The sequence below is a fragment of the Microlunatus ginsengisoli genome (genome assembly GCF_039537205.1).
Taxonomy (GTDB): domain Bacteria; phylum Actinomycetota; class Actinomycetes; order Propionibacteriales; family Propionibacteriaceae; genus Microlunatus; species Microlunatus ginsengisoli.
The window spans coordinates 1-115,343 of record NZ_BAABAB010000028.1; the positions used below are offsets into that span (position 1 = coordinate 1).

Annotated in this window: 102 protein-coding genes (1 of these 102 running past the window's edge); 39 read left to right on the forward strand and 63 right to left on the reverse strand. The window is 70.5% G+C overall.

Going from position 1 to position 115,343, the window contains the following annotated elements; genetic code table 11:
- The first annotated feature begins 29 nt into the window (after positions 1–29).
- Positions 30–434, forward strand: a complete 405-nt coding sequence (locus tag ABD747_RS18485) for a hypothetical protein (RefSeq protein ID WP_344807314.1) — start codon at positions 30–32, stop codon at positions 432–434.
- Between the two features lie 68 nt (positions 435–502).
- Here ABD747_RS18485 and ABD747_RS18490 read toward each other — a convergent pair whose 3' ends face one another.
- From ABD747_RS18490 to ABD747_RS18500, 3 genes are all read right to left on the reverse strand, one after another.
- A complete protein-coding gene (locus ABD747_RS18490; RefSeq protein ID WP_344807316.1) occupies positions 503–3,964 on the reverse strand; it encodes an error-prone DNA polymerase in 3,462 nt (1,153 codons plus the stop codon).
- 228 nt (positions 3,965–4,192) lie between these two features.
- Positions 4,193–5,752, reverse strand: coding sequence for a DNA polymerase Y family protein (locus tag ABD747_RS18495; RefSeq protein WP_344807318.1), 1,560 nt, complete (start codon positions 5,750–5,752; stop codon positions 4,193–4,195).
- A 3-nt stretch (positions 5,753–5,755) separates the two neighbouring features.
- A complete protein-coding gene (locus tag ABD747_RS18500; protein WP_344807319.1) occupies positions 5,756–6,436 on the reverse strand; it encodes a hypothetical protein in 681 nt (226 codons plus the stop codon).
- Between the two features lie 73 nt (positions 6,437–6,509).
- Here ABD747_RS18500 and ABD747_RS18505 point away from each other — a divergent pair, with 73 nt between their 5' ends.
- Positions 6,510–7,019, forward strand: a complete 510-nt coding sequence (locus ABD747_RS18505; RefSeq protein WP_344807322.1) for an ASCH domain-containing protein — start codon at positions 6,510–6,512, stop codon at positions 7,017–7,019.
- 30 nt (positions 7,020–7,049) lie between these two features.
- Here ABD747_RS18505 and ABD747_RS18510 read toward each other — a convergent pair whose 3' ends face one another.
- The gene (locus ABD747_RS18510) at positions 7,050–7,415 is read right to left on the reverse strand and encodes a hypothetical protein (RefSeq protein ID WP_344807324.1); all 366 of its coding nucleotides are present in this window, start codon (positions 7,413–7,415) and stop codon (positions 7,050–7,052) included.
- A 319-nt stretch (positions 7,416–7,734) separates the two neighbouring features.
- On the opposite strand from ABD747_RS18510, the gene ABD747_RS18515 reads away from it, so the two are divergent.
- Positions 7,735–8,208 carry an HNH endonuclease gene (locus tag ABD747_RS18515; protein WP_344807326.1) on the forward strand — a complete coding sequence of 158 codons (474 nt, stop codon included), beginning with the start codon at positions 7,735–7,737 and terminating at the stop codon, positions 8,206–8,208.
- Positions 8,209–8,248: 40 nt separating this feature from the next.
- On the opposite strand, the gene ABD747_RS18520 is transcribed toward ABD747_RS18515, so the two are convergent.
- From ABD747_RS18520 to ABD747_RS18530, 3 genes are all read right to left on the reverse strand, one after another.
- Positions 8,249–9,469, reverse strand: coding sequence for a multidrug effflux MFS transporter (locus ABD747_RS18520; protein ID WP_344807328.1), 1,221 nt, complete (start codon positions 9,467–9,469; stop codon positions 8,249–8,251).
- Positions 9,470–9,614: 145 nt separating this feature from the next.
- Positions 9,615–10,568 carry a MurR/RpiR family transcriptional regulator gene (locus ABD747_RS18525; RefSeq protein ID WP_344807330.1) on the reverse strand — a complete coding sequence of 318 codons (954 nt, stop codon included), beginning with the start codon at positions 10,566–10,568 and terminating at the stop codon, positions 9,615–9,617.
- Between the two features lie 106 nt (positions 10,569–10,674).
- Positions 10,675–11,400 carry a dienelactone hydrolase family protein gene (locus ABD747_RS18530; RefSeq protein WP_344807332.1) on the reverse strand — a complete coding sequence of 242 codons (726 nt, stop codon included), beginning with the start codon at positions 11,398–11,400 and terminating at the stop codon, positions 10,675–10,677.
- A gap of 70 nt (positions 11,401–11,470) precedes the next feature.
- Here ABD747_RS18530 and ABD747_RS18535 point away from each other — a divergent pair, with 70 nt between their 5' ends.
- From ABD747_RS18535 to ABD747_RS18545, 3 genes are all read left to right on the forward strand, one after another.
- On the forward strand, positions 11,471–12,238 hold the full coding sequence (locus ABD747_RS18535) for a trans-aconitate 2-methyltransferase (protein ID WP_344807334.1): 768 nt from the start codon (positions 11,471–11,473) through the stop codon (positions 12,236–12,238).
- A gap of 4 nt (positions 12,239–12,242) precedes the next feature.
- The gene (locus tag ABD747_RS18540; RefSeq protein WP_344807336.1) at positions 12,243–13,103 is read left to right on the forward strand and encodes a GNAT family N-acetyltransferase; all 861 of its coding nucleotides are present in this window, start codon (positions 12,243–12,245) and stop codon (positions 13,101–13,103) included.
- Between the two features lie 75 nt (positions 13,104–13,178).
- Positions 13,179–15,173: a penicillin-binding transpeptidase domain-containing protein gene (locus tag ABD747_RS18545; protein ID WP_344807338.1), complete on the forward strand. Its 1,995-nt coding sequence runs from the start codon at positions 13,179–13,181 to the stop codon at positions 15,171–15,173.
- Positions 15,174–15,208: 35 nt separating this feature from the next.
- Here the strand turns inward: ABD747_RS18545 and ABD747_RS18550 are convergent, their stop codons facing one another.
- The 10 genes from ABD747_RS18550 to ABD747_RS18595 form a co-directional block, all read right to left on the reverse strand.
- Positions 15,209–15,499 (reverse strand): hypothetical protein, encoded by a 291-nt coding sequence (locus ABD747_RS18550; protein WP_344807340.1) that lies wholly within the window; start codon positions 15,497–15,499, stop codon positions 15,209–15,211.
- A 60-nt stretch (positions 15,500–15,559) separates the two neighbouring features.
- The gene (gene dprA, locus ABD747_RS18555) at positions 15,560–16,696 is read right to left on the reverse strand and encodes a DNA-processing protein DprA (protein ID WP_344807342.1); all 1,137 of its coding nucleotides are present in this window, start codon (positions 16,694–16,696) and stop codon (positions 15,560–15,562) included.
- A complete protein-coding gene (locus ABD747_RS18560; protein ID WP_425562559.1) occupies positions 16,693–18,249 on the reverse strand; it encodes a YifB family Mg chelatase-like AAA ATPase in 1,557 nt (518 codons plus the stop codon). Before ABD747_RS18560 ends, dprA begins: the two co-directional genes overlap by 4 nt.
- Positions 18,249–18,623: a YraN family protein gene (locus ABD747_RS18565; protein ID WP_344807346.1), complete on the reverse strand. Its 375-nt coding sequence runs from the start codon at positions 18,621–18,623 to the stop codon at positions 18,249–18,251. Before ABD747_RS18565 ends, ABD747_RS18560 begins: the two co-directional genes overlap by 1 nt.
- 1,042 nt (positions 18,624–19,665) lie before the next feature.
- A complete protein-coding gene (locus ABD747_RS18570; RefSeq protein ID WP_344807348.1) occupies positions 19,666–19,983 on the reverse strand; it encodes a DUF2469 domain-containing protein in 318 nt (105 codons plus the stop codon).
- On the reverse strand, positions 19,980–20,642 hold the full coding sequence (locus ABD747_RS18575) for a ribonuclease HII (protein WP_344807350.1): 663 nt from the start codon (positions 20,640–20,642) through the stop codon (positions 19,980–19,982). Before ABD747_RS18575 ends, ABD747_RS18570 begins: the two co-directional genes overlap by 4 nt.
- On the reverse strand, positions 20,639–21,412 hold the full coding sequence (gene lepB / locus ABD747_RS18580; RefSeq protein ID WP_344807352.1) for a signal peptidase I: 774 nt from the start codon (positions 21,410–21,412) through the stop codon (positions 20,639–20,641). The genes ABD747_RS18575 and lepB (ABD747_RS18580) overlap by 4 nt, the downstream gene beginning before the upstream one ends.
- Positions 21,412–22,215: a signal peptidase I gene (lepB, locus tag ABD747_RS18585; protein ID WP_344807354.1), complete on the reverse strand. Its 804-nt coding sequence runs from the start codon at positions 22,213–22,215 to the stop codon at positions 21,412–21,414. Before lepB (ABD747_RS18585) ends, lepB (ABD747_RS18580) begins: the two co-directional genes overlap by 1 nt.
- Before the next feature lie 120 nt (positions 22,216–22,335).
- Positions 22,336–22,686, reverse strand: coding sequence for a 50S ribosomal protein L19 (rplS, locus tag ABD747_RS18590; protein WP_344807356.1), 351 nt, complete (start codon positions 22,684–22,686; stop codon positions 22,336–22,338).
- A gap of 211 nt (positions 22,687–22,897) precedes the next feature.
- The gene (locus tag ABD747_RS18595; protein WP_344807358.1) at positions 22,898–25,567 is read right to left on the reverse strand and encodes a CHAT domain-containing protein; all 2,670 of its coding nucleotides are present in this window, start codon (positions 25,565–25,567) and stop codon (positions 22,898–22,900) included.
- Between the two features lie 188 nt (positions 25,568–25,755).
- On the opposite strand from ABD747_RS18595, the gene ABD747_RS18600 reads away from it, so the two are divergent.
- The 3 genes from ABD747_RS18600 to ABD747_RS18610 all read left to right on the forward strand — a co-directional run bounded on the left by ABD747_RS18600 (position 25,756) and on the right by ABD747_RS18610 (position 27,303).
- Complete coding sequence (locus ABD747_RS18600; protein WP_344807360.1) at positions 25,756–26,340, forward strand: RNA polymerase sigma factor; 585 nt, start codon at positions 25,756–25,758, stop codon at positions 26,338–26,340.
- 5 nt (positions 26,341–26,345) lie between these two features.
- The gene (locus ABD747_RS18605) at positions 26,346–26,807 is read left to right on the forward strand and encodes a hypothetical protein (RefSeq protein WP_344807362.1); all 462 of its coding nucleotides are present in this window, start codon (positions 26,346–26,348) and stop codon (positions 26,805–26,807) included.
- A gap of 187 nt (positions 26,808–26,994) precedes the next feature.
- Positions 26,995–27,303, forward strand: a complete 309-nt coding sequence (locus ABD747_RS18610; RefSeq protein ID WP_344807364.1) for a WhiB family transcriptional regulator — start codon at positions 26,995–26,997, stop codon at positions 27,301–27,303.
- Positions 27,304–27,313: 10 nt separating this feature from the next.
- On the opposite strand, the gene ABD747_RS18615 is transcribed toward ABD747_RS18610, so the two are convergent.
- The 4 genes from ABD747_RS18615 to ABD747_RS18630 all read right to left on the reverse strand — a co-directional run bounded on the left by ABD747_RS18615 (position 27,314) and on the right by ABD747_RS18630 (position 31,969).
- Positions 27,314–28,219 carry a hypothetical protein gene (locus ABD747_RS18615; RefSeq protein WP_344807366.1) on the reverse strand — a complete coding sequence of 302 codons (906 nt, stop codon included), beginning with the start codon at positions 28,217–28,219 and terminating at the stop codon, positions 27,314–27,316.
- Positions 28,220–28,438: 219 nt separating this feature from the next.
- Positions 28,439–29,185 carry a succinate dehydrogenase/fumarate reductase iron-sulfur subunit gene (locus tag ABD747_RS18620; protein WP_344807368.1) on the reverse strand — a complete coding sequence of 249 codons (747 nt, stop codon included), beginning with the start codon at positions 29,183–29,185 and terminating at the stop codon, positions 28,439–28,441.
- Positions 29,186–29,237: 52 nt separating this feature from the next.
- Complete coding sequence (locus tag ABD747_RS18625; protein WP_344807370.1) at positions 29,238–31,250, reverse strand: fumarate reductase/succinate dehydrogenase flavoprotein subunit; 2,013 nt, start codon at positions 31,248–31,250, stop codon at positions 29,238–29,240.
- A complete protein-coding gene (locus ABD747_RS18630; RefSeq protein ID WP_344807372.1) occupies positions 31,250–31,969 on the reverse strand; it encodes a succinate dehydrogenase cytochrome b subunit in 720 nt (239 codons plus the stop codon). The genes ABD747_RS18625 and ABD747_RS18630 overlap by 1 nt, the downstream gene beginning before the upstream one ends.
- Before the next feature lie 134 nt (positions 31,970–32,103).
- Between ABD747_RS18630 and ABD747_RS18635 the strand changes: the two genes are divergently transcribed.
- From ABD747_RS18635 to ABD747_RS18660, 6 genes are all read left to right on the forward strand, one after another.
- Positions 32,104–32,640, forward strand: coding sequence for a DinB family protein (locus ABD747_RS18635; RefSeq protein ID WP_344807374.1), 537 nt, complete (start codon positions 32,104–32,106; stop codon positions 32,638–32,640).
- Positions 32,641–32,645: 5 nt separating this feature from the next.
- On the forward strand, positions 32,646–35,924 hold the full coding sequence (locus ABD747_RS18640; protein WP_344807376.1) for a BTAD domain-containing putative transcriptional regulator: 3,279 nt from the start codon (positions 32,646–32,648) through the stop codon (positions 35,922–35,924).
- A 152-nt stretch (positions 35,925–36,076) separates the two neighbouring features.
- Positions 36,077–36,733, forward strand: coding sequence for a phosphotransferase (locus ABD747_RS18645; RefSeq protein WP_344807378.1), 657 nt, complete (start codon positions 36,077–36,079; stop codon positions 36,731–36,733).
- A gap of 145 nt (positions 36,734–36,878) precedes the next feature.
- A complete protein-coding gene (locus tag ABD747_RS18650) occupies positions 36,879–37,166 on the forward strand; it encodes a DUF4242 domain-containing protein (protein WP_344807380.1) in 288 nt (95 codons plus the stop codon).
- 34 nt (positions 37,167–37,200) lie between these two features.
- Complete coding sequence (locus tag ABD747_RS18655; protein WP_344807382.1) at positions 37,201–37,788, forward strand: DUF1269 domain-containing protein; 588 nt, start codon at positions 37,201–37,203, stop codon at positions 37,786–37,788.
- Between the two features lie 11 nt (positions 37,789–37,799).
- Positions 37,800–38,630 (forward strand): isocitrate lyase/PEP mutase family protein, encoded by an 831-nt coding sequence (locus tag ABD747_RS18660; RefSeq protein WP_344807384.1) that lies wholly within the window; start codon positions 37,800–37,802, stop codon positions 38,628–38,630.
- Between the two features lie 40 nt (positions 38,631–38,670).
- On the opposite strand, the gene ABD747_RS18665 is transcribed toward ABD747_RS18660, so the two are convergent.
- The 11 genes from ABD747_RS18665 to rpsP form a co-directional block, all read right to left on the reverse strand.
- Positions 38,671–39,048, reverse strand: a complete 378-nt coding sequence (locus ABD747_RS18665) for a type II toxin-antitoxin system death-on-curing family toxin (RefSeq protein WP_344807386.1) — start codon at positions 39,046–39,048, stop codon at positions 38,671–38,673.
- 15 nt (positions 39,049–39,063) lie between these two features.
- Positions 39,064–39,261 (reverse strand): DNA-binding protein, encoded by a 198-nt coding sequence (locus ABD747_RS18670; protein WP_344807388.1) that lies wholly within the window; start codon positions 39,259–39,261, stop codon positions 39,064–39,066.
- Between the two features lie 23 nt (positions 39,262–39,284).
- Entirely contained in the window at positions 39,285–40,133 is an 849-nt protein-coding gene (locus tag ABD747_RS18675) for an ABC transporter permease (RefSeq protein WP_344807390.1), read from the reverse strand.
- Positions 40,130–41,116 (reverse strand): ATP-binding cassette domain-containing protein, encoded by a 987-nt coding sequence (locus ABD747_RS18680; RefSeq protein WP_344807392.1) that lies wholly within the window; start codon positions 41,114–41,116, stop codon positions 40,130–40,132. The genes ABD747_RS18675 and ABD747_RS18680 overlap by 4 nt, the downstream gene beginning before the upstream one ends.
- 200 nt (positions 41,117–41,316) lie before the next feature.
- Complete coding sequence (locus tag ABD747_RS18685) at positions 41,317–42,633, reverse strand: MFS transporter (RefSeq protein ID WP_344807394.1); 1,317 nt, start codon at positions 42,631–42,633, stop codon at positions 41,317–41,319.
- A gap of 92 nt (positions 42,634–42,725) precedes the next feature.
- Positions 42,726–43,904 carry a tRNA (guanosine(37)-N1)-methyltransferase TrmD gene (gene trmD, locus ABD747_RS18690; protein WP_344807396.1) on the reverse strand — a complete coding sequence of 393 codons (1,179 nt, stop codon included), beginning with the start codon at positions 43,902–43,904 and terminating at the stop codon, positions 42,726–42,728.
- A gap of 239 nt (positions 43,905–44,143) precedes the next feature.
- On the reverse strand, positions 44,144–45,430 hold the full coding sequence (locus ABD747_RS18695; protein WP_344807398.1) for an ABC transporter substrate-binding protein: 1,287 nt from the start codon (positions 45,428–45,430) through the stop codon (positions 44,144–44,146).
- On the reverse strand, positions 45,427–46,776 hold the full coding sequence (gene fucP, locus ABD747_RS18700) for an L-fucose:H+ symporter permease (protein ID WP_344807400.1): 1,350 nt from the start codon (positions 46,774–46,776) through the stop codon (positions 45,427–45,429). The genes ABD747_RS18695 and fucP overlap by 4 nt, the downstream gene beginning before the upstream one ends.
- Before the next feature lie 224 nt (positions 46,777–47,000).
- The gene (gene rimM / locus ABD747_RS18705) at positions 47,001–47,573 is read right to left on the reverse strand and encodes a ribosome maturation factor RimM (RefSeq protein ID WP_344807402.1); all 573 of its coding nucleotides are present in this window, start codon (positions 47,571–47,573) and stop codon (positions 47,001–47,003) included.
- Between the two features lie 155 nt (positions 47,574–47,728).
- A complete protein-coding gene (locus tag ABD747_RS18710) occupies positions 47,729–48,004 on the reverse strand; it encodes an RNA-binding protein (RefSeq protein ID WP_344807404.1) in 276 nt (91 codons plus the stop codon).
- Between the two features lie 2 nt (positions 48,005–48,006).
- Positions 48,007–48,441: a 30S ribosomal protein S16 gene (gene rpsP / locus ABD747_RS18715; protein WP_344807406.1), complete on the reverse strand. Its 435-nt coding sequence runs from the start codon at positions 48,439–48,441 to the stop codon at positions 48,007–48,009.
- Positions 48,442–48,795: 354 nt separating this feature from the next.
- On the opposite strand from rpsP, the gene ABD747_RS18720 reads away from it, so the two are divergent.
- Positions 48,796–49,509, forward strand: coding sequence for a dienelactone hydrolase family protein (locus ABD747_RS18720; protein WP_344807408.1), 714 nt, complete (start codon positions 48,796–48,798; stop codon positions 49,507–49,509).
- A 111-nt stretch (positions 49,510–49,620) separates the two neighbouring features.
- Here the strand turns inward: ABD747_RS18720 and ABD747_RS18725 are convergent, their stop codons facing one another.
- From ABD747_RS18725 to ffh, 9 genes are all read right to left on the reverse strand, one after another.
- Positions 49,621–50,208, reverse strand: a complete 588-nt coding sequence (locus tag ABD747_RS18725) for an NAD(P)-dependent oxidoreductase (protein WP_344807410.1) — start codon at positions 50,206–50,208, stop codon at positions 49,621–49,623.
- Positions 50,205–50,489, reverse strand: a complete 285-nt coding sequence (locus ABD747_RS18730; RefSeq protein ID WP_344807412.1) for an NAD(P)-binding domain-containing protein — start codon at positions 50,487–50,489, stop codon at positions 50,205–50,207. Before ABD747_RS18730 ends, ABD747_RS18725 begins: the two co-directional genes overlap by 4 nt.
- A 34-nt stretch (positions 50,490–50,523) precedes the next feature.
- Positions 50,524–51,411 carry an amino acid ABC transporter permease gene (locus tag ABD747_RS18735; protein ID WP_344807414.1) on the reverse strand — a complete coding sequence of 296 codons (888 nt, stop codon included), beginning with the start codon at positions 51,409–51,411 and terminating at the stop codon, positions 50,524–50,526.
- A complete protein-coding gene (locus tag ABD747_RS18740) occupies positions 51,408–52,055 on the reverse strand; it encodes an amino acid ABC transporter permease (protein ID WP_344807415.1) in 648 nt (215 codons plus the stop codon). The genes ABD747_RS18735 and ABD747_RS18740 overlap by 4 nt, the downstream gene beginning before the upstream one ends.
- Positions 52,052–52,993, reverse strand: coding sequence for a glutamate ABC transporter substrate-binding protein (locus ABD747_RS18745; RefSeq protein WP_344807416.1), 942 nt, complete (start codon positions 52,991–52,993; stop codon positions 52,052–52,054). The genes ABD747_RS18740 and ABD747_RS18745 overlap by 4 nt, the downstream gene beginning before the upstream one ends.
- A gap of 72 nt (positions 52,994–53,065) precedes the next feature.
- Positions 53,066–53,938, reverse strand: coding sequence for an ABC transporter permease (locus ABD747_RS18750; protein ID WP_344807417.1), 873 nt, complete (start codon positions 53,936–53,938; stop codon positions 53,066–53,068).
- Positions 53,931–56,897 carry an alpha/beta fold hydrolase gene (locus tag ABD747_RS18755; protein ID WP_344807418.1) on the reverse strand — a complete coding sequence of 989 codons (2,967 nt, stop codon included), beginning with the start codon at positions 56,895–56,897 and terminating at the stop codon, positions 53,931–53,933. Before ABD747_RS18755 ends, ABD747_RS18750 begins: the two co-directional genes overlap by 8 nt.
- Positions 56,894–57,979 carry an amidohydrolase family protein gene (locus ABD747_RS18760; protein ID WP_344807419.1) on the reverse strand — a complete coding sequence of 362 codons (1,086 nt, stop codon included), beginning with the start codon at positions 57,977–57,979 and terminating at the stop codon, positions 56,894–56,896. Before ABD747_RS18760 ends, ABD747_RS18755 begins: the two co-directional genes overlap by 4 nt.
- A gap of 4 nt (positions 57,980–57,983) precedes the next feature.
- Positions 57,984–59,573: a signal recognition particle protein gene (ffh, locus tag ABD747_RS18765; protein WP_344807421.1), complete on the reverse strand. Its 1,590-nt coding sequence runs from the start codon at positions 59,571–59,573 to the stop codon at positions 57,984–57,986.
- A gap of 290 nt (positions 59,574–59,863) precedes the next feature.
- On the opposite strand from ffh, the gene ABD747_RS18770 reads away from it, so the two are divergent.
- Positions 59,864–60,736: a hypothetical protein gene (locus ABD747_RS18770; protein ID WP_344807422.1), complete on the forward strand. Its 873-nt coding sequence runs from the start codon at positions 59,864–59,866 to the stop codon at positions 60,734–60,736.
- 237 nt (positions 60,737–60,973) lie between these two features.
- On the opposite strand, the gene ABD747_RS18775 is transcribed toward ABD747_RS18770, so the two are convergent.
- The gene (locus tag ABD747_RS18775; protein WP_344807424.1) at positions 60,974–61,975 is read right to left on the reverse strand and encodes a TIGR03557 family F420-dependent LLM class oxidoreductase; all 1,002 of its coding nucleotides are present in this window, start codon (positions 61,973–61,975) and stop codon (positions 60,974–60,976) included.
- 48 nt (positions 61,976–62,023) lie between these two features.
- The gene (locus ABD747_RS18780) at positions 62,024–62,461 is read right to left on the reverse strand and encodes a DUF6194 family protein (protein ID WP_344807426.1); all 438 of its coding nucleotides are present in this window, start codon (positions 62,459–62,461) and stop codon (positions 62,024–62,026) included.
- Positions 62,462–62,579: 118 nt separating this feature from the next.
- Between ABD747_RS18780 and ABD747_RS18785 the strand changes: the two genes are divergently transcribed.
- The 3 genes from ABD747_RS18785 (at position 62,580) to ABD747_RS18795 (ending at position 66,502) form a co-directional block, all read left to right on the forward strand.
- The gene (locus tag ABD747_RS18785; RefSeq protein ID WP_344807428.1) at positions 62,580–63,695 is read left to right on the forward strand and encodes an OmpA family protein; all 1,116 of its coding nucleotides are present in this window, start codon (positions 62,580–62,582) and stop codon (positions 63,693–63,695) included.
- Positions 63,696–63,865: 170 nt separating this feature from the next.
- Positions 63,866–65,842, forward strand: a complete 1,977-nt coding sequence (locus tag ABD747_RS18790) for an APC family permease (RefSeq protein ID WP_344807430.1) — start codon at positions 63,866–63,868, stop codon at positions 65,840–65,842.
- 168 nt (positions 65,843–66,010) lie between these two features.
- Positions 66,011–66,502: a hypothetical protein gene (locus ABD747_RS18795; protein WP_344807432.1), complete on the forward strand. Its 492-nt coding sequence runs from the start codon at positions 66,011–66,013 to the stop codon at positions 66,500–66,502.
- Here the strand turns inward: ABD747_RS18795 and ABD747_RS18800 are convergent.
- From ABD747_RS18800 to ABD747_RS18815, 4 genes are read right to left on the reverse strand one after another with little or no spacing between them, the layout of a single operon-like run.
- Positions 66,445–68,340: an ABC transporter ATP-binding protein gene (locus ABD747_RS18800; RefSeq protein ID WP_344807434.1), complete on the reverse strand. Its 1,896-nt coding sequence runs from the start codon at positions 68,338–68,340 to the stop codon at positions 66,445–66,447. The genes ABD747_RS18795 and ABD747_RS18800 overlap by 58 nt on opposite strands.
- Positions 68,341–68,343: 3 nt before the next feature.
- Complete coding sequence (locus ABD747_RS18805; protein WP_344807436.1) at positions 68,344–69,351, reverse strand: ABC transporter permease; 1,008 nt, start codon at positions 69,349–69,351, stop codon at positions 68,344–68,346.
- On the reverse strand, positions 69,348–70,337 hold the full coding sequence (locus ABD747_RS18810) for an ABC transporter permease (protein ID WP_344807438.1): 990 nt from the start codon (positions 70,335–70,337) through the stop codon (positions 69,348–69,350). The genes ABD747_RS18805 and ABD747_RS18810 overlap by 4 nt, the downstream gene beginning before the upstream one ends.
- A gap of 32 nt (positions 70,338–70,369) precedes the next feature.
- On the reverse strand, positions 70,370–72,058 hold the full coding sequence (locus tag ABD747_RS18815; RefSeq protein WP_344807440.1) for an ABC transporter substrate-binding protein: 1,689 nt from the start codon (positions 72,056–72,058) through the stop codon (positions 70,370–70,372).
- A 237-nt stretch (positions 72,059–72,295) separates the two neighbouring features.
- Here ABD747_RS18815 and ABD747_RS18820 point away from each other — a divergent pair, with 237 nt between their 5' ends.
- From ABD747_RS18820 to ABD747_RS18830, 3 genes are read left to right on the forward strand one after another with little or no spacing between them, the layout of a single operon-like run.
- The gene (locus ABD747_RS18820; RefSeq protein WP_344807442.1) at positions 72,296–75,646 is read left to right on the forward strand and encodes a GH36-type glycosyl hydrolase domain-containing protein; all 3,351 of its coding nucleotides are present in this window, start codon (positions 72,296–72,298) and stop codon (positions 75,644–75,646) included.
- Complete coding sequence (locus ABD747_RS18825) at positions 75,643–77,796, forward strand: glycoside hydrolase family 3 N-terminal domain-containing protein (protein WP_344807444.1); 2,154 nt, start codon at positions 75,643–75,645, stop codon at positions 77,794–77,796. The genes ABD747_RS18820 and ABD747_RS18825 overlap by 4 nt, the downstream gene beginning before the upstream one ends.
- Positions 77,797–77,812: 16 nt before the next feature.
- Positions 77,813–80,200, forward strand: coding sequence for a beta-galactosidase (locus ABD747_RS18830; protein ID WP_344807446.1), 2,388 nt, complete (start codon positions 77,813–77,815; stop codon positions 80,198–80,200).
- Positions 80,201–80,297: 97 nt separating this feature from the next.
- Here ABD747_RS18830 and ABD747_RS18835 read toward each other — a convergent pair whose 3' ends face one another.
- The gene (locus ABD747_RS18835) at positions 80,298–81,335 is read right to left on the reverse strand and encodes a methylenetetrahydrofolate reductase (protein ID WP_344807448.1); all 1,038 of its coding nucleotides are present in this window, start codon (positions 81,333–81,335) and stop codon (positions 80,298–80,300) included.
- A 362-nt stretch (positions 81,336–81,697) separates the two neighbouring features.
- Here ABD747_RS18835 and ABD747_RS18840 point away from each other — a divergent pair, with 362 nt between their 5' ends.
- The 6 genes from ABD747_RS18840 to ABD747_RS18865 all read left to right on the forward strand — a co-directional run bounded on the left by ABD747_RS18840 (position 81,698) and on the right by ABD747_RS18865 (position 88,426).
- A complete protein-coding gene (locus tag ABD747_RS18840; RefSeq protein WP_344807450.1) occupies positions 81,698–82,690 on the forward strand; it encodes an ABC transporter substrate-binding protein in 993 nt (330 codons plus the stop codon).
- 87 nt (positions 82,691–82,777) lie between these two features.
- A complete protein-coding gene (locus ABD747_RS18845; protein ID WP_344807452.1) occupies positions 82,778–84,319 on the forward strand; it encodes a sugar ABC transporter ATP-binding protein in 1,542 nt (513 codons plus the stop codon).
- A complete protein-coding gene (locus tag ABD747_RS18850) occupies positions 84,316–85,344 on the forward strand; it encodes an ABC transporter permease (RefSeq protein WP_344807454.1) in 1,029 nt (342 codons plus the stop codon). Before ABD747_RS18845 ends, ABD747_RS18850 begins: the two co-directional genes overlap by 4 nt.
- Entirely contained in the window at positions 85,344–86,363 is a 1,020-nt protein-coding gene (gene yjfF, locus ABD747_RS18855) for a galactofuranose ABC transporter, permease protein YjfF (protein WP_344807456.1), read from the forward strand. Before ABD747_RS18850 ends, yjfF begins: the two co-directional genes overlap by 1 nt.
- Before the next feature lie 42 nt (positions 86,364–86,405).
- On the forward strand, positions 86,406–87,467 hold the full coding sequence (locus ABD747_RS18860) for a LacI family DNA-binding transcriptional regulator (RefSeq protein WP_344807459.1): 1,062 nt from the start codon (positions 86,406–86,408) through the stop codon (positions 87,465–87,467).
- Entirely contained in the window at positions 87,464–88,426 is a 963-nt protein-coding gene (locus tag ABD747_RS18865) for an LLM class F420-dependent oxidoreductase (RefSeq protein ID WP_344807461.1), read from the forward strand. The genes ABD747_RS18860 and ABD747_RS18865 overlap by 4 nt, the downstream gene beginning before the upstream one ends.
- Positions 88,427–88,526: 100 nt before the next feature.
- On the opposite strand, the gene ABD747_RS18870 is transcribed toward ABD747_RS18865, so the two are convergent.
- From ABD747_RS18870 to ABD747_RS18885, 4 genes are read right to left on the reverse strand one after another with little or no spacing between them, the layout of a single operon-like run.
- Positions 88,527–90,770, reverse strand: coding sequence for an exo-beta-d-1,3/1,6-glucosidase (locus tag ABD747_RS18870; protein ID WP_344807463.1), 2,244 nt, complete (start codon positions 90,768–90,770; stop codon positions 88,527–88,529).
- A 22-nt stretch (positions 90,771–90,792) separates the two neighbouring features.
- Positions 90,793–92,466 carry a DHA2 family efflux MFS transporter permease subunit gene (locus tag ABD747_RS18875; protein ID WP_344807465.1) on the reverse strand — a complete coding sequence of 558 codons (1,674 nt, stop codon included), beginning with the start codon at positions 92,464–92,466 and terminating at the stop codon, positions 90,793–90,795.
- Complete coding sequence (locus ABD747_RS18880; RefSeq protein WP_344807467.1) at positions 92,463–93,296, reverse strand: HlyD family secretion protein; 834 nt, start codon at positions 93,294–93,296, stop codon at positions 92,463–92,465. The genes ABD747_RS18875 and ABD747_RS18880 overlap by 4 nt, the downstream gene beginning before the upstream one ends.
- 20 nt (positions 93,297–93,316) lie before the next feature.
- A complete protein-coding gene (locus tag ABD747_RS18885) occupies positions 93,317–94,939 on the reverse strand; it encodes an HlyD family efflux transporter periplasmic adaptor subunit (protein WP_344807469.1) in 1,623 nt (540 codons plus the stop codon).
- Between the two features lie 99 nt (positions 94,940–95,038).
- Between ABD747_RS18885 and ABD747_RS18890 the strand changes: the two genes are divergently transcribed.
- The 3 genes from ABD747_RS18890 to ABD747_RS18900 all read left to right on the forward strand — a co-directional run bounded on the left by ABD747_RS18890 (position 95,039) and on the right by ABD747_RS18900 (position 97,762).
- Entirely contained in the window at positions 95,039–95,665 is a 627-nt protein-coding gene (locus ABD747_RS18890; RefSeq protein WP_344807471.1) for a TetR/AcrR family transcriptional regulator, read from the forward strand.
- A 202-nt stretch (positions 95,666–95,867) separates the two neighbouring features.
- Complete coding sequence (locus tag ABD747_RS18895; RefSeq protein ID WP_344807473.1) at positions 95,868–96,533, forward strand: response regulator transcription factor; 666 nt, start codon at positions 95,868–95,870, stop codon at positions 96,531–96,533.
- Entirely contained in the window at positions 96,530–97,762 is a 1,233-nt protein-coding gene (locus ABD747_RS18900; RefSeq protein WP_344807475.1) for a sensor histidine kinase, read from the forward strand. The genes ABD747_RS18895 and ABD747_RS18900 overlap by 4 nt, the downstream gene beginning before the upstream one ends.
- Here the strand turns inward: ABD747_RS18900 and ABD747_RS18905 are convergent.
- Positions 97,719–98,246 carry an ester cyclase gene (locus ABD747_RS18905; protein ID WP_344807477.1) on the reverse strand — a complete coding sequence of 176 codons (528 nt, stop codon included), beginning with the start codon at positions 98,244–98,246 and terminating at the stop codon, positions 97,719–97,721. The genes ABD747_RS18900 and ABD747_RS18905 overlap by 44 nt on opposite strands.
- A 104-nt stretch (positions 98,247–98,350) precedes the next feature.
- On the opposite strand from ABD747_RS18905, the gene ABD747_RS18910 reads away from it, so the two are divergent.
- The 4 genes from ABD747_RS18910 to ABD747_RS18925 are packed head-to-tail and all read left to right on the forward strand — an operon-like array spanning position 98,351 to position 101,104.
- Positions 98,351–98,797: an ester cyclase gene (locus ABD747_RS18910; protein ID WP_344807479.1), complete on the forward strand. Its 447-nt coding sequence runs from the start codon at positions 98,351–98,353 to the stop codon at positions 98,795–98,797.
- A gap of 12 nt (positions 98,798–98,809) precedes the next feature.
- Entirely contained in the window at positions 98,810–99,397 is a 588-nt protein-coding gene (locus tag ABD747_RS18915; protein WP_344807481.1) for a quercetin 2,3-dioxygenase, read from the forward strand.
- The gene (locus ABD747_RS18920; RefSeq protein WP_344807483.1) at positions 99,304–100,116 is read left to right on the forward strand and encodes a TetR/AcrR family transcriptional regulator; all 813 of its coding nucleotides are present in this window, start codon (positions 99,304–99,306) and stop codon (positions 100,114–100,116) included. The genes ABD747_RS18915 and ABD747_RS18920 overlap by 94 nt, the downstream gene beginning before the upstream one ends.
- A 58-nt stretch (positions 100,117–100,174) precedes the next feature.
- Positions 100,175–101,104, forward strand: a complete 930-nt coding sequence (locus ABD747_RS18925; protein WP_344807485.1) for an alpha/beta hydrolase — start codon at positions 100,175–100,177, stop codon at positions 101,102–101,104.
- A 40-nt stretch (positions 101,105–101,144) separates the two neighbouring features.
- On the opposite strand, the gene ABD747_RS18930 is transcribed toward ABD747_RS18925, so the two are convergent.
- A complete protein-coding gene (locus ABD747_RS18930) occupies positions 101,145–102,167 on the reverse strand; it encodes a zinc-dependent alcohol dehydrogenase (protein ID WP_344807487.1) in 1,023 nt (340 codons plus the stop codon).
- A 149-nt stretch (positions 102,168–102,316) separates the two neighbouring features.
- The gene (locus ABD747_RS18935; RefSeq protein ID WP_344807489.1) at positions 102,317–103,906 is read right to left on the reverse strand and encodes a sulfatase-like hydrolase/transferase; all 1,590 of its coding nucleotides are present in this window, start codon (positions 103,904–103,906) and stop codon (positions 102,317–102,319) included.
- 210 nt (positions 103,907–104,116) lie between these two features.
- Here ABD747_RS18935 and ABD747_RS18940 point away from each other — a divergent pair, with 210 nt between their 5' ends.
- Complete coding sequence (locus tag ABD747_RS18940; protein ID WP_344807491.1) at positions 104,117–104,641, forward strand: hypothetical protein; 525 nt, start codon at positions 104,117–104,119, stop codon at positions 104,639–104,641.
- Between the two features lie 40 nt (positions 104,642–104,681).
- Here the strand turns inward: ABD747_RS18940 and ABD747_RS18945 are convergent, their stop codons facing one another.
- From ABD747_RS18945 to ABD747_RS18955, 3 genes are all read right to left on the reverse strand, one after another.
- Positions 104,682–105,317, reverse strand: a complete 636-nt coding sequence (locus tag ABD747_RS18945; protein ID WP_344807493.1) for a hypothetical protein — start codon at positions 105,315–105,317, stop codon at positions 104,682–104,684.
- Between the two features lie 10 nt (positions 105,318–105,327).
- Positions 105,328–106,638, reverse strand: coding sequence for a hypothetical protein (locus ABD747_RS18950; protein WP_344807495.1), 1,311 nt, complete (start codon positions 106,636–106,638; stop codon positions 105,328–105,330).
- A 100-nt stretch (positions 106,639–106,738) separates the two neighbouring features.
- The gene (locus ABD747_RS18955) at positions 106,739–107,647 is read right to left on the reverse strand and encodes a Dyp-type peroxidase (RefSeq protein ID WP_344807497.1); all 909 of its coding nucleotides are present in this window, start codon (positions 107,645–107,647) and stop codon (positions 106,739–106,741) included.
- 166 nt (positions 107,648–107,813) lie between these two features.
- On the opposite strand from ABD747_RS18955, the gene ABD747_RS18960 reads away from it, so the two are divergent.
- Positions 107,814–109,277: a sugar porter family MFS transporter gene (locus tag ABD747_RS18960; protein WP_344807499.1), complete on the forward strand. Its 1,464-nt coding sequence runs from the start codon at positions 107,814–107,816 to the stop codon at positions 109,275–109,277.
- A 51-nt stretch (positions 109,278–109,328) separates the two neighbouring features.
- Positions 109,329–110,231 carry a DMT family transporter gene (locus tag ABD747_RS18965; RefSeq protein ID WP_344807502.1) on the forward strand — a complete coding sequence of 301 codons (903 nt, stop codon included), beginning with the start codon at positions 109,329–109,331 and terminating at the stop codon, positions 110,229–110,231.
- 157 nt (positions 110,232–110,388) lie between these two features.
- On the opposite strand, the gene ABD747_RS18970 is transcribed toward ABD747_RS18965, so the two are convergent.
- The 5 genes from ABD747_RS18970 to ABD747_RS18990 all read right to left on the reverse strand — a co-directional run.
- The gene (locus ABD747_RS18970) at positions 110,389–111,915 is read right to left on the reverse strand and encodes an HNH endonuclease signature motif containing protein (protein WP_344807505.1); all 1,527 of its coding nucleotides are present in this window, start codon (positions 111,913–111,915) and stop codon (positions 110,389–110,391) included.
- A gap of 145 nt (positions 111,916–112,060) precedes the next feature.
- Positions 112,061–112,666, reverse strand: coding sequence for a hypothetical protein (locus ABD747_RS18975; RefSeq protein WP_344807507.1), 606 nt, complete (start codon positions 112,664–112,666; stop codon positions 112,061–112,063).
- Positions 112,667–112,687: 21 nt separating this feature from the next.
- On the reverse strand, positions 112,688–113,902 hold the full coding sequence (locus tag ABD747_RS18980; RefSeq protein WP_344807509.1) for an ATP-grasp domain-containing protein: 1,215 nt from the start codon (positions 113,900–113,902) through the stop codon (positions 112,688–112,690).
- A 55-nt stretch (positions 113,903–113,957) separates the two neighbouring features.
- Positions 113,958–115,190 (reverse strand): hypothetical protein, encoded by a 1,233-nt coding sequence (locus ABD747_RS18985; protein ID WP_344807511.1) that lies wholly within the window; start codon positions 115,188–115,190, stop codon positions 113,958–113,960.
- A 65-nt stretch (positions 115,191–115,255) separates the two neighbouring features.
- On the reverse strand, positions 115,256–115,343 hold the final stretch of the coding sequence (locus tag ABD747_RS18990; RefSeq protein WP_344807513.1) for a phenylalanine 4-monooxygenase. It continues 809 nt past the right edge of the window; only the last 88 of its 897 coding nucleotides appear in the window; its start codon lies beyond the right edge, outside the window; its stop codon occupies positions 115,256–115,258.

Sequence of the window (115,343 nt, forward strand, 5' to 3'; positions counted from 1 at the left end):
GTCCGGGTCCAAGCACTAAGGTTCCGCGAGTGATCATCTGGTCCCGCTGGGGGTTCCTCTCCCTGCTGGCCATCGGACTGGGAGTGGGGACCGCATTCGGTCTCGACGCGCTGACCGGGGCACAGCTGGAGGGGGCCACGATCGGTGCGGTGATCTTCCTGTTCGCCGGGATCTTCAACCTGGCGCTGGCCTATCTCGTCTATCCACGGCTGGACAAGCCGCGTCCGGTGACCTACACCCAGTCGCTTCCGGAGCCGATCACGCACGCGAACGGCGTGGTGCAGACCCATCAGGTGTTGCCGGCGCTGGACGCGGACGGCAAGCAGGTCTGGGCCAGGCCGACATCGACCCTGTTCTTCGTCCCCGCCCGGCTGGTCTGGGTGCTGTGCCTGCTGGCGGCTCTCGTGCTCGGGGTGATCGGCCTGCTCGGCTGAGCACCGGCCGGTGGCCGCCGCGAGCGCTGCCCAGATCGCGACCCGGGTCCGGCGGCGATCGACGTAGCTCACCGGAAGTCCCGGGAGCGGTGGCCGGCCAGCACCTGCGCGGTCTGAGGCAGCACGGCCGCGAGCGGCTCGAGCCGGTCGGCGACGAGGTTGGTGACGCCGTCACGGTGCTCGATCACGCCGCGGACGAGCAGACCTGACGACTGCCGGCCGACCCGGCGATACCGCTGCCACAGCGCCTGGGAACAGACCACGTTCAACATCCCCGTCTCGTCCTCCAGGTTGATGAAGATCACCCCGCCCGCGGTGCCCGGCCGCTGCCGGTGGGTGACCAGGCCGCCGACCCGGATCCGCCGACCGTCGTGCTCGGCGCCCAGCGCGGTGACCGGCAGGATGCCGTGATCGTCCAGCAGCCGGCGGACGTGCCCGATCGGGTGATCGTCGGGTGAGATCTTGGTCGACCACAGATCGGCCATGGTCAGCTCGATCGGACTCATTCCCGGCAGGGTCGGCGGCGCGGCGTCGATCGCACTGCCCGGGATCGTGTCGGTGCTGTCGGTGTACCCGGCGTGCCACAACGCCTGGCGCCGGCTGAGCCCGAAGCCGTCGAAGGCGCCGGCCGTGGCCAGTGCCTCGGCCTGGGCCGTCGTGATCCCGGTCCGGCGGATCACGTCGTTGAGATCGGCGAAAGGCCCGATCGCCCGCTCCTCGACGATCCGCCGCGCCATCGGCCGCCCGATGCCGGACACCTCGGTCAAGCCGAGACGGACCGCGAAGTTGCCGTCGCGGCGATGCTCCTGGGTCCGATCCGGGTCGGAACGGTGGTACGGCCCGACCGGCGGCTGCACTCGCTCCAGACAGACGTCGGGACCGGTCGGTCCGATCGCGTCGGGATCAACGAGCTCCAGGGCCGCGTCCACCCCGGAGACCGCGATGTCGGGGCGGAGCACCCGCACCCCGTGCCGGCGTGCGTCGGCGGTCAGTGACTGCGGCGAGTAGAACCCCATCGGCTGGGCTCGGAGCAACCCGGCCAGGAAGGCGCCGGGATAGTGCAGCTTGAGCCACGAGCTCGCATACACCAGCAGGGCGAAGCTGATCGCGTGGCTCTCGGCGAACCCGAAGTTCGCGAACGACTCGATCCGGAGATAGATGTCGTCGGCCAGCGCGCCGGTGATGCCGTTCTCCGTCATCCCCTCGTACAGCTTCGCCTTGAGCCTCTCGATCTTCTCCACTCCGCGCTTGGAGCCCATCGCCCGCCGCAGCAGGTCGGCGTCCTCGCCCGTGCAGCCACCGACGGTGGTGGCGATCTGCATCAGTTGCTCCTGGAACAGCGGCACCCCCTTGGTTCGCTCCAGCACCGGCTCCAGCTTGGGGTGCAGGTAGGTCACCTCCTCTCGGCCGGTGGCCCGGCGGATGTACGGGTGCACCGCGCCGCCCTGGATCGGACCCGGCCGGATCAGAGCGATCTCGACGACCAGGTCGTAGAACCTGCGCGGCTGGAGCCGGGGCAGCGTGCCGACCTGGGCCCGGCTCTCCACCTGGAAGACCCCGATCGAGTCCGCCCGGCAGAGCATGTCGTAGACGCCCTGCTCCTCCTTGGGGATGGTGTCCAGCGTCCAGCGCTCGCCGATGGCGTCCGCGACCAGGTCGAACGTGTACTGGATGGCGGCCAGGATGCCGAGGCCGAGGAAGTCGAACTTGACCAGTCCCATGTAGGCGCAGGAGTCCTTGTCCCACTGCAGCACGGTGCGATCGTCCATCCGACCCCGCTCGATCGGGCAGACCTCACCGACCGGCCGCTCGGTCAGCACCATCCCGCCGGAGTGGATGCCGAGATGCCGCGGCGCCGAGAGCAGTTGATCGGCGAGGGTCACGACCTGCGTCGGGATGCCGTGACCGCCGCCGTCTGCGGAACGGTCGTCGCTCGCGTCGGCCGGGATCGACCCGTAGCTGTCGATCTGCTTGGACCAGGCGTCTTGTTGACCGGTGGAGTAGCCGAGTGCCTTGGCCATGTCCCGGATCGCCGACTTCGGCCGATAGCTGATCACGTTCGCCACCTGAGCGGCGTTCTGCCGGCCATAGCGACGATAGACCTCCTGGATCACCTCCTCGCGCCGGTCGGAGTCGAAGTCGACGTCGATGTCGGGCTCCTCCTCCCGCGCCGCGGAGAGGAACCGCTCGAACGGCAGTCCGTACAGGATCGGATCGACCGCGGTGACGCCGAGGACGTAGCAGACCACCGAGTTGGCCGCCGATCCCCTGCCCTGGCACAGGATTCCCCTCTCCCGGGCGAACGCGACCATGTCGTGGACGATCAGGAAGTAGCCGGGGAAGTCCAGCTGCTCGATCACCGCCAATTCACGCTGCAGCCGCTCCTCCGCCACCGCCCGGTTCTCGCGATACCGCGCATCGGCACCGATTCGGCAGAGCTTGCGCAACCAGCTGATCGGGGTGTGACCGAGCGGCACCTTCTGCTTGGGCAGCCTCGGTTTGGCGAGCCGGAGATTGAAGGAGAGCTCATCGGCCAGCCGGACCGACTCCGCCACCACGCCCGGATAGCGCCGGAACCTCACGGCCATCTCCGCACCGGTCCGCAGGTGCGCGGTCGGCGGCGGCAGCCACCCGTCCATCTCGGCCAGACTGCGCCGGGCCCGGACCGCGGCCATCGCGCAGGCCAGCCGGTAGTCCTTCGGCCGCGCATAGTGCACGTTGCCGGTCGCCACGCAGCGCAGACCGGCCGCCGCGGCCAGCTCGGCCAGGGCGTCGTTGCTCTCGTCGTCGGTCGGCAGGCCGTGATCGGTCAACTCGACCGCGACGTTGTCGGCGCCGAACAGCGACGCCAGCCGGTCCAGCTCGGCAGCCGCGGCCGCGATCCCGTCGACGACCAGCGCCCGGCGGACCGTGCCCTTGCGGCAGCCCGTGAGAATCTGCCAGTGGCCCGCCGCCTGTTCGGCGAGCTCGTCGAGGTCGTACAGCGGGCGACCCTTCTCGTCCCCCCGCAGCTGCCCGACGGTGATCGCCCGGGCCAGCGCGTGATAGCCCTCGACCCCACGGGCCAGCACCAGCAGGTGCGAACCCTCCGGGTCGGCGACCCCGTTCTGCGGGACGGTGAGTCCCAGCGACAACTCGGCACCGTAGACGGTGTCCAGCTCGTACGCGATCGCGGCCTCGGCGAACCGGGCCGCCGCATACAGCCCGTCGTGATCGGTGATGGCGAGCGCGCGCAGGCCCAGCCGGACCGCCTCCTCGACCAGGTGCTCGGGATCGCTCGCCCCGTCCAAGAAGGAGAAGTCGGAGTGCGCGTGCAGCTCGGCGTAGCCGACCACCGGCTCGGGCGGGCGACGGACCGGCATGGCCTCGTACGCCGGACGCTTGCGGCTCCACCCCGGTGCGTCTCCACCATCACCTGTCGGCCTGTCCAGCGGGTGGCTTCCCGGCGGCTTCGGTCGAGGGCCCGGCGCCCGTCCCGACAGCCGTCGCTCCAGCTCCGACCAGGAGATCGGCGGGTTGTTCCAGCCCATCAGGACCGCACCTGTCTCACGACGCCGCACTCACCGGGCGAGGCGCCGTGGACGATCCGACCCAGCTGACCTCGGTTCCGCCCCACTTCGCGCGCTCTGAGTGGACTTGGCGTGCCCTCCAGGACGAGCGGAGTCGACCTCCGATCCGCGAAGTGGCGGGCGGGCCGGGAAGCGATCGCAGCCGAGGCGAGCCGGATGCCGGAGGAGCCTGCAGCAGCGGGAGAGCTGTCAGTCATAGCGCGCCTCGCTCCACCACTGACTCCCCTCGACCACCATCAGCCAGGCGCTGCCGTCGCCGCCGACCAACTGGAACCGGGCCACGTGACGGGCACCGGCCTCGTCCCACCACAACTCGTCGATCGGCCACGGGCCGGCCCAGCCGACGACCGGCAGCGGACCCAGGCCTGCCTGCGGCACGACATGGACGGGCTCGGCGGTCAGGATGCCGCGCGGAGTGATCCGGACCGGCGACCCGTCCGGACCGGTCACCCGGGCAGGTTGGGGCTCGGCGAAGACCCGGGCCGGCGCCGGCGGCGGAATGCTGCCAGGCCAGGGCAGTCCGGCCGGGCGCGGCGCCCCCGCCTTCTCCCCCCACGGGCTGCTCGCCTGCCGCCGAGCCGCCGACCGGCCGCCCTGGACGCCGGGCGCGACGACCGCCTCGGGCCCGAGCATCCCCTGCAACCGCGCGACCCCACGCTCCAGCCGTTCGTCCGGTGCGCTCCCCCACAGCCCCTCGCCCTGGTCCGCCAACGACTCGACGGTCTCGGGCACGAACCGGACGCCGGTCACCGGCTCCGGTGCGGGGTTGGCCTGGAGCTGCCAGTAGAGCCGGTCGATCAGGTCGCTCGCTCCGAACCAGCGGGCGTGGGCCCAGGTCCGGACACCCGTCCAGCCGAAGTCGCCGCTCACCTCGACCGTCACACTCGTGCAGACCAGACCGTGGTGGGCCAGATCGGCGACACAACGCTCGGCGGTCCGCCGGGCCGAGAACACGATCGGCTCCACGGTCTCCAGCGGCGGCTCGAAGTGCACACCGGCAGCCACGTCCAGCGGTGGACGGCGCCCGGACGCCACCCGAACGTCGATCCCGCGAGCCAGCCGGTGCCACCACTCCCCCGCGCGCCCGAACCGGGTGAGCACGTCCCGGGGCGCCAACGCGGCGAAGTCGCCGAGCGTACGGATCCCCAAGCGGCGCAGCAGGCTGACCATGTCCGGGTCCTCGACCACCCCGATCGGCAGTTCGGCCAGGAACGCCGGTGCCGCGTCCGACGCAATCACCAGACACTCCTGGGGCGTGGCCCGCCGGGCGGCCTGCTCACCGGCGAAGATGCCGTCGGCGATCCCGATCCGGCAGTCCCACACCCCGACGCCGACTAGCCGCTCGGCGAGCACGGCGGCCGCCTCCCGCTCCCCGCCGTAGAACCGGCTGGGCACCCCGGTGGCACACAGCCCGGGGCGGATCGGACAGGCCGCGGAGGCGACGTCCTCGACCGCGGCCAGCACCTGGTCGAAGTAGCGCAGGTCCCGCTCGGGACTGTCGTCGACGACGATCAGCTCGGGACAGTGTGCGGAGGCGTCGCGCTTGCGCATGCCCCGACGTACGCCCTCGGCCCGGGCGGCCGGAGAGCAGGCCAGCACGGCACCCTTGCCGATCACCGCGATCGGTGCGCTCGCCGGCAGCCCGCCGTCCGCCGCGGCGGCGATCACCGGCCAGTCCGGGCACCAGAGCACCATCACCCGGGCACTGCCGATGTCGGCGCCGGTCCGCTCCATCAGCTCCACCGCCATGCCTCAGCCCGCCCTCTGAGCGAGCCTGGAGTGGTCCTCCAGCCGGACCGGAGCGGCCACCTCGTCCAGCCGTCGCACCCGCTGGTCGGGATCGGGCAGCCAGATCGAGGTCGTCCGGCCCGGATCCGACGCCCCGGAGACGGCGACCTCGACCTGACGCCCGGTCAAGCGACCGTGGCCCTGTCCCAAACCGACCCAGGACGAGGACCTGATCGACAGCCGCTGGTGGCAGCGTGGCCACTCCCCCCACACCACCAGGGCCGCGTCCTTCTGGATCAGCCGCGACCTCAGCCGGGCCGCCTGCTGCTCGGCCACCGGTGCCGGTGGACGGAGCAGGACGATCCCGGCCACGTCGATCAGCCCGGCCGTCACGCTCTGCCAGTGCTCTCCGGGCGAGGGCACCGCGATCGTCCGGGCCAGGTCGAGGCCGAACGCGGCCGCCGCCTCGTAACCGAACTCCGGCGCACCGACGATGGCCACCCACTCCCCGGCCCGCGACGCACCGGCCACCAAGGCCATCGCCAGGCTCGGGCTGTCCACCGCGTAGGCCGAGCCGGTGCGGAGCCGGACCAGTTCGTCGAAGGCGTCGAGCACCGGCAACTTCCGGGCGAAGGAAGTCCCTTCCATCCGCTGGACACGCTGCCGCAACTCCTCGATGCTGGGGGGTGGTGCGGCAGTCGTCATAGAGCTATATTCGAACTCGTGTTCGAAGAAGTCAAGACCTGGACCCTCATCAATTCGAAGGCGTGTGCCCATCGTGCCCCAGACCCCTGACACATCTCCATCCGACCGATCGCCACCCGATCGATCGGCCGCCGATGCCGTCTGGCGCGACTACTGTGCGGCGACCGGGGTCGACCCCGGCTCGCGCTGCGACGTCTATGCGTTCGGCGACTCACCGGCGCTGGCCGACGAACTGCTGACGCTCGTCCTGGACGGACCAAAGCGCGCCACCGCCGGGCTGGTCTCCGACTACGAGCGCGACCAGGAGGAGTTGCCCGTCGTCGGCATCCACTCCATCGTGCTGGACGGCCGCGGTGAGCCTCGCTGCGTGCTGCGGACCACCGACGTCGAGGTGAAGCCGATGAACCAGGTGGACGAGCGGTTCGCCTGGGACGAGGGCGAGGGCGACCGCAGTCTGTCCTGGTGGCTGGACGCGCACCGGCGCTACTTCACCCGCACCGCGGCCGCGCGCGGCGAGACTTTCGACGACGCGGAGCCGTGCGTGTTCGAACGGTTCGAGCTGGTCTGGCCGAAAACCGACTGACGCCGCCGGCGCGCCGGTCAGCGCCTCCGCTCAACCGTCGAACAGGGTGTGCTCGGTTGCCCCTTCCGGAGCGGTGGTGGCCGCGAGGATCCGCCGCGCTCGCCGACCGAGGTCGCTCAGGTCGACCCGGCCGGCGTCGACGGCGGCCGCCAACCGGGCGGCCAGGTCGATCGCCTCGTCGACCAGCGACGCATCGACCGCGCTCTCTTGACCCATGTCCCGCAGGATCGTGACCTCGGTCCGTGAGGCGACGATCGGATCGCCGACGCCCTCCACCCACACCTTTGTCCGCCGTCCGCCGCCACGGTCGTCACCGACCAGCGGTTCGAGCGCGAAGATCCGGTCGGCACGGGCGTACTTGCCGAAGCCGAGGGAGATCATCCGGTCCGAGGCCATGAGCCGATCATCTCAGCACCACCGACAACGACGACACCGCCGTAGCGCGATCGATCCGGAGGCTCGCAGGCGGCGGGCGGCTTGCGACCCGACCGCCGACGACGATCGCTCCGTCGTTGCCGACGAGCGGCCGGCCGCCCGCTCGGCATGATCATCTCGGCGCGACGAGGGAGCAGTTGTCGTCGGCGCACCACCGGGCCGCGTGGTGTAATCCGGATGACACACGGGCGTGTGATCATGCAGCCTGTGGGGGCCGAGCGCCACCGCGGCGCACAGCTGGATCGGCCGTCCTGGCCCGGTCCGTCGACGGGAGTGTGTCATGTCGGGTGTGGTGGTCTTGAACACCGACAACACCGCGCTGCACACGGTGTCGGTGCAGCACGCCATCCGGATGCTCGTCCGCGAGGTCGCGATCGTCGAGGAAGCACATGCGGACCGGATGATCGGGCCGTACCCGTGGCCGGTGGTGCTGCGGCTGGTGCGCTATGTCAAGACGGCGTTCCGGTATGCCCGCACGCCCGCCTGGTCCAAGCGTGGAGTCCTGCGCCGGGACCGGCACAGCTGCGGCTACTGCGGCGGGCCGGCGCAGACCGTCGACCACCTGCTGCCGCAGTCGCGCGGCGGCCGCAACACCTGGCTGAACACGGTGGCCGCTTGCAGCCGCTGCAACCATCGCAAGGCGAACCGGACCCCGGAGGAGGCCGGGATGGTGCTGCGCACCCGACCCCGGGTGCCGACCTGGAAGCAGATCCAGGCCGCCGCCGCTCCTGGCGCCCGCATCCTGCGGAGCTGACGGCGGCCGGTCGCCCGCAGTTCCCAGCCGGTGGGCCGGGTCAGGTCCGAACGTGCCCGGCCCGGGTCCGGGCACGCAGCACGGGCACCACGACGAGGACGAACACCAGTGCACCCAGGGCGCTCGCCGACAAGGCGACGACCCCGAGCGGCACCGCGCTGGACTGACCGGCGATCCCGACCAGCGGGGCCGCGACCGCGCCGGCAGAGAACTGGCACAGCCCCAGCAGCGACGAGGCGGCGCCCGCCCGCTCCGGGTAGTCCGTCATGGCCAGCGCGGTCGCGGTCGGGAAGACCAGCCCGACCGCGCTGACCATGACGAACAGCGAAACCAGCAGCACCGACAGGCCGGCACCGGCGATGACGCTGACGGCGAGTCCGGTCGCGCCGAGCAGGTTCAGTCCGAGACCGATGCTCAGCACGGTCGCGGTCGACAGCCGGTGGACCAGCCGTCCGCCGACCTGGCCCATCGCCACGATGCCCACGGAGTTGACGCCGAAGACGTAGGAGAACTGCTGCGGGCTCAGCCCGTAGATCTCCTGCAGCACGAACGTCGCCCCGGCGATGTAGGCGAACATGGAAGCGAACGCGAGGCCGGCGGCAGCAGCCGAGCCGACGAAGAGCCGGTCGCGGATCAGCACCGCGAAACCGCGCAGCGTGTGGGTCAGCCCACCGGTCGTCCGCCGCTGCGCCGGCAGCGTCTCCGGCACGCCGAACGCGCCAGCGAGCAGCAGCACCAGGCCGAATCCGGCCAGCACCACGAACATCCCGCGCCAGCTCATCACCCGGGCAAGCTGCCCGCCCAGCACCGGCGCGAGCACCGGCGCGAAGCCGTTGATCAGCATCAGCCGGGTGAAGAAGACGACCAGCTCGCGGCCCTCGAACAGGTCGCGAGCGACCGCTCGCGAGATCACCAGCCCGGCGGCGCCGGCGAGTCCCTGCAGCAACCGCAACAGCACCAGCAGCTCGATGCTGGGCGCGACCGCGCACGCGAGCGAACTGACCAGAAAACACGCCAGCCCGACGATCAGCGGCCGGCGCCGGCCGTACCGATCCGAGAGCGGGCCGGCGACGAGCTGGCCGACGGCCAGGCCCACCAGGCAGGCGGTGATGGTCAGCTGGGCGCCGGACGCGCCGGTGCCGAGGTCCGCGCTCAGCTGAGGCAGGGCGGGCAGGTACAGGTCGAGCGAGAGTGGCCCGAACATGGACAGCAGACCGAGCACGACGATCAGGCGGCCCCGGTGGTAGGTCGGGGCGCTCATGCGCGTCACTGTATCGGCGGGCTATCGGCCCCATCGCCGACGATCGACCCGCGAGCCGCCGGCGACCGTCGCGCTGTGCGCCGCAGTCGGCTGAGCCGCGCCGCGCGCCGCAGTCCGCTCAGTCGCGCCGTGCGGCGCGGTCGGCTCAGTGATCGGTCTCGTGCGCGTGCCGGCGTGGGCTGCTGTGCCGGCTGCGGACCACCGCATAGGTGTCCTCGAGCGCGGCGATCGCCTGTTCGTACGAGTGCTGGGCCACCCCGGCGAAGAGGCAGTCGATCAGGGCCAGCTGGGCGATCCGGCTGGACATCGCACCGCTGCGGAAGGTGGTCTCCCGCGCCGCGGTCAGCAGCGTCAGGTCCGCCTCGGCAACCATCGGCGCGCCCTCGAAGTTCGTGATCGCGATCGTCGTCGCGCCGCGCGCCCGGGCAACCCGCAACGCATCGACGGTGTCGATCGTCGTTCCGGTGTGCGAGATGCCGACGGCGACGTCGCCCGGGCGCAGCACGGCGGCGGCGGTCAGCGCCAGATGCGGATCGCTCCAGGCGAAGGAGACCATACCGATCCGGTGCAGCTTCTGATGCAGATCGGCCCCGACCAGCGCGCTCGCGCCGATGCCGTAGATGTCGACCCGGCCGGCCCCGACCAGCGCGTCGACAGCCTGTTGAAGGGCCTCCAGATCGACGGCCGCCGCGGTCTCCTCGATCGCCCGCGCGTCGGCATGGGTGATCTTGGCGACGATGTCGCCGAGCGAGTCCGTCGCGGAGATCTGACCGGTGACCGGAGCGCCGGCGCTGTGGTCGGACTCCTCCCACTGCGCGGCACGGGCGAGCGCGATCCGCAGCTCCGGATAGCCACCCAGCCCGATCGCCCGGCAGAATCTCAGCACCGTCGTCTCCGACGTCTGGCACCGTCGGGCCACCGTCGTGATCGAGCTCTCGGAGACTCCGGCCGGGTCGGCGAGCACCGCCTCGGCGACGCGCTGCTCCGCCGGCCGCAGGTTCGGCATCGCGCCGCGAACTCGCACCAGCACCGAGACCGCCGGCCGATGCTGAGGCGTCAGGGACGCCTCGGTGGGCCCACCGTTGATCGTCGTGCTCACGTAGCCACCTCTCCCCAAGTGTCAGCCATCGCTGGTGGCTATCTCGCTTACGTCCCCGCGCTCGCGCGGCAGCCTACTCAGTGGGCAGCCTTGTCCACCGGCGCTCTCACCATCCCGCATCCGGACTCGGCGCGCCAAGGATTTCGGCAAGGAACCGCGTCGTCACTCCCCAAGCAGCAGCGGACGCCGCCGGGTGATGGAACATCGGATTCGGATTGTCGAAGGCGTGGCCGGCGCCGTCGTAGGTCTCGAATCGTGCCTGGGCCGATCGCGTCACCGCGTCCCGGATCTGGTCGACGACCTCGGCCGGGATGAAGCTGTCCGCCAGACCGAAGTGGTGCAGGCTCGGGGCCGTCACGTCCGGTGCCCGATCCAGCAGGGTCGGCAGCGCGGATCCGTAGTAGCTGACCAGCGCGTCGGGAGCGTCGTCGGCGGCCACGTTGAACGCGAGCCCGCCGCCGAAGCAGAAGCCGAGCAGGGCCACCGGCCCGGTCACCTCGATCAACCCGCGGACGTGCTCGAGCGCTGCGACACCGTCGCGGACGGCCGCGGGCCAGTCCAGCCGTCGCAGAGCCGCCATGGCTTCGGTCATGGCGTCCGGACCGTCCTCGATCCGGATCTCGCCGAGCCGCCAGTAGATTTCGGGCGCGCAGACGACGTAGCCCAGCCGGGCGAGGTCGGCGCACCGGCGACGGATGTAGTCGGTGACACCGAAGATCTCCTGGAAGACCACCACCGCCGGGCCGGAGCCGGCCGGCGGATGCCACAGCTGCGCCGGCATCGGACCGTCTGCGCTCCGGATGTCGACGGTTTGCGGGCTCGCCACATCCATGGTGAAAACCTACTTGGCAACTCGTCGACACCGAAGATATCTTGATGTCAAGAGACTTCGAGGGAGCGAGATGTCCGACTGGGATCCCACCGACTACCTGCGATACGCCGACGAGCGCAGCCGGCCGTTCGTCGACCTCACCGCTCGGATCGACGCCGACGCGCCGCAGCGGGTGGTGGATCTCGGCTGCGGACCGGGCAATCTGACGGCCCTGCTCGCGCGACGCTGGCCCGATGCCGAGGTCGAGGGGGTCGACGCATCACCAGCGATGATTCGGCGCGCCGGGCAGTATGCCGGCGACCGGCTGCGCTTCAGCCTCGGCGACATCCGGGACTGGCAGGACGCCGAACCGGTGGACGTGGTCGTCAGCAACGCGACCCTGCAGTGGGTGCCCGGCCATCGGGCGGTGCTCCCCCGGCTGGTCGGTGCGCTACGACCCGGCGGTTGGCTGGCCTTCCAGGTCCCGGGCAACTTCGACCAGCCGAGTCACCGGCTGCTGCACGAGCTGGCCGACCGGCCACCGTACGCCGAGTGGACCCGCGACCTGGAGCGGCCGGCCGCCTTCGATCCCGAGGTCTACCTCGCCGACCTCGCCGAGCTGGGCTGCCGGGTGCAGGCATGGGAGACGACGTACCTGCACGTGCTGGCGGGTCCGGACCCGGTGTTCCACTGGATCTCCAGCACCGGGGCCCGGCCCGTGCTCGGCGCCCTGCCCGACGGCCTGCGAGACGACTTCGAGGCGGCGTACAAGAAGCGGCTGAACGAGGCGTACCCGCCCCGGACGTACGGCACGGTGCTGCCCTATCGCCGCATCTTCGCCGTCGCTGTGAAACCGTGAGCCGATGGACTGGTTCACGCCGGCGATCCTGGTCGGCCCGCGGCTGCAACTGGACGCGCTGACCCCGGACGACGCGGAGGGATACCTCCGCGCGCTCGGTGACGACGCGGCGGCCGCAGAGGTCACCGAACATCTCTCGGTCGCCCCGCCGGCCTCGGTGGCGGCGGCCGAGGCCCTGATCGAGCGCGCCCTCGCCGACCCCGGCCGGGTCCCCTACGCCCAACGACTGCGCGACACCGGCGAATTCGTCGGCACGTCGTCGTTCTACGACATCGACCCGGTGAACCGCGCGATCGCCATCGGCCACACCTGGCTGGCCCGGCCGCACTGGCGGACCGGCCTCAACTCCGAGTCGAAACTGCTGATGATGCGGTTCGCCTTCGAGCGTCTCGGCGCCGAGCGGGTGGTCTGGCACACCGACGACCGCAACGTCCGATCCCAGGCGGCGATCGAGCGGCTCGGCGCCACCCGCGAGGGCGTGCTGCGCCATCACCGGATCCGGCGCGACGGCAGCTGGCGGGACACCGTGAGCTATGCGATGCTCGCCGCCGAGTGGCCGGCGGCGAAGCACCGGCTGGTCGACGATCTGCCGCTGGACGTGGCCCGGCTCGACGCCGAGAACCGCTACGTCGCCACGTTCGGAGCCGAGCAGGTCGCCGAGATCAACTACCTGCCCCAGGGCCGGGCGCTGTTCATCACCCATACCGGCACGACCCCGAGCTGGCGCCGCTGCGGCATCGCCGCCCGGATCACCCGAGCCGCGCTGGACGACATCCGCGAACGCGGGTTGCAGGTGCGGCCAGGATGCAGCTACACCCAGCGATTCCTGGCTGAGCATCCTGACTACGCCGACCTCCGCGGCTGAGCTCCGGTCGGCGGTTTTCGTCCTGACAGCGGTGCTGCCGCGACTGTTTGAACGCCGGTGACATGATGGGTCGCAATGTCCAGCCGCCCGTACCCGTCGCCCGTGGTCGTCGTCCTGGCGTTGGTGGCGGCGACGTTCCTGGCCGGCTGCACCGGCGGCAGCAAGCCCGCCCCGACGCCGAGTCTCGACAGTCCCGAGCGTGCCGCCGCCGAGCTCGCCGACGGGTTGTCGAGGGCGGATCTCGGCGCGGTGGAGTTCGCCAGCGCGTCCAGTTCGGACGTGAACACCGAGTTCAAGGCGATCGTCGCCGGCATGGGCCCGGTCCACCCGGCGGTCGGGGTCGCCTCGCTGAACGCCCAGAACGCGTCCGCGACGGCCACGTTGCGCTACACCTGGCAGTTTCCGGGCGTTCCGATGACCTGGGTCTACGACACCACCGCGGACCTCGCCCGGGAGGGCGGCCGGTGGAAGACTCGCTGGACACCGGCCATCGTCCAGCCCGGCCTGGACGGCAGCAACCGGCTGCGCCAGCATCGGCTCTATCCCGAGCGCGGCGAGATCCTCGGCGAGGACGGGGACGTGATCGTCACCAACCGGTCGGTGGTCCGGATCGGGCTCGATAAGAGCGCGCTGAAAGCGGAGCAGCTGGCGACGTCGGCTCGACGACTCGCCACCTTGGTCGGCGTCGATCCGAAGAAGTACGCGGCCGCGGTCGAGGCCGCCGGACCGGAGGCCTTCGTCGAGGCGATCGTCTTCCGGGCCACGGACTCCCGGCGCCCCGCGAACCGCGTGGTCGCGCAGATCCCGGGCGCGCTGCCGGTCGAGGACGAGCAGATGCTCGCACCGACCGCGACGTTCGCCCGCCCCGTCCTCGGCACGGTCGGCCAGGCCACCAAGGAGATCGTCGACGACTCCAGTGGTGCCGTGGTCGCCGGTGATCAGGTGGGGCTGTCCGGTCTCCAGCGCCGCTACGACGGTCGGCTCCGCGGCACACCCGGGGTCGTGGTCGAGCTGGCCGCGGCCAAGACGGCCGCTGCGTCCGCGGAGCCGTCCGGATCGTCGTCGGACGCCGCGGGGGAACGCGGCTCCGCTTCCTCGGCCAGCCCGTCGCCGCGGCCGGCCCAGACCCTGTTCGAGGCTCGCGCCGTCGCCGGCCGAGACCTCACCATCACGATGAACATCGGGCTGCAGAAGCTGGCCGAGCAGGTGCTGGCCGGCACCAAGCCGGCGAGCGCGTTGGTGGCGATCCGTCCGTCGACCGGAGCGGTCCTCGCCGTCGCGAGCGGCCCGGGCAGTGCCGGCCAGTCGATCTCCACCGTCGGTCAGTACGCCCCCGGGTCGACGTTCAAGGTCGCGACCAGCCTCGCGTTGCTTCGGGCGGGCCTGAATCCCGGCTCCAAGCTCAGTTGCCCGGCCCGGATCGAGGTGGACGGGCGGTCGTTCAAGAACTATGACGACTACCCCAGCGATAGCCTCGGCCAGATCGACCTGCGAACCGCGCTGGCGCAGTCCTGCAACACCGCCTTCATCTCTCAGGCCGGCAAGGTCAGCGACACCGACCTGGCGTCGGCAGCCGGGTCGCTCGGGCTCGGGGTCGACTACGACGTGGGCTTCCCCGCGTACTTCGGCTCGGTGCCCGCCGAGGACGGCGGCACGGGGCACGCCGCCTCGATGATCGGCCAGGGCAAGGTGCAGGCCTCGCCGCTGGCCATGGCCTGCGTCGCCGGCTCGGTGGAAGCAGGCAAGACCGTCGTCCCGCACCTGGTCGAGGGCGTCACCCCCAAGTCCGCCGCCGAGCCGCTCACCGCGAACGAGGCCGGCCAGTTGCGCTCGATGATGCGCTCGGTGGTCACCGACGGCAGCGGTCACCTGCTCGAGTCGCTGGACGGGCCCGCCGCCATCGCGAAGACCGGCACTGCGGAGTACGGGACCAAGCAGCCGCCGCAGACCCACGCCTGGATGATCGCGGCGCGGGGCGACCTGGCCGTCGCGGTCTTCGTGGCCGACGGCGCCAGCGGATCGCACACGGCCGGCCCGCTGCTGCAGCGGTTCCTCACGTCGGCGAGCTGAGAGCGTCCCGCCCCGGGTCGGGATCCGGCAGGCGGTCAGAACACCCAGTAGGACGCGACCGCGGCGGGCAACAGCCCGAGCAGCACGAACGGGGAGTACGGCCGGCGCCGGTTGATCAGCAGAATCGCCGCCGCGGCCAGCAGCCCGACCACGCCGCTCATCACCCACAGACCGATCGAGTCGCTCTGACTGATCGCCGTGCTGAACGCGCTGTAGGCGGCGAGGGCGAAGGTCGGGGCGCCGAACACGACGAAGCACAGCGCGGAAATCACCAGCCGCTGAACCAGGTCGAGACTTCGTGCCTCCGCCTCGCGGACCCGATCCACAGCGTCTCCTCCGTCTTTCCTCGCAGGCAGGATAGTCGTCCGGCGACCGCGCAATCGCCTTCATCCGGCGCTCCTGGCCTCGGTCGCGCGTGATGTTCGCCACCCCTGCTCGTCGCCTTCGGCCAACCCCAGCCGCTCCAGGCCGGCGAGCTCCGCCAGCGTCACCGGCACGCTCAAACCGGCCCGCAGCGCGACGTCACCGACCGCCGCCCGGCTACGGGACGGGAGCGCTTCGAACACCGCCAGTTGGCGCTCGTCCAGGTCGTCGGTGGCCCGAGCACTCCCGCGCGGCGGCGCGATCAGGCACTCTCCGATCCCGGCGACCAGCTCGAGCACCTCGGCCGCCGAGGTGACCAGGCTCGCCTGGCCGGACCGCACCAGCTGGTGTGGTCCGCTCGACATCGCCGAGTACACCGGACCGGGCACGGCCATCAGCTGGCGGCCGCAGTCCACCGTCCAGCTCGCGGTGTTGCGCGCCCCGGAGCGCTCGGCTGCCTCGACCACGACAGTCCCCCGCGCCATGGCCGCGATGATCCGGTTGCGGGCCAGGAACCGTACCCGGCTCGGCGTCTCGCCCGGCGGCAGCTCCGACACGATCACATGGTCGCGGGCGATCCCGGTCAGCAGCGGCGCATTGCCCTTCGGATAGGGGACGTCGACCCCGTTCGCGAGCACCGCGACGGTGGCCCCCTCGCCGGCCAGCGCGCCTCGATGGGCAGCGGTGTCGATCCCGTACGCACCGCCGGAGACCACCGTCGTACCGCGGCCGGCCAGGTCCATCGCGAGCTCGCTGGCGGTCTGCGTGCCGTAGGCGGTCGCGGCCCGCGATCCGACCATGGACACGGCCCGCTCGCAGAGCTGGCCGAGATGGCCGGGGCCGCGCAACCACAGTCCGACGGGCACCCCGGCGCGCCGCTGGATCGGCGCCAGGAAGCGCAGATCGTCCAGCCCGGCCGGCCACTCCTCGTCGCCGGGCACGACGAACCGGATCCGGTAGTGCCGGGCCAGCACGGCGATCTGGCGGTGATCGATCTCCGCGGCCCGGCGACCGACCGGCTCGCCCAAGGCGTTGCGTCGCACCAACTCCCATGCCTCGATCGGCCCCACGTCGGCGACCAGGGCCGCCAACGCCGGGTCGCCGGCGTCCACCACGGCCGACAGCGCCATCCGGGCAGCGCGCTCGGACGGCTCACTCACCGGGTCACCACCCAGCCGGGAGACGGATCGCCCCGCCGCATCGCCAGCGCGACCGCCACATGATCGGCGAGCGGCCGTCCGGCGCCGGCCAGGTCGGCGACCGTCCAGGCGACCCGGAGCACCTTGTCGACACCGCGCGGACTGATCAGTCCCCGGTCCAGTGCCTCGTCGACCGCCTCCAGACCGTCGGGCAGCGGCAGCCGGCGACGCAGGTGGGGCCCGGACACCTCGCCGTTGCAGCGCCACTCGGTGCCGGCCAGCCGCCGCGCCTGGCGCGCCCTGGCCTCCAGCACCCGTTCGGCCACCTGCGCCGAGGTCTCGCCGCCGGTCAGCGCGGCCCGGACCTTGCTGCGGCGCGGCGGGCGGAACGCCTGCGAGATGTCGATCCGATCGCGGATCGGGTCGGACAGCCGCTGCGCATAGCGCCGGATCGCCATCGGTGGGCAGCGGCAGTCTGCGCCCGGGGTCGCGGCCTTCCCGCACGGGCACGGGTTCGCCGCCATCACCAGCTGGAACCGCGCCGGATAGCGGGTCTGCGACTGGCTGCGATGCAGGAACACCACGCCCGACTCGAGCGGCGTGCGGAGCGCCTCGAGCACCTGGCTGGAGAACTCCGGGGCCTCGTCCATGAACAGCACACCACGATGGGCCCGCGAGATCGCACCGGGCCTGGCCATCCGCGGTCCGCCGCCGATCACCGCCGGCATCGACGCCGAGTGGTGCGGATCCGCGTACGGCGGGCGGGTGATCAAGCCGTCGCCCAGCTCGACGCCGGCCAGCGAGTGGATCGCCGACACCTCCAGCGCATCGGCCAGGTCGAGGTCGGGCAGCAGGCCCGGCAGTCGCTCGGCCAGCATGGTCTTGCCGACGCCGGGTGGGCCGTGCAGCAGGACGTGGTGACGACCCGCGGCGGCCACCTCCAGCGCCCACTTCGCCTCGGCCTGGCCGGCCACGTCCACCAGGTCGGGCTGAGTTCTTGCCTCGCCAGCGCCCGGATCGGCGTCGGGATCGTCGTCCGGATCCTCCTCGTCGGGCACCTGCTCGTGCCGGAACAGCGCGACCAGCTGCCGCAACGATGCGACCCCGAAGACCTCGATGCCGGCGACCAACCGAGCCTCTGCCGCCTGTCCGCGCGGCACAATCACCCGGCGGACGTCGTGCTGGGCCGCGGTCAGGGTGGCCGGCAGGATGCCGCGAACCGGCCGGACCCGGCCGTCGAGTCCCAGCTCGCCGAGCAGCACCGTGCCGGCCAGCTCGCGCGGGTCGAAGGCGTCGTCCGCGGCCAGTACCGCGGCCGCGATGGCCAGGTCGTAGTGCGAGCCGGCCTTCGGCAGCGTCGCCGGGCTGAGGTTGATGGTCAGCAACGACGACGGCCAGCCCAGCCCCGAGTTGGCGGCGGCGGCCTTGCACCGGTCCCGGGCCTCGTACAGCGCCGCGTCCGGCAGGCCCACCAGCACCGTCCGCGGCAAGCCGCCGGCGATCGCGGCCTCGACCGCGACGATCCGGCCGTCCAGCCCGACCAAGGCGACCGAACGCGCAGTAGCCATGGCCATCAGCCGATCCCCCGCTCGTGCCGCAGCACCGGCGCGGTCCCCGGCCGCAGCACGATCCCGACCGCGTCGATCCGGATCGCGTCCGGCTTGTCCGCCGATTCGGCCAGCCACTCCGCCGCCAGCTGCCTCAGCTTGCGCACCTTGGCATAGGTGATCGCCTCCAGCGGGTCGCCGAAACCCAACCCGGATCGGCACTTCACCTCGCAGAACACCACGGTCGTCCGGCCGCGGATCTGCTCCACGGCGACGATGTCGATCTCGCCGAGCCTGCACCGCCAGTTCCTGGCCAGGATCGCCATGCCCTGACGTTCCAGCTCGGCCACCGCGAGGTCCTCGCCCCGGACCCCGAGGCTCTTGGCCGCCCGATCGGTCATCTCCCACCTCCACCTTGCACCATGCGGAGGAGGGACCCGATCGTGCCGGGTGGTGCCGAAATCTGTGGAAAACGTTCCAGCCGGTCCGAACCTGTGGACAACGCGGCCGCCCGACCGGACCGGCATGGGTGTTTCGAGAGGGTGGACCGAATGGCCGGCGGCTGACGGCACGATCCGGCCGCGGCGGGATTCTGGGGGTGGTCAGGCCCGAATTGACCCCGACTTTCCCGCCACGGACGGATCTTGCGACGCAGCGGCCAGTCGCGAGGGACCACCGGGTCGCGACGGGCTCCTACGCGAACGCCGTGACGCGCCGCGCGCCCGCGCCGCCTGCGAATCACCGCACAAGCCGGCCGCGGCGGGATTCTCGGGGCGTCCCGGCCGGAAACGACCCCGACATTCCCACCACGGACGGATCTCGCGACAGAGCGGGCCAGTCGCGAGGGACCGTCGGGTCGCGACGGGCTCCTACGCGAACGCCGCGACGCGCCGCGCGCCCGCGCCGCCTGCGACTCACCGCACAAACCGGCCGCGGCGGGATTCTGGGGGCGACCCGGCCCGAAACGACCCCGGCTTTCCGGCCACGGATGGATTTCGCGACGGAATGATGGCCAGCCGCGAGGGAACCACTGGGTCGCGATGGGATGACAGGCCAGAGAAGAACCGCGCCCGCGCCGCTACCCAAACCCCGCGCCCGCCGCCCGCGCACCGGCGGCGACTCACGGCAAACTCCGGCCGTGGCGGGATTCTGGGGGCGATCCGGCCCGAAAGGACCCCGACTTTCCGACCGCGGATGGATTTTGCGACGGAGTGACCAGTTGCGAGGGAATCACCGGGTCGCGACGGAGTGGCCAGTCGCGAGGTGTCCAACGCAACCGCGCCGCCAATCGCGACTCACATCAAGAATCCGGTCGCGGCGGGATTCTCAGGACGATCCGGGCCGAAACGATCCCCACTTTCCGGCCACGGATGGATGCTGCGAAGGAGTGACCAGTCGCGAAAGGAGCAACCGGTTCCGAGGGATGAGCAGTCGAGGCGACCGCTACTCGGCGACGCTCTTGGGAACCTGGAGGTCGCTGTGTGCGATCTCCTCGATCGACACGTCGCGGAAGGTGAGCACCTTCGCGCTCTTCACGAAACGCGCCGGCCGGTACATGTCCCACACCCAGGCGTCGCCCATCGACACCTCGTAGTAGACGTCACCGCCCTCGGTCCGGACCTTCAGGTCGACGGCGTTGCAAAGGTAGAAGCGTCGCTCGGTCTCGACCGCGTAGGTGAAGATGCCGACGACGTCTTTGTATTCGCGATAGAGCTGGAGCTCGAGCTCGCTCTCGTACTGTTCAAGATCCTCGGCGCTCATGGCGCACCGACTCTAGCCGTTCGGGACACGTTCTCGAAGCGCATCCGGTGTGTGGCCGACGGTCCGAGCCGATCCAGCCGCTCCTGGTGCAGTTCGGTGCAGTAGCCCTTGTGGATGTCGAAGCCGTAGTCGGGATAGCGCTCGTGCAGCCGGCACATGATCCGGTCCCGGGTGACCTTGGCGATGATCGACGCAGCCGCGACGCAGGCGGCGACCCGGTCGCCCTTCCAGACCGCCAGCCCGGGCACGCCGAGACCGTCCACCCCGAACCCGTCGGTGAGCACGAATCCGGGCGCCACATCGAGCCGCAGCAACGCGCGCCGCAGCGCCTCGACGTTGGCCACGTGCATGCCCATCCGGTCGCAGTCGCCGGGCTCGATGGCCACCACCGACCAGGCGAGCGCCTTCCGGGTGATCTCGGCGTAGCAGCGATCCCGCTGGGCCGCGCTGAGCAGCTTGGAGTCGCGCAGGTCGGTGATCTGGCGGGATTTCGTGTCGGCCAGGATGACGGCGCCGGCGACCAGCGGTCCGGCGCACGCACCGCGCCCCGCCTCGTCCGCGCCCGCCACCGGACCGAGACCGACCCGCTTGAGCGCGCGCTCGTAGCCGTACAGCCCTGGCCCGGGACGTACGCCCGGGGTGACGATCGTCGACGTCAACAGCTCACCCCCTCGGGCTCGATCACCCCTCGATCCGGCGCGGGCGAGGATGGTGCCGGGACGTCGTCGAACGTCGCCGGTCGGTGCAGGACCTGGAACCGGCTCAGCGGCCACGCGATCGCGACGGCCGGGCCGACCACCAGCTTCTCGGGCACGAACGCCACCTGGCCCTTGGCCTGGGTGGTGGACAGGTCGGACAGGTGGCAGCGGGAGTCCGCGCTGAGGTCGCGATGGTCGCCCATCACGAAGATCCGGTCCTTCGGGACGACCACGCTGAACTGGACCTCCGACGGCGCGACCTGGGTGCCGTCCGGGCTGGTGTAGAGGTACGACGTCTCGTCCAGGGCCTGCCCGTTCACCGTGATCCGCCCGTCGGCGTCACAGCAGACGACCTTGTCGCCCGGCATCCCGATCACCCGCTTGATCAGATGACCTGCACTGGCCGCGGTCGGGATGCCGATGAACTCCAGCACCCTGTCCACCGGGGTCGGCTCGCCCGTCTCGGCCTCGCCGAGCCAGTTTCCCGGATCGGCGAAGACGACCACGTCGCCGCGATGGAACGAGGTGATCTTCTGCACCACGACTCGGTCGCCGATCAGCAGCGTGTTCTCCATCGACTGCGACGGGATGATGAACATCTGCCCGACGAAGGCCCGGAGCACGATCGACACCAGCAGCGCGCCGACGATGACGATCACGAATTCCTTGATCCACGACCCTCCGCCGCCGCGTCGCGCGCCCGCGGCGGTCTGATCGTCGGTGGTCACCATCAGCAGTTCGCATCCGCGCCGGCGCGGACTTCGGCGGTCCCCGGGGCGGGGCTCTTGCCCGGCGGCACCGTGTCGTACGTCGACGGGATCGGCAACCGGGACGCGTCGGACAGCGGCCAGGCGATGGCGATGGCACGGCCCACCACGAGATCCTCCGGGACGAACGCGTTCTCGCCCTTCACTGTGCCACTGTCGTTGAGGTGGCAGCGCGAGTCTCGGCTCTCGCTCCGGTTGTCGCCGAGCACGAAGATCCGACCGTCGGGCACGACCACGTCGAACCTGATGTCCGACGGCACGCTCTGCTGGCCGCTCGAATCGGTGTAGAGATAGCTCGTCTCGTCCAGCGGCTGCTGGTTGACCGTGATCCGGCCCTTGCTGTCGCAGCAGATGACCTGGTCGCCGGGCAACCCGACGACCCGTTTGATCAGGTGGTCCGCGCTCGAGTCCGGAAGCACCCCGATGAACTCCAGGGCGCGACCCACGGGCCCACGCTCGGAGCCCTCGCTCTCCTCGTTCAGCCAGCCGCCCGGGTCCTTGAAGACCACGACCTGGCCGCGCTTGATCGAGCTCAGCTTCTCGACCACCACCCGGTCGCCGATCTGCAGCGTGTTCTCCATCGACTGGGACGGGATGATGAACATCTGCCCGACGAAGTAGCGCACCAGCGACGCGACGATGATGGCACCGATCACCACCATCAAGAGCTCCTTGACGAAGGCGATGACGTGCTCGCCGAACGTCATGCTCCGCGGGCCGGAAGGCTCCTCGTCGGTCGCCTCCGGCGCCGGCTCGCGCTCAGTCACCGGAGAAGACTAGCCGGGCGAACCGAAGGATCCGGGCCAATCGCGCGATGCGTCGGGGAGCCGGTCCGTCCGGCCCTGAGAACTGCGGTGCCATGGCCGCCGGGCGTGACGCCCAGCCGCCTACGCGTCCCGCTTCTCCTTGATCTTGGCGGCCTTGCCGCGCAGTCCGCGCAGGTAGTACAGCTTGGCCCGGCGGACGTCGCCGCGACGCTCGACCTCGATCTTGTCGATGATCGGGCTGTGCAGCGGGAAGGTGCGCTCGACGCCGACGCCGAAGCTCACCTTGCGGACGGTGAAGGACTCCCGCACGCCCTCACCCGAGCGCGCGATCACGACGCCGGCGAAGACCTGGATGCGGGAGCGGTTGCCCTCGACGACCTTCACGTGCACTCGGACGGAGTCACCGGGTCGGAAGACGGGGATGTCGCTGCGCAGCGACGCCTGGTCGAGCTCGGAGATGAGCTTGCTCATGAAACTACCTCGTCAGTGCCACAGGTCACCGCGGTCGAATCCTTTTCGAAGCCCTCGATCGGCACGATCCCCCTGTGGCAGGCGCCCCGGTCGCGGGTGGACAACAGCGATCAAGTCTGCCACACCGCCGGCGAGGGGCGCTAATCGAGACCGCCGCACGTTGAGGGCGGGTCGCGCCCGGCGTACGCGGCGTCACGGCACGGCCGACGCCTCAGCCGGTACGTCGGTCGCCGATCGGGGCGACGCCGGTCAGCCCGGCGCCGAGACAGACGAAGCCCATCGCCGCCGCCACCGCGTGCGGGTCGGCCGGATCGACCGCCCGCTGTGCCGCGCTGAGCGCATCGGCGACGCTCGATCCGGCGGCCAGTCCACGGTGCAGCCCCACCATCAACTCGGTCGTCGCGACGTCGTGGATCGGCACCACCGAGGCCACCACGTTGCGGGTGCCCGCCGCCAGGAAGGCCGCGCTCAGGCCGAGCACCTCCCCGCTGCTCGCCACCACGTCGCGGCCGCTCTCGCAGGCGGCGAGCACGACCGAGTCGACCACCTGCTCGGGCTGGTCGAGGTCGTACACCGTGAGCGGGCCGTCGGCGAGGCGCAGACTGGAGAACAGCGGGTTGTCGGCCCGGACGGTGCCGTGCGCGGCCAGGTGCAGGACGGCCGTGCCGGGCAGTTCTGCGGTCAGCCGGGCGACCGAGGCGGCGTCACCCAGCAACGCGTCGACGCCGTAGATGGCGGCGACCCGCTCGGCCTCCAGCCGGCCCCCGCTGAGCCCGGGCCCGGCCACGGACACGGCCCGGCCGGCGACCGGTTCACGCTCGATCGCGTCGACCCACAGCGTCGCGGCCGGGGCGACCGTCACCGGCCGGCCGGCGAGCATCGGCAGCAGCGACCAGGGCATTCCCTGCAGGACCGAGGTCGGGACGAGGACGACGCGACGGTCGGCCAGCAGGTCGGCCAGCGGGCGGACCAGGATGGCGGCCAGTTCCGCCGCGGTCCGCCGCAGCAGCCTGAGCGCGGCGGCGGCACTGGCCGTGGAGGTGCCCCGGTAGGCGAGCCGGCGCAGGGCGAACGGCAGCCAGCGGATCCGCTCCCGGACGTCGGCCAGCGCACCCAGCGGGCGCAGCACGGCCCGCCCGTCGGTGACACAGACGGCGTGCAGCGTCCCGCCGAGGTGGACGTACTCGACCAGCGCCGCGTCGCCCAGCGCCTCGGACAGCCGCTCCACGCTCAGCTCGCCGGCTGCGGCCACCACCGACGTAACCCCACCTCGCCGGGCCTGATCGCGGATGGCGTGCTCCAGCCCCGCCTGCTCGCGCAGCAGGCCACCAATCCCGCGTCCGGCGGCCAGCCGCTCGGCCTGCGCCGCCAGCAGGGTCCGCAGCTGCGCCATCAGCCGGCTCAGCTCGGGGTCGGCGGGCGGCCGGACAGGGCGGACGAGGAGGTGGCGGGATCGGCCCAGCTCGGCCCAGCGCAACACACCGTCGGCCGAACCGGCCGCCAGCGCGTGCCGGAGCCCGATCTCCACCAGGCTCACACCGAGTCCCGAGACGTGCGCCCGCAGCTCGGTGGCCGCCATGGTGTTGCGGTAGTCGTCCAGAATCCGCAGACCGCGTGCGGCGGCCCGGTCGGCGCCGCGGAGATCGCCCGCGTCCTGGCGCAGCAGCGCGGTGGCGTACCAGGCCTTCACCCGCTGGGTCGCCACACCCCGGTGCCGAGCGGCACTGACCTGCTCGAGCTGGGCGCGGCCGGCCGCGCGCCGCCGGCCGGCCAGGCCGCGCCGACCGGCGAGCAACCGCAGATCGAGCGCGGTGGCTCCCCAGCCCTGGGCCGCCGCGTCGTCGGCCGCCGCCCGCAACTCGGCCAGTCCGACCCCGGCCGGGTCCGCGGTGAAGCGGGCGACCAGCAGCCCGTATCTCGCCTGCGTCATCCAATACGCCCGTTTCTGCCGGCCGAGCAGACGGACGGCGCGGCGACCCTCGCGCACCGCGCGGACCGGGTCGCCGTCGAGTGCGACGGTCCGCGCCAGCAGCAGCAACGCCTCGGCGCTGCCCAGCCGCCGGCCCTGCCGGTCGAACATCTCCACCGCAGCCTCCGCCGCGAGCCGGGCCTCGTGCCACAGCCCGACGGACAGCAGCAACTCGCTCCGCTCGATCAGCAGCGAGGCGTTCGGCGTGGCCAGCGAGGCATAGATGGACTCGGCGGTGGCGAGCTGCTCCAGCGCCGCCGGTACGTCGCCCAACCGCCGATGCACCAGCATCAGGTTCTCGTGCACGAAGGCCAACGGCAGCCGGAGGCCGAGTTGCTCGCACAGGCGCTGCGCCTCGTGCAGGTCGCGGATCGCCGGGCCGTAGGACTGCCGGAACGCATGAACCAGGGCGCGATTGGACAGCACCCGCTGCACCCAGACCACATCGCCGGCCCGTCTCAGCGGCGGCAACGCCGTCTGGAGGTCGTCGAACGCCTGGTCCAGCAGACCCAGCTGCTGCCGGATCGCGGCCCGCTGCGCGGTGGCACGGGCGCGACCGAGCGGTCCCAGATCGCGCAGCGCGATCTCGATCTCGGTCAGCGCCTGGTCGGGCCGACCGGAGAGATTGATCGCGAACGCAAAGGTCATCCGGGCCTCGGCGGCCAGTTCGTGCGCCCCGCCCCGCTCGGCCAGTGCCATCGCCGACCTCAGGTGCCGCCGCGCGGCCGCCAGATCTTGGAGGTACATCGCTGCCAGGCCGAGCGCGCGCTCCGCGACACTGGCGGCGTCCAGCTCGCCCGCGTCGTGTGCTGCGCGAGCGGCGGCGGTGGCGATCCGCACCGATTTCTCGGGGTCCACCTGGACGACCCGCAGCGCCTCGCGAGCACGAGCGAGCGTCACGGTCTCGCTCACCGGAAAAATACTAGTGGTTGCCCCGGAAACACCCCCGAGGCTCATGTATCACACGCCGGGGTCGACGATCTGTGACACGAATGTGGTCAAGCTGAGAAACGCAGTAGGAGAGGATCGGAGCAAGCTGTGACGCGAGCGAAGTCAACCGTCCGGCTGCGGTCGTACGGGTCGCGTGCGGCGGCCGTGCGATGGTGAATCCTCCTCGGTCGATCGAGGCACTGGTTGCCGAGGCGAAGGCGGGCAACCAGGACGCCTGGAACGCGATCGTCGACCGGTACGCACCGCTGGTCTGGGCGATCTGCCACAGCTATCGGCTGTCCCCGGCCGACGCGGCCGACGTGACCCAGACGGTGTGGCTGCGGGCGATCGAGCACCTGGAGACGCTCCGGACGGCCGCCGCACTGCCCGGATGGCTGAAGACGACAACCCGCAACGAGTGCCTGCGCAACCTCTCGGCGAGCGCGCGGACACCCTGGCAGTTCAACGAGGTCACCATGGACGTCCGCAGCGACTCCCCGGCGCTGGACGCGGAGCTGCTGGCCGCCGAGCGCCGAGCAGCGGTCCGGGAGGCGTTCGCCCAGCTGCCACCCCACTGTCAGCGGCTGCTGACGCTGCTGATGTCGGGCGACGACGTGCCCTACAAGACGATCAGCAGCCAGCTGGACATCCCGGTCGGCAGCATCGGACCCACCCGATCGCGCTGCCTCGACAAGCTCCGGGACTGCCCGGCGCTGCGTTCGTTCGCAAGCCGCGACGCGCGGAATGGAGAGTGAGCAGAATGTCCGATCGACATGCGTCCGACGAGCAGGACCGCCCATGGCTCGAACTGCTGCGGGAGTCGCTCGCCGAGGTCGACCAGGTGCCCGCCCACATCCTGGAGGCCGGCTATGCCGCCTTCAGCTGGCGAACGATCGACGCCGAGCTCGCGCTGCTGACGTACGACTCGACCGCACCCGGCGCACTGGCCGGGGCCCGGTCCCAGCAGGCGTCACTGCGGGCGATGACCTTCGCCAGCGCGTCCTGCACGATCGAGCTGCAGCTCGACGGCGACGCGGTGCTCGGCCAGCTCATCCCGGCCGACGGGGGCGGCGCGCTCAGCCTGCTGCTGCGGGACGGGACGAGCACGGCGATTCCCTACGACGAGCTCGGCTGCTTCACCGTCACACCGTCGCCCGGCGAGGCGTTCCGGCTGCAGTTGTCCGGCGATCCCGCGGTGATCACCGACTGGATCACCGTCTGAGCGGGCCGGCCGGCGACGCGGCCGCGGGCGTCGAGTGAATATTCGCCCTCACGGATGTATCAATCGGCCGACTTCGCGATCCATCACCACATCAGGGGTCGGAGGCGGGCAAGCCTCCGGAGCTGGGGGCATCGAATCATGGGGCACCGCCCGCAGCTCGACCCCGTCCGGGAGGAGTTGATCACTGGTGAGCGGCACGGACACGATCGCTGAGCCGGCAGCGCGTCAGGCGCTGCCCTGCCAGCTCGACAACCGGCTGTTCTTCGCCGAGCAGGCGCACGACATCGATCGAGCGAAGGCGCTGTGCACCGACTGCCCGATCCGCAGGGACTGCCTGGTCGGCGCGATCGAGCGGCGCGAGCCATGGGGAGTGTGGGGCGGCGAGGTATTCGTCGACGGCGTCATCGTGGCCCACAAGCGCGGCCGCGGCCGCCCCCGCAAGCATCCGCTGGTCGCCCAGCAGACCCCGTGCCGAGACGTCACCGCGGCCGCCTGAGCCCGCGGCCCTATCGCTTGCGGGCTCGCACCCGCACCAGGCGCGCGGACGGCCGCGACTTCGCGGCGGCGCGCTTCGCCTTCACCGCTGCCGGACCGGCAGCGGCAGGGCCGGACAGGCCGTTCACCGACAGACCGCTGAGGTCGAGCACCACGTGCGTCGTGGCCCGGGCGTACACCCGGACCGCAAACAGGTCACCGACCGGGCCCACCGCGACGAACACACCGTTGGCGATGCTCTGGCCCTTGACGAAGTTGATCGTCGAAGCCACCGGCCGCGGCCCGGGCGGGCACACGGTGACGAAGCCGTTCGACTGGGCACCGGTGATGGTCACGTTGAGGAACGCAGCCTCGACGCTGTAATCGGTGGCGGTGGCGGTGTCGATCGCGATATCGATCCAGGCGCCGTCCTTGAGCCGGAAGGCGCTGTCGAACGGCGACGGCGAGGCGTCGATGATGCCGAGCCGGCCATCGGAATTGCGGGTGTCCAGGACTCGAACCGGGGTGAACGCCACCGGCACCGGGAGCTGGGCGATGTCGACGCCCGTCGCGAGGTAGGTCGTGAACGGGCTGCCAGTGCCGTCGTCGACGCCGACCCAGGGACCCTGCACGCCGCCGGCGACGTTGCCGATTGCCAGCGAGCCGGGATCGTCGTCGGTGACCGGGTCGAGTCGCAGCGCCGGGCCGGTCTGGTTGATCAGTCGCATGGTCGGCGTCGTCGCGCCGTTCTGCATCGTGAACGTGGTCGACTGGTTGTTGGCGGTGAAGCTGCCGCCCACCGTCACCGGATCGCCGACGGCGGCGTCGGCGCGGGTGACCCGCGATCCGGCGATCACCGCCCCGGCCGCGACGCCGGCCGCAATCGCTCCACCACGTAGCACGCCGCGACGCGCCACCACCTGAGATTCTTCGCTCACCCTCGAGACCCCTTCCGCAGGACATGTGCGCCGTCCAACCGGGCGGCGCACGAAGCTATCCCGGCGGGAGTGGTCTCATCAAATTGTTCGGTCTCGATCCGATCACGGCGCGGTGCCGCCGGCAGCTGGCTGCTCGGCCGTTGGTCGCGACGACATCCGGCTCGCCTCGGATCGAGGAACCGAGTTCACCGGGCCTGCGCAGCCGAGCGGGTGGGACGGCTAGTTGTTACCCTTCATCAAGGCGCCGAGCAGATCGCGGTTGAGCCGCGAGATGGTCTCCAACGGGATCCCCTTGGGACAGACGGCGGTGCACTCGCCGATGTTGGTGCAGTTACCGAAGCCCTCCTCGTCGTGCTGGCTCACCATGCCCAGCACGCGCGAGTGCCGCTCGGGCTGACCCTGAGGCAGCAGCCCGAGGTGGGTGATCTTGGCCGCGGTGAACAGCATCGCCGAACCGTTCGGGCAGGCAGCCACGCACGCGCCGCAGCCGATGCAGGTGGCGGCGTCGAAGGCATGATCGGCATCCCGCTTGGGCACCAGCTGGGCATGCGCCTCCGGCGCGGTTCCGGTCGGCGCGGAGATGTAGCCGCCGGCCTGGATGATCCGGTCGAACGCGCCCCGGTCGACGACCAGGTCCTTGATCACCGGGAACGGCTCGGCTCGCCACGGCTCGATGTCGATCACGTCGCCGTCGGAGAAGGAGCGCATGTGCAGCTGGCAGGTGGTGGTCTGCTGCGGACCGTGCGCGATGCCGTTGATCACCAGCCCGCACATGCCGCAGATGCCCTCGCGGCAGTCGGAGTCGAAGGCGATCGGGTCGTCGCCTTCCATGGTCAGCCGCTCGTTGAGGACGTCGAGCATCTCCAGGAACGACATGTGCTCGGAGACGTCGGGCACCTCGTAGCTGACCATCCGGCCGGCAACATCCGGCGACGGCTGCCGCCACACCCTGACCGTGATCTTCACTGTGAATCCTCCTGGCTCGCGCCCGCCAGGGGCGGCGTCGAGTTCTCGAACGTCACTTGTAGCTCCGCTGCTTCATCTCGACGTACTCGTAGACGAGCGATTCCTTGTGCAGGACGGGCCGTCCGCCGTCCCCGCCCCACTCCCAGGCGGACACGAAGGCGAACTCCTCGTCGTGCCGCAGCGCCTCGCCGTCCTCGGTCTGCGACTCGGCCCGGAAGTGGCCGCCGCACGACTCGCGGCGGACCAGCGCGTCGATGCACATCAGCTCGCCGAGCTCCAGGAAGTCCGCGACCCGGCCGGCCCGCTCCAGCGCCTGGTTCAGCTCCTCGTTCGTGCCCAGCACGCGGACGTCGGACCAGAACTCCTTGCGCAGCTCACGAATCCGGGTGATCGCCTTGCGCAGGCCCTCCTCGGTCCGCTCCATCCCGCAGTAGTCCCACATGATGTGGCCGAGCTCCTTGTGGAAGGAGTCGACGGTCCGCGAGCCGTTGATCGACAGCAGCGTGTCGATCCGGTCCCGGACCGCGTCGACGGCCGCGACCGCCGCCGGGTGGGACGCGTCCACCTTCGGGAACGGGCCGTCCGCGAGGTAGTTGGCGATCGTGTACGGCAGCACGAAGTAGCCGTCCGCCAGACCCTGCATCAGTGCCGACGCGCCGAGCCGGTTCGCCCCGTGGTCGGAGAAGTTCGCCTCGCCGGCCACGAACAGGCCGGGGATGGTCGACTCCAGGTCGTAGTCGACCCACAGGCCGCCCATCGTGTAGTGCACCGCCGGGTAGATCCGCATCGGCGTCTCGTACGGGTTCTCGCCGGTGATCTGGGCGTACATGTCGAACAGGTTGCCGTACTTGGCCTCGACCGCCTTGCGGCCGAGCCGCTTGATCGCATCGGCGAAGTCGAGGTAGACCCCGAGCCCGCCCGGGCCGACGCCGCGGCCCTCGTCGCAGACGTTCTTCGCCGCCCGGGACGCGATGTCGCGCGGCACCAGGTTGCCGAAGCTCGGGTAGATCCGCTCCAGGTAGTAGTCGCGGTCCTCCTCCGGGATCTGCCGCGGATCGCGCTTGTCCTCGCCGGACGCCGGCACCCAGATCCGGCCGTCGTTGCGCAGCGACTCGCTCATCAAGGTCAACTTCGACTGGTAGTCGCCGGAGACCGGGATACAGGTCGGATGGATCTGGGTGTAGCACGGGTTGCCGAACAGCGCGCCCTTGCGGTGTGCCCGCCAGGTCGCGGTGACGTTGCAGCCCATCGCGTTGGTGGACAGGAAGAACACGTTGCCGTAGCCGCCGCTGGCCAGCACCACGGCATCGGCGAACTGGGTCTCGATCTCGCCGGTCTTCATGTCCCGCGCGACGATTCCGCGGGCCTTCCCGTCGACGATGATCAGCTCGAGCATCTCGTGCCGGGTGTGCATGGTCACCGTGCCGGCGGCGATCTGCCGCTCCAGCGCCTGGTAGGCGCCGATCAGCAGCTGCTGACCGGTCTGGCCGCGGGCGTAGAAGGTCCGCGACACCTGGACGCCACCGAACGAGCGGTTGTCCAGCATGCCGCCGTATTCGCGGGCGAACGGCACGCCCTGGGCGACGCACTGGTCGATGATGTTGGCGCTGACCTCGGCCAGCCGGTAGACGTTCGACTCCCGGGCCCGGAAGTCGCCGCCCTTCACCGTGTCGTAGAACAGCCGGTACGTCGAGTCGCCGTCGTTGCGATAGTTCTTGGCCGCGTTGATCCCGCCCTGGGCGGCGATCGAGTGCGCCCGCCGCGGCGAGTCCTGGTAGCAGAAGCTGGTCACCTGATAGCCGGCCTCGCCGAGCGTCGCGGCGGCGGAGCCACCGGCCAGCCCGGTGCCGACGATGATGATCGACAGCTTGCGCCGGTTGGCCGGGTTGACCAGCTTGGCCTTGAACTTGCGCTCCTCCCAGCGGCGGTCGATCGGCACGTTGGGCGCCTTGGTGTCGGCGACGTCGTCGCCGAGGACATAGAGCGAGTCGGCGTCGACGGAGTTGATCTCGTCGGCCGGAGTCGTCTCGGGCGGGATCGTCTCCGGGGGAACGGTCGTGGTCATCAGCTCACCAATCCGAACAAGATCGCGTACGGGGGAAGCAGGAAGCCGATCACCACGATCAGCGCCACTGCATGGGCCAGCAGGTTCAACCGGCGCCGGGCCACCGTGCTGGTGTTCGCGCCGAGGGTGGTCAGCGCGCTCCAGGTCCCGTGCCGCAGATGGAAGCCGACAGCGATCAGCGCGACGGTGTAGAGCAGCACCACCCACCACACGCCGAAGCCGTTGACGACCCGCTGGTACGGGCTGTCGGAGCCGCCGCCCGGATGGATGATGCCCCAGGTGAACTGCGCCAGGTGGAAGATCACGAACAGCAGCACCGTCACCCCGCCCCAGCGCATCGTGAACGACGCGTACGTCCGTTGCACCCCACGCTTGGACTTGGTCGTCTGATAGCGCTTCGTCGGGGATTCGCCGCCGCGGGCGAGCCGGGACCGGCGCCACAGCGTCGCCGCCGAGTACACGTGGGCGATGATCGCGGCCAGCAGCACCACCCGGATGATCCACAGCGCGCCGCCGTACGGCAGGATCGGCTCACCCATCGTCCGCAGGTGGTGGGCGTACTCGTCGAAGGCCGCCGGGCCGGCGAAGACCTTGAGGTTGCCGTACATGTGGGCGAGCAGGAACCCGATCATGATCAGGCCACTGACCGCCATCAGCGCCTTGAGCGCAACCGTCGACCGCGCCGCCTTCTGCGCCGGGGTCAGTGTTGATAGGGCCACGGGCCTTACCCTAGAACTCCTGACCGCCGCGATCCACGTAAGGCCACCCTGGTCACTGGTGTTTTTCGCCACTCCGCAGGCGCGGCTGTGGGAGACCTCACACGATGTCGGTGGCCGGGCCTACGCTCACTTCGGTGAGCACCTCTTTCCCGGCCGGCCCCGACGCCGTCGAGCGGGCCGACCCCGACCTGCTCGGCCCGGAACTGGACAACCTCGTCCAGTTCCTCGACTACCACCGGCAGACCTTCGTCCGGAAGTGCGCCGGACTCGACGAGGAACAGCTCAAACGGCGCGCCGCCCCGCCGTCCACCCTGTCACTGCTCGGACTGGCTCGTCACCTCTCCGACGTGGAACGGCACTGGTTCGTGCTCAGTCTCGACGGCAGAGACCTGCCCGACCGGTATTCGAGCGGCGACGACCCGGACGGCGACTTCGATGATCTCGACAGCATCCCGGTGGCCGAGGTCTGGGCCAACTACCGGGCGGAGGTCACGGAGTCCCGGCGCATCCTGGCGACCTTCTCCTCCCCCGACGACCGGGTCCGCGGCACCGGTCGCCGCGGCAACCGGACGGTGCGCTGGGTGCTGCTGCACCTGATCGAGGAGTATGCGCGGCACAACGGCCACGCCGACCTGCTGCGGGAGGCCATCGACGGCGAGACCGGGGAGTAGCGGCCTTGCCAGCCGCGCCGGCGAGACCGGGACGCCCGCGGATCGGGCTGCTCGGGCCGCTGCTGGTCGTGGACGCCGAGGACCGGCCGGTGAAGATCGCCGGCCGGCGGCTGCAAACGCTGCTCAGCCGGCTCGCGCTCGAGCCGGGCCGCCGCGTGTCCGGCGCCGAGCTGGTCGACGCGGTCTGGCCCGAGGACCCGCCCGGAGACCCGGTCAACGCTCTGCAATCACTGGTCTCCCGGTTGCGCCGTGCGCTCGGCCAGGGCCGGCTGATCGAGCCGGACGGGATCGGCTACCGACTGGCGGTCCCGGCCGACGCGGTCGACGCGGCGAGGTTCACCGCACTGGTGCAGAGCGGTCGTCGCCGGCTCGCCGAGGGAGACGAGCCGGGCGCCCTGGCCGACCTGGTCGCGGCCGAGGAACTCTGGCGGGGCGAGCCCCTCGCGGACGCCGGGGACGGGTCGTTCGCCGCCGCTCGCCGGGTGCAGCTGGCCGAGCTGCGGCTCGGCGCGAGCCTCGACCGGCTCGCTTTGCTGGTTCGGACCGGGCGGGCCGCCGAGGCGATCGGTGAGCTGGAGTCGCTGGCGGAGAGCCATCCGCTGAACGAGCCGCTCGCTGCGGCCTTGATCCGGTCGCTCGCTGCGGCCGGGCGGACCTCCGAGGCGCTGGCCAGGTTCGAGGCGACGCGGCGGTTCTTGGCCGACCGGCTGGGCATCGATCCTGGCGCCGAGCTCCAGGATCTGCACCTGCAGCTGTTGCGGGGGGAGCCGGCGACGGCGAATTCCCGGGCGGCGACTCCCGCGCCGAGCCCGGCCCGTTCGCGCCCGAGCAACCTCCGCGTGTCGCTGACCAGCTTCGTCGGCCGGGAGGGCGATCTCGACCGGGTGCTGTCGGCGCTGGCCTCGCATCGGCTGACCACGTTGATCGGCACCGGCGGTGCGGGCAAGACCCGACTCGCGATCGAGGCGGCGAACCGCTGGCTGGCCGACAACGACCAGCTCGCCTGGCTGGTCGAGCTGGCACCGGTGACCGACCCCGACGACCTGCCCGGCGTGTTGTTGTCCACCATCGGCGGACGCGAGACCCGGGTCACCGAGCGGACGGAGCGCTTCCCCACCGACGCTCGCGACCGGCTGCTCGAGCGGCTCCGCGAGCTTCGCTGCCTGCTGGTGATCGACAACTGCGAGCACCTGATCGAGGAGGTGGCGCACCTGGTCGACGAGGTCCTCGCGGTGGCCCCGGACGTCCGGGTGCTGGCCACCAGTCGGGAGCTGCTCGGGTTGACCGGCGAGGTGCTCTGCGCGATCGCTCCCCTGCCGCTCCCGCCGGTCGACGTCGGGCTGGACGAGGCACCGGGCTTTCCGGCCGTACGGTTGTGGCTCGACCGAGCGGCGGCCGCCCGGCCGGAATTCGTCCTGGACGAGACCAACCTGCCGGCGGTGGTCGAGATCGTCCGCCGGCTCGACGGTCTGCCGCTGGCCCTTGAGCTCGCGGCCGCTCGGCTCCGAGTGCTGCCGGCCGGCGAGATCGCTCAGCGGCTGACGGACCGGTTCCGGCTGCTCACCGGCGGCAACCGGACCAGCCTGCCGCGGCACCGCACGCTGCGCGCCGTCGTGGAGTGGAGCTGGGACCTGCTGACCCCGGCGGAGCGGCTGCTCGCCGAACGGTTGGCCGTCTTCCCGGCCGGCGCGGATGCGGCGAGCGCGACCGCGATCTGCGCCGACGCGAGCATGCCGGCGGAGGAGATCGAGCCGTTGCTGGCCTCGCTCACCGACAAGTCCCTGCTGCAGGTCGAGGAGCCAGTCGGCATCGCCCCGCTCCCGGTGCGCTATCGGATGCTGGAGACGATCCGCGAGTACGGGATCGAACGGCTGGCCGAGCGCGACGAGCTCGGCGCGGCGCGGCTGGCGCACGCAGAGCACTACGCCCAGGTCGTGATCGCGTGCGAGCCCGTGCTGCGCAGCCGCGACCAGGTGGCCGCAATGGCAACGCTCGACGCCGATCGGGACAACGTCTCGGCCGCGCTGCGCTACCTGGCCGACTCCGGGCGGGGCGAGCGGGCCCTCACGGTGATGCTCGCCCTGGCCTGGTACTGGGCGGTGCTGGAGAACAACACCGAGCTCGCGACCTGGGCCGCGATGATCCTCGACGCGAACCGCGGCGCGGAGGCCCCCGAGCTCGCCTACGCCCGGGCGGCGGTGGTCCTGTCCGAACTCGCCGAGCGGGCTGACGGCGAGCGTCCCGGCTGGGAGGCAGTGCGCGACCGGCTCGCGACCGTCAGTGCCGAGCTCGCTGCCGCGCCCGATCCTCCCTTCCCGGGGTTGGAGGTGCTGCGCTGCATGGTGGCCGTGTTCGCCGGTGCCGACGACAACTCCGCCCGGATGGTGGAGCGGGCCGCAGCCTCGCCGGACCCCTGGCTGCGGGCGGCGCTGCACGCCAGCCTGGCCAACCTGTACGAGAATGCCGGCGAGCTCGACCAGATGCGGAACGCGCTGGAAACCGCGTACAAGGAGTTCGTCCAGATCGGCGATCGCTGGGGACTCTCCACGACACTGGTCGCTCGCGCCCAGATCGCCACCGTGGACGGCCGGCTGGACGACGCGGTCGCCGACTTCGGCTCGGCGCTCCGTCATGTCCGCGAGCTGGGATCGGCCCAGGACGAGAGCTACATCCACATCCGCATCGTCGACCTGCTCATCCGCCGCGGCGACTTCGAGGCCGCCCGCGCCGAGCTGGGCGACCTGGAGGAGCTCACCCGCAACGGCGTCAGCCCCGATCGGGTGCTGTTCGGCGGGGCGGCGATCGTGATGATCGAGTGGCACACGGGCCACCACGATCGGGCGCTCGCGCTGGCCGACCAGATTCGGGCCGAGCTCGGCCGCCGGCACACCTCGGTGCCGCTGCTCGACCACCTGCGCGGGGTCATCCTGGCCGCGACCGGCCTGATCTCCGCGCTCGCCGGCGACCTCGATCGGGCGACCAGCGACCTGCGCGAGGCCTATCCGGCCGCGATCGAGACCCGGGATCAGCCGATCATCGCCGCGGTCGGAACCGCCGTTGCCGGCTGGCTGACGGCTCGCGGCCGGTCCGCCGACGCCGCCGCAGCGCTCGGTGCCGCGGCGTCGGTGCGTGGCGCGGACGACTGGACCGACCGGGCCGTGACGACGATCGCGGAGCGGCTGCGGACGGAACTGGGAACCGAGTTCGACAGCGCGTACGACGCCGGCCGGCGACTGAGCCGAGCGGAGGCGCACGCGCTGCTCGATCCGGAACGCTATCTCTGAGTCCTCGTCATCCTCGGGAGCGACAATGGACGTTCCCGCGGGAAGGTCTTTGCCGACATCGCCGAGTCGCGGCGCGCGACCCGCAGCCCCGACCCGGAGCCCCCGACCCGCAGCCCCGGACGCGCAGACCCCGGGCCGTAGCCTTTCGACCCGTGCGGCACGGGTACACCAACGACACCACCCGGGACGGAGCGTCTGTCGCCAAGACCTATGCCGGCCCGGGCGCAACCGGGCGGTGCGCGGTGGAGCGGAAGGTGCTGACGTCCCTCGCCGGGCTTCTTCCGGTGCCTGCCGTGCGCGGCGGCGACGCGGAGACGCTGGTCGTCGAGTTCGTCTCCGGCCGCCACGGCCAGGACCTGATGGGTGCCGGCTTCGCGCGCGAGATCCTGTCCGGTTGCGGCCGGTTCCTGCGGCACCTGCACTCCATCGACCCGGTGCCGGTCCTCGGTCTGGCGAGCCGTGGCGAGGTGATCGTGCACGGCGACTTCGGTCCCAACAACGTGCTGTTCGCCGAGGACGGCTTTGCGGTGAGCGCCGTGCTGGACTGGGAGTTCTGTCACCTCGGCGCGCCGGTCGAGGACCTGGCCTGGTGCGAGTGGATCGTCCGGGCGCATCATCCACAGGCTCGAGCCGAGCTGCCCAGCCTGTTCGCCGCGTACGGCCGGACCCCGGCCTGGGCCGACCGGCAGGACTCGATGGTGCGCCGCTGTGCCCAGCTCGAACAGTTCTGTCGCGAGTGGGACCCGGCGGGCGGCGGAGTGGAGATGTGGATCGAGCGTGGCCGGCAGGCTTCGGCGTGGCGGCCCTAGCGACCTGGGTCGGCATCCGACGCCCGCGGCGACAACGAGCCGACCGAACTGGGGTGAATGCCTCATGACGCATCCTCGCCGGCTCCGTAGCGTCCTAGCCGGGGCAACGAGACGGTCGCTGCCGAACGACAGGATGGAGTGGGCAATGCACAGGTACATCATCGAGCGGACGGTTCCGGGCGCCGGCCGGCTGGACTCGACCGGGCTGGCGGCGCTGTCCGAGGCGTCCAACGCGGTGCTCCGCCAGCAGGGTCCGGAGATCCAGTGGGTGCACAGCTACGTCAGCGACGACAAGCTCACCTGCGTCTATCTGGCCGAGAACGAGGAACTGATCCGCGAGCACGCACGCTGCGGCGGTTTCCCGCTGGATACCGTGGCAATCGTCCACGAGATCATCGATCCGACCACGGCGGAGGTGGTCGTCGCTCGATAGGGTCTGCGGCGAAGACCGAGCGAAAGGATCACCGATGTCCGACCAGCCCACCACCGAGGGACCGGAAGCCACCGCGACCGAACTCACCGCAGCAATCGTGACCGACGGTGCGTACGCCCTGTTCGTGGCCGACTTCTCCGACACCGACAGTGCCTGGGGGGCCTATCAGGCCCTGGAGCGCGCCACCAAGGCGAACCGGCTGGACATCGAGGGCGCGCTGGTGCTGAAGAAGGACACCAACGGCGAGATCAAGGTGCAGAAGGCAACCGACGACCGAACCCGCCGAGGGCTCACCTGGGGGCTGGTCGGCGGTGTGGTGATCGGCGCCTTGTTCCCGCCGTCCATCCTCGCCAGTGCCGCCGTGATGGGCGCGGCCGGCGCCGGGATCGGCCGCCTGCGTCACCTGCACAACCGCAGCGAACTGGCCGACGAGCTGTCCCAGACCATCGAGCCAGGCCACTCCGGTTTGGTGGTGCTGGTCTCCGACCCGGCGGTGATCGAGATCGAGAAGGCCCTCGCCAAGGCGAACCGCGTGGTCCAGAAGGCGGTCGACAAGGCGGTGGCCGAGGACATCAAGGCCGAGGCCGCCGCCGCGGACGCCGCAGCCGCCGAGGGCCGCTGAGCCGCCGGCTCGTGACCGCGACGCAACCGTCCGGGAAGGCGGCCGCACTTCTCGCGCTCCATGCCGGTCCGGGCTTCGTCCTCCCGAACGCCTGGGACGCCGGGTCGGCCCGGATCCTCGAACAGGCCGGGTTCCCGGCCATCGCCACCACCAGCGCGGGCATCGCGTGGGCGTGCGGTGTTCCGGACGGAGGAACGCTGGACCGGGAGCAGATGCTCGAGCACGTCGGTCGGATCGTGGCCGCCGTAAGCGTGCCGGTGACGGCCGACCTCGAAGCCGGCTACGGCGACACGCCCGAGGAGGTCGGCCGCACGGTGGCGTTGGCCGCCGAGGTCGGAGCGGTCGGCGCGAACCTCGAGGATGCCGGGCCCGGCGGGCTGTTCGGCATCGACGAGGCGGTCGACCGGCTGAGAGCGGCCCGGGCCGCCGCACCCGCGGGCAGCTTCGTGCTGAACGCTCGGACGGACACCTACTTCGGTCGTACGAGCGGCTTCGGCGATACGTCCGCCGAACCGTTCGAGGAGACGGTCGAGCGCGCGGTCCGCTACCTCGACGCCGGAGCCGACTGCGTCTTCGTGCCCGCCGTCGTCGAGGCGGACACGATCGCCCGACTGGCCGCGGCGATCCCGGGGCCGCTCAACATCGTGGCCGGCCTGGCGAACACCATCGACGCACCGACCCTGTTCTCGCTCGGCGTCAAGCGGGTCAGCCTCGGTGGCAGCCTGGCCCGCGCCGCGCTCAGCTCGCTGGACCGGGCCGGCCGGGAACTGCTCGCCACCGGGACGCTCGGCTTCCTCGACGGCGCGATCGGCTACGCCGACCTGCAGCGCCGCTTCAGCTGATCCTCGGGCGTCCCGCCCCAGGCGTCAGGCACGAGCGAGCTCACTCGTCCGTGACGAGGAGGTGGTCGGCGAGCACGCCGGCCACCTCGGCCGCCTCCAGCCGGCCGGCGGCGACCCCGACGACCAGCCGCTCGGCGTCGTCGACCTCGATTCGCAGGTCGAGCCCGTTCAGCCGGAGGAAGGTTCGGGTCAGCACCCACGACAGGCGCTTGTTGCCGTCGACCAGGGCATGGTTGCGGGCGACCGAATGCAGCAACGCGGCCGCCTTGTCGACCAGAGTGGGATAGGCGTCCGCTCCGAACACGGTGGTCCGTGGTCGAGCGACCGCGGAGGCCAGCAGCCCGGTGTCGCGAACAGGACCCACGCGCAGCTGCTCGACGATGTCCAGCGCGTCGTCCAGGCTGAGATAGTCGACCATCCGTCGAACCGGGCCTTAGCGAGACAGCCGGTCCAGCAACTCGGCATCGGTGGCCATGATGTCGGCGACGATGGTTCGAATCCGCTCCGGGCGAGCCCGCACGTACTGGTCCACGGCAGTGAGCGCAACCTCCTGCATGGACCGCCCCTCCTCCTCAGCCTTGCGCCGGAGCGCCTCGGTCTGCTCCTTGCTGAGTCGGAGGGTCATCGCCATGCGGCCATGGTATCAGCCCGGTATCAAGCGCGCTTGCGGTATCCCCACAGCGCCAGCGGCACGAAGACCACCAGCAGCACGGCCATCCAGCCGAGCGTCCAGGCCAGATCGGTGCCGTACGAGCCGCCCAGCATCAGCGCCCGGACGGTGGAGACGAGGTGCGAGATCGGGTTGACGTTGACGAAGGTCTGCAGCCAGCCGGGCATCGTCGCGGTCGGCACGAAGGTGTTGCTGCCGAAGCTCAGCGGCAGCACGATCAGGAAGCCGAGCGCCTGGACCGACCCGGACGTACGCGCCACCATGCCGATGAACACCGAGATCCAGCAGAAGCAGAGTGCGAACGCGATGCACAGACCCATCGCGGCGAACGCTTGCGCCGGTCCGGTCATCACCCGGAAGCCCATCAGGTAACCGGCGCCCATGGTCACCACGCAGAGCGTGATGTAGCGCGCCACGTCTGCGGTGACGGCACCGACCAGGGGCACCGAGCGACCGATCGGCAGCGACCGGAACCGGTCGAAGATGCCCTTCTCGATGTCGGTGTTCAGGTTGGTGCCGAGCGCGATCCCGGCCATCGCGATGGTCTGGCCGAGGATGCCGGGCAGCAGGAACTGCAGGTACTGCTGCTGTGACCCGTCGGGGGCGATCGCGCCGCCGAAGATGTAGGTGAACATGGCCAGGAAGATGATCGGCTGGACGGTGACGTCGATCAGCGCCTCGGGCGTCCGCCAGGTCTTGATCAGGCTGCGCTTCGCGACCACCAGGACGTGCCGGAGATAGCCGGCCAGGCTGCCGGCGGCGGGTCCCTCGGGAACGAGAGAGGAGGTCGGCCGGCCGGTGTCGGCACGGCGGGCCACGGTGGTGGCGCTCATGCTGCCTTCCCTTCGATGGTGGGGTCGGTGTGGCCGGCGGCCGGCTCGTCGTCGCCGGCGCGGCGGCCGGTCAGGGTGAGGAACACCTCGTCGAGGCTGGGCAGATGGAGCGACAGCTCCATCACCGCGATGCCCTCGTCGCCGAGCCGCTGGACGGCGCGCGGCAGGCTCTCCTCGCCCGGCACCGGGACCGAGAGCTGGTTGCGGCCGGACGGCTCGGGTGTGCCGGTGCCGATCTCGGCCAGGATGCTCGCCACGTCCTCCAGCCGGGTCGGATCCATCGGGCGGACCGCGATCCGCTGGCCGCCGACGACGTGCTTCAGGCCCTCCGGGGTGTCATGGGCGATCACCCGGCCGTGGTCGATCACGCTGATCTCGTCGGCGAGTGCGTCGGCCTCGTCCAGGTACTGGGTGGTGAGCAGCACGGTCGATCCCTCGGTGACGAGGTTGCGGATGACGTCCCACATGTCCTCGCGCTTGGCCGGGTCGAGGCCGGTGGTGGGCTCGTCCAGGAAGATGACGGCGGGACGGCCGACCAGGCTGGCCGCGAGATCGAGCCGGCGGCGCATGCCGCCGGAGTAGGTCTTGGCCATCTTGTTGGCAGCTTCGGTCAGGTCGAACCAGGCCAGCAGCTCCTTGGCCCGGGCCTTGGCCTGGCGGCCGCTCAGGTTGAGCAGCTGGCCGATCATGACCAGGTTCTGGGTGCCGGTGAGGTCCTCGTCGACCGAGGCGTACTGGCCGGTGAGCCCGACGGTGTTGCGCACCTTCTGCGGCTCCTTCAGCACGTCGTAGCCGCCGACCCGGGCGCTGCCGGCGTCGGGCTGCAGCAGGGTGGCCAGAACTCGGACGGCGGTGGTCTTGCCGGCGCCGTTCGGCCCCAGCACGCCCAGCACACTGCCCTGCCGGGCGGCCAGGTCGACCCCGTCCAGGGCTTGGGTAGTACCGAACCGCTTCTTCAGTCCGGTTGCTTCGATCACGTTCATGACATCATGGTGACATCACTCGCTGACATCACGCGCACACGAGCCTGTCACGACGACGGGCCCACTGTCAGCCAAGCGCCCCTCGGCCGGTGACGGAACTGGACACTCGGGCCCCATGTGCGGCGCGGCCGTCGGCGTGTCCGGCTCGGAACCGGAAATTCGCGCCCATCGGTGCCCGCTCGGTACGTCCGGGGCGGCGATCAACCGGTGGACGAGCGGGTGCCGGCGGCCGCGAGGGCGGAGCTCTCCGCCGAGCCGAACTTGACGCCACGCGCCTCCGGTCCGAACGCGGTGAGCAGGGCGACCGCGATCAGCACCGGCACGATGGTGACGGCCAGGGCGAACGGATAGCCGTGCGAGGCGGCCAGGGCCTGCTGGATCGGCAGGTTGAAGGCGGCCAGACAGTTGCCGAGCTGGTACGTCACGCCGGGGTAGAAGCCGCGGATCTCGTCCGGTGACAGCTCGGTCAGGTGCGCCGGGATGACCCCCCACGCGCCCTGCACCATCAGCTGCATCAGGAACGACCCCAGAGCCAGCATCCCGGCGGTATGGGAGAACGCGAAAATCGGCACGATCGGCAGCCCGAGGACCGCGCAGAAGACGATGATCCGGCGGCGGCCGAACCGCTCCGACAGGCTGCCGAAGACCAGGCCGCCGATGATCGCGCCGATGTTGTAGATGATCGCGATGATCAGCGCGGTCGAGGCGGCCAACCCGGCGCCCCCGTCGCTGGTCTCCTTCAAGAACGTCGGGTAGACGTCCTGGGTGCCGTGGCTCATCCAGTTGAACGCGGTCATCAGCAGGATCAAGAAGATGAACCGGCGGACGATCGCGGGATTCGCGAACACCTTCGCCGCCGAGGTCTGGGTGGAGATCTTGCGCTCCTTGGCGGTCTCCCAGACCTCCGACTCCTTGACCCGGCTGCGGATGATCAGGGTGATCAGCGCCGGCAGGATGGAGAACGCGAACAGCCAGCGCCAGCCGAGCCCGAACGCCTCGTGCAGGATCAGGTAGACCACCGCGGCCAGCAGGTAGCCGAAGGAGTAGCCCTCCTGCAGCAGGCCGGAAAAGAACCCGCGCCGGTGGGTCGGGATCTTCTCCATCGCCAGCGCGGCGCCCAGACCCCACTCGCCGCCCATCCCGATGCCGTACAGCAGGCGCAGGATCAGCAGCACGGTGAAGTTGGGTGCGAACGCGCACAGGAATCCGACCAGGCTGTAAAAGCAGACGTCCACGATCAGCGGGATCCGTCGACCGATCCGGTCCGCCCAGGTGCCGAAGATCAGGGCCCCGACGGGCCGCATCAGCAGCGTGACGGTGGTGATGAAGGCCATCTGGGTCAGCGGGACGCCGAACTCCTTGGCGATGTCGGCATAGACCAGGACGACGATGAAGTAGTCGAACGCGTCCATCGTCCAGCCGAGGAACGCCGCGACGAACGCATTGCGCTGGTCGTGGCTCAGGGGTCCCCGCTGGACGCTCTCGCCGGCGGTGGGGGACGGGGTGGGTCCGGGCATGCGATCTCGCTTTCCCAGCGGCGCCGGCAGGCGTCGTCGCTGGACGACCGAAGGTTCCGCCTAGGCCTTACCCATCCTGGTCGATAGCAACACTAACCTTCGCCGGCCGCTCTCCGGTCGCGCTCCATCACCACGATCGGCACGGACCCGCGGATCTCCTCCGCCACGATCCGGTAACCGCGACGGGCATAGAACGCCTGGTTGAGCTCGCTCGCTGCACCCGTGACGAGCACGGATCGGGCGGCCTCCGGCGGAGCCGCAGCCTCGATCTCGGCCAGCAGCCGCCGGCCCAGGCCGGCGCCCTGCAGGTCGGGGGCGACCATCAGCCGGCCGATGAACCACTCGTCCCCTCGCTCGCCCTGGACCGCTCCGAAGACCGAGCCGATCAGCCGCCCGGCCCGGCGCGCCGTCAGGCACACCGTGCCGTCGATGATCCGCTCGGTGGCCGCGAGGTCGCCGGTCAGCGGCGGGAAGTCGAACGAGTCGTGCAGCCGGCCCTCGGCGACGAACGCCGCGCGCTGCAGGGTGAAGATCTCGCCGGCGTCGGCCAGGGTCGCCCGGGAGATGGTGACGGCTGCGTCGTCGGCCGGCAGCAGATCCGGCCGACGCTCCCGGGTCAGTTCCATCGCCCGTTCCCGCCGCCAGCCGGCGATCTGGGCATGATGACCGGAGAACAGCACCTCGGGTACGTCCAGACCGCGCCAGCTGGGCGGCTTGGTGTACACCGGATACTCCAGCAGCCGATCGTGCCCGGCGGCGTGCGACTCCTCCGCCAGCGACTCCGGATTGCCGATGACGCCGGGCAGCAGCCGGACGACAGCCTCGGCGATGACCAGTGCGGCGGCCTCGCCCCCGTTCAGCACGTAGTCGCCGATGCTGACCTCGTCCACCCTGGCCCGCGTCCGGGCATAGCGGGCGACCCGCGCGTCGATCCCCTCGTACCGCCCACAGGCCAGCAGCAGGTGCGGCTCGGCCGCCAGTTCCTCGGCCAGCCGCTGGTCGAACCGCCGCCCGGACGGCGACATGATCAGCACCCTGGTGTCCGGGCCGGCGAGCTCGTCCAGGGCCTCCCCCCACGGCTCGGGACGCATCACCATCCCGGCGCCGCCACCGTACGGAGTGTCGTCGACGGTGCGATGCCGGTCGTGGGTCCACTGCCGCAGGTCGTGCACGCCGAGCCCGATCAGGCCGGACTCGATCGCCTTCCCTACCAGCGACAGCCGCAGCGGGGCCAGATATTCCGGGAAGATCGAGACGACGTCGATACGCACCGGGATACCGTGCCACAGTGCCCGGTCCGGCAACCGCCCACCTTCCCCCGGACACCTCAGCCTCCTTCCCCGGCAACCTCACGTCCCCCGGAAACTGTGCAGCTCTCGCAGAGTCGGCCGGCGTGTCGCTGCGAGAACTGCACAGTTTCCGGTCCGGGTGGCCGGGACCGGGGTGGCCGGGACCGGGGTGGCCGGGACCGGGTGGCTAGGTCGGGAGTGGCCGGGCGGGAGGCGGCGGGTTAGCGCTGGGGCGGAGCGGCGGCGACCGCGTCGATCAGGGTGTTACTGAACGCCTTCGCGTCGCGGGTGCGGACGTACGCGTCGACCGCGCTGTAGAAACCCTGCTGGAAGGCCGGGCTCATCGCCGAGCCGTGCACGATCGACCACAGCACCCGGGAGTTGCGCAGCGCGGTCGAAGCCGACTGCTGGTACGGCGTCAGCGAGCTGACGTCGACGTCGGTCCGCACCGGGACCGAGCCCTTCGCCTTGCTGAAGGCCAGCTGCACCGCCGGATCGGCGATCACCGCCAAGAAGTCGGAGGCGTTCTTCGCGTTCGTCGCCGACCGGGCCTGGACGAAGGTGTCCACCACCGCGACATAGGTCGCCTCCGTGCCCGGGAACGGCACCTCGCCGAACGTCGTACCGTCGACCTTGCCGTCCTTGATCAGCTCGCCGAAGGCGGAGTCGTTCATCGTCTCGAACGCGCAGCCACCGTCGCCGAGCTTCTTGGTGGCGGCGTCCCAGGACAGTCCGTCGGCCTGCGGATCGACCTGGTCCAGGGCCTGACCGAACAGGTCCAGCGCCTGGTTGACCTGGTCGCCCTTCCAGTCGAACCGGTCGGCCACGATCTGGTCCCAGCCCTCCGGCCCGATCACCGAGAGCAGGATGTTCTCGAACAGGGCGGCGGTGGTGAACGCGTCCTGGGCACCGACGCAGAGCGGCACCGCGCCGGACTCCTTCACCTTCTTCAGGTCGGCGATCCAGTCCTTGGTCGTGTAGCCGTTGCCGGGCACCGAGACGCCCGCCTTCTTCAGCACGTCGCGATTGAAGAACAGCATGTTGCCGCGGTGCGAGCTGGTCGGCACCCCGTACTGCTTGCCGTCAACGGTCAGCCCGTCCAGGATCACCTGCGGCAACGTATGGTTCAGCCCGGTCTGGGTGACCACCGAGCTGACGTCCGCGAGCTGGCGCTGGCTCTGATAGCTCTTCAGCGCCGCCGACGGGAACGTCTGCCAGACGTCCGGCGGGTCGCCGGCGAGCAGCCGCTGGGTCAGCACCACCTGGGCGTTGGTGCCGCCGCCGCCGACCACGGGTGCGTTCTCCACCGTCACGCCGGGATCCTTGGCCTTGAACGCGTCGATCAGCACGTTCAGCGCCTCGGCCTCCGAGCCGGAGGTCCACCAGGAGATCAGCTCGAGATTCTTGGTCGGCTCGGTGCTGCTCTCGCTCTCGGTGCCGCAGGCGGACAGCCCGGCGACCAGGGTCAGCGATGCTGCGATCGCGGCGAGCGTACGAGTGAGCTTCATGCCAGCTCCCCTTCCGCGGCCGAGGTGAAGTGGACCTCCTCGGCGGCCCGCAGGTCGTAGAACGCGAAGGAGGCGACGACGGCGAAGCAGATGGCCGGAATCAGGAAGGAGAACGAGGCGCTGGTGGCGTCGAGCACCCGGCCCTGGATCACCGGCATGATCGCTCCGCCGACGATGGCCATCACGAGCCCGGCCGCGCCGAACTTGGTGGCCGGACCGAGGCCGGTCAGTGCCACTCCGTAGATGGTCGGGAACATCAGCGACAGGCAGAACGAGACCGCCACCAGGGCGATCACCCCGCTGAGGTTGGGCACCGCCATGGCATACAGGCAGAGCAGCACCGCGAGCAGGGCGAGCGCGGCCAGCGCCTTGGTCGGTCGCACCCGGCCGATCACGTACGTCATCACGAACCGGGAGATCAAGAACACGATCAGGCTGACCTGCAGCACCAGCCCGCCGAGGGCGAGCGAGCCGTTGATGGCCTGCTGGACGTAGGCGATGATGTAGGTCCAGGTGCAGACCTGCGCGGCGACGTTGAAGAACTGGGCGATCACGCCGAAGCGATAGCGCCGGTTGCGCCACAAGATCTTGAACATGTCACCGGTGCTCAGGTCGCCGGCGTCGGGGAACTCCTCGACGATCTTGGGTGACTTCTGGATCGCGATCAGGACCCAGATGATGACCAGCAGGATGCCCAGCCCGATGTAGGGACCCATCACCGCGGCGAGCTGGCCGGCTCTGATGTCGTGGATCTGTTGTGGCGTGGCGGAGGCGAGGTCGACCGGCGCGTCGAGCTTCGGCAGGATCAGGGTCGCCGCCAGCGCCACCCCGATATTGGTGCCGACCGGGTTGAACGCCTGGGCCAGGTTCAGCCGCCGGGTCGCGGTCTCCTCCGGGCCGAGCGACATCACGTACGGGTTGGCCGAGGTCTCCAGGATGGAGCACCCGGCGGCCATCGCGAACAGCGCGATCAGGAACGCCGAAAACGTCATGATCTTGCTGGCCGGATAGAACAGGAACGCGCCGGCGGCGGCCAGGGCCAGACCGGTCAGCAGCCCCACCTTGTAGCCGAACCGTTCGTTGATGAACGCGGCCGGCAGCGCCAGCAGGAAGTACGCCCCGAAGTAGGCGAGCTGGACCAGGCTGGCCTGGAACGTGCTCATGTCGAAGATGCGTTTGAACCCGGCGACCATCGGCGTGGTCAGATCGGCCGCGATCCCCCAGGCCGTGAAACAACCGACAATGGCCGCGAACAGCAGCCCCATCCCTGGGTAGACCCAGCGGCCCTTGTGCGCGTCGCCTCCCGCGGGCGGAGAGGTCTCTTCGTTCGACACTGCCTGCGCCATCGCGTGCTGCCCTTCGTCGCTCGTGACCGACCGTCTTCCCCCGATGGCGAGGCGATGGTCCCGACCGGCGCGCTCGCGTGCCTGACGACGCTACTGCACCGGGCCCGACGTCGACAGCCTGGGTCAACCGCCGGAACGCCGCCCTGATTTCGTCCCTCCAGTGACGCCCCGACCGCCCGGAACAGCCCGGCGAGCGGCATTGGGGGGACAGAACCAGGGAACGGTCAGTTCTCGTCCCCCTCGCCGAGCAGACCACGTACGTCGGCCAGCCGGACCTCGCCCGAGCTCAGGTCCACCTCGGGCACCAGCGCCGCCACGAAGGGCACCAGATGCCGTGCGCCGTCGACGTCGATCTCGAGCACATCCTGCTCCGGGAGGTGCAGCACGGCCGCGACCGTGCCGACGATCGGGCCGCCGGCGGAGCGCACGCTCAGCCCGACCAGCTGCCGATCGAAGTACTCCTCGGGATCCACCGGCCGCTCCGCCGGGTCCACGTCGGCGACCAGCGCGACGCCCAGCGACCGCTCCGCCGCCGTCCGGTCACCGAACTCGGCGAACCGGACCAGCAGTCGCCGGCCGTGGAAACGCGAGGACACCACCCGGAGGGTCCGGGTGGTGTCCTCGATCCGCAGGATCTGTCCGGCGGCGAACCGCCGTTCCGGCTCGTCGGTGCGCACCTCAACCGCGACCTCGCCCTTGACCCCGTGTGCCCGGCCCACGACGCCGACGCGTACTTCCAGCGGCTCGCGCCCGCTCGGTTCCTTCAGACTCTCACTTGCTCCCTCACTCGCAGCCACGGCCGACCTCCGCTACCGCCGGCACAGCACGGCTGCTCGTTCGGTCGTAAGTGAGAGCCCGGAACCTCGCTACCCGACGCTCGCCGCGCACTTCCAGCGGCTCGCGCGCGCTCGGCTCGGCCGGGCTCTCGCCCGGCTCGGGGCCGCTCACCCGATCAGCGGCGACGGTCGCGTCGCCGGTCGTCACCGGACGAGCGCCGGTCGACGTCGACGAAGTCGACCCGGACCTGATCCCGGCCAGCCAGGGCCCCGACGACCGTGCGCAGCGCGCTGGCCGTCCGCCCCGACCGGCCGATCACCTTGCCCACGTCCGACGGGTTGACCCGCACCTCGAGCAGCCGCCCGCGGCGCAGATCCTTGTCCTTGACGACGACATCGTCCGGGTGCGCGACGATCCCCCGGACCAGATGCTCCAGGGCGTCGGCGAGCACGGTCAGGCCTCGTCGGCGGCGTCGGCGGTCTCGGCCGGGGTGCCCTCGGAGCTGGACCGGCCGGACTTGCTCGAGATCGCCGAGGCGCTCGGCTCGTCGCCCGACTCGGCCAGCGCGCGGTTGAACGCGGCGGTCTTGTCGGACTTCTCCTTCTGCGGCAGCACCCCGGACGGCGAGGTGTCGCCGGAGAACTTCTGCCAGTCACCGGTCCGCTTCAGCAGAGCGATCACGGCTTCGGAGGGCTGAGCACCGACGCCGAGCCAGTACTGCGCGCGCTCGGAGTCGACCTCGATCAGCGACGGGTCGTTCTTCGGGTGGTACTTGCCGATCTCCTCGATCGAGCGGCCGTCGCGCTTGGTGCGCGAGTCGGCGACGACGATGCGATAGTGCGGCGACCGGATCTTGCCCAGTCGCTTCAGGCGAATCTTGACGGCCACGTGTGTGGTTACTCCTGTGTCATGTCATACGGTCGAGCCGTAGTCCGGGGCGGACACCGCGGGCGTGGGTGGGTCCGCGCACCGAGGAGTCCAATGGGGTCCGCGGCTACGGCGTGAGAGGGCACCAGAGCTCACAGACCAGCGAGCCATTCTGCCAGAGCGACAGCACGGATCCAACTTCGCGGCCGCGGCGGCCCGGATTTCAACGCTTCGCCGAGGACTGCTGCGCGATCGACGAGAGTCGGGCGCTCGTCCGGCGACGCTCGGGCGGGCCGGCGAACACCGCGCCATCGACCTGCGGCGCGCGACCGGGCACCCGCCAGCCGGGCTGCCACCCGACGAGATGATGGAGGCGTGCAGACGACCGGCAGCGACGACGTGACGGTGGACGGGCGGCGGGTGGTGCTGGTCCGTCCGGACGGGGAGGGCCCTTGGCCGGGCGTCGTGATGATCCACGAGGCGTGGGGCATCGACGACGTGCTGCGCCGCCAGGCGGCCCGGCTCGCCGGCGCCGGTTATCTCGTGATGGCTCCCGACCTGTTGGGCGAGGGTTCCCGGCTGCGGTGCATGGCCGCCGCGATGCGCGCGCTCCAGTCGCGACAGGGCCGACCGTTCGAGGTGGTCGAGGCGTGCCGGGCCTGGCTGGTCGAGCAGCCGGACTGCACCGGCAAGGTCGGGGTGATCGGGTTCTGCATGGGCGGCGGTTTCGCCGTCGTGCTCGCCTCCCGCGGGTTCGACGTGAGCTCGGTGAACTACGGGATGGTGCCCGACGACATCGACGAGGTGCTGCGCGGAGCCTGCCCGGTGGTGGGGTCGTACGGAGAGAAGGACCGGCAGTTCGGGCCGTACGCCGCCAAGCTGGAGGACGCGCTCAGCCGAGCGGGCATTCCGCACGACGTCGCCACCTATCCCAGCGCGGGTCACAGCTTCCTCAACGACGCACCGAACGGACCGGCGTTCTTCCGGCCGTTGGCCCGGATCATGCACGCCGGCCCGGATCCGGTCGCCGCCGCCGACGCCTGGCGCCGGATCGAGGCGTTCTTCGCCCACCATCTGGGTGCTCAGTAGCGCAAGAACGGAATGGCCGGCGACGCGAACGCTGCTCCCCGGTTCGTACGCGCCAGGGCGAGGAAGCAGATCACGAGGTGGACACCCTGACCGCGATCCAGACACCGCCGGTCACAGCCGGCGGTCCGCCAGGAAGACGGCCGACATGTCCTCGGCGCCGTGACCGGCCTCCGCCACCTCGCGCAGCCGCCGGGCCGTGGTGCCAGTGATGTCCATCCGGACTCCGGCGGTGTCGGCGGCGTCCAGGATGAGCCCGGCGTCCTTGGCCGCGCCGTCGACGCTGAACGCCGGCGCGAACTCACCGGCGATCATCCCCGCGCCCTTGAGCTGGACGTACGGCGCATCCATCGCACCGCCGCGCAACGCCGCCAGGAACAGCTCCGGGTCCAGACCCAGCGCCTCGGCCAGGCTCAGCGACTCGGCCATCCCCTCGAGCATCGCGAGCACCCAGGCGTTCGCGACCAGCTTGAGCCGGCTCGCCTCGACCGGCTCACCGACCCGCACGGTGCGGGCGCCGACCGCCCCGAACAGTGGCGCGCAGGTGTCGAGCTGCTCGTCCGAGCCGGCCGCCAGCACCACCAGCGTGCCGTCCTGGGCGGGCTTCTTGGTGCCGAGCACCGGAGCGTCGACGAAGCCGACGCCGAGCCGCTCGGCCAAGCCCGCCAGCGCCAGGGCTCCCTCGACCCCGACCGTGCTCATCTGCACCCACAGCTGGCCGGCACCAGTCCGGGTGCTGCGGCGGTCATCACCTCCGCGACCGACTCGGCGTCGAACAGCATGGTGACCACCAGGTCGGCGCCGGCGACCGCCGCACCGGGACTCGGCGCGACCGTTGCGCCGAGCTCGGCCAGCGGGGCAGCCTTGTCCGCGCTGCGATTCCACACGGTCAGCGGCAGGCCGGCCGCAAGGATGTTGCGCGCCATCCCGGCTCCCATGGTGCCGATCCCGAGCAGGGCGACGTGGGGTGCGTTCGTGGTCATGTCTCCACCCTCTCCCAGCGGGATCCAGGCCCACTCAGTGGGGCGCGACGACCGACGGCAGGTCCCGCTGGATCTCCTCCTCGGCCGCCTCGGCGTCGCCCCGGCGGCCCGTCCCCGGGGAGCGTCGCAGCCGGCCCTCCAGCCAGATCGCCAGCCGGGTCAGCGCGAAGTTGATCACCACGTAGATCAAGCTGACCACGACGAACGCCTGCAGCAGCAGCTTGGTGTTGTTGGCCAGCAGGTTCGCCTGCTTCATCAGCTCCGGGTAGCTGACGACGTACCCCAGGGTGGAGTCCTTGACGATCGCGACCAGCTGGGTGACCAGGGCCGGCAGCACCAACCGGATCGCCTGCGGCATGATCACCAGCCGCATGGTCTGCGCTCCGGTCATCCCGACGGAGTACGCGGCCTCCCGCTGCCCGCGGTCCAACGCGTTGATCCCGGCCCGGACCAGCTCGGCGATCACCGCGGCGTTGATCATGATGATCGGCACCACCAGCTTGCCGAAGATGCCGAGGTTGAGCCCGATCCCGGGCAGGGCGAACAAGAACATGTAGACCAGCAGCAGCGTCGGCACCGAGCGGAAGATCTCGATGTAGGCCGTGCAGAGCCGGCGCAGCACCGGATTGCGGCCGGATCGGCCGACCGCGAGCAGGGCACCCAGTGGAAACGCCACGACGGAGGCGACGACCGCGACGATCAAGGTTCCCTTGAGCCCCGCCAGCATGAACCAGACCGCCCACTGCTGGACGAACGGTTTCCACTTCGGCCAGGCCAGCTCGCCGGTCGCGGACAGCGTGTGCCACGCCCAGAACAGCACCGCGGCCACGCCGACGACGATCGCGACGGTGAGCACCCGGATCCGCATCCGGCCGCGGGGGCCGGGCTCGTCGAATAGCACCCGGACCGCCGGGGCGCTCATCGCTGCACCGCCAGCCGGCGTTCCAGCACCGACCCGATCCCGCCGCCGAGCATGGCGATGGCGATGTAGACCACGGCGCTGACCACGAACATCAGCATCGACTCCGCGGTCTGGTTGCCGACCTGCTGCGCGGTGTAGGTCAGCTCGGGCACCGCGATCGCCGCGGCCAGCGACGAGCCGAGCGCGACCCCGATGAACACGTTCACCAGCGGCTGCACCATGCTGCGCAACGCCTGCGGCAGGATCACCGTGGATAGCGACTGGCCGAAGGTCAGCCCGATCGCCCGGGCCGCCTCGGCCTGGCCGACGGGGACGGCGTTGATCCCGCCGCGGACCGCCTCACAGACGAACGAGGCGGACACCAGCAACAGGCAGACGACCGCGGTCGTGAACAGCGACATCGAGACGCCGAGGTACGGCAGCCCGTACGCGAACAGGATCAGCAGGCTGAGCAACGGCACGTTGCGCAGCAACTCGACGAACACCGCCCCGATCACCCGTAGCGGCGCGATCGGGCTCACCCGGAAGACCGCCATCACCGTGCCGAGCACGAGTGCGCCCGCGAACGCCAGCCCGGTCAGCGCCAGTGTGGTCAGCAGACCATGCCACAGCGCGCCCAGGTTCTGGACCAGGACCTGGATCATGAGCCGTCGGCGGAGCCGATCTTCGGTGGCTGCGGGGCGTCACCGGTGACGACCGTGCCGACCGTGGCCTTCCACATCTTCGCCCAGCTGCCGTCGGCGAAGATCTTCTCCAACCAGGCGTTGACGAACGCCTTCGCCTCCGGGTCGTCGCGGGTGACGCCGATCCCGTAGTAGTCGTTGGAGAACGGCTCACCGACCACCTTCACCGTCTTGTCCGCGCTGGCGTCGGAGATCAGGATCGACTCGTCGATGACGTACGCGTCCGCCCGCCCCGTCTTCAGCGCCTGCAGGCACTGGGCGTCGTCGGGCAGCAGGGTGACCTTCGCGCCCGGAGCGACCTGCTTGATCCGGTCGGCGGTGGTGGAACCCTGCTGGGTGACCACGTTCTTGCCGTCCAGGTCCTTGACTCCGGTGATGTCGGTGTTGTCCGACTTCACCATCACCGCGTCGCCGGAGCGGTAGTACGGTCCGGCGAAGGCGACCTTGGTGGCCCGCTGCGGCGTGATCGAGTACGTCGCGATCACGGTGTCCACGGTGCCGTTCTGGATCACCGTCTCCCGGGTGTCGACGGTGGTCACCGTCAGCGCGATCGGCCCGTCTGCCTTGCCGGTGATGTAGTGCGACAGCATCTGGGCCATCCCGGCGTCGAAACCGGTGATCTTTCCGGTGCTCGGATCCTTCATCGAGAACAGCGGACCGGAGTCCGAACCGCCGGTCAGCAACTGACCACGGTCCTTGATCTTCTTGGCCCAGGCGTTGCCGTCCACGGTGCCCGCATCGGCCACCGGAGCGTTCGCGATGATCTGGTCGTAGTCGCTGGTGTTGGTCTGGTTTCCGGCGAGTGAGCTCTTGTCGTTGCCGCAGGCGGCCAGGCCGGCCGCCGCGAGCACCAGAGCGATCGCGGCGGCCGTGCGTCGCACGGTTGTCGAGGGGGACACGGAGACTCCGTTCTGGGGGAAGGAACTGCTTTACACGGTAATCCCCACCGCGCGCCTTCCCGGGATCGCCACTCAGCTGGTGATGTCCTTGCGCAGGAAGTGCCAGAATGCAGCGGTGGTCAGCACCACGGCATAGCCGATCGACCACAAAGCGCCGGTGACCATGTCGGAGAAGTCGATGGTCGGCGACAGCGCGTCGGCCCAGTCGAACGCATAGTGGCCGGGCAGTCCCTGACGGATGTCGCCGAGCGCCGGGATCGAGTCCAAGATGGCGGACAAGATCATCAGCAGCACCGCGCCGCCGACCGCCGCCAGCGGCGCATCGGTCCACACTCCCAGCAGGAAGGCGAACGAACCGACCACCAACAGACTGATCAGGCAGTAGCAGACGATGATCGCGAGCCGGCCGACGAAGGTGCCGAGCGGCAGCTGCTCGCCGGTCGGACCGACGTACGGCCCCCAGCCGTAGGCGATCCCGCCGACCACCAGCGTCCAGGCCGGCAGGAAGATCAGCGCGACCACCGACGAGATCGCCGCGACGATGATCTTCTGCCGCAGCAGGCGTTCCCGCCGGACCGGCGCGGCCAGCAGATAGCGCAGGCTCGACCAGCTCGCCTCCGACGGCACCGTGTCGCCGGTGAACAACGCCACGATCACGATCAGCAGGAAGCCGGTCGAGGCGAACATGGTGAACACCGTCAGGTTCGCGCCGCTGTCCTGCGCCAGGTCGACGAACGTCCGCGCACCCGTTGCCGATCCGCTCTCGTCGCTGCCCAGCCAGAACGCCAGGATCAAGATCAGCGGCAGCAGCACCAGCACGATGAAGATGCCCTGGGTCCGCCGGCGCTTGAGCTGACGGATCAGCTCGGCGCGGATCGGCAGCGCCCGGGTCGCCCGGCTCGCCGGCACGCGCGCGGCGACCTGTCCCGCTCCGAGCTCAGTCATCGGCGTCCGCTCCGGGTTCGGTGATCCCGTCCGGACCGACCAGGGTCATGAAGACCTCTTCCAGCTGCCGGTGGCCGTCGACGAAGTCGACGCCGATCCCGGCGCCCACCAGGGCCGCGACCAGGTCCGGCCGCGGCACCGGGCCGTGGCAGCGGATCAGCCCGTCCCGATCGCCGAGGCCGACGTCGACCGTGGTCTCCATCCCCATCCCGGCCAGCAGCTCGAGCGCCCGGCCCCGGTCGGCCTCGGAGCTCAGTCCGAGCACCGTCACGTCGTCGGTCGCCGTCAGCTCTGCCATCGACCCGGTCAGGATCACCTTGCCCTTGTGCATAACCACCACGTGCGTACAGGTCTGCTGCACCTCGGCCAGCAGATGGCTGGACACCACTACCGTGCGCCCGGTGGCGGCGTAGTCGTGCAGTACGGTCCGCATCGCCTTGATCTGCGGCGGGTCGAGACCGTTGGTCGGCTCGTCCAGCAGCAGCAGCTCCGGCCGGCCGAGCATCGCCTGGGCGATGCCGAGCCGCTGCCGCATGCCCTGGCTGTAGCCGCGGACCTTGCGGTCGATGGCGTGATCGAGGCCGGCGATGGCCAGCGCCTGTTCCAACCCGGCCTCCTCGATCGGGCGTCCGGTGGCCGCCCAGTACGCCCGCAGGTTCTCCATCCCGGACAGATGCGGCAGGAAGCCCGGTCCCTCGATGAAGGCGCCGACCGAGCCCAGTACGTCCGCCCCGGCGTGCACCGGCTCGCCGCCCACGTAGACCGATCCGCTGTCCGGGCGGATCAGCCCGACCAGCATCCGCAGCACAGTCGTCTTGCCGGCGCCGTTCGGGCCGAGCAGCCCGACCACCTGGCCGGGCCGGGCCTCGAACGACACGCCGTTGACGGCCTTCAGCCCGCGGCCGCGCCGCCCGAACCGCCTGAGCCCGTACGTCTTCACCAGGTCCTGCACCACCAGCGGCACGTCGCGGAGATCCTCCCGCGGTCGCGCGGCTCGTTGCCGCAACCAGAAGACGAGCGCCGCCGTGCCCGCGGCCAGCATGAGCGCGCCGACCACGATGACCAGCGGCAGCGGCACGTCCAGCGTCCCGGCTCCGACCTGGGCGGCGTCGACGACCGGCAGGGTCAGTTCGGCGGGCCCAGCCAGCCCGATCCGGTACGTCGCCGCCCGGCTCGGCACCGCGTAGGCCTGGTCGGTGCTGGAGACCACGAGCTGCAGCCGGTGCCCGACCGGAACCTGGTGCGAGACCGCCGGTAGCGCGACCTCGACCTGGGTCGGCGTGCCGGGAGTGAGCCCGGACAACTGAACCGGGGACACCGCGAGGCCGGGCAGCACCGCACTGCCCGGGGTCGCCCGGGCGGCGCTCCCCTGTCGCGTCCCGTCGCCGGCCCCGCCCGAACCGGATCCGTCCGCCCCAGGCCCGCCCGAACCGGGTCCGCCCGAATCACCGGCGGTCGAGGAGCTCGCCGACGGGCCGGCCGCGAGGTCGGGCCCGAGATCCCAGACCGAGACGAACAACGTGGCGCTCGCCGCCGACGAGGTCACCGACAGCCGGACCCGCCCGCTGCCCACGAGCGAGAGCGGCTCGGTCAGCGGCTCCCCGGTGAAGGTCGCGGACTGGTTCGGCAGCACACCGAGCGCATACCCGGCGATGCTGGACGCCGTGGCGAGCACGCTGCCGGTGCCGGGCAGGCTGGTCAGCGAGGCCGGGGTGCCGCCCGGCGGCGAGACGATCTGCTGGGCTCTGCCGGCGATCGGAACGGTCCGGGTCGGCACGGCCGCGCCCGCCCGGCCGGGATAGACCGGCGCGGTCCACGCGCGTCGATTGCGCCGATCGCCCACGTCGCCGACCAACGACGTCTGCGGGATGACCAGGCTGAACGGGCTGGCGACGACCTGGCTGCCCGCCGCTCCGGACGGCACCGGCTGATGCTTCAGATAGCTGGCGAACCAGGCCTGGAGCTGCGGCATCAGGTCGTCGAAGGAGATCGCCGCGTCGTGGCCGCCGTTGACCCAGGACATGCTGGCGGTCGTGCCGGCGGGGAGGCCGAGCAGGTTCGCATCGGCCTGGTCGAGCGGGAACAAGGTGTCCTGGAGGCCGGCGATGATCAGAGTCGGCGCGGTGATCCTGCTCAATTGCGGGCCGAGGTCGGAACGGCCGAGCAGGGACAGCAGCGCCGGGCTCGGGCGCCCGGACTGCGCGGTGGCGAGGTAGCCGGCGCACAGCGAGCGATCGAACCTGCCGCACACCTGGCCGGCGCTGCCGCCACCGCCACCGAACAGCAGAGCGGACCAGCGCTGCTTGAACACGCCCGCCTCGTCGATCGGGGTGAACCCGGCGAGCGAGGTCGGCGTCCCCGAGCTCGTCGCGTACTGGGGGAACAGCGACTGCGTCAGGCTGTGATACGTGAACGCCGGCACGATGGCGTCCACCCGCTTGTCCAGCGCGGCCGCGAGGAAGGTGGCGGCGCCGCCGTAGGAGGCTCCGGCGAAGCCGATCACCGGATCGTCGGGGCCCGTCTTCTCGACCTCGGCCCGGCCGGCGGCGAAGTCGACCAGCGTCGTCGTGTCGGCGCCTTCGTAGGCCGGGTCGTCCAGGTGGATCCGTCCGCCGGAGCGCCCGAAGCCCCGAGCCGTGTACGTGATCACCGTGTAACCGTCCCGGGCCAGCGTCTCGGCCGGGCCGCGGCTGTCGTTCTTGCTGCCGCCGAAGCCGTGCGCGAGCACGATCGCCGGTCGCGGCTGGGCCGGGTCGGTGGTGAACAGGGAGACGTCGAGGCTGACCGGCGCCCCGTCCGGTTCGGGCACCGTGGCCACCCGGGTGGCGGTCTCGGTGACGGGTGTGTCGGCGACCGCCGGTGCGACCGGACCGGCGAGCAGACAGGCGATGGCGCCTAGGGTGGCGAGCAGGGGGCGGAGCCGGTTCGCGCGCAGCCGGTTCGCGCGCAGCCGGCTCACTGGGCGACCGGCCGGCCCCGCAGGACCACCAGCCGCGGAGCACGCAGCACACCGAGATCGAGTCGAGGATCCGTGTCGACGACGACCAGGTCGGCCGGCACGCCCTCGGCCAGCGTCGCGGGCCGGCCGAGCCATTCCCGAGCCAGCCACGAACCGGCGCCGAGGGCGTACTCCGCCGGGGCGAACTCTCCCATCCGGGCGATCTCGGAGCCGACCAGACCGTGCGGCAGCGAGCCGCCGGCGTCGGTGCCGGCGTAGATCGGCACGCCGAGCTCGTACGCGGTCCGGAAGGTCTCCAACCGGCGCGCGTACAGGGCCCGCATGTGCGCCGCGTACGTGGGGAACTTCGCCTCGCCGGCCCGCGCGTAGGACTCGAAGTTGTCCAGCTGGATCATCGTCGGCACCAGCGCCACCCGGCGCCGCGCCATCAGCGCGAGGGTGTCAGGGTCGAGCCCGGTGCCATGCTCGATCCCGTCGATGCCCGCCCGGACCAGCTCCGCGGCGGCCTGCTCACCGAACACGTGCGCTGTGACGCGGACGCCCAGCTCGTGCGCCCGGGCGATCGCGGCGGTCGCCGCCTCGACCGGCCACAGCGGGGTCAGGTCGCCGGCGTCGCGGTCGATCCAGTCCCCGACGAGCTTCACCCAACCGTCCCCGCGGGCCGCCTGCCGCTCGACCGTGGCGACCAGGTCGGCCGGCTCGACCTCGTCGGCGAAGTTGCGGATGTAGCGCATGGGCCGGGCGATGTGCCGGCCGGCCCGGATCAGCCGGGGCAGGTCGTCGCGGTCGTCGATCCAGCGGGTGTCGGCCGGGCTGCCGGCGTCGCGGAGCAGCAGCGCACCGGCGTCCCGGTCGGCCAGCGCGTGCTGCTCGGCCCGCTCCCGCGGCACGGCACCGGTCGCCTCCAGCCCGACGTGGCAGTGCGCGTCCACCAGCCCCGGCATGATCCAGCCGCCGCTCGACAGCGTCTGAGCGTCCGCGACCGGCTCGGTCCGGATCACGCCGTCCGCGATCCACAGGTCGCGACGATCCCCTTCGGGCAGCACATACCCGCTGACGTTGAACCGGCCGGCAGCGTTCAACGGGCTACTTGCCCTGGTCGAACATCTTGCTGAGGTTGGACGGGAGCTGGAAGTCCTTCATCGCCTCCTGAAGGGCGGCCGGATCCATCTGCTGGCCGAAGGCCGCCGCCGGATCGACCGGCTGCTCGGCGGCCCCGCCCTGAGCCGCCGCGGCCCGCTTGGCCGGGTTGCCGGAGACACCGCGGGCGTTCTTCTTCGGCTTCTTGGCCTGCTGCTTGCGATTCGCCCCGGCACCGGGCAGTCCGGGCATCCCGGGGATCTTGCCGCTGGCCATCGCCGTCATCGCCTTGCGGGCGTCGAAGAAGCGGCTGACCAGGGAGTTCACCTCGCTGACCGCGGTCCCGGAGCCCTTGGCGATGCGGGCTCGGCGAGACCCGTCGATGATCTTCGGGTTGTCACGCTCGGCCGGCGTCATCGAATGGATGATCGCCTCGATCCGGTCGACCTCGGACTCGTCGATGTTGTTGATCTGGTCCTTCAGCTCGCCCATCCCCGGCAGCATTCCGAAGATCTTGGAGAGCGGGCCCATCTTGCGGACCATCTGCATCTGCTGCAGGAAGTCCCCGAGCCCGAACTCCCCACCCTGGCCGGTGAGCTTCGCGGCGGCCTTCGCCGACTGCTCGGCGTCGAAGGTCTTCTCGGCCTGCTCGATCAGGGTCAGCATGTCGCCCATGCCGAGGATCCGGCTCGCCATCCGGTCGGGGTGGAAGACGTCGAAGTCCTTCAGCCCCTCGCCGTTGGAGGCGAACATGATCGGCTTGCCGGTCACCCGGGCGATCGACAGGGCGGCACCGCCGCGGGCGTCACCGTCGAGCTTGGTGAGCACGACCCCGTCGAAGCCGACGCCCTCGAGGAACGCGTTGGCGGTGTTCACCGCGTCCTGGCCGATCATCGCGTCGACGACGAACAAGACCTCGTCGGGATGCACCGCGTCGCGGATGTCCGCGGCCTGCTTCATCAGGTCCGCGTCGATGCCCAGCCGGCCGGCGGTGTCGACGATGACGACGTCGTAGAGCTTGCGCTCGGCCTCCCAGATCGACTTGCGGGCGACCTCGACCGGATTGCCCGTCGGCCGATCGAGATCGACCCGGGACGAGTCGTTGCCCGGTTCCGGCGCGAAGACGTGGACGCCGGCCCGCTGACCGACGATCTGCAGCTGGCTGACCGCATTCGGACGCTGCAGGTCGGCCGCGACCAGCAGGGGCGAGTGGCCCTGACCCTTGAGCCACAGCGCCAGCTTGCCGGCCAGCGTGGTCTTGCCGGCGCCCTGCAGGCCGGCGAGCATGATGACGGTCGGTGGGCGCTTGGCGAATCGGATCGTCCGGGTCTCGCCGCCCAGGATCGAGACGAGCTCCTCGTCGACGATCTTGATGATCTGCTGCGCCGGGTTGAGCGCTGCATGCAGCTCGACGGTGCGAGCCCGCTCGCGGACGGCCGCGACGAAATCCTTCACCACGGCCAGGTTGACGTCGGCCTCGAGCAGCGCGCGCCGGATCTCCCGCGCGGTCTCGTCGATGTCGGCCTCGGTGATCCGGCCCTTGCCGCGGAGGCTCTTGAACGTCGCCGCCAGGCGGTCCTGCAGAGTGTCGAACACTACGGATTCCTCGAGATCTCAGTCGGGTGCTGCTCGCGTCAGCCTACTCAACGAGCCTGACACCCGCGTACGCGTGAAGCCAGGTCCGCGGTGAGCGCTGGCCCGACATGTCGCCCCCGGCGCGAAACTGCCGCCGGCGGGGGTATCGAGTGCGAGCGACCGGCGTCGAAAATCCGCCCGCGGCCGGACAATCGGGGCCACAACCGGGCCGGCGACCCAGATATTCCCGCCGCGGCCGGAATTTGCGTCCGGGGGCGGGGCGAGCGCCGGCGGCGGCCTAAGGTGTCCCGGTGCGCCCCGACCACTTGAGCTATCGCCGGCTGGTGAAGTCGGCGCTGGTGGGTGCCCTGATCGGTGTCGTGTTCGACCTGGCGGTGGCCTTCCTGACCCGTTCGGCCAGCCCGTTCTCGGTCGGCCAGGTGCCGAGCTACATCGCCTTCGGCATCGTCGGCTTCGCCGGCGGCTGGCTGTTCGAGCTGTTCAAGGCGCAGACCGAGGTGACCGACGAGTCGGTCCGGACCCTGACCGAAATGCAGCACAAGGTCGAGCTGCTGACTCGGCGGCTGACGTACGCCGACGAGGCGCTGACCATGTTGTCCGCCGCACCGCGGCACAACGAGGCCCTGACCGCGCTGATCAAGGCGTCGCTGTCGGACAGCTTCCGCAGCATCCCGTACGTCGGCGTGCCGGCCTATCTGACGCTGTTGGGGATGGCCATCAGCCACGCGGACTCCTACGAGGGCACGCACCGGACGACGTTCCGCTGGTTCTTCGAGCGCGAGGCCGGCCACTATCTGAACGGGCTCCGGGACAAGGCGATGTCGGTCAAGACCCGGCTGGTGCTGATCGACGACGACGATCTGGACGTGATGCGCGAGGACCTGGCGAATCCGGAGGTGATGGGCTACTACTGGCGGCACACCGGCGACACCGAGACGTTCTGGATGACCGTCAGCGAGTTCCGCCGGGCCTTTCCCCGCCGCGACGTGCCGCGCGATCTCGCGCTCTACGATCGCGAGCTCTGGGTCGCCTACGACGAGCCCAACCAGACCCTGTCCTTCGACGTTGTCCCTGCGGCCGACGAGGTCTGCAAGCTGTTCGGCGACCTGCGCGAGATGATCGGCCGGGGCCAGCCCGAGCTCAAGCGGGTCGAGCGGGGCTGAACCCGGCCGGCACGTCACCGCCGGTTTGGCGGCGCGGCGCGGTCGGCCGGCTCGGCTGGGCGTACGACTCGGCGCTGGGCGTACGACTCGGCGCTGGGCGTACGACTCGGCGCGGGTGTACGACCGGCTCGCCCGCCAGCGCAACTTCGCGCGGTTTTCACCCACTTCGCGCGTGAAGCTCGCCGAGCGAAGTGGGTGCAGAGCGAGCGAGGTCGGCCCGGGTCGGGCGTCTGGTGCTCAGCGGGCGAGTTTCGGCAGCACCTCGCGGCCGAAGACCTCGGCCCACTCCTTCTGGTTGCGGCCGACGTTGTGCAGATAGATCCGGTCGAAGCCCAGGTCGACGAACTTCTGGATGTAGGCCCGGTGCTCGTCGGGGTCGGAGCTGATCACCATCCGGCCCCCGAAGTCCTCGGGGCGGACCAGCTTGGCCATCTGCTCGAAGTCGAACGGGGAGCGGATGTCGGCCTTCGGGAACTTCATCCCGCCGTTGGGCCACTCGACCATTGCGTTGGTCAGCGCCTCCTCGTCGGTCGCGGCCCAGGACAGGTGCAGCTGCAAGATCTTGGGCAGGTCCTCCGGCTGCCGGTCGGACTCGCGGACGCCGGCGTCGAACTTCGCGAACAGGCCCTCGATCTTCTCCAGTGGGGCACCGACGGTGATCAGCCCGTCGACGGTCCGGCCGGCCCTTCTCGCGGTCACCGGACCAGCCGTGGCGATATAGATCGGCGGCGCCTCGTCCGGCATCGTCCACAACCGGGTCGACTCCAGCTTGAAGAACTCACCGCTGTGCTTCACGTCCTTGCCGGCGATCGAACCGGCGAACAGCTTCTTGATCACCTCGATCGCCTCGAACATCCGGTTGAGCCGCTCGGGCCCTTCGGGCCAGTAGCCGGCGATCACGTGCTCGTTCAGCGCCTCGCCGGATCCGAGCCCCAGCCAGTGCCGGCCGGGATACATCGCGGCGAGGGTGGCGGACGCCTGCGCGACCATCGCCGGGTGCCAGCGGAAGCTCGGCGCGGTCACCCCCGGGCCGAGGTCTCCCGTGGTCACCTGACCGAGCGCGCTGAGCACGTTCCAGACGAACGCAGCCTGGCCCTGCTTCGGCACCCACGGCTGGAAGTGGTCGGCCGCCATCACGCCGGAGAAACCCTGGCTCTCCGCGTACGCGCTCAGCTCCAGCACCTCGGTCGGATGGAACTGCTCGAGCATGGCCGCATAGCCGATCTGGAGTTTCGTCACGCCTCCATCCTCGCCGATGGGCCAGGGCACCGGACGACGTGCCCTTTACTACCCCTGGTCGGCGGCGCAACGGCGCTCGAGCCGAGCCCTGGCGGCGTCGTGCGCCCGCGCGAGCAGGTCGGTGACGACGGCCCGGGTCCGCTCGGCCGGGGCGACCACGGACACCCAGCCCAGCCCGCCGTACACCGGGTGCGGAAACAGCACGTCCTCCGCGCTCGGATCGGCATCGGCGACACCCGCGAGCTCGCGCGCTTCGATGTTCAGCCGGAACCGTCCCGCTGCGTCCAGCCGCGACCCGCGATCGTCCGGGTAGTCCTTGGTGACGATCGTCGCGAAGGGCTGGGTCCGCGGCACGACCCCGTCCGGTGCGTAGTAGAAGAAGACGTCGCCCCAGCTGAGCTCCGGCGACCCGTCGCCCGGGCTGGGCCGGAGCACCAGTACACCTCCGAGCGCGGTGACCTGGGCGATGATCTGGTCGATCGTCATGCGCCTATCGTGGCAGCGGGGCGGGCCCGGTCCACCGGCCGCACAGGTCTCATGACCTCGGCCACTTATCACGGCCAGAAGTTGGAGGACGTACGCGGCCCGTGCTTGCCTGGAATGCATGGACCGGATCAGAGCACGCCTTGCCGCCCCCCTGCTGGCACTGCCGCTCGCAGTGCTCGCCGCCTGCGGCGGCGCCGGGAGCCAACAGCCTGCGGCCTCGACCCCGCCCGCCGACGTGAAGGTCGCCGGATCGGTGGTCGCGACCGCCACCTCGAGCAACGAGGCCCAGATCGCGGTGCCGGACCCGGTGGCCGCGAGCTGGACCGCACTCGGTCAGAAGGGTTCCGGGGTCGAGCTGGTGAAGGTCGGCGGCGACGCGCGGACCAGCACCACGCCGGTCGATCTCGCCGGCCAGCCGGACCAGGCCGGCGCCCAGCTCACCACGACGCTGAACGACAACGCGGCCACCACCGACGGCCGATCCGCGCTGGCCGGGCTGGAACACGTCGCCTCGCCGGCGGGGTCACCGGTCTGGGTGTTCTCCCCGCTGCTCGACACCACCGGCCCGCTGGACGCCAACGAGCTCGCGTTCGACACCTCACCGACGACCGTGGTCAAGTCGCTGAAGTCCGACGGCGACCTGCCGAACCTGAAGGGCCGCGAGGTGAACTTCGTGGTCACCCCGGTGGCCGGCGAGCAGAAGGCGCTGTCCAAGCTCCAGGTCGGCTACCAGCGCGCGGTCTGGGAAGGCGTGGCCCGCGCTGCCGGCGCGAAGCGGGTCACCTTCTACAACGGCACCGGGACGACACCGGCCGCGGGCACGATCTCGGCCGTCGCAGTGCCCGACCCCAACGACGACTTCAACTCCAAGACCGAGGGCCGGACCAGGACCTGTACGCTGCCCGCCCCGGCGCTGTTCGTCTCCGACCAGCCGACCCTGATCGACAAGAAGGCCACCAAGGCGGCGCTGAAGAAGTGCGTCGGCAACATCGACATCACTACCAAGATCAAGGTGGAGGGTCACACCGCCGGCGTGCAGGGCCAGGACAACTCCTTCGCCAAGAGCCTGTCCACCCAGCGTGCGACCGAGGTCGCCGCCCTGCTCAAGGAACTCGACGTGCCGGCGAAGAACATCGTGGAAGTCGTCGGTTACGGCAGCTCGAAGCCGCTGGTCCAGCCCGGCTCCAACCCGGCGAACCGGGCGGTCGTGGTGACCTTCACCTCGGCCGCCTGAGCCGACCGGTCAGGCGTCTCGTCAAGACGTCGTCAAGATCTGCTCCGACCGGACGACACGAGGCCACCCGCGCGCTTGACTAGGGATCGGGCCGGCAGACGCCGGCCCGATCCGGCGCGTCCGGCCGGAACCTCCGGCCCGACCGGGTCGACGCGGAGGGAGCGGCAGGTTTGTCCACGACGGCCACTCGGCGCAATGCCGAGCCACCACCCCCGGCTCCGGCCAGGCACCGGTTCCGGGCCTGGCTGCTGGCCGACAGCGCGCCGGCCGCCGACCAGGTCGGTGCGCACGCCCGGCCGGAGCGGACGGAGAAGACGCACAGCTGGTGGCGGGTGATGTGCCTGACCGGCGTCGACTACTTCTCCACCCTCGGCTATCAGCCCGGGATCGCGGCACTGGCCGCCGGCGTGATCTCACCGTTGGCCACCATCGTTCTCGTCGGCCTGACCCTGCTCGGCGCGCTGCCGGTCTATCGCCGGGTGGCCGCGGAGAGCCCGCACGGCGAAGGCTCGATCGCCATGCTGGAACGGCTCCTGTCGTTCTGGAAGGGCAAGTTGTTCGTGCTGGCCCTGCTCGGCTTCGCCGCGACCGACTTCATGATCACGATGACCTTGTCGGCCGCCGACGCCACCGCCCATCTGATCGAGAACCCGCACCTGAAGCCGTTCCTCGGCGGCCAGCAGGTGCTGATCACGCTGGCGTTGCTGGCGCTGCTCGGCGCGGTGTTCTTGCGCGGCTTCGGCGAGGCGATCGGCCTTGCGGTGGCGCTGGTCGGGGTCTATCTCGCCCTGAATGTGGTGGTGATCGCCGACGGTCTGGTGCTGTTGGTGACCAACCCGGCCCAGGTCGACGACTGGTGGGTGGCGCTGACCACCCAGCACGGCTCGCCGATCATGGTCGTCGCGGTGGCGTTGCTCGTCTTCCCCAAGCTGGCGCTGGGCCTGTCCGGGTTCGAGACCGGCGTCGCGGTGATGCCGCACATCGACGGCGCACCGGGCGACGACCCGGCGCGACCCGCCGCTCGGATCCGCGGTGCCCGCCGGCTGCTCACCACGGCCGCCGTGATCATGAGCGTCTTCCTGATCACGAGCAGCCTGGTCACCACCGTGCTGATCCCGCCGGCGCAGTTCCAGCCCGGCGGCGCGGCCAACGGCAGGGCACTCGCCTATCTGGCGCACCAGAACCTGGGCGCGGCGTTCGGCAGCATCTACGACGCGTCCACGATCGCGATCCTCTGGTTCGCCGGAGCATCGGCGATGGCCGGTCTGCTGAACCTGATCCCGCGCTATCTGCCGCGCTACGGGATGGCGCCGCAGTGGACCCGTGCCGTCCGTCCGCTGGTGCTGGTCGTGATGGCCGGAGCGTTCATCATCACGCTGATCTTCAAGGCGGACGTGGATGCGCAGGGCGGCGCGTACGCCACCGGCGTGCTGGTGCTGATCACCTCCGCGGCGATCGCGGTCACCCTGTCGGCGCGGCGGGCCGGGCAGCGCGGCAAGACGATCGCGTTCGGAGTGGTGTCGGCCATCTTCGTCTACACCACGGCGGCGAACATCGTCGAACGGCCGGAGGGCGTCCGGATCGCCGCGGTGTTCATCGCCACCATCATCGGCGTCTCGCTGATCTCGCGGGTGCTCCGCGCCTTCGAGCTGCGGGTGACCGAGGTCAGCCTGGACCACCGGGCCCAGCAGTTCATCCGCGAGTGCGCCCGCCGCTCGATCCGGTTCATCTCCAACGAGCCGGACGCCGGCGACGCCGAGGAGTACCGCAGCAAGCTGCGTCAGGTGCGCAACGACAACGACCTCACCGACGAGAGCGACATCATCTTCATCGAGGTCACCGTCGGCGATCCGTCGGACTTCACCAGCAGCCTGGATGTCAAGGGAGAGATCAGGGACGGCCGATACCGAGTGCTCACCATGACCAGCTCGACCGTGCCGAACGCGATCGCCGCGCTGCTGCTGGACGTCCGCGACCGCACCAACCGGCGCCCGCACATCTACTTCGAGTGGACCGAGGGAAGCCCAGCCGCCAATCTGCTGCGATACCTGCTGTTCGGCGTCGGCGAGGTCGCACCGCTCACCCGGGAGGTGCTGCGCCGCGCCGAGCCGAAGCGCTCGCGCCGCCCGCACGTGCACGTCGGCTGACCCACCGATTTCGGATTCCCCACCGATCTCGGATCCTCTACGCGGGGTTGGATCCCCCGTACCGGATCCGAGTCGCCAGAGGGGATCCGAGTTGGCGGGGATCCGCGTCACAGTCCGGGCACAGCCGATCGTGCCCGTGCGGACAGCCGCGGGTGCAAGAGTGCCGACATGGCCTCCCGGACGCATCCGCAGACACCCCGCCCCGATCGGCTACGCCGTATCGGGTTGCCGGTGGTTGCGGTCGGCGCGCTCGGCCTGGTCCCGTGGATCGGCTACCTCGCCGCGACCCTGCCGACGACGTATCGGGCGCACAACTGGAACCTCGCCTGGGTCGGGTTCGACGTGGTGCTCCTGCTGCTGCTCGCGGCGACCGCGGTGCTCGGGCACCGGCGGCATCGGATGGTCACGATGACCGCGTTCGCCACCGGGGTGCTGCTGCTCTGCGATGCCTGGTTCGACGCGACGACCAGCGGCGGCAGCGATCAGCGCGGGGCGCTGCTGACCGCCCTGCTGATCGAGCTGCCGCTTGCCGCCTTCCTCCTCATCGCCTCGCTGCGCACCATCGCTTCGCTGTCATCGGCGCAGCCGGCAGCCGCGGTGGCTCATGCCGAGAGCTCGGCGAAGGGATTCGGCACCGCCTCCAACAGGAGCTTGGTGTAGTCGTCCTTCGGGTTTCGGATCACCTCCAGCGCGGGACCCTGCTCCACCACGCGACCCTCGTTCAGCACGATCACCTGATCGGCGAGCATCCGCGCACTCAGCAGGTCGTGGGTGATGTAGAGGATGCTCACCCCGCGCTGCTGGACGAGGGTGTTCAACAGCTCGAGCACCTCGGCCCGGATGGAGACGTCCAGGCTCGAGATCGGCTCGTCGGCGATGATCAGCTCCGGCTCCGCGGCCAGCGCCCGGGCGATCACCACCCGCTGCCGCTGGCCGCCGGACAGCTCGTAGGCGAACCGGTTGATGTAGCGATCCGCCGGGGTGAGCGCCACCGTGTCGAGCAGCTCGAGCACCTTCGCCCGGGCGGCCTCACCCGTCAGACCCTGGTGGTTGTGCACGGCCCGGCCCAGGATGTAACCGAGAGTCTTCGCCGGGTTCAGCGAGGAGTACGGATCCTGGAAGACCATCTGGACGTGTGAGCGGTATCGCCGCAGCGTCCGGCCCCGCATGGCGCCGACCGTCTGGCCCTCACGGTCGGACCGGCCCTCGGACGCGCCGTCGGCACAGAACCGGATGGTTCCACCCGTCGGCGTCTCGACCCCGGTGATCATCTTCGCCAGGGTCGACTTGCCGCTGCCACTCTGTCCGACCAGCGCCGTCACGCCGCCGCGCCGCAGGGTGAAGCTGACGTCGATCACCGCGCGGGTGCGTTCGACCTTGAGCCCGCGGCGTCGCTGGTACGTCTTCGAGACGCCCTCGACATCCAGCACCACGTCGTCGGATCGGCGTTCCGCCGCCTCTCCGGCCGACTTCACGAACTCGGGACCGGCGAAGCCGGTCACGATCGGTCCGACGCCGTCGACCACGTCGTCGCTCGCCCGCTGTAGCTCGGCGACGTGGCAGGCGACCCGCCCGCCGTCCAGGCGCAGCAGCGGTGGGTCGAGGCTCTCGCACCGGCCGATCTTCTCCGGGCAGCGGGGAGCGAACGGGCAGCCGGTCGGCCGGTGCGAGAGGTCCGGTGGGCGACCGGGGACGTACGTGACATGGACGGTCTCGGCCCGAGGGTCGCCGTAGGAGCCGAGCAGGCCCTTGGTATACGGATGCATCGGGTCTCGGAGCAACGACGCCGACGGCTGCTCCTCCACGATCTCCCCGGCATACATCACCAGGATGCGGTCGGACAGGTCGAGCACCGTGCCGATGTCGTGACTGATGAACAGCACCGCGAAGCCCAACTCGGCCTGCAGCTTGCGTACGTTCTCCAAGATGCTGTGCTGGACCACCACGTCGAGACCGGTGGTCGGCTCGTCCAGCAGCACGAACTGCGGGTCGATGGCCAGGGCCAGCGCGAGATTGATCCGCTGCTTCATCCCGCCGGACAGCTCATGCGGATAGGCGGTGATGAACCGGTGGTCGATCAGCACCATGTCGAACAGCGTCCGGATCCGCTCCAGCACGGCGTCTCCGCGGAGCTGGGTATGGTGCTCGATCACGTCGCGGAACTGGCCCTCGATCCGCACCACCGGGTTGAGCGCGTTCATGCTGCTCTGGAACACGGTCGCGATGTCGGTCCAGCGCATGGCTCGCAGATCGTCCTCGGCCAGGCCGGTGATGTCGGTCCCGTCGAAGACGATCGAGCCGCCGGAGATCCGCCCGGGCTTCTGCAACAGCCTGAGCACCGCGGTGCCGAGCGTGGTCTTGCCCGATCCGGACTCGCCGATCAGGCCGACGAACTCGCCCGGTTCGATCGAGAAGCTCACGTCGCGGACCGCGTCCACGGCAGCGTGCCGCTTCGGCTCGTAACGGATCTGGAGATCGGTGACGTCGAGAAGTGCCATGGTTCAGTCCTCCCTCAGATGCGGATTGCTCAGCAGGTCGACGCCGAAGTTGATGAAGGACATGGCGGTGATCAGGATCGCCAGCACCAGGCCCGGCACGAACACCCAGGCGAACAGGCCCTGCGAGACGGCGCCCGCGGCGTCGGCCTGGTAGAGGATGGTGCCCCAGGAGACGGAGTCGGTGCTGCCCAGGCCGAGCACAGCCAGACCCGCCTCGGCGCCCATCGCGGCGGTCGCCGCGCCGACGAAGGCGGCAGCGATCAGCGAGGTCATGTTCGGCATGATCTCGGCGAAGACGATCCGCAGCGGTCCTTCGCCGGCGAACTTGGCCGCGGTGACGAAGTCGCGGTTGCGCAGCGTGATGATCTGGGCCCGCTTCGTCCTGGCGGCGCCCGCCCAGGAGGTCACCGCGATCACGGCCACGATCAGACCGATGCCACGCACCTGGGAGTAGGCGACGAAGGTGATGATCAGCGGCAGCACCGGAATGACCAGCGCGACGTTGGTCAGGAACGACAGCACGTCGTCGACCAGCGTGCCCTCCGCGTAGCCGGAGATCAGCCCGATCACGAGCGCGATCGTGGTAGCGATCAGCCCGCCGAACAACCCCACCAGCAGGGACACCCGGGAGCCGTAGATCACCTGGGAGAACACGTCCTGACCACCCGCATTCGTGCCCAGCCAGTGCGCGGACGACGGGGCGGTGAGCGGCTCGAACGTGTTGTTGGTCGGTGCGTACGGCGCGATCAGCGGGGCGAAGACGGCGACCAGGACGTACACCGCAACGATCACGATGCCGACTCGGGCCTTCTTGCTCGACCAGATGACGCGGTACCAGGGGTCCGGCCGCTCGATGGTGCCGGTCTCGATGGTGCCAGTCTCGATCGCCCCGATCTCGATCGGGTCAGCCTGCTCCACGCTCGTGCCCGGTTCTGCGGCGACGGCTCCCGCGAGCATCGCGGGCACCGATCCCCGAGCGGCGCCGGGTGGGTTCGATCCGATCACACTCACGCGGCTGCCCTCCTGGCTCGCGGGTCGAGAACGCCGTAGAGCAGGTCGGCGACCAGGTTGGCCACCAAGGTGGCGACAGCGGTCAGCAGCATCAGCGCCTGCAGCAGCGGGTAGTCCTTGATCCCGACGGCCTCCCCCATCAGCCGGCCCAGACCCGGGTAGTCGAAGACCGTCTCGACCAGGATCGTCCCGCCGAGCACGGCACCCAGCGCCATGGCGAAGCCGGTCACGCTGGGCAGCATGGCGTTGCGGGCCGCGTAGCGCACTGCGACCGTCTTGTCCGGCAGGCCTTTGGCCCTGGCCAGCCGGATGTAGTCCTCGTTCAGGTTCATGATCATCGTGTTCCGCATGCCGAGGATCCAGCCGATCGGGGTCACGATCAGCAGCGTGAGGGCGGGCAGGAACGCGTGCGAGAAGGCGTCGTAGAGGAACGCGCCGTTCCAGCCCGGGGTGGACTGCTCGTAGCCACCCGAGGTCGGGAACCAGCCCAGGGTGTAGCCGAGCCCGTAGATCAGCAGCAGCGCGATCCAGAACGGCTGCAGGGTCCCGATGAAGGTCGAGCTCACGGTGACGGCCGTATCGAACCTCCCGTTCCGCTTCCAGGCAGCGAAGATGCCGAGCAGGATGCCGATGGCGAACGACAGCACCTGGACCACGGTGACCAGCACCACGGTCCACCAGAACGCGCGGCCGATGACTTCGGTGACGCTGAACGGGAAGTAGTTGTAGGAGACCCCGAAGTTGCCGTGCAGCAACTGGTTCAGGTAGGCCAGATACTGCGACCACAGCGATCCGGTCGGCGCACCGAGCATGTCGCGCATCGCCTGCACCTGGGCCACGTTCAGCTGGGCGTTCTTGCCGGCCAGTTGCTGCACCATGATCTCCGCCGGGTCGCCCGGCTGCATCCGTGGAATGAAGAAGTTCAGCGTGACCACGGCCCAGAGCGTCAGCACGAAGAACCCGACCTTGCGCGCGAAGTACTTCATCTCGTCATCACCTCCTCGGGAGCGTCACCGGGTCAGCTGGTCGGCGCGGTCAGATGGGTCATCCAGAGCCGCGCGTTGTCCTGCGGGTTGGCGTAGGGATCCTCCTTGCTCGGCCAACCGACGGCCTTGTCGGTCCGGTAGATGGCGCGGGCCGGCGCATAGAACAGCGGCACGACCGGATACTGCGTCATCATCGTGTCGACCAGGGTGCCCACCAGGGGCTTCATCTGAGTCTCGTCGGTCGCGCTCGCCAGCTGCTTCACGGCCTGGTCGGTGGCCGGGTCGGAGAACCGCCCGATGTTGCCCTTGATCTCGGTCTTGGTCGGGAACGTGGTCGACGACAACGTCGCGCCCATCCCGTTGGCGTAGTCGCAGCCGGCGGCCATGTAGTTCAGCATCAGCTGGAAGTCTCCCGACTTCTTCTGCGCGTCGACCGAGTCCGGCTGCATCTTGTTCGCCTTGATGTCGATGCCGAGATCACGCAGGTTGCTGATCACCTGGTCGGCGGCGGCCTCGTAGTCGATCCAGCCGGCCTGCACCGACATGGTGATACTGAGCGGGGAGCCGTCCGGGTTGGTCCGCTCGCCGTCGGAGCCCTTCTTGTAGCCCGCATCGTCCAGGATCTGGTTCGCCTTCGCCTGGTCGAACGGGATGATCGTGCTGTCGGCCGGATACTGCGCGGGCAGCATGTTCTCCTTGTTGGGCAACGTCAGGCCGGACTGGCTGGCGACGTCCATCAGGCCGTACGTCGCCTTCGTGTTCGCGCTCTTCTTGTCCACGCCGTAGGCCATCGCCTCCCGGAACTTGACGTCGCTGAACGGCTTCTCGGTGAGGTTCGGTGCGATCACGGTCATTCCGTTGGGCGCATACCAGACGTGATTGTTCTTCGGATCCGGGTCGACCACGGTCTTCTGGGGGTTCGGCACCTCGCCGGTGTAGAAGTCGAGCTCGCCGTTGCGGACCTTCAGCGCGGCCTGGTTGGCTTCGTAATTGCCCTCCAGCACCAGCTTCTGCACCTTGATCTTGTCGGCCTGCCAGTAGTCGTCTCGGCGCACCAGCTCGAGCCGGCGGCCGTTGTAGCTGCCGACCTTGAACGGACCGGTGGAGATCGGGTTCTTGTCGACGAACTTCGTCGGGTCACCGGCCTGGCCGTACTCCTTCTCGGAGACGATCAGCTGGCCGATGATGGAGCTGAACTTGGGCGCCGCGTCGCCGGCGAAGGTGAAGATCACCTGGTTGCCCTGGGCGACCACCGAGGTTGCCTTGGCACCGAGAGCGTCGTTCCAGATCCCGCCCTGATCGATCGCCGGGTACTTCTTCATCAGATTGAACGTGAAGGCGACGTCGTTGGCGGTGAAGGGTGATCCGTCGGACCACGTGACCCCGTCACGGATGTCGAAGACCAGCTTGTTCGCGCCCTCCCACTTGAATCCGGTGGCGAGCCAGGGCGTGACCTTGCAGTCCAGACTGCTCTGGATCATCAGCGGCTCGTACAACCAGGTCTTGGTGATCTGCTTCGGCGCATACGGGTTGTAGTTGACCAGGCCGCCGATCGACGCATCCGTCTCGGCCGGGAAGGTCAGTTGGGCGATCATGCCACCGCTGCCCTGGTTCGAGTTTTCCTTGTCGTTGGCCACCCGGCTGCCTGCACAGCTGGTCAGCGCCAGCGTCACCGCGACTCCCGCTGCGGCGAGGACCCGCGCCACCTTCTGCCTGCCCATCAGTCTCGCTCCTTTGCGCCGTCGTGATGGCTCGGACTCGAACCACCGCTCTATCCAGGGAACCCCGATGTCACGAATTTGTAAAGGCCAAGTCACTCATTCTGTCCCATATAATGAGACATAAGTGACAACCTCGCACTTCCCAAAGATGCCTGGTTGTGCTGTCATGGAGGCAGCAAGGACGCTTCTGACGGCGATCCCGGGAGCGTTGACCAACATGGCAGAGGAGTCGAGAACATGGCGTTGACCAGCATCTTTGCTACAGCGAGCGGATCGTTGAGCGAGTTGACGGTCGGTGACGTCTCGGTGCTGCTCTATCCCGCCAGCCCCGTCGCGGACGGGCCAGCCGGGCTGTGGTTGCGACGGCGACCGACAGAGGTTGCAGAGATTGTCTCAATCGTCGGCCAGAACGCCGTGACGCACTCGGAGCCGGCCGGGTCCGATGTGCTGGCCCGATCCGGGCGCTGGGGCGATCTGCTCGTCTCGGTCCGGCTGCGCCGGTCCGACCAACGCGCCGCCTGGTTCTGGCACGTCCGGGTGGTCAACGAGGGTACGCACGCCGTCGAGCTCGATCTGCTGCATACGCAAGACGTGGCGCTGGCGCCGATCGCGGCGGTCCGGACGAACGAGTACTACGTCAGCCAGTATCTCGACCTCACGCCGGTGCAGACGGTCGACCACGGGGTGGCAATCGGTATCCGGCAGAACATGCCCGGCCCGACGCCCTGGGCTCTGATCGGGTGCCTGGGCCGCGCCGACGGGTGGAGCACCGACGCCCGGCAGCTCACCGGCCGGGGCCGTCCCGACGGGACGGCGTGGCCCGGGCTGATGCGCGACCTGCCGGCGACGCGTCTGCAGGGCGAGCACACCCTTGCCGCGTTGCAGACAGCGCCGCGCACGCTCCGCCCGGGCGAGACGTGGCTGACGGGGTTCTACGGCCTGGTCATCGACGATCATCCGGACCGGACCTCCGACGCCGACGCCGGATACGTGGACGAGATCCTCGACGATCCGGCCGCGTGGCCGGCGGACGCTCCGGTCGACGATTACGCCCGCGCGCTCGGTGAGGTCGACGAGATCGGCGACCACCGGTCGTTGTTCGCGACCGCGACCCCACTCGCCTGCCGGGCCCTCTCCGACGCAGAGCTCGACCGGCTGGTGGACGCCGAACGGGATCAGGTCGAACGCGACGGCACGGTCCTCCTGTCGTTCTTCACCACAGACGGCGGTCAGCTCGTCACCGCCGAGAAGCAGGCGCGAGTACTGCGCCCCCACGGCCAGATCCTGCGGTCGGGTCGCCGGCTGATCCCGGAGGAGACGTCGGTCTGCGCCACGGCCTGGATGGACGGCACCTTCTGCTCCCAGCTCACCCATGGCCATGTCGGTCTCGGCACGATCTTGTCCCCGCGACGCAGCTATCTCGGGCTCGCGCCGGCTCACGGCCTGCGGATGTTCGTCCGGATCGGCGGCCGGCAGCCGTGGCGGCTGCTGGGCACGCCGTCCGCCTGGCACGTCGGGCCGGACCGTTGCCGGTGGTTCTATGCGTTCGACGAGTCGCTGATCGAGGTCGTCACCACGGTGCCCGCCGACCGGGACGAGGTCGAGGTCCGGGTCGCGGTGCATCACGGGCCTCCGGTCGACCTGCTGACGGCGGCGCACGTGACCTGGCTCGATTCCGACACGCCACCGGGAGCCGTGGAGGCCACCTGGTCCGGGGTTCGGGCCCACCCACCGGTCAACGGCGTGACCGACCGGCTGTTCCCGGGCGGCCGGCTGGATCTGTACTGGTCGAGTCCGTCCACGGAGGTCGCCGACGACGCCGCGCTGTTCGTCGACGGCCGGTCCCGCGGTGAGCCGTGGATCACGCTGCTCGCCCGCGAACGCCGCGACTGGGAACTGGTGCTGGCTCCGCGACTGATCCCCGACACGAGCGAGCACGCCACACCGCCGCCCGGCGGCGAACACGACTTCTGGTGCGGCCTGGCCAGTGCGATCGAGCTGATCCCGCCGCGGACCCCGGCCGGACGCGAGCTGGACCGGCTGGCGTCGGCCGTCCCCTGGTTCGTCCACGACGCCGTGGTGCACTACCTCTCGCCGCGCGGTCTGGAGCAATACAGCGGGGGCGCGTGGGGCACCCGCGACGTCTGCCAGGGTCCGGTCGGCCTCCTGCTCGCGCTGGACGCGCATCGGGAGCTGCGCGAGCTCGTGCTCCGGGTGATGGCGGCCCAACAGGTTCGCGGCGACTGGCCGCAGGCATTCGAGTTCCTCGACCGGCACCGGCACGGCGGGACGGGAGAGTCGCACGGCGACGTGATCTATTGGCCGCTCCGTGCGCTGGCGGACTATCTCGCAACCACCGGCGACCGGACGATCCTGGACGAGGACGTACCCTTCGCGGCCGACGGCGGCTTCACCGGACCACGACCGGTACTCGATCATGTCCGGGCCGCGCTCGATCGGATCGAGTCCACACTGATCACGGACACCTCCTTGCCGGCGTACGGGAACGGCGACTGGAACGACTCGCTGCAGCCGGTCGACGCGGCACGCGCCGGGCGGCTGGCCTCGAGCTGGACAGCGATCCTGCAGACACAGGCGCTGGACGCGCTGGCCGACGCACTCCGGGACGGTCCGCTGGTGGCTGCGGTGGCCGACCGGTCCCAGCGGATCGCGGACGACGGCCTCGCGGATCTTCGCCGGCTCCTGTTGGTCGACGGCGTGCTCGCCGGCTACGGCGAGTTCCACGATGGCCAAGCGTCGCCGCTGATCCACCCGGCCGACGACGAGACCGGGCTCAGCTTCAGCCTGCTGCCGATGGTTCACGCGATCGCCGACGACCAGCTGACGCCGGCCGAGGCGCATGATCATCTGGCCCTGATCGAGAAGCACCTGAAGGGACCCGACGGCGCCCGGCTGTTCGACCGCCCGCCGGCCTACCGTGGCGGCCCGATGCAGCTGTTCCAGCGGGCCGAGGCGAGCACCTTCTTCGGCCGGGAGATCGGCGTGATGTACCTGCACGCGCACCTGCGCTATGCCGAGGCGCTGGCCAGGGTCGGCGACGGCGCCGGCCTGCTCGGCGCGCTGGGGCAGGCACACCCGGTCGGCATCACCGAACGAGTGCCGAACGCGGCACCCCGACAGTCGACCTGCTACTACTCCTCCTCCGACGCTGCGTTCGTCGATCGCTATGCGGCCGCCGCCGACTACGACCGGATCGGCGACGGCAGCGTCGAACTGGAAGGGGGCTGGCGGGTGTACTCCTCCGGCCCCGGCCTGTTCCTCCAGCTGCTCGTGCAGCGACTCCTCGGCGTCCGGCACCGAGGCTGCGAGGTCGAGCTGGACCCGGTCCTCGATGCCGACCTGGACGGCCTGGTGGCGCAGGTGCCCCTGCTCGGCGGCCGGCTGAGGATCCGCTACCGGGTGGGCGAGCGAGGCCATGGCGTCCGCGCGGTCCGCATCGCAGACCGCAACCTCCCGACCGTTCGGCTGATCAACCGCTATCGCGAGGGTGGCGTCGCGGTCGACGCGGCCGCGCTGGCCCCCCTGGTGACCGACGACGACCACCTGCTTGAGATCGTGACCAGATGACGACCTCGACCCGCTCGCAGACCAGACGAGGCACGGCTGACATCGAGCTGGAGACCCGGATCGACGCCTTGCTGGCGGCGCTGACGGTCGAGGAGAAGGTGGGCCAGCTGCACCTGGCCTTCGACCTCGATCCGGAGGACCACCGCGAGGAGATCGCAGCGGGACTGGTCGGTGCCGGCATCTACTCCCACGGCGCGAACGATGTCCGCGAGACACCGCCGGCCCCGCTGGCCGGCACGATCGCCGCGTGCCAACGGATCGCCCGCGAGGAGTCTCGGCTGGGCATCCCGCTGCTGTTCGGCAGCGACGTCGTACACGGGATGAGGACAACCCTCCCGATCCCGCTCGGGCTGGCGGCGACCTGGGACACCGAGCTGGTTCGCGAGGCCGCCGCTCGGGCGGCGGCCGAGGCCTCCGCCGAGGGCCTGCACCTGACGTTCGCCCCGATGGTCGACATCTCGGCCGAGCACCGCTGGGGACGGATCGGCGAGACATTGGGCGGTGAGCCTCAACTCACCTCCCGGATGGGTGCCGCGCTGGTCCACGGCTTCCAGTCCGACGGCCGGTTCGGGGCGACGGCCAAGCACTTCGTCGGCTACGGGCTGGTCGACGCCGACCGCGATCAGCAGACCCTCTCCATCGGGCCGAATGCGTTGCACAACGTGCATCTGCGCCCGTTCCGCGCAGCGGTCGAGGCGGGCTGCCGGGCGATCATGGTCGGCCTGCACGACGTGGACGCGATCCCGATGCACGCCCACCGCCGGCTGATCCGCGACCTGCTCAAGCGGGAGTGGGGCTTCACCGGTGTGGTGACCAGTGACTGGGACGGGATCGGCCAGCTGGTCGACCAGGGCATCGCCGAAGACCTTCGCGACGCCGCCCGGCAGGCGATGCTCGCCGGGGTCGACCTCGACATGGTCTCCGGTGCCTATCGCGATCATCTGCCGGAGCTCGTCGCTGCCGGGGACGTCGAGCTCTGGATGCTGGACGACGCCGTTCGCCGGGTCCTCCGGCTCAAGTTCCGCGCCGGACTGTTCGATGCCGGGGCGGACCCGGCCGGCGCCCCGGCGCCCTTGCCGGTGCGGCGCGACACGATGCTGGCCCGCCGCGCGGCGGCCGCCTCGATGGTGCTGCTGAAGAACGCCGACATCCTGCCGCTGCACAGCAATCTCGGTGTCATCCACCTGTGCGGGCCGTTCGTCGAGGACGCCGGTGGTTTGCTCGGCAGCTGGGTGTACGAGCACGGCGAGGACACGGTGACCCCGGCCGACGCGCTGGCGGCCCAGCTCGACCCCGACGAGCTGATCATCTCCGACGGCCGGTTCGCCGACCTCGCCGTGCGGCACGCGGACGCCGCCGACGTGACGGTCGCCCTGGTCGGCGAGCACCCGAGTCGCAGCGGTGAGGACCGCTGCCTGCCGACCGCGGAGCTCCCGGTGGGCCAGCTGGAGCTGCTCCGCGAGCTGGCCAGCCTGGGCAAGCCGCTGGTCGTCGTGGTCGCCGCCGCCAGGCCGCTGGAGCTGCGGCCGGTGCTCCAGCTGGCAGACGCCGTGCTGCTGATCTGGCACCCGGGCGCCGAGGCCGGACCGACCTTGGCCGACGTACTGCTCGGCCATGCCGCTCCCACCGGGCGGCTGCCGATGAGCCTCCCGCAGACCAACCGGACGCCCGCACTGGGAACGATCGAGCGCACCATCGGGCGGCGCCTCGGCCGGTCTCGGGACACGAGCTTCGGCCGGTATCTCAATTCCCTGGTCAATCCGGAGCTCACGCTCGGCTTCGGCCTGACGTACACCTCGTTCGCCTACTCCGATCTCGAGCTCAGCCGCGCTCATCTGCCGATGCGGGCCGGCGTCGTCCGAGCCAGCGTGGAGGTGGTCAACACCGGCTTCCGGCCGGGACGCGAGGTGGTCCAGCTGTATCTCCGCGATCTGGTCGCCGACATCGTCCGCCCCCAGCTGGAGCTGGCGGACTGGCGGGCGATCGAGCTCGATCCCGGCCGGTCGACCCGGGTCACGTTCAAGATCACCCCGGATCTGTTCGCCTACACCGACCGCGAGCTGCGCCGGCGGATCGACCCGGGGGCGGTCGACGTGATCATCGGTCCGAACGCGGCACTGGGCAGCTCGGCACGGCTGCTGCTCGGGTGAGGAGCCTGGAACCGCCGTGATCGAGATCAGTCGACGCCGGATCCTCCGGGACGGTCGCCCTGCGCTGGTGCTGGCCGGCGAGGTGCACTACTTCCGGACGGCCCGCGCCGAGTGGCACGAACGGATCGACGCGCTTCGCGAGGTCGGGTGCGACTGCGTCGCCAGCTACATCCCGTGGCTGTTCCACGAGCTGCCGGACGGCTCACTCGACCTGACCGGTCGGTCCCGGCCGGAACGCGACCTCGCCGCGTTCGTCGATCTCTGCGCCGACCGGGGCCTTGGTTTCCTCGCGCGGCCCGGCCCGTTCGTGATGGCGGAGTTGAAGAACGAGGGCCTGCCCTACCGGCTCTACACCGAGCATCCGCAGATCGTGCCGACCGGCTGGAGCGGGGTCCCGGCGCCGACCCGGACGGTGGACTACCTCGCGCCGGCGTTCCTGGCCGAGGTGGAGCGCTGGTACGCGGCCGTGATGCCGATCCTCGCCACCCGGCTCGAACCGGCCGGTGGTCCGGTGATCGGGGTCCAGCTGGACAACGAGATCGGGATGCTCGCCTGGGTGTCGAACTCCCCGGATCTCACCGACGACCTGCTTTCGGACTTCAGGCGCTGGTGTCAGGGCCGGCACGGCCGCGGGCTCGTCGAGCGCTATCCGATTCCCCTCCACGATCCGGCCCGGTGGCGGCAGGCGGTGGAGTCGCCGCGGGAGTCCTGGGCGACGGCGCTGCGGGTCGACCTCGGCCGGTTCATGCGCGATCGCTTCGCCCGCTATGTCGATGCGCTCGCCGACTCCGCCGGCCGTCACGGGATCGCCGGCGTTCCGTTCCTGATCAACATCCACGGCACCGAGGGCGGCAACGGGGTGCCGTTCGCGATCGGGGTCAGCCAGCTGCTCCGGACGTACGCCCGGCCGGGATTCGTCGCCGGTTCCGATCACTACCTCGGCGAGCTGTCCCCCGGCGTGACCGCGGACCTGCACTTCCTGAACGCCGCGCTGGCCGCCACCTGCACCGCCGACCAGCCGCTGACCTCGTTGGAGTTCGAGGCCGGCAACGGCGACTACGGTGGGAATCTCGACCAGAGCTACGACCCCGCGACCGTGGACCTGAAGACCCGGCTGTTCCTAGCTCAGGGCAACCGGCTGATCAACTACTACCTGCTGGCGGGCGGTATCAACCCGCCGCTGGAGGTCGCCGCCGGCGACGGCAACGACCGGATCAGCTTCACCGGCGAGCAACACGGCGTCGCGGCGCCGATCGGTCCGCTCGGGCAGCGTGGAGCGTCCTTCGACGCGACCCGGTCGGTGGCGCACGTTGCGGCCGCGAACGCGCGCTGGCTCGCCGACCTGGACGAGCAGACCGACGACCTGGCGGTCGGATTCGTGCCCGATGCCTTCATGACCGAGTACCACCACCCCGGCAGCGCGGTGATGACCGAGATCGTCGAAGATCTCGCTCGCTATCGCGGCCCTGGTGAGGCCAAGGCGATCTGGCGCGGCCTGCTGTTCGGCGGATTCCGTTTCGGCGCCACCGATCTGCAGGATCCCCGATCGGCCCTGCCGCGGACGGTGGTGGTCAGCACCGGCCGGGTGTTGGCGGCGGACGTGCAGCGTCGCCTGGCCGGGCACCTCGCCGGCGGAGGCAGCCTGCTCCTGGTCGGCCGGCTGCCGGCGCTGGACCTCGAGGGGCGGCCGTGCACGATCCTCGCCGAGACGTTGCGGCTGCGCGAAGGCGCGCCCCGTCCGGGCTCGGCCTCGTACTATCCGTCGCTGGTCGCGCACGACATCGCGGCGCCGATGGCTGAGACGCGGACGTCCTGGCTGGCCGAGCTCTCCGGTCCGGGAGCCGTCCCGGTGCTGAGCGATGTCGAGGGGCGCTCGTGCGCCGTCCGGACCACGATCGGGCCGGGCCGGGCAGTCGTCGCCGCGACGCAGCTGCCGACCCGCCCCGACCTGTACGTCCAGCTGCTCGACTGGCTCGGCAGCCCGCCCGGGCTCGGGCTCCGGACCGACGTACCCGGTGTGGTCGCGACCACCGGCGTAACGCCGACGGGCGAGCGGATGCTGCACCTGATCAACCCGACCGGCTCTGCCGCCACCGCCCAGGTCGTCGTCGGAGATCCGACCGGACTCCTCGACTCGCCGCTGCAGCTTCCCGCCCGGACCGGCCGGATGCTGCCGCTCGGCCTGCGGCTGCCGAGCGGCGGCACGCTCGTCTCGGCCAACGCCGAGATCACCGGCGCCGACGAGCGCACGCTGGCGATGGGTGCCGGACTCGGCAGCCGGACGGAGGTCTGGTTGCGAACCACACGGCCCATCTCCTGCCCGACGGCGGAGATCCGGCCGAGCGGAGAGATGACCCTGGTCCTGGACCGGGGCGGAGCCGCGGTGGAGATCGCGTTCGGCTGAGCCGGCACTCAGCAGGGGCGGCGCGCGCTGATGCCGTACTGCGCGATCCTGCGATCGAGGGCGCCGCGACAGATGCCCAGCTCGGCCGCGGCGTTCTTCAGCGAGATTCCCGGTCGGCCGACCACGCGGAGGATCTCGTCGCGCTCGAAGCTCGTGAACCGGGCCCGCTGTCGGCCACCGCACCGTCGTCCAGCAGCGTGCGGAGCTGGCCCGCGAGCGTGACGGCCGCCTCGATCTCGACCTTGCGGATCGACACGCTCTCGACGTTGAAGCCGACCGGAACCCCGAGCCGCCGACCGAATCGCAGCAGGTCGTCAGCGGCTCGTCGGCACTGGTCGAGCGAGACCGACAGCGGGTCGGTTGCGCACCGGAGGTCGTGCTCCAGCGAGCGAGGCACCACCACGCCGAGCCATTCAAGGAACTCCAGGGTCTTCAACGAGCCGCAGATCGACAGGGTGAAGATCACCGGCAGCGGCGCGATCCCGCGGTCAGCGCAGGAGCCGGCGTAGTCCGACAGCAGCGTCCTGGTCGCGTCGACGTCATAGACGACCTGCGAGACGAAGAAGGCACAACCGCTCGCCTGCTTGGCGATCATGCGCAGATGCTCGTCGCCGCGGGTCGTGTGCCGTTCCGTGATCGTCACCGCGCCGAGCAGGATCTCCGGCCGGACCGACCGGCGCAACGCTTGCGCGCTGCTCAGATCCGTCCGGACCGGCTGAGAGCTCGACGAGGCACCGACGAACACGGTCAGCAGGTCCGACGGCGAAGCGGAGGCGAGCCAGTGAGCCAGCTCGACCTCGGTGTACTTGCCGACGCAGCGATAGACGATCAGCGGTCGCAGCCAGCCGGCCAGATAGCCGGTCGCGAACCGAGCTGGATCCACCGTCGGCAGGTACGGGAACGGTCGATCTTCATCGACCCGCTCGCTCTCGTCGTCGATGTCGTAGAGGATGAGCCCGTCGAGGTCGAGCGGCGCCAGCCGCCGCAAGGTCACCTCGGCGATCTCGGCCATCCGCTCCGGGGTCGCGCCGACCTTCGGCGGCGTGATGCCGAAGAGCAGGATGCCGTCGGCACGCGAGCGGATCAACTCACTCAGAGAGCGCCGCGGCGATCGCGCCGGATCGATGCTCGTCACCCGGCCAGTCAATTCCATCGCTATCACTCGCGGCACCGGGTCGCCTGCTCAGCGATTGTGAGCGCTCATCTCAGAGACCGCTGACACCGGCCGGCAACGCCGGCTGACCGCTGGCGGAGGCGCCTGGCATAGCCTTCCGAATGAGCCCTCACATCTGCGACTAAGCAGTTAGATCTTCTCGCTACAGCCATCTTTCGCATGCGTCGAGATCCGAGAAGTGAGCGCTCACATCGTTACCGGTTTGTTATCAAACCTTGCTGCGCCGGCAGAATGTTAACCCTAACATTCTGAACGAGCCCGGCGGTGCCGCCGGGTCCGGTCGCGGGGCGACTGGGCACACGACACTCAAGGAGGAGGACCTCGTGACCGCACTCAGAAAGACGCTCGGCATCGCTGCTGCGTCGCTCGTGCTCCTGGCCGCGACCGCCTGCGGAGGAGGCGGCAGCGACACCGCCAGCAGCGGCGGCGGCGGCAACGACCAGATCACCCTCGGCTTCGCTCAGGTCGGTGCCGAGAGCGGTTGGCGTACGGCGAACACCAAGTCGATCCAGGACTCGGCCAAGGACGCCGGGATCAACCTGAAGTTCTCCGACGCTCAGCAGAAGCAGGAGAACCAGATCAAGGCGATCCGCTCCTACATCCAGCAGAAGGTCGATGTCATCGCCTTCTCGCCGGTCGTCGAGTCCGGCTGGGACACCGTGCTGAAGGAAGCCAAGGACGCCGGCATCCCGGTGGTGCTGACCGACCGGTCGGTGGACTCCCAGGACACGTCGCTCTACGTCACCTTCCTCGGCAGCGACTTCATCGCCGAGGGAAAGAAGGCCGGCGAGTGGACGGTCAAGAACTTCGCGAACGCGTCGGGCGAGGTGAAGATCGCCCAGCTCGAAGGCACCACCGGATCCGCACCGGCCATCGACCGGGCCGAGGGCTTCGCGGACGTCATCAAGTCCGATCCGAAGCTCAAGATCGTGGCCTCGCAGACCGGCGACTTCACCCGGGCCGGCGGCAAGCAGGTGACCGAGGCGCTGCTGAAGTCCAACCCGGACATCACCATGATCTATGCGCACAACGACGACATGGCGCTGGGCGCGATCGAGGCGATCGAGGCCGCCGGCAAGGTGCCCGGGAAGGACATCACGATCGTGTCCGTGGACGCCGTACACGACGGCATGCAGGCGCTCTCGGACGGCAAGATCAACTTCATCGTCGAGTGCTCTCCGCTACTCGGCCCACAGCTGATGGACGTGGTGAAGAAGGTCAAGGCGGGCGAGAGCGTCGAGAAGCGGATCGTCACCGAGGAGACGACGTTCACGCCTGAGCAGGCAAAAGAGGCACTGCCGAGTCGCCAATACTGACCAGACCTGCGCGCAGGTGAGATCGTTCTGCCGGACGGACCAGCTCCTGGTCCGTCCGGCAGACGGGTTCGAGGAGAGGACTCAACGATGAGCGAATCGGCCCCCGTCGTCGAGATGACCGGGATCTCGATCGCCTTCCCTCCGGTGCAGGCGCTGGAGAGCGTCGACTTCCGGCTCTATCCCGGCGAGGTGTGTTCACTGCTCGGCGAGAACGGCGCCGGGAAGTCCACCCTGATCAAGGCCCTGACGGGCGTCTACCCGATCGACAGCGGGAGGATCGTGGTGGCCGGCCACGACGTCAGCTTCGACGGCCCGGCCCAGGCTCAGGCGGCGGGCATCAGCACCGTCTACCAGGAGGTCAATCTCCTCCCCAACCTGACCGTGGCCGAGAACATCATGCTCGGCCGGGAGCGGCGGAGCTGGAGCGGCATCGACTGGCGAGCCATGCGCCGCCATGCCGGGGAGCTGCTCCGTGACCTGAACCTGGACATCGATCCCGGGTCGCTGCTCGGGTCACACTCGCTGGCGGTGCAGCAACTGGTGTCGATCGCTCGGGCGATCGACGTGCGGGCCAAGGTGCTCGTGCTGGACGAACCCACCTCCAGCCTCGACGCGGGCGAGGTCGAGGAGCTCTTCCGGGTGATCCGGTCCCTCAAGGAGTCCGGCGTCGCGATCTTGTTCGTCTCCCACTTCCTCGACCAGGTGTACGAGATCAGCGACCGGCTGACCGTGCTGCGCAACGGACGGCTGGTGGGCAACTACCGCACCGACGAGCTGCTCCGGATCGAGCTGGTGCACAAGATGATCGGCAAGGAGATCGCCGTACTGGATCAGATCGAGCGCCGCACCCAGTCCGCGGCCGGCGAGGCCGAGGACGAGGCCGGACCGCTGGTCCGGGCGATCGGACTGGGCCGGCGCGGTTCGATCGAGCCCGTCGACCTCGACGTGTACGAGGGTGAGGTCGTCGGGCTGGCCGGCCTGCTCGGCTCCGGGCGCACGGAGCTGGGCCGGATTCTCGCCGGCGTCGATACCGCCGACAGCGGGGAGCTCCGGGTCAACGGGCGGCAGCGCCGGTTCCGCTCACCCCGGAAGGCCCTGAGAGAACGGATCGCCTATTCCTCGGAGAATCGCCGGGCGGAGGGCATCGTGGCCGATCTCTCGGTCCGGGACAACATCGTGCTCGCGCTCCAGTCCGACCGGGGCTGGTTCCGCCGGATTCCCCGGCGTCGCCAAGACGAGCTCGCGGCCAGCTACATCGAGGCGTTGAACATCCGTCCCGCCGACCCGGACGCCCTGATCCGCAACCTCTCCGGTGGAAACCAGCAGAAGGTGCTCTTGGCGCGCTGGCTCGCCACGGCTCCGCGACTGCTCGTCCTCGACGAGCCGACCCGCGGCATCGATGTCGGGGCCAAGGCCGAGATCCAACGGCTGGTCGCCGACCTCGCGGCGAACGGGATGTCGGTGATCTTCATCTCGGCCGAGCTCGAGGAGGTGCTCCGGCTGAGCCACCGGGTGGCGATCCTGCGCGACCGGCGCAAGATCGCCGACCTGGTGAACCACGATCTCGGCGTGTCCGACGTCCTGGCCGTCATCGCCGACGGCAACACACCAGAGGAGGTGCCGGCATGATCCGGCTCGTGACCAGTCGACTGTTCTGGCCCGTCGCCATGTTGGTGGTGCTGTTCGCGATCAACGTTATCGCCTTTCCGGGGTTCTTCCACCTCGAGATCAAGGACGGTCACCTGTTCGGGAGCCTGGTCGACATCCTCCGCAACGGAGCGCCCACGATGATCGTCGCCGTGGGCATGACGCTCGTCATCGCGACCCGGGGGATCGATCTGTCGGTCGGTGCAGTCTGCGCGATCTCCGGCGCACTGGCCTGCTCCATCATCCTGGGCTCGCCCGATCCCGGCTCGCTCTCGACGGTTGCGGTCGCCGTCGCGGTGTCCCTCGTCGTCTCGGTAGTGCTGGGGCTCTGGAACGGAACGCTGGTCGCGCTGCTCGGCATCCAGCCGATCATCGCCACTCTGATCTTGATGACGGCGGGCCGAGGCGTGGCGATGCTGATCACCGAGGGCCAGATCCTGACCGTGAACAGCCCGCCGTTCAAGGCGCTCGGCTCGGGCTTCCTGCTGGGGATCCCGATCGCGGTGATCCTCGCCGCGGTGATCTTCGCCGCCGCCGCCCTGCTGACCCGGCAGACCGCGCTGGGCATGCTGATCGAGTCGGTCGGCATCAACCCGGAGGCCAGCCGACAGGCCGGCGTCCGTGCCCGCGGCCTGCTGATCGGCGTCTACATCTTCTCCGCGGTCTGCGCGGGCATCGCCGGGCTCGTCCTCACCGCCAACCAGACGGCGGCCGACGCCAACAACACCGGCCTGTTCATCGAGCTCGACGCGATCCTCGCGGTCGTGATCGGCGGCACGTCGCTGGCCGGCGGCCGCTACTCGCTGGCCGGGACCCTGGTCGGTGCGCTGGTGATCCAGACCTTGATCACCACCGTCTACACCGTGGGGATCCCGCCGATCGCGACCATGGTGTTCAAGGCCGCGGTCGTGGTGGCGGTCTGCCTGCTCCAGTCGCCGAGGACCAGTGCCGCGATCAGATCCTGGCGGCACCGCGCCGTCGCCACCGGTCCGCAGGCGGTGGCGTGATGGCAACCAGCACCGCGGTCCGCACCCCCTCGCGTACGCGCGTGGTGCTGGACAGTGTCCGCAAGCCGCTGATCAGCCCGAAGTACGGCCCGGTGCTGGTGACCGCCGCGCTGCTGGTGGTGATCTTCGTGATCGGTGGCGTGCGCTACACCGGCTTCGCCTCGCCGCAGGTCGTGCTGAACCTGTTCGTGGACAACGCCTATCTGATCGTGCTCGCGATCGGGCTGACCTTTGTCATCCTGACCGGCGGCATCGACCTGTCGGTCGGGGCCGTCGTCGCGCTGTCCACGATGATCGCCGCCGCGATGCTCGCCGGCGGTTGGTCGCCGGGTGTCGTGATCCCGCTGATCCTGGTCGTCACCAGCACCCTCGGCCTGCTGGTCGGGCTGATGATCCATGTCTTCGGCGTGCAGCCGTTCATCGCCACTCTGGCAGCCATGTTCCTGGCCCGCGGACTGTGCTATGTGATCAGCAATCGATCGATCTCGATCGACGATCCCTTCTTCGTCACGATGGCGCAGACCCAGCTGCCGCTGCCCGGCGGCTTCGATCTGTCACCCAGCGCGCTGCTGGCGATCATCGCCTTGATCGTGGCCACCTTCGTGCTGCATCGGACCCGGTTCGGACGTACCGTCTATGCCCTCGGTGGCAGCGAGGCGTCGGCCAGGCTGATGGGTCTTCCGGTCGGCCGGACGAAGGTCGCGGTGTATGTGATCAGTGGCTTCTGCTCCGGCTTGGCTGGCCTGCTGTACAGCTTCTACACCCTCTCCGGCTACAGCCTGACCGCGATCGGAACTGAGCTCGACGCCATCGCGGCCGTGGTGATCGGCGGCACCTTGCTCAGCGGTGGCTACGGTTTCGTGCTGGGCTCGCTGCTCGGCGTGCTCGTGCTCGGCACCATCCAGACCATCATCTCGTTCGAGGGCACACTCAGCTCGTGGTGGACCAAGATCTTCATCGGCGGACTGCTGCTGGTGTTCATCATCCTGCAACGTCTGCTCACGTCGAGGCGGGACTAGCGGCGCTGAGAGGATGACAACCGACAGGTGGACAGGAGCTGGGTGAGCACGGACGAACCGAGGGCGCGGGCGGCGAACATCTTCGATGTCGCCCGCCTGGCGGGCGTGTCCCATCAGACGGTGTCCCGAGTCCTGAACGACCATCCGTCGGTACGTCCGGCCACCCGGCAGCGGGTGGAGGAGGCGATCCGGCAGCTGCGCTACCGGCCGAGCTCCGCGGCTCGGGCCCTGGTCACCCGACGGTCCCGCAACCTGGGCCTGATCATGCCGGGCTCGCCGGACTTCGGTCCGTCGAGCACGGTTCTCGCCTTCACCACCGCTGCCCGGGCGGCGCAGTACACAGTCAGCATCTCGAGCGTGTTCGAGGCGAGCCCTGACTCGTTCCGCGCGGCGGTGGAGAGCCTGCTCGGGCAGCATGTGGAAGCGATCGTGCTCGTCGGTGACCGGCGCGGGATGCTGGACGAGGCGAACCGGATCGAGCTGGACGTGCCGCTGGTCGCGGTCGACGCGAGCCGGCGTGCCGGCCCGTACATCATCTCGATCGACCAGTACCAGGGCGCCCGGCTGGCCACCGAGCATCTGGTGGCTCTGGGCCACCGGTCGATCGTGCACCTCGCCGGGCCGCCCGACTCGGTCGACGGCAGCGAGCGGGAACGGGGTTGGCGCGACGTGCTGGCCGAGCACCGGCTCGTCTCCGCCTATCCGTTGGTGGGTGACTGGAGCCCCGACAGCGGTTATCGCCTGGTGCTCCAGGCGTTGGCGAATCGCGACTTCACCGCGATCTTCTCGGCCAACGACCAGATGGCCCTGGGTGCGCTGCACGCGCTGACGGTCGCCGGCGTCGACGTTCCCCGGGAGGTCAGCGTGATCGGTTTCGACGACATTCCGGAGGCTGCGCACCTCACCCCTCCGCTGACCACGATCCGGCAGGACTTCGACGAACTGGGCCACGACCTCATGGCGGCCGTGCTGGACGCGCTGGACGGCCGTACGCCGAGCATTCCACCGCGGCTTCCGCAACTCGTCGAGCGCGAGTCGGCGGGCCGGGCGGGACCGGCACCTCGGTCGCGAGCCGCGCGCACGGGCGTAGGGTCGCAAACGTGACGCGACTCGGCTACCAGATCCCGAACTTCACCTACCCAGGCATCGACTCCTCGACCCTGTTCGACGCTGTCGTTCGGCAGGCTGTCGCGGCCGAGCAGGGCGGCTTCGACACGGTGTTCGTGATGGACCACTTCTATCAGCTACCCGGGCTCGGCCACCCGGACCAGGCCATGATCGAGTGCTACACGCTGCTGTCCGCGCTCGCCCAGCACACCTCGAGGGTTCGCCTGTCGTCGCTGGTGACGGGGAACACCTATCGCAATCCGACCCTGCTGGCGAAGATCCTCACCGCCCTCGACGTGGTGTCCCACGGCCGGGCACAGCTGGGCATCGGCGCCGGCTGGTTCGAGTTCGAGCACGACGCCCTCGGCTACGAGTTCGGCACGTTCACCGATCGTTTCGAGAAGCTCGAGGAGGCGCTCCACATCGTCATCGGCATGCTCCGCGGCGAGCGGCCGAGCCTGGACGGACAGTGGTATCGGGTGCGGGACGCGATCAACTCCCCCGCTCCGGTCGGCCGGATCCCGATCATGATCGGCGGCGGCGGGGAGAAGAAGACGCTGCGGATGGTGGCCCAGTATGCCGACGAGTCGAACCTGATCTGCGCGCCGCCGGACATCCCGCGCAAGCTGGAGGCTCTGGCCGAGCACTGCGAACGGCTTGGCCGCGACCGGTCGGAGATCACGGTTTCCTATCTCGCTTCGGTCTGTATCGCGCCGACCCACGAGCAGGCGGTGGCCGAGCTGGAGGAGTTCCTGGCCGACAAGCCGGCGATGGTGGCCGAGCGGTCCCGGGCCGGGCTGGTGGGCACACCAGATGAGGTGGCCGAGGGCGTCGCCGGGCTGCTCGCCGCCGGGCTCGACGGCATCGTGGTGAACGCCCCGGCCAACGGCCACGTCGACGGCCGGGTCAGCCTGCTCGCCGAGACGCTCGCCCCGCTGGTGCCGACCCGATCCTGAGCCCGACCCGCCTCCATCCCCGCGGAAACTGTGCAGGTGTTGCAGTTTCGGCCGGCGTGTCGCTGCGAGAGCAGCACAGTTTCCGGGAGGTGAGCCTGGGTCAGGCGACGCGGAAGCGGGTGGTCAGGGACCTCGCCGCGGCCGAGCTCGGGCCGACCCGAAGCTCGAACTCGCCGGCCTCGACGACCCGGTCGCCGTCCGGGGTGACCAGGGTGCAGTCGGCGACCGGGATCTCGAGCGCGGCCTCGACCGACTCGCCAGGCGGCACCAGCACCTGGACGAACGCCTTCAGCTCCTGCTCCGCCCAGGTGACGCTGGTGACCAGGTCGCTGACATAGCCCTGGACGGTCTCCAGCGCCGGGCGGGTCCCGGTGTTGGTGAGCCATACGCTCGCCCGGACCGTCGCACCGGGCGAGAGCTCGTCCGCCTCCACCGTCAGGTCCTGGTAGCGGATCGTGGTGTAGCTCAGCCCCTCGCCGAAGACGAACAGCGGCTCCTGGGTGAGGTCGGCGTACCGGTCGCCGTGCTGGCCGCGGATCTGGTTGTAGTACGTCGGCTGCTGACCCACGTGCCGGGCGAAGCTGATCGGCAGCCGACCGCTCGGCTCGATCAGCCCGAAGATCAGCTCGGCGACCGCCTGACCACCGCGCATGCCGGGGTTGAACGCCTCGACGATCGCGGCGGCGTTCAGCACCGAGTCGGGCAGGGTGCTCGGCTTGGACTGCACCAGCACCACGATCATCGGCGTGCTCGTCGCGGCCAACGCCTCCAGCAGCGCGAGCTGACCGCCTTGCAGCTCCAGGGTCGCTGTCGAGCGCACCTCGCCGCTGAGCACGATGTTGTCGCCGACCACGACCACCGCGTAGTCGGCGGCGCTCGCCGCGGCCACGGCATCGGCGATCAGCGCCGGGTCCGGAGCCTCCGGGTGGAACGCGGGTGGCACCGGCTGGCCGTCGGGCAGCTTGGCGTCCGGGTCCCATTCCAGTCCGGCGATCCCGGCGCCGCGGGCGTACGTGATCGTCCAGTCGGCGGGAGCGACGGCCCGGAAGCCGTCCAGCACGGTCTGCACCGTGTCGCGCGGATGGCCGTCGGGCATCCAGTCCACCTGCCCGGACGCCCCGGCCCAGTCGCCGAGGGTGGTATGCGGATCGTCGGCGTTGGGACCGATCACCGCGATCGTGCGCGGCCCACCGCTGTGCGGTAGCGGCAGCGTGCCGTCGTTGCGCAGCAGCACGAGGGAGCGCCGCGCCGTCTCCAGGTTCAGCGCGCGGTGCTCCTCGCAGCCGATCACCGTTCGCTGCCGGTCCGCGCTCGGTGGCCGCGGATCCTCGAACAGACCCAGCTCGAACTTGACCCGCAGAATCCGCCGGACGGCCTCGTCGATCTCCGCCTCGGCGACCAGACCGCGGGCGACCGCCTCCTGGGCCGCCTCGAAGAATCCGGGCGTGGTCATGATCAGGTCGTTGCCCGCCTTGATCGCCAGCGTCGCCGCCTCGACCAGGTCGGCGCACACCTTCTGCTCCCAGACCATCCGGCCGACGTTGTCCCAGTCGGTGACCAGCAGCCCGGTGAACCCCCACTCCCCCTTCAGCACGTCGCTGATCAGCCAGCGGTTCGCGGTGATCGGCACCCCGTCCATCGACTGGTAGCCGAGCATGAACGTCCGGATGTCGGCGCGGGCGACCCGCTCGAAGGGAGGCAGGAACCACGACCGGAGCTTGCGCCGGCTGAGGTCGGCCTCGCTGGCATCGCGACCGCCCTGGGTCTCGGAGTAGCCGGCGAAGTGCTTGGCGGTGGCCAGCACCGCGGTCGGGTCGTCCAGGCCGTCGCCCTGGTAACCGCGCATCATCGCCGCGGCCAGCTCGCCGATCAGGTGCGGGTCCTCGCCGAAGGTCTCGTCGACCCGGCCCCAGCGGAGGTCGCGGGCGATGCAGAGCACCGGCGAGAAGGTCCAGTGGATGCCCGTGGCCGCGATCTCGGCCGCGGCCACCCGAGCGCCCCGCTCGATCACATTCGGATCCCAGCTGCACGCCATCGCCAGCTGGCTGGGAAAGATCGTCGCGCCGGGCCAGAAGGAGTGCCCGTGGATGCAGTCGTCGGCGGTCAGCAACGGGATCGGCAGCCGGTTGCGACGCACCAGCTCCAACGCCTCCAGCATCCGGTCCGGCGAGGCGTGCAGCATCGACCCGGCGAGGCGCCCGTTCACCACGTCGGCGAGATCCTGCCGGGCGTCGAGCTGGAGCATCTGGCCGACCTTCTCCGGCAGCGTCATCCGGCCCAGCAGGTCGGCGACCCGATCCTCGACGGGTGCATTCGGATCGAGGTAGGGGGCGTCGTCGCTCACGTGCCGGACCCTACAGCTCCGGCTACTCCATCATCGCCGGGGCGTCGCCGTCGTGGTGCTGTGCTCCCGAGCGGAGGGTCAGACCGACGAAGGCGGCGACGAGGGTCAGGATCGACGTGACCAGGAAGACGTTCGACAACGACTGGGCGAACACCGCGACGTGGATCTGCTGGTAGACGGCGTAGAGCCCGGTGGTGCCCATGTGCCCCGCCTGGGCCGGCATCACCGCACCGAGCCGGCTCGCCGCGAGGTCTGCCTGCTGGGTGGTCGCGAGCACGGTCAGTGCCGCCAGGCCGAGGGCCGCGCTGACCCGCTGCGCGACCGTGTTGATCGCGCTACCCGTGGTGGTCAGCTGATGCGGGAGTGCCGAGATGCCGCCGGTCATGATCGGCATCATCGACAGTCCCACGCCGATCGAGCGGATGCACATCCACCCGATGATCTCTCCGCGGGTCACGTCGGGACCGATTCCGGTCAGCAAGTAGGTGCCGTAGGCAGCGATCAGCAGCCCGGTGAACACCAGCCAGCGCGGACCGATCTTGTCGTACAGCCGACCCGAGATCGGGGTCAGAAAGCCCATCACGAGCGCCTGCGGCAGGATCAACAGACCCGCCTGCAGAGCGCCGTAGCCCAGCGCAGACTGGAGGAACAGCGGGACATAGAACAGGGTCGCGAACATCCCCGTCATCATGATGCTCATCACGACCAGGGACATGCTGTACATCCGGAACCTGAAGACCCGCAGATCAAGCAGTGGATGGTCCACCTCGAGCTCGATCACCGCGAACAGCGCCAGGCAGATCAGACCACCGGCCATCAGGATCAGGATCCGATAACTGGTCCAGCCCCAGGACGACCCCTCGGAGAAGGCGAGCAGCAGCGCGACCAGTCCGGTGGCCACGGTGACGAAGCCCCAGACGTCGAACTTCTCGGTCTTGACGGCGGGGAAGCGCGGCAGCGCGACCATCGCCGCGATCAGACCGGCGATGCCCACCGGCACGTTGATGTAGAAGACCAGCCGCCAGTTGACGTACTCGACCAGGTAGCCGCCCAGGGCCGGTCCGATGGCCGGCGCGAAGATGATGCCCAGGCCGTACATCCCCATCGCCGTGCCGATCTTCTTGCGCGGCACGATCCGGTAGACCATGGTCAAGGTGATCGCCGGCAGCAGCCCGCCGGGGATCGCCTGGATGATCCGGAACGCGATCAGGCTGTTCAGGCTCCAGGCCACGCCGCACAGGGCCGAGCCGATCGCGAACGCGGCGAGCGCGAACATGTAGACCCGGCTCAGCCCGTAGCGGTTCCCGAGCCAGGCGCTCGCCGGGACCACGACGCCGAGCACCAACGAGTACGCCGTCGAGATCCACTGCACCTGCGAGGTGCTGCCACCGAGTTCGGTCTGGATCGTCGCGACCGCGACGTTGACGATGCTGGTGTCCAGGATGGACATGAACATGCCGGCGATCAGGACCGCGAGCGGGACGACCCAGTGCGCCATCTCGGTCGACGGCGCGGCAGGGGCGGCCGCACTCACCGGCGGCGAGGCGGGCGCCGCGCCGGATCTCGGGCCGGCGGCGCTCGGGCCGGCCCCGTTCGACGGTCCGGTCCGGACCGTCGGCGACGACACGTCAGCCACCGGCGCCGCGCCGGTGTCGACGGAGGTTGCCGACACGGGGCCGGCGGTGTCGGTGCTCACCCGCGGTGGATCTTGACCGTGACGTTCATGCCCGGGACGAGCGGCAGCCCGTCGAGATCGTCGATCGTGATCTTCACCGGGATCACCTGGGTCACCTTCTGGAAGTTGCCCGTCGTGTTGGACTGCCCGAACAGTGAGAATACGCCTGCCGCGCCCGTCTTGATCTCGCTCACGTGGCCGGTCAGGTGGGCGTCCGGGAACGCGTCCACCTCGATCTTGGCGGACTCGCCGGGGTGGACCGCGTCGATCTGCGTCTCGTCCACCCGGGCGGTGACGAAGACGCCGGCGCCGTCGTACGCGACCGCGAGCTGGGTGCCCGCGGTCACGAATGCGCCCTCGACCCCGTTGTTGACCGCGATCGTGCCGGCGCCCGGAGCACGGATCACCATCTGCGGCTGGGAGTAGCCGGCCTGGATCGCGATCCGGCCCACCGGCTGATAGCTGCTGATCTGGGTGCCCTGCTGACCCTTCCAGTCGATCAGAGTGCCGGTGGCCGGCGCGTTGATCGAGATCTGGTTGCCGTCGATCTGGGCATTGTTGGTGGTCACGTAGTTCCGCGAGTCGACCACGTAGTAGATGACGAAGGCCAGCGCGATGACCAACGCGATGCCGCCGATCACCGCCAGCCGGATCTTGGTGCCGCGCTTGAGTGAGCGCCGGCCCGGGGCCGGTGCCGCCGGTGCGCCGGCCGGCCCGGCACCGGTCTGCCCGGGGCCCGCCTGCTCGGGGGCCGCCGGCTCGGGGGCCGCTTGCTCGGGACCCGCCGGCTGCGGGCCGGTCTCGGCCGGCGCGGTGCCCTGCGCCGCCTCGCGTGTCGCCTGCTCAGACATTCACATCACTTCCCCGTTGATCAGGACGCACCCGAGGGCAGCACGACGCGCTGTCCCTCGCTGAGTCCGGAGAGAACCTCGGTCAGGTCGGAGCCGACCACGCCGGCCTCGAACGGAGCGGCCTGCTGCGAACCGTCGGCAGCTAGCAGGATGACCGTGGTGGTCGCGCCGTTCCGGTGCACAGCCGCGTTCGGCACGCTGAGGACGCCGTCCTTCTCCACCGTCCGAACGGTGGCGCGGGCGGTCTGTCCGTCCCGGAGCCGGGAATCGGTCCGGTCCAGGGCGACCGTCGCGTAGTAGCTGATCGTGCCCGAGGCCGCCGTTCCCGACGGCGCGATCGAGACCACGTGGCCGGTCAGCGTGGCGTCCGGTGCCCCGTCGGAGGAGATGTCCACCTTCTGGTTGGGCTTCAGCTGCGCGGCGTCGGACTGCTCGAAGGGCAGCACCAGCTGCAGCTTGCTCACGTCGGACAGCACGATGAACTGGGTTCCACCCGGCCGGCTGGCACCGGTCGGTGCGGCCGCCGCGGCAGCCGCACCCGGGATGGCCGCGGAGCTGCCCGGCGCCTGAGCGGTGGTCGCGGTGCTCGGCCCGACGTATTCGCCCTTGTTGCCGTTGATCGCCTCGACGGTGCCGTCGCTCGGCGCGGTCAGGGTCGTGTCGTCGACCAGCTTCTGGGCGCTGCGCACCGCCGCCTCGGCGCCGTCCACCATCGCCTGCTGCTGGTCGATGCCGTGCGGCCGATCGGCCGAGCTGGCGGACAGTCCGTTCTGCGCGGCCACGGCGCCCTGCTTCGCGTTGGCGATCGCCAGCTTCCCCGCTGCCGCGTCGACCTTCTTCTTCTGCTGGGCCCCGACGAGGGCGGTCTGGTCGGCCACCACCTTCTGCTTCGCCGCGCTGACGGCCGACTGGGCCGTGATCACCTCGGTGCAGGCCGAGGCGTCGCCGGCACTCGCCGTGCTGCCCAGCTGGGCGTTGAGCTGGGCCAACGTCGCCTTGGCGCCCGCGGAGTCGCCCGACTGCAGCTGGGCGAGCGCCTGCTGGGCGAGCGTGCCGACAGCGGCGTTGGCGCTGGCCGCGCCACTAGAGGCCGCCTTGCAGGCCGCCTTCAGCGACGCGAGCGCGCTCTCGGCCTGGTCCCGAGCGTCCTTGTCGGTGCTCAATTGCGTCTTCGCCCGGCTGATCGCCGCGTCGTCGGCGTCGGCGGTCGCCGCCACCTGGGACTGCGTCGCCGAGACGACCGCGTTGGCCTGGCTCACCGTGTTCTGCGCGCCGCTCACCGTGGTCGCACTGATCAGCCGGTCCAGCCCGGCCTGCTGCGCCTTCAGGTTGCCCTCGGCCTGGGCCAGAGTCGCCTTGGCCGCCGTCGCGTCCACCGTGGCGAGCGTCTGGCCGGCCGTCACCTTGTCACCCACCTTCACCCGGACCGAGGTCAGCTTGCCGCCGGTGGCGAAGCCCAGGTTCTCGGTGCCGATCGCGGACAGGGCGCCGCTGGCCGAGACGCCGGCCGTGACATCGCCCCGGCTGACCGTGCCGGTGTTGGCGGCGACCGCGCTGGGCGTGGAGCAGGCCGCCACCGCGACCAGCAGGACCAGGGGTGCGCCGACAGCGGCGAGACGACGGGGTCGTACCGCTCCCGTCATGCGGCCCACCCCGAGGAAGGGACCCGAAGGTCGGACATCGAGACTCCTAAAACGAATGGTCGTTCTGGTTGAGCATAGCTAGCCGATATAGTCCTTGTCATGCCGCGAGTCACCGACGCCCACCGGCAGGCCCGCCGCGACCAGATCGCCGACGCGGCTCTCCGCGTGCTGAAGCGGAACGGGATCTCCGACACCTCGATCGCCGAGATCGCCGAGGAGTGCGGGCTGTCGATTGGCGCGATCTATGTCAACTTCGAGAACAAGGCCGCGCTCGCTCGCTATCTCGCCAACCGGCTGTTCGCCTGGCGGATCGAAGGACTCGAGACGCTGGCCGCGAGCGAGGGGGTGCACACCCCGGCCGAGTTGATGCGGCCCCTGCTGGCATCGATGTTCGACGAGAACCGGCCGCCGCTGCCGGTCATCCTGCAGTTCTGGAGCGAGGCGATCGTCGACGACGACCTGCACGCCGTCCTGGTCGAGCAGATCGAGAAGCTCCGGGCCAGTCTGGAGCGGGCGCTGCGCCCCTGGGCGGACGCGGCCGCCGGCGGTGACGGCGGCGAACTCGCTACCCGGGTCGCCGGCGCCTGCCTGATCATGTGCCAGGGCTTTCTGGCCAACCGCTGCCTGCTCGGCTGGATGAGCGCCGAGGAGTATCTGGACGCGGTCACCACGGCGCTCGGCGCCGGAGCGGACCGATCGGAGCGCTACTCGGCGATCGGCGGGTAGGCGTCGGCAGTCGGGCATCAGGACGGGGGCGCGCGACGTCGACGTCGAAGGCCGAAGCGGGTCGGCCATCCGGCGCCCTGGGTCCACGGCGCGCGCTCGATCAGGCGGATTCCAGTGAGATTGGAGCCGCGTCGTCCAGACTTGGACCGAGGGGCGCCGATCCGCCGAGCCCTTCGACCCACGGGACCGGCCGGGAGGCAGCATGAGCGACAGCGGACGTACGACCCAAGCCAGGCCGGGCGCTCGGGTGGTGGTCGTCGACGACCACCCCTTTTTCCGTGACGGGCTGATCCGCGGCCTGCGGCAGAGTGGTCAGATCGAGGTGATCGGCGAGGCCGGGGACGGCCGCGAGGGCCTGGAGCTGATCAGGTCCGCCCAGCCGGACGTCGCCGTGCTGGACTATCAGATGCCCGACCTGGACGGGCTGGACGTGGTGCGGGCGGTGACCCGGGACGGGCTCGGCACCAAGACCCTGATCCTGTCCGCGCTGACCGACAGCGCGGTGGTCTTCCAGGCCCTCCAGGAGGGCGCGAACGGCTATCTGTCCAAGGACTCCCGCCGCGCGCAGATCGTCGACGCCGTGCTCCAGGTGGCCCGCGGCCAGACGGTCGTGCCGCCCGAGCTGACCGCCGGCCTGGCCGACCAGATCCGGCTCCGGGCGCAGCACAGCGGACCCGTGCTGAGCGAGCGCGAGCGGCAGGTGCTGCAGGGATTCGCCCGCGGCCTGTCGATTCCGGAGCTGGCCGCCGAGCTCTACCTCGGCGCGAGCACGGTCAAGACCCACACCCAACGGCTGTACGAGAAGCTCGGGGTCTCCGACCGCGCGGCCGCCGTCGCCGAGGGGATGCGGCGAGGGTTGCTGGAGTGAGCGCCACTCGCGCGTTGCTGGCCGAGCACTCCCGCCGCGGCGCCGGCATCCGCCGGCTGCTGCGGCTGATCCTGGTCGGCTTCTTCGTCGCGGTCCTGATCACCGAGCCGCCGGTGGAGCACCGGATCGTGTGCTGGGTGATCGTGGGCTGCTACCTGGTCTGGACGCTTGCCGTGGGGGCGCTGACCAGAGGCGGGTACGAGCGCGCCGAGCGGCTGTCCTGGCTCGCCCTGTTCGTCGACGTCGCCACCCTCGCCGCCCTAACCCTGATCACCGACAGCTCCGCCAGCGTGTCCTGGACCCCGTACCTGTTGATCAACGGCTTCTTCCTGATCCCGGTGATGGCCGCCGCCCAGCTCAACCCGGTGGTGTGCGTGGTGGTGATCGCGCCGGCCGTGCTGGTCTATCTGGTCTCCGGGCTGCTGATCCGGCACGTGTCGGAGGAGCCGATCTCCTACGTCCTGCTGCGGACCGCGATGCTGGCCTCGGTCGGCCTGGGCGCGATCTTGCTGTCGCGGCTGCAGCGCTCCCGGGTCGAGACCATCGCCGGGCTGCTGTCCGACCGCAACGCCTTGCTGGAGGAGATGGTGACCCTGCAGCAGCGAGAGCAGCGCGACCTGGCCGAGAACCTGCACGACGGTGCATTGCAGTACGTCCTCGGCGCACGCCAGGAGCTCGACGACGCCGTCGACGGCGACCCCGAGGCCGCCGAGCGGATCGATCAGGCCCTCGGCGAGGCCACCCGGCTGCTGCGCTCGACGATGAGCCAGCTCCATCCGGCCGTGCTCGACACGGCCGGCCTGCTGCCTGCCCTGCGCGACACGATCGAGACGTTCCGGGCCCGCGGCCGGTTCCGGATCGAGCTGGACAGCGCGGACTGGGACGACGGGCTGCGCACCGACGCCGACGAGCTGCTGCTCACCACCACCCGCGAGCTGCTGACCAACGTCGTCAAGCACGCCGGCGCGCGCACGGTCCGGATCGGGCTGAGCCGGACGGGCGACACCGCCCGGCTCGTGATCGCCGACGACGGGCGCGGCATGGCCGGCGTGGACCTCGACGCCCGGCTGGGCGAGGGCCACCTGGGCCTGGCCTCGCGCCGGATCCGAATCGAGGCCGCCGGCGGCTCGATCGACTTCGGCCCGGCCGACCCGCACGGCACCGTCGTCGAGGTGCGACTGCCGCTCAGCGCCCGGCCCGTGCGCGCCGTCGCGCCAGCAGCATCCTGATCACGTAGGCCGGTCGCGGCGGCACCCAGCCGAGCTGGCGGGCCAGGCCGAGATCGTCACGGACGGCGTCATGCTCGGCGATCCCGTCGCCGGCGATCCGGAACCAGTGCACCTGCCGCGTGGCGAACGACCGGCCGGTCGCCGGGAAGACGTCGGTGACCGACCCGTCGTCCGGGTCGTGCCCGACGAACGCACCGGTCTGCCGCCCGTACAGGGTCACCCAGGCGATCGCGGTGTCCCCGACCAGCTCGAACCGGTGCAGCTCGAACTCCAGGTCGGTGAACGCCGTCCGGAGCCAACGCACCGTCGCCTGCAGGGCGCCCGGGCCGCGACCGCGCGCGGCCGGCGGCTCGGTGATGGAGCGGTGATTGACGAAGTCGGGCGTGACGTTGTGCTCGGCGAGCTCGAGCCGCCCGGTCTCGATGATCGCGAACTGCTCGCGGACCAGGCGCTCGGCGGTGCCGGCATCGACGGTGGTGGACAACCTTCACTCCTCTCCCGAGCGGCTCTTGCGCCGCTCTGCGGTTCCCCCTATGGTGTCATTATTCATCCGATAAAACTTCGGATCAATGTCGGAGGGAGCAGCAGATGACTGTCGAGATCACCCGGGAGCGTTCGGCGGCGTACGTCGTGCTGGAGCGGATGTTCCAGGAGGGCTTCGCCACCGGCAACGCCGCCGTGGTGGACGAGCTGTGCTCGGCGGACTTGGTGGAGCACCAGTTCGGGCTCGCCGGCGGATCGCCGGCCGAGGCGCTGCAGCATGTCCGCGACGCGATCCGGGACGTCCATCGCGCCGTCCCGGACATCACCTTCACCATCGAGGACTCGGTGGAGTCGGCTGACACGATCTGGGTTCGCGTCCGCGCCCGCGGCACCGCCTCGGGCCCGTTCTTCGGGCCGCCCAGCGGGCGCCGGGTCGACTTCAGGGTGGTCGACATCGCGCGTGTCGTCGATGGCAGGATTGTCGAGCACTGGGGTGTGCCGGATCGGTTCGCCATGCTCGCCCAGACCGGCGTGCTGGCCCGGCTGGGCTGAACGGCCACGACGATGCGCGATCTCGTGACCTCGGACGCGACAGCTGAGGAGCAGACCGTGGGCGAGCAGGCCGGCACGGGGATCGCGGACCCGGTGAGTGTCTGCCGATCCGGGGAGGGCGAGGCCTGGTGGGCGATGGGATCGCTGTTCGAGAGGCTGGTCGGCGCCGAGCAAACCGGCGGCGACCTGGCCGCCATGGTGGTCAGCCAGCCGCCGGGCCTGGCCACCCCGACGCACGTGCACACCCGGGAGTCAGAGGCCTGGTTCGTGCTGGACGGCTCGGTGCTCTATCGCGCCGGTGACGAGCTGGTCTCGCTGACCGCCGGGGACTTCATCTATCTGCCCCGAAACATCCCGCACGCGTTCCGGGTGAGCGGCGACCGGCCGGTCCGCTATCTGGCGATCAGCCTGCCGGGCGCCCTGCTCGACATCTATCGCGACCTCGGCGTACCGGCCGCGGAGCGACGGCTGCCCGACGGAGGGCTGGCCGCCGCCGACGTCGAGGCGTGGAACCGGCTCGCGCCGAGCTACGGTCTGCGGGTGGTCGGGCCGCCGATCCCACCCGGGCCGCCGAGCGCGGGAGGGGGTCCGTTGCCCTGACCTCCACCGACACCGACGCCAACGCCGACGCCGACGACCAGCAGCACTCCCCCGCCCGGCCGCGGCGGACGTACCGCTCACCCCGGCGGGCGGAGCAGGCAGCCGCTACCCGGGCGGCGATCCTGGCTTCGGCGCACGAGCTGTTCGTCGCGAACGGCTATGCCGCGACGACGGTCGCCGACATCGCCCGGCGCGCCCGGGTAGCGGTGGACACGGTCTATGCCACCGTCGGCAAGAAGCCGGACGTGCTGCGCGAGGTGCTGGAGACCGCGATCTCGGGGAGCGACGTCGCGGTGCCCGCCGAGCAGCGGGACTACGTCTTGCGGGTCCGTCAGGCCACCACCGCGGACGCCAAGATCAGGGCGTACGTCGACGGTCTGATCGCGCTCCAGCCCCGGCTGGCGCCGGTCGTGCTGGCGCTGCGCGACGCAGCGGGCACCGACCCCGAATCGGCGGCCCAGTGGCAACGGATCGCCGACCGGCGCGCGCAGAACATGCGGCAGTTCGCGGCGGACCTCCGCGCCACCGGCGAGCTCCGCGAGGACCTGACCGACGATGACGTCGCCGACATCGTCTGGAGCATGAACGGACCGGAGTACTGGACGCTGCTCGTCGGCGAGCGGGGCTGGACCGCGGAGCGCTTCGGCGACCACGTCGTCGACGCCTGGCAACGCATCCTGCTGGCCGCTCCCCGTTCGTCTCGGGCGTCCCGCGGATGAAGGCCGCCGACGCGCACAAGATCGAGGTCCTGCCGGGCCTCGACGGGCCGGACGCGCCATGACCGGGAACCCGTTCGCCCCCGGCGCCGCCTTCCCGCCGCCGGCTCACGACGATCCCCTTCCGCCGGCCCGGATCACCGACGAGGGCGTCCGCGTGCTGTCGGGTGTTCCCTATGCCGATCTTCCCGGCGTACGGCCGCTGGAGCTCGATCTGTACCTGCCGCCCGCCGGTACGGCCGGCACGGGCGCAGCGGTGATCTTCCTGCACGGCGGCGGCTGGCAGCTCGGCAGCCGACGGCTGCTGGGTCCCGCCTATGCGCGCTGGTCACCGAGCGCGCTGGAGCGGATCGCGGTGGCCGGCATCGCCGTGGCCAGCGCCGACTACCGGCTCAGCGGCGAGGCGCGCTGGCCGGCTCAGCTGCACGACGCCAAGGCTGCCGTGCGCTGGCTCCGGGCGCGCAGCGACGAGCTCGGCATCGATCCGGACCGGATCGCAGCCTGGGGCGAGTCCGCCGGCGCGCACCTGGCGCTGCTGCTGGGCCTGACCGGCGATGAGCTCGACGGCTCGGTCGGGGTCACCGGAGGGTCGACCTCTGTTTCCGCGGTCGTCTCGTGGTACGCCCCCAGCGACTTCCTCGCGCTGGCGGCCGACGCCGGGGCGGACCCGACGGCACCGGACAGCCTCGAGGCGCGGCTGCTCGGAGCGCCGTTGAGCAGCGTGCCGGAGTTGGCGCGCCAGGCCAGCCCGATCACGTACGTCCGCCCGGACGCGCCGCCGATCCTGCTTCTGCACGGGCGCGACGACCGGCTGATTCCGTGTGCACAAAGCGAACGGCTGGCCGCTGCCCTCGACGCCGCCGGCGCGCCGGTCGTGTTCGACAGCCTCGCTGGTGCCGATCACACCTGGTTCGGTTCGCCCCACGCGCCGGCCCAGGCGCTCGAGCGCAGCATCGCGTTCCTGCTCGACCCGTGGACCACCGGCGCCTGACTTCGGTCGCCCAGCGGGACGAGCCGGGCCGCCGGCGCGATCACCGACGGCGCGGGTCGACGTGGATCTTGGGGCCGGGCCCCGAGCCCGCCGGGCGGATGCCGGCCAGCACATCTCGGACGCCGTCCAGGCCGACGGTGGCCGCCACCAGCGGTCGCGGGTCCACGGCACCGGAGGCGTAGGCGGCGATCGCGGGGGCAAGTCCCGGCGACCCGGACAAGATCCCGACGGCCGTGACGTCCTTGAGCACCAGTGTCCGGGTGTCGATCATGCTCGGCCGCCCGGCCAGGCCGATATAGACCAGCCGCCCGGCCGGCTCGACCAGGTCGAGCGCGAGCGCCGGCAGGTGGGGGGCGAAGGACGCATCGATCACGGCGTCGTACGGCTCGTCGGGCAGCGAGTCCTCACGCCACACCCGCTGGAAACCCAGCGTCCGGGCGAACGCCGTCGAATCCTCGTCCCGCGCCATCAGGTGGACCTCGGCGCCCGCGGCCCGGAGAAACATCGCGCTGAGCAGCCCGATCGTGCCGGGTCCGAGCACGAGCACGCGGCCGCCCGCCGAGTCGGGGTCGAGTGCCGCCCGCGCGGCCCGCCAGGCATTGCCGCCCGGCTCGACCAGGGCGCCGAGCACGGGATCCAGCCCGTCCGGCAAGAGATGTAGCGACGACGCCGGCACGGCGAGCCGCTCGGCGAGCGCTCCGGGTCGGTCGCCGCGGATGCCGACCTCCTGGCGGTTCTCGCAGACGTGCTGACGGCCGGCGCGGCAACGCCGGCAGGTGCCGTCGCCGAGCATGGTGTCGCCGATCACCCGCCGCCCGATCCAGGACGGGTCGACACCGGCGCACACCTCCACCACCAGCCCCGTCCACTCGTGCCCCAGCCGCAGCGGGTACGTCGTGTCCCCCGACTCCAGATACGGCATGTCGCCGATGAAGAAGTCCACATCGGTCCCGCACAGACCGACCCGGTCGACCTCGACCACGACCTCACCCGGCACCGCGACCGGCGGGGAGACCTCGACGACCCCGCCCGTCCGCGGCCCGGTCAGCTCGAACGCGCGCACCGGACGTCGAAGCGGCGGCAGTTCCCGCGCCCGCCGAGGTCGCTCAGGTCGCGTCTCATCGTGTCCCCTCCCGGACCCTCCTTGTCACGATCACCGCTATTTATCACGTTCGCCGCCGCCGACTCCCACGAGCCCACGCTCCGGTTCGGTCACCGGTGCGAACCCGCCGGGCGCGGGCCGTCGTCGAAGGCGGCCAGGAAGCGGTCGCGGAACTCCTCCATCCGCCACACCGGCGCGTCGTCGGCCGGCCGCAGGCCGGTCGTCCAGCCCCAGGATCCGATCCGGGCGAGCACCGCCGGGTCCTTCGCCACCACGCTGACGGGCACGTCGTGACCGGCCCGATCACCGGTCACCACCGGTGACGGCTGGTGATCGCCAACCAGGATCAGCACCAGGTCGTCACCACCGAACCTGTCGGCGTAGGAGGTCAGCGTCTGCAGCGAGTAGCCGAGCGCCCGGACGTAGTCCGCGCGCACCTGGTCGCGATCGCGGGTCAGGATGGCCTCGGGCGGCAGCGCGGGCGCGGCCATGCCGTCGTAGGCCGAGCCGTCGCCGACGCTCCCCCAGTCGATCAGGGGCGGCACCGGCGTCCAGGGCGCGTGGCTCGAGGTGAGCGGGACGACGGCCATCACCGGCCGATGACCCGGCGCCCGCTCGCTGCGCTCGAACTCGGCAAGCGTGTACTGGTCGGGCATCGCGGACCAGCTGAAGCTCGGTCCGCGGTAGCCGAGATGCGCCTCGTCGTGGACACGCTGATAGCCGAAGAAGCGCGACTCGGGCCACGGCCGGGTGGTGCCGGGCGCGACGGCAGCCGTGCGCCAGCCCGCGCGCGCAAACGCGCCGACGAGGGTAAGCCGGTCGCCGGCCACCAGCTCCCGATAGCGCTGCTGGTTGTCGATCCGGACACCGGAGAGCAGCGTCGACTGGGCCAGCCAGCTGCCACCGCCGGCGGTCGGCGAGGTGAGATAGCCGCTACGCGCACCGATCCCGGCGGCCGCCAGCCGTCGCGTGCCGTCGTCGAGCAGGCCGTCGATCCGCGGCGCGAGTCCCGGGTCCTCGATCGCAGACCGGCCGTAGCTCTCGACGAAGACGAGCGCCACGTCCTTGCCACGCAGGGCGGTCAGCAGTCGGTCCGACGAGACATCGGCGTACGCGTCCGCCGATGCCTCCCGCTCGAACCGGGCCCGGTCGCCTAGGCCCCGGCCGATGCCGACCACCCGCCCGAACGCCATCGCCGACGCGGCGTCGGAGGCGAGCGGCAGATCCGGTTCGAGCCGGACGTCTGCGGACGACAGCAGCAACCAGCCGGCGGTGCCGACGCACACCAGCCACGACGCAGCGGTGCGCCGAGCCACGGCGGCGCCGGCCGCCCGCAGCACCGCGGCGAGCACGCCGGCCACCACGGCGACCATCATCGCCACCGCGCCGATCGCCGCGCCGGCCTGCACCGGCGGGCCGGCGCTCGCGACCAGCAGCCGGACCGCGTCGCCCAGCAGGCCGATGTCGAGGACCGGGTCGAACGGCCGGCCGAGGGCCGCGGAGAAGCCGAGGTCGACCAGCTTGAGAACGGTCAACAGACCCAGCGCCGCCCCGAGCAGCCAGCCGAGGACCCGGCGGGGCGCCGGCGGCAGGGCCAACAGCACGGCGGCACCGAGAACGAGCTCGATCGGTGCGACCACGAACGCCTCGGGCACCAGCCGGTCGAGCCGGTCCGGCAGCACCAGGGCAACGAAGATCACCGCTATCGCCAGCGCGTCCAGCGCAGCCGAGCGGACAGGCAGCCGAACCGACTCGTCGCGCGTCGTCTTCCTCCAGGTCCCGGTCCGACCCTAGACGAGAGATTCCACCTGATGTGTCCGGGTCGGCCGGCGGGCGGGATCCCGACCGGGTCGCGCCCGGTGCGCGCGGTGACTTGCCAGGGTTGGACGGGTTCGGGTCAACTGACCCCCATGACGGCTACCGATTCCGCCGAGCTGCCCGAGCGCCGGGCCGAACGGCTCAAGGAGCGCATCTACGTCACGTTCACCAGCCTCGCCGTGGTGATCGCGATGAGCTCACGCGCCGAGGACCTGACCCCCGGTGCTGCGGCCGTCACGTTGACGATCACCGTCGTCGGAACCCTGCTGGCCGTCTTCGTGGCCGACCTGGTCGCCCACATCGTCGTGCACGCGACGATGCCGGCCCGTGAGGAGCTGGGGCACATGGTGCGAGTTTCGTCCAGTTCGCTCGGCGTGCTGGTGCTGCCGCTGATCTTCATCGGCCTGGCCGGCCTCGGCCGGTGGCACCTGGAACAGGCGATGCGGGCCTCGTCCATCGCGCTCGCGGCGACCTTGATCGTGATCGGCTACCTCGCCGCCCGTCGTCTCCGGCTGCCGTTGCGATCTCGCCTGGTGATCTTGTTCGCCGAGTTCGGCCTGGGCGTCTTGGTGGTGCTGCTCGAGCTGTTGGCGCATACCTACGGCGAGTCGCACTGAGCCGTCCGCGTCCGGGCTCCCAGGGCCCGGGCCCTCCCGATCAGGGTGTCGTCGGGTCGGCGAAGCCGACATCGGCGTTCGTCACCACGCCTTCGTCGAGCTGCACGACCTCGGTGATCATGGACAGCCGACCGTGGGGCAGGTCGCGCAGCTCGCGGCGGAGCAGATAGGGCTCGAAGATCCACCACTGCACCTCCGTCCGGTAGCCGGTGCCCTGCTCCTCGCCGCGCAGTTCGAACCGGTACCGGCCGCAGACCCGGTCGAGCACGGTTCCCTCGCCGTCCGCGCTGAGCTCTTGCTGTCGACCTCGGGCCAGCACCAGGTCCAGCAGTCTCAGCGGGTCCGTGGCGTCCAGCCGCCAGGGATCGTCGTCGCCCTCGACCACCACGGCCTGCCCGGCCGCGCCGTCGACGAAGATCTCGGTCGGGCGGCGCGGGTGCTCGGCGGGCGTCCAGGCGGTCGCGAAGTCCTCCATGCTGCGCGCCGTCCGGCCGAATCCCCGCGGCGCCGTGACGTCGGCCAGGACGTCGGGGAACGGGCGGCCCGCGTGGTCCCGGAGCCGGAAGCGCGGGCCGTCGAGCCACAGTGTCAGCTCGGAGCTGCGGTCCGGGGCGCCGGGCGCGGTGGACTCGCGGCGGAGCCGGATCCGGGCGTTGGGAAGATCGAGACCGTCCATGATCGCCACCTCAGGGCTTCGCGCTGGACTTCAGGTTGTTCGTCAGGGTGGCGAAGTCGTTCAGATCCTTCGCGACCATGTCGTAGCCGCGGCTCTGCGCCGGCAAGCCCTCGGCCTTCAGGTAGTCGAGGTGCTCCCGGCCCATCCCGACGTAGCGCACGCCGCGGGCCACCGCGTCGCGAACGGCGTGCGAGAAGTAGAGGTTGCGCCACTTGCCGAACATGGCGCCCTTCTGGTCGGGCGTGCCGCGCGGCATCGCCTTGAGCTGGTTCCGCTCCGCCTGGGTGATCCCGGTGTCGGCCTCCATCCGGGCGGTCATCGACGCGATCACGGCGGCGGACAGCCGGCTGAGCGCGGGCAACTTCTTCTTGCCCGCGGTGGTGTCGAGCGCATCGCCGAGATAGCCGTCGACGGGCAGCCCCTGGATGAACCCGTCCAGCTCGCCTTTGGTCGCGGCATGGGTCGCGGCGAGCTGCTGGTGCGCCGGTGGCACCGGCGTCTTCGCCTGCTTCAGCTGGTCGACCTCGTCCACGACGTCGGCCGCATAACCCCAGGCGATCTTGAGATAGCGCTGCAACGGCTGACCGACGTACCCGCCGGGCTTGAGGTCGTCCAACGACTTGGCCCCGTCTGCGTACGGCTGGAAGATCACGAAGGCGAACCCGATCTTGGGAAACAGCGACTCGCCGCCGAACTGGCGCTTGTCGGCCACTTTGTCCACACCGAACGCCTTGAACCGGTCTGCGTTCTCGGTCTCGTACGCGGCCCTCATGCCGGGCCGGCTGCTCAGGTCGTCGGTCGCGAACGGCTCGTAGGTGAAGCTCTTCGAGCCGACCGCAGGCGCCACGTGCTCCATCGTGACCAGCGTATGGTCCTCACCCAGCAGGTTCGTGCCGCCCGGCGCGAAGCGGACCCAGGTGCCCGGGCTGCCGGACGTCGCCGGCAGGTTGCCGAGGTAGTCGGTCTTGCCGGCCGCGTGGTCGGCGAACTCACTCATGCTGCCGTAGTCGCGGACGACGTTGTCGGTCGTGAAGGTCTTCATCCGGGCGTCCAGCCCGGGCTCGTCCGGCTTGACCTGGGCCGCGGAGACCCAGGCCCACCGCTGGATCGTCACCGGCGGGATCGGCCCGGCGGCGCCGGACGGGTCCTCGACCAGCCGGCAGACCGCGCGGTTTCCGGCCGCTCGTTGCAGCGCGGCGACATCGCCCGGCGCGTGTCGCAGCCGGGGATCCGCGACCGCCGAATCGTCGAGCGGATCCGGATCGGACCGGCGCAGGACGTGCGGAATCCACTCCTGCGGTTCGGCCCGACGCTGCGGCATCCCGTACCTCACCTGAGGGAAGCGATTCGACTGGCAGCCTAGCCATCCGGGCCGGAGAATCCTTGCCCCAAAGTGCCGCCCTTCGGGCAGGCCGCGGGGATCAGCTCGCGGCCGGGTCGCCGGCCAGCGCGAGCAGGTCGTCCAGGGCCGGCAGGAAGTAGTAGGCGCCGGTCTCCGCCGAGCTGTAGCGCGTCAGTGCGTCGCGCGGCTGTCCGTCCACTCCTGCCATTCGGCGCAGCATCTCGTGCAGAACCCGCTGGTCGGCGCACAGGCCGACGAACATCGTTCCGTGCCGGGTGACCGACCCGTAGGCGAGGTTGCGCCGCACGATCTTGCCGACCTCGTCCTGATCGGTCCGGGCCGCGTGCGCGGTCTCCGGCTTGTCCGCCAGTTCGATGCTGTCGCTCTTGGTCCGCCCGATCACTCGCTCCTGCTCGGCGACGTCGAGGTCGCGCCAGGACGGGTCGTGCGGCCACCGCTGGAGCAGCAGCACGCTGCCACCCGCGCCCGGGCGGCCCGGCGGCACCAGGGCGACCGACGGGATCTCGACCAGGGACGGGTTCTCCGTGCCGTCGACGAACCCGGTCAGGTCGCGGTGGTGTTGATAGCTCCATCCCTCGGACTCGTCGGAGACGACGGCGACGTCGGCCAGCCCGCGCACCGCCGCGCCGGCACTGTCGAAGACGACGTCACGGCTGCCGCCGGCCACCCACAGCAGCAGGTCGTGCTGGATCGCCGGCATGGTGAAGCCGTCGTCGCCGACCACCGGCTGATCGAAGCCGGTCAGCCCGTCCGGGCAGGAGGCCGGTGAGAGCTCGCGCCAGACCTCCGGCCGGAAGCCGATCACGACCGTACAGCCGGCGCCGGTCATCACGGCCGCGTCGACCGCCTCGACGGCGGCGACCAGGGCCGCGGTCGGGACCCCGGCCCGTCGATCGAGCTCCAGGTAGGCGTGACTGGTCGTCCCGAAGGCCAGCACACCCAGCTGCGGTCCCGCCGCGTCGCCCATCACGTCCTCCACAGCTCCCGTCGAACCGGTTCCGACCCGGTCGAAATCCGGTCAGCAGGCTAGCGGGTCCACGCGGCAGCGGGCACCATGAGTGGGACGGGGTCGCGTTGTCGACCATCAGCGACCGGCGACGGGCGGCACCGGGCGAGTGGAAAGATCGGTGATCATGAGCGCCAGCGAGGACATCGGCGAGTCGTCTTTCTCCGTGAAGAGCCCGTACGGCCGGCGTGCGGTCGCCCTGTCCGTGGCGGCGGCGGTCGGCGGCTTCCTGTTCGGCTTCGACTCGTCGGTGATCAACGGTGCGGTCGACTCGATCCAGCGCGACTTCGCCCTCAACGACGTGGTGACCGGTCTCGTGGTCGCGATCTCGTTGCTCGGCTGCGCTGCGGGCGCCGTACTGGCCGGGAACCTGTCGGACCGCTGGGGCCGGCTGCGAGTGATGTTCATCGGCGGCATCATGTTCTTCGTCAGCTCGCTCGGTGCCGCGTTCGCGTTCGGCGTCTGGGATCTCGCCCTGTGGCGGGTGATCGGCGGCCTGGGCATCGGCACCGCATCGGTGATCGCGCCGGCCTACATCGCCGAGATCGCACCCCGTCAGATCCGTGGCAGCCTGGCCTCGCTGCAGCAGCTCGCCATCACGATCGGCATCTTCGTCGCCCTGCTCAGCGACGCGCTCTTCGCCAACGCTGCCGGCGGCGCGGACAACGAGCTGTGGTTCGGCCTGGAGGCCTGGCGCTGGATGTTCCTGGTCGGCGTCATCCCGGCGGCGGTCTATGGGTTGCTGTCGTTCACGCTGCCCGAGTCGCCGCGATACCTGCTCGCCAAGGGACGCCGCGACGAGGCGCGCTCGATCTTCGCCCAGCTGGTGCCACCGGTCGACCTCGACCACACCGTCCGCGACCTGGAGACCGCGATCGAGACCGACCGCGCCAACGCGGGCGTGTCGCTGCGGGGACCGGTGCTGGGCCTGCAGCCGATCGTCTGGGTCGGCATCATCTTGTCGGTCTTCCAGCAGTTCGTCGGCATCAACGTGATCTTCTACTACTCGACCACGCTGTGGCAGGCAGTCGGTTTCTCCGAGTCGGACTCGCTGCTGACCAGCGTGATCACCTCGGTCACGAATGTGCTGGTGACCCTGGTCGCGATCTTCCTGGTCGACCGGGTCGGCCGCAAGCCGATCCTGCTGACCGGGTCGGTGATCATGACCATCTCGCTCGGGCTGATGGCGGTCGCGTTCGCCTTCGCCGGGGTCGGGCCGGACGGCGCGGTGCTGCTGCCCCAGCCTTGGGCCACCGTGGCGCTGATCGCGGCGAACGCTTTCGTCGTCGGCTTCGGGGCGTCGTGGGGTCCGCTGGTCTGGGTGCTCCTCGGCGAGATCTTCCCAAGCCGGATCCGCGGCAAGGCACTCGGCGTCGCCGCGATGGCCCAGTGGCTCGCGAACTTCCTGATCACGCTCACCTTCCCGGCCATGAGTGCCTGGTCGCTGCCCCTGACGTATGCCATGTACGCCCTGTTCGCCGCCCTGTCGTTCGTGTACGTCCTGTGGCGGATCCCGGAGACCAAGGGGATGGATCTGGAGCAGACCGAGACCCTGTTCACCGAGCGGGCGCACCGGCACGCGACGGCCTGATCCGGTCACCGCTCGAGCGGGCAACCCCGATCCGCACAGAGTCCGCCCGCGATGACCTGGCTGGCCGTCCTGCTCTCGGTGGGCTCGGCGCTGGTCGGCGCGGTCGGCATGGTGTTGCAGCAGTCGGAGGCGGCGTCGGTCGGCGACCGCGGTCTCGGTCTGCTCAGGGCGATGCTCGCCCGGCCGCGATGGTTGCTCGGCTATGGACTGGGCGTGCTTGCCGTCGCGCTGCAGGCGTGGGCACTCTCGGTCGGTGCGTTGCTGGTGGTCCAACCGGTGGGCGTAACCAGCCTGCTGTTCGCGCTGCCGCTGGCGGCCCGGTTCGCCGGCCGGTCGATGACGACCGGCCAGTGGGTGCACGCCGGCGTCCTGACCGCGGCCCTGGCGGCCTTCGTGCTGATCGGACGACCGTCGGACGGGCAGCCGATCCAGCCCTGGTCGAGCTGGCTCGTCATCGTCGGTCCGGCGCTCGGCGTCGTCGTGGCCCTGTGCCTGCTGGGTAGACGCGTTCGGGGTACGCGGCGCGCGCTGCTGCTGGGTCTCGGCACCGGGATCATGTTCGGCATCCAGGCCGCGTTGTCGAAGTCGGTGCTGACGATCGGCACGAGCGGTGGAGTCCAGCTGCGAGCGGTGGCGACGAGCTGGGAGCTGTATGCCCTGCTGCTGATGGCCGTCGCGAGCGTCGCACTGCAGCAGGTCGCCTTCCAGGCGGCGGCGCTGTCAGCGTCCCAACCGGCGATCACCGTGATGACTCCGATCTCCGCCGCCGTCTGCGGGGTGCTGATCTTCGGCGAGGGCCTGCACACGTCGCCGGCCGGCTGGGTGGTGGTCGCGGTGGCGGTGCTGGCGATGGGCTGGGCCACCGTCGGGCTCGCCCGATCCAGCTCCGCCCGTCCGGCGGTGCGGCCGCCGATGACTCGCCCACCGGCGGTCGCCCGGGAACCGAACCGGTGATTCGGCGCATCGGACGGGGGCGGCGCAGGCTTCGTCCCTGCCGCCTCGGCTGTCACCCGCGGATCCACGTCTCCCTTGCCCCGGGGCCGACCGGTGAGGCGGGCTTGTCGGCACGCTCGGACCGCACGCCGATGCGCCGGGTCAGGGAGGTTCGGGGTCAGGGAGGTTCGGTGTCGGGGAGTGGTGGTGTCGTGGTCCAGTTCTTGCTGGCGATGCGGGGGTGGATGATCGGGCGTTGGGCACGGTCGATCCATTTTGGTGGGGTCCAGGCGGGGAGGCCGTCGGTGGTGATCCGGCAGTGCCAGCCGCGGCGTTGGAAGTTGTGGTGGTGGTAGCGGCAGACCAGGGTGAGGTTGGTCAGGTCGGTCGGTCCGCCGTCGGTCCAGGGGATCACGTGGTGCCGTTCGCACCAGTGGGGGTCGACATCGCAGCCGGGGAAGGAGCAGCCGGCGTCGCGGGCGTAGAGGGCGAGGGTTTGGGCGGGTGTGGCGAGCCGGCGGGACCGGCCGAGGGTGAGGATGTCGCCGGTGGAGCCTCGCAGGCACCAGGCGATGCCGGCCTGGTCGGCGAGTTCGATCACCTGGTCGGCGGGGACGGGGGTTCCGTCGGTGAACCGGCCGCTTCCGATCCGGGTGGCGAGATCGTCGGCGTCGATGGTGATCAGCACCGTGGTCGGGATGCCGCCGGTGTCGGGCAGGGTGCCGGATCGGAGCAGCCGATCGCAGACCTGTCCGAGGGCGTCGTGCAACCGCTGCGGCCGGGTCCGCGGGTCCGGCTCCACCTCACGCCGCCCCGACCCGCCGTCGACTTGCCCGAATCCGCCGGCACCGGCGCCGGGCACACCTGCAGACGAGCCGTCGGCTCCCGCCGCGCCCGTCGCCGAGCCGTCGGCGCCGGTCGGCCCGGCCCCGCCGGCTGGGCTGCCGGTGAGGCAGATGCTGGTCGGTTGGCTGGTGGCGAGGGAGTCGAGGACGGTCTTGAGTTTCTGCCCGACCTCGGGGGTGAGCCGGAACTCGCCGCGGAACGATCCGTCCTTGACGGCGCGGAGGTGGAAGAACCGCCGGGTCTGGTGGTGCTCGTCGTTGGGCACGGTGCCGTCCGGGTCGATCGCCTCCACCACCCGGACCGCCAGCCGGCGCAGATCCTCCGGCCCGACATCGGCGGCGGCCGACACCAGGATCTGCTCACCCGCGGCCACGTCGGCCGGGTCGAACCCGGCCCCGTCGACCTGGCGGAGCGCGGTATCGATCACCGCGACCTGCTCCGGCGTCACCCCACCCGTACGCTGCGCCGCGGCCAGCACCGGCCGCCGCGGCCCGAGTGGTTCACCCGTCATCGACAGCCGCGGCCCGAGCTGCTCGGCCGCCCGGACCCGCCGGGCCGCCTCCCCAGTCGAGATCCGCAATGCCGAGGCCAGCACCCGCACCAGCGAGCGCTGACACAACCGTGCCGGCAGATCCGCCTCCACCGCGTGCCCGATCAGGGCGTGGTCGACCAACGCGACCCGGTTCCGGACCGCCTCCACCTCCTGCGCGAACCCGACCAACTCATCCGGGTCGAGATCGACCAACGCGCCGTCGTCGACCAGCTTCACCAGATGATCCAGAGCGGTCGAGAACCCGTCCAGGGCATGCCGCAGCGGCGACGCCACGTCAGCATCGACGACCCCACCCCCGACTCCCATGCAGCCATTCTAGTCGAACACACGTTCGGAAACAAAGACCACCGCGCGATCACTTCTGTGATGTCTCAGGACACGGGTGACAGTTCTGGATCAGGAGATCGGCGAGGGTTGTGTGTGTCGGGACGTGAGTGACGCTCCGACAGGCTCAGCACTCCAGACGCATGATCACGCGATCGTGCGTGGGCTGCTGCACCCGCCGAAAGCCGACGCGCTCGAACAGCCCCTCACGACCCACATGCGCGTCCGACGGCCTCCTGACGCCCTTCGCCAAGGGCCAGGCCTCGATCGCCGCGGCTCCCGCGTCGCGAGCGAGCTCGACGGCCCCGCGCAGCATCGGGAGCACCGCGTACGCCGACATGTGGTGCCCGGCCGAGCGCGCGACCGGGGGTACGATGGTGCAGGGGATCAGCCAGGTGTCCTCGTCCTCGTCGCGCGGGCGGTCGACGATGAGCCGGCTCCGCCCGCTCAACGCCGCGACGTAGCGGATCCGCGGCCCGCAGGCGCACCAGCCGACCGGCTGACCGGCGTGGACGGCCACTACTCCCATCGGCTGGTCCTGGGTCACGGCCAGGCTCTCGAATCTCCGCCGGTTGCCGCCGCCGTACCAGCCCGCCGCGAACTGCCACGACGTCGAGCAGAACGCCGTGCACCAACAGTGACGCGTGGATCGGAAGACCTCGAACAGCTGTCCCAGGAGGTTGAGGTGATCCGGGCCGACGGGCAGGATTTCGAGCTCCGCTGCGGATTCCATCGCTGTCCGACCCGCAATTGCTCAGCCGGCGTGCATCCGGAGATCGCGGGCGAATCGGTCGCCGAGCTCGATCAGCGCGTCCAGCTCCGGGTGTCTGACGATGATCATTCCGTCGGAGAGCAGGGTGGCCCGCCAGTCGCGGCGGTGCGCACCGACCGGCAACAGGTCGAGCACGCACACGTTGTCGCGATACCGCGCCAACAGCCCGTCCAGGCCCTCGATCCGGGTGATGTGGCCCGATCCCTCGGCCCGCTTGAAGATGCTCGCGGCGTTGTACGCCTTCACCAGCGGCTCGGGGGTCGCGCCGACGACCGCCTCCGCCCAGGTCCGGAACAGGTCGCCATCGGTGGAGTAGTTCATCACGTCGACGGTCCGCGCGCCCGGGGGCCGCGCGCCGATCTCGCCGAAGACCACCTCGCCGTCGTCCTTGCGATACCACTCCATGTGGGTGAAGCCGGCCTGGAATCCCAACGCCTGCAGGACCGCCCGTCCCATCGCCCGGCCCTCGGCCAGCCGATCACTGTCGATGTCACGCAGCGCGACGGTCATCGGGCTGATCCACTCGTGGCTGCGCGCCTGCAGGGGCCGGGGTCGATACCAGCAGATGTTCTCGAACACGACGTCCCCACCGCCGCACACGGTGTCGTAGGTGAACTCCTCGGCCTCGATGAACTCCTCGACGCTGAGCACGTCGACGTGTCGCACCATCGGCAGCACGTCGCTCAGCTCGGCCGCCGAATCGACCCGGAACGTGTCGGCGGATCCGGCCCCGGCGATCGGCTTGATGATCAACGGATAGCCGATCCGTTCGGCCGCCTCCCACACTCCTTGCACGGTGGAGGTGCTGGCATGTCGCGGGGTACGGATGCCGGCCGCATCCAGCACCTGCTTCATAAGCTCCTTGTCCCGGAACGGCAGTGTCTGTTCGACGGTCATCCCGGGCAGGCCGAAGGACTCTCTGATCCGGGCCGCAAGCACCATGTACGGCTCCCACAGGCACTCGACTTGATCAATGCTCGCGTGCCGAGCCAGCCCGTGCAGCGCAGCCAGCACCGCGCCCTCGTCGGCCAGTGAGACGTGCTCGTAGTGCGCCAGATGATCACGAGCCTCCGCCGGCAGCGCCTCGACGGGCTGGTCGCCGATCCCGATCACCGACACGCCGGTGCGCGCCAGCGCCCGGGTGAAGTACGCCATCTCCAACGGAAAGCCCGGCGACACCATCACGACATTGGTCATGAGGTCCTCCCGGTCCGACGATTCGCGCAGACGCTTCGGATACCGACGCTCATCGTCACAAGACCTCCTCGAGCTCGACCCGGAGTCCGGTGATGATCCGGTCCAGCGCCTGCCGGACGACGGCGGTGTCGGTATGCCGGACGGTGACGAACCCCTCCCCCTCGTACGACGTCGACGCGGGTTGCCCAGGCCGCGGCAGCCGGGCGTCCACCACCAGCTCACCGATGTCGTGTTGCACCTCGTCGACGCCGTGCACGGTCCGGACCACGCCACGGCCCATTCCCCGCAGATACGCGGTGCCGGTCGCGAAGATCCGATCCGGCGGCTCGAACCGGTCGAGCAGCACCAGCTCGGCCCACAGCGTGTAGAAGTCGACCCCGTGGCTGAAGCCGATCATGGATGCCAGCTGGGCGCCCGGCGGGCGGGCGCCGACCTCTGACACCGCGACCGAACCGTCAGGCCGCTCGAACCACTCCATGTGCGTGAAGGCCGTGTCGACCCCGAGAGCGCGCAGCGCCGCCGGGCCGATCTGCTTGATCGCGTCGTACTCGGCACCGCCGATGTCTCGCGGCAGCAGCACCGTCCACTGCACCCAGGGCGTGCGCAGCACCTCTAGCGGCGGCGGCTGGTAGTCCGAGATCGACGACCACAACGTCTCGCCGCCGACGGTCACGCTGTCGAAGGTGTGCTCGCGTCCGGTCAGGAACTCCTCCAGCAGCCAGATCTCTGCCGGGTTTGCGCGGGCGGCCCCGAGCCAGGAGGCGAAGTCGGCCTCGGTGTCGAGCCGGTACGTCGCCTTGGCACCGGCACCGTCCGGCGGCTTGGCCACCAGCGGCAGGCCGACCTCGGCCAGGAAGTTCGTGGCTTCCTCGGTCCGTGACACCAGCTGGTGGCGGGCACACGGCACGCCGGCGGCTCGCAGCACCGACTTCATTCGCGACTTGTCCCGGACGTTTCGTGCCACCTCCGCGGTCATCCCCGGAATGCCGAGCGCGTCGCGCACCTCGGCCAGTGGCACCTGCAGCTGCTCGAGTGCGCCGATCAGCCGCTCGACCGGGCCGCCGAGCTGCCCGGCCAGACCGCGGACGGCGTCGGCGATCTGTTGCGGATCGAGGGCGTCCTCGACCCGCCAGTGCCCGGCCAGCGCCTCCCGTAGCTCGGGCGACAGCCGATCGACCGGCTCGGTGGTGATCACGCCCAGTCGTACGCCGGGGATCCGGGCCGCGCAGAGCACGAATCGTGCGGTGGCCTCGAGCAGATAGGGAGCGACAAAGGCGGCGACGACCATAGCCGGAGGCTATCGGTCGCGGCGCCCGCTGTCGCCGGTCCCAGCCCGGTCCCCGGTGCGGAGACCTATGCCGGGGTCGACGCCGCGTGCGCCAACCGCTGCACCAGATCGTCGTCGACCTCGTCGAAGAAGCCTCCCACCACGTTCTCCACC

Excerpts from the sequence above, each read along its gene's own strand:
- ABD747_RS18490 (WP_344807316.1), bottom strand. The coding sequence starts at position 3,964 with ATGGGCTGGAACAACCCGCCGATCTCCTGGTCGGAGCTGGAGCGACGG.
- ABD747_RS18495 (WP_344807318.1), bottom strand. The coding sequence starts at position 5,752 with ATGGCGGTGGAGCTGATGGAGCGGACCGGCGCCGACATCGGCAGTGCC.
- ABD747_RS18500 (WP_344807319.1), bottom strand. The coding sequence starts at position 6,436 with ATGACGACTGCCGCACCACCCCCCAGCATCGAGGAGTTGCGGCAGCGT.
- ABD747_RS18510 (WP_344807324.1), bottom strand. The coding sequence starts at position 7,415 with ATGGCCTCGGACCGGATGATCTCCCTCGGCTTCGGCAAGTACGCCCGT.
- ABD747_RS18515 (WP_344807326.1), top strand. The coding sequence starts at position 7,735 with ATGTCGGGTGTGGTGGTCTTGAACACCGACAACACCGCGCTGCACACG.
- ABD747_RS18520 (WP_344807328.1), bottom strand. The coding sequence starts at position 9,469 with ATGAGCGCCCCGACCTACCACCGGGGCCGCCTGATCGTCGTGCTCGGT.
- ABD747_RS18530 (WP_344807332.1), bottom strand. The coding sequence starts at position 11,400 with ATGGATGTGGCGAGCCCGCAAACCGTCGACATCCGGAGCGCAGACGGT.
- ABD747_RS18535 (WP_344807334.1), top strand. The coding sequence starts at position 11,471 with ATGTCCGACTGGGATCCCACCGACTACCTGCGATACGCCGACGAGCGC.
- ABD747_RS18540 (WP_344807336.1), top strand. The coding sequence starts at position 12,243 with ATGGACTGGTTCACGCCGGCGATCCTGGTCGGCCCGCGGCTGCAACTG.
- ABD747_RS18545 (WP_344807338.1), top strand. The coding sequence starts at position 13,179 with ATGTCCAGCCGCCCGTACCCGTCGCCCGTGGTCGTCGTCCTGGCGTTG.
- ABD747_RS18560 (WP_425562559.1), bottom strand. The coding sequence starts at position 18,249 with ATGGCCATGGCTACTGCGCGTTCGGTCGCCTTGGTCGGGCTGGACGGC.
- ABD747_RS18565 (WP_344807346.1), bottom strand. The coding sequence starts at position 18,623 with ATGACCGATCGGGCGGCCAAGAGCCTCGGGGTCCGGGGCGAGGACCTC.
- ABD747_RS18570 (WP_344807348.1), bottom strand. The coding sequence starts at position 19,983 with ATGAGCGCCGAGGATCTTGAACAGTACGAGAGCGAGCTCGAGCTCCAG.
- lepB (WP_344807352.1), bottom strand. The coding sequence starts at position 21,412 with ATGGTGACCACCGACGATCAGACCGCCGCGGGCGCGCGACGCGGCGGC.
- rplS (WP_344807356.1), bottom strand. The coding sequence starts at position 22,686 with ATGAGCAAGCTCATCTCCGAGCTCGACCAGGCGTCGCTGCGCAGCGAC.
- ABD747_RS18600 (WP_344807360.1), top strand. The coding sequence starts at position 25,756 with ATGGTGAATCCTCCTCGGTCGATCGAGGCACTGGTTGCCGAGGCGAAG.
- ABD747_RS18605 (WP_344807362.1), top strand. The coding sequence starts at position 26,346 with ATGTCCGATCGACATGCGTCCGACGAGCAGGACCGCCCATGGCTCGAA.
- ABD747_RS18625 (WP_344807370.1), bottom strand. The coding sequence starts at position 31,250 with ATGACCACGACCGTTCCCCCGGAGACGATCCCGCCCGAGACGACTCCG.
- ABD747_RS18650 (WP_344807380.1), top strand. The coding sequence starts at position 36,879 with ATGCACAGGTACATCATCGAGCGGACGGTTCCGGGCGCCGGCCGGCTG.
- ABD747_RS18655 (WP_344807382.1), top strand. The coding sequence starts at position 37,201 with ATGTCCGACCAGCCCACCACCGAGGGACCGGAAGCCACCGCGACCGAA.
- ABD747_RS18665 (WP_344807386.1), bottom strand. The coding sequence starts at position 39,048 with ATGGTCGACTATCTCAGCCTGGACGACGCGCTGGACATCGTCGAGCAG.
- ABD747_RS18670 (WP_344807388.1), bottom strand. The coding sequence starts at position 39,261 with ATGGCGATGACCCTCCGACTCAGCAAGGAGCAGACCGAGGCGCTCCGG.
- ABD747_RS18675 (WP_344807390.1), bottom strand. The coding sequence starts at position 40,133 with ATGAGCGCCACCACCGTGGCCCGCCGTGCCGACACCGGCCGGCCGACC.
- ABD747_RS18680 (WP_344807392.1), bottom strand. The coding sequence starts at position 41,116 with ATGAACGTGATCGAAGCAACCGGACTGAAGAAGCGGTTCGGTACTACC.
- ABD747_RS18685 (WP_344807394.1), bottom strand. The coding sequence starts at position 42,633 with ATGCCCGGACCCACCCCGTCCCCCACCGCCGGCGAGAGCGTCCAGCGG.
- ABD747_RS18695 (WP_344807398.1), bottom strand. The coding sequence starts at position 45,430 with ATGAAGCTCACTCGTACGCTCGCCGCGATCGCAGCATCGCTGACCCTG.
- fucP (WP_344807400.1), bottom strand. The coding sequence starts at position 46,776 with ATGGCGCAGGCAGTGTCGAACGAAGAGACCTCTCCGCCCGCGGGAGGC.
- ABD747_RS18725 (WP_344807410.1), bottom strand. The coding sequence starts at position 50,208 with ATGAGCACGGTCGGGGTCGAGGGAGCCCTGGCGCTGGCGGGCTTGGCC.
- ABD747_RS18730 (WP_344807412.1), bottom strand. The coding sequence starts at position 50,489 with ATGACCACGAACGCACCCCACGTCGCCCTGCTCGGGATCGGCACCATG.
- ABD747_RS18735 (WP_344807414.1), bottom strand. The coding sequence starts at position 51,411 with ATGAGCGCCCCGGCGGTCCGGGTGCTATTCGACGAGCCCGGCCCCCGC.
- ABD747_RS18740 (WP_344807415.1), bottom strand. The coding sequence starts at position 52,055 with ATGATCCAGGTCCTGGTCCAGAACCTGGGCGCGCTGTGGCATGGTCTG.
- ABD747_RS18750 (WP_344807417.1), bottom strand. The coding sequence starts at position 53,938 with ATGACTGAGCTCGGAGCGGGACAGGTCGCCGCGCGCGTGCCGGCGAGC.
- ABD747_RS18780 (WP_344807426.1), bottom strand. The coding sequence starts at position 62,461 with ATGACGATCGACCAGATCATCGCCCAGGTCACCGCGCTCGGAGGTGTA.
- ABD747_RS18785 (WP_344807428.1), top strand. The coding sequence starts at position 62,580 with ATGGACCGGATCAGAGCACGCCTTGCCGCCCCCCTGCTGGCACTGCCG.
- ABD747_RS18795 (WP_344807432.1), top strand. The coding sequence starts at position 66,011 with ATGGCCTCCCGGACGCATCCGCAGACACCCCGCCCCGATCGGCTACGC.
- ABD747_RS18800 (WP_344807434.1), bottom strand. The coding sequence starts at position 68,340 with ATGGCACTTCTCGACGTCACCGATCTCCAGATCCGTTACGAGCCGAAG.
- ABD747_RS18810 (WP_344807438.1), bottom strand. The coding sequence starts at position 70,337 with ATGAAGTACTTCGCGCGCAAGGTCGGGTTCTTCGTGCTGACGCTCTGG.
- ABD747_RS18815 (WP_344807440.1), bottom strand. The coding sequence starts at position 72,058 with ATGGGCAGGCAGAAGGTGGCGCGGGTCCTCGCCGCAGCGGGAGTCGCG.
- ABD747_RS18820 (WP_344807442.1), top strand. The coding sequence starts at position 72,296 with ATGGCGTTGACCAGCATCTTTGCTACAGCGAGCGGATCGTTGAGCGAG.
- ABD747_RS18825 (WP_344807444.1), top strand. The coding sequence starts at position 75,643 with ATGACGACCTCGACCCGCTCGCAGACCAGACGAGGCACGGCTGACATC.
- ABD747_RS18845 (WP_344807452.1), top strand. The coding sequence starts at position 82,778 with ATGAGCGAATCGGCCCCCGTCGTCGAGATGACCGGGATCTCGATCGCC.
- ABD747_RS18850 (WP_344807454.1), top strand. The coding sequence starts at position 84,316 with ATGATCCGGCTCGTGACCAGTCGACTGTTCTGGCCCGTCGCCATGTTG.
- yjfF (WP_344807456.1), top strand. The coding sequence starts at position 85,344 with ATGGCAACCAGCACCGCGGTCCGCACCCCCTCGCGTACGCGCGTGGTG.
- ABD747_RS18880 (WP_344807467.1), bottom strand. The coding sequence starts at position 93,296 with ATGTCTGAGCAGGCGACACGCGAGGCGGCGCAGGGCACCGCGCCGGCC.
- ABD747_RS18885 (WP_344807469.1), bottom strand. The coding sequence starts at position 94,939 with ATGACGGGAGCGGTACGACCCCGTCGTCTCGCCGCTGTCGGCGCACCC.
- ABD747_RS18890 (WP_344807471.1), top strand. The coding sequence starts at position 95,039 with ATGCCGCGAGTCACCGACGCCCACCGGCAGGCCCGCCGCGACCAGATC.
- ABD747_RS18895 (WP_344807473.1), top strand. The coding sequence starts at position 95,868 with ATGAGCGACAGCGGACGTACGACCCAAGCCAGGCCGGGCGCTCGGGTG.
- ABD747_RS18910 (WP_344807479.1), top strand. The coding sequence starts at position 98,351 with ATGACTGTCGAGATCACCCGGGAGCGTTCGGCGGCGTACGTCGTGCTG.
- ABD747_RS18915 (WP_344807481.1), top strand. The coding sequence starts at position 98,810 with ATGCGCGATCTCGTGACCTCGGACGCGACAGCTGAGGAGCAGACCGTG.
- ABD747_RS18925 (WP_344807485.1), top strand. The coding sequence starts at position 100,175 with ATGACCGGGAACCCGTTCGCCCCCGGCGCCGCCTTCCCGCCGCCGGCT.
- ABD747_RS18940 (WP_344807491.1), top strand. The coding sequence starts at position 104,117 with ATGACGGCTACCGATTCCGCCGAGCTGCCCGAGCGCCGGGCCGAACGG.
- ABD747_RS18945 (WP_344807493.1), bottom strand. The coding sequence starts at position 105,317 with ATGGACGGTCTCGATCTTCCCAACGCCCGGATCCGGCTCCGCCGCGAG.
- ABD747_RS18950 (WP_344807495.1), bottom strand. The coding sequence starts at position 106,638 with ATGCCGCAGCGTCGGGCCGAACCGCAGGAGTGGATTCCGCACGTCCTG.
- ABD747_RS18955 (WP_344807497.1), bottom strand. The coding sequence starts at position 107,647 with ATGGGCGACGCGGCGGGACCGCAGCTGGGTGTGCTGGCCTTCGGGACG.
- ABD747_RS18960 (WP_344807499.1), top strand. The coding sequence starts at position 107,814 with ATGAGCGCCAGCGAGGACATCGGCGAGTCGTCTTTCTCCGTGAAGAGC.
- ABD747_RS18965 (WP_344807502.1), top strand. The coding sequence starts at position 109,329 with ATGACCTGGCTGGCCGTCCTGCTCTCGGTGGGCTCGGCGCTGGTCGGC.
- ABD747_RS18970 (WP_344807505.1), bottom strand. The coding sequence starts at position 111,915 with ATGGGAGTCGGGGGTGGGGTCGTCGATGCTGACGTGGCGTCGCCGCTG.
- ABD747_RS18975 (WP_344807507.1), bottom strand. The coding sequence starts at position 112,666 with ATGGAATCCGCAGCGGAGCTCGAAATCCTGCCCGTCGGCCCGGATCAC.
- ABD747_RS18980 (WP_344807509.1), bottom strand. The coding sequence starts at position 113,902 with ATGACCAATGTCGTGATGGTGTCGCCGGGCTTTCCGTTGGAGATGGCG.
- ABD747_RS18985 (WP_344807511.1), bottom strand. The coding sequence starts at position 115,190 with ATGGTCGTCGCCGCCTTTGTCGCTCCCTATCTGCTCGAGGCCACCGCA.